This window comes from Microcoleus sp. BROC3, from assembly GCF_036702515.1.
Classification (GTDB): domain Bacteria; phylum Cyanobacteriota; class Cyanobacteriia; order Cyanobacteriales; family Microcoleaceae; genus Microcoleus.
This window is the reverse complement of sequence record NZ_JAUBTQ010000021.1, coordinates 1-115,343: the sequence shown is the minus strand read 5'-3', so window position 1 is coordinate 115,343 and position 115,343 is coordinate 1. Positions and strand designations below refer to the sequence as shown.

Genomic DNA, 115,343 nt, shown 5'->3' with positions numbered 1-115,343 from the left:
GGCATCCCAGATACCACCTCATGCACCGGCATCTGGGTCGAGCGAGCCAGAATCTCACTCAACAGACTTTCCTGAGTCGGCAACATATGCTGAATTATTACAAACGCCATGCCCGTATCGATCGGCAAATGGCTCAGTAACTCTATAAAGGCTTCCAATCCACCGGCCGAGGCTCCTATTCCGACGACTGGAAATAACTCGTTTTGATTGTTCTGTTGCTTTCCTTCAACATCAATCTCAGCTTGAGGTCGAGATTTTTCAGCATCCTTTTTAGGAGTCATTTTTTATACCAGAGATCTTGCTGGCTGCGTATTATCGTATATTTATTATTGCCATTTATATTACCATCAAATGAAAGATAAGTCATCTACTTGCCGAGATATCTAGGCGAATGCTGCGCCTGCGCTCGAGCAATTTTAAAATTTTTATTGTGGAGTTCGCCCTTTCTGCAGGGGGGATAAGAATCAGACTTGAAATCCCTCAAAAATTCTACTAACTGTACTGTTTAAATTTGATAGAGAGAGTGAATTTTCGGGAGCATCTCACTTTTGCAGCCAAGCTAGAACTCTCAGTTTTGAGGCCCGAGGCTGCGGGGCAGGAGGCAGGAGGAAAGAGGAAGAAGGAAGGAGCCAGGAGAAGTGTTTTTACAAATATGAGATGCTCCCGAATTTTTGATATTCTGCGATCGTAGCAATTGTATTAATATTTGCGATCGAGTGGAGTTCCTTTAAATTCCCTAACTTTTCAAGGAACTTCAAACCGGAATTTTGTCCCCAGCAAGCTGGGCTGTTTCATTCTTTGTAGGGGCAATCCCCCCGTCGTTTTCCCGAGCCGTGAAATGCCTGTAGGGGCCATCCCCCCGCAGTTTCCCTCGTTGGTGGGGAGGGGTAGGCACTCTTGGCACATTAGTGTTAACAATCGCCTAAAACCCCTCAGAAATCTCGCTTGTAGCTGAGTCTCGATCTCCCTCGCCTCTCCCTGAATAAGACCCACTTTGAATGCTCTTATCCCCCCTGATTAAGGTGAGGGCAGGGCTGATTCATTCTCCTGAAACGCGCTCTTAGACTTAAGTCCCTGGCTGATAGTTGAAGTCGTCTGAAGACGACTGAAAAAGTCAAAGTAATGTGGTAAGCTGTCGCGCATTTAAATTGTATATTCAGGGCGGGCGGGACGCCCACCCCACAAGACTTTTATTTTTTTTGACATACAATTTAAATGCCGAACAGCTTAATTGATAGTCCTGATAGCGAGGACTTGAGTTTTGAGACAGAGACTTAAGTCTAAGAGCGGTTTTCCTAATAGTGAAACAGCCCCGCCCTTAGGTCGGGGGACTAGGGAGGAGCTCCGGGGTAAGAAAACAGTACAATTAAGCAGACAAATTAAAAAAAAACCAAACACCCTACAAAATCGCAATTAATTTCGTTTTTAGGAAGGTTGTTGCGATTCCCTGCGGGATAGCTTCGCTTCACGCAAATTCGCTAGCGCCCCGTCGATGTAAACTATCTCTGGATGATTTTCCAACTGCTTCATTACTGCTTGCTTGGGCATTTTTACCTTTTTCGCCATTTCCAGGGTATCGTCGATCAGCCGTTGCCGATATTTCTCCAACTCAGCAATTACTTCCTGAACTTCCTCTGGTGTTGAAGTTTGAGCCTCTAAATTTGCAGACATAATCTAATAAGTGAATTTTTTTTAATTTTCCCAAAATCCGGCCATAATTGCTAAAATTGTAAAGAAAAGTAACAAAAATATATTTTAATTTGGCTCATGGAAATTAGCGAAATCCAAACAGCGCTGCAAAGTTCGGATTCTCAAGACAGGCTGCGGGGGGTAACGGCTCTGAGAAAGTGCGATTCTGCGGTGGCGCTACCGATGTTGCTGAGCAAAGTGGACGATCCGGAGTTTATGGTGCGATCGTTCGTGGCGATGGGATTGCGGCAGAGTCAAACTGCGGACTCTTTTGCGGCGCTGTTAAAAATGATGCAGTTCGATCGCGATCCGAACGTGCGAGCAGAAGCCGCGAACTCTTTGTCAGTGTTCGGAACCGAGGCGATTGCTCATTTAGTGGAAGCTTTTCGTCGCGATGACAATTGGCTCGTGCGCCGCAGTATCATGGCTCCGCTGTACGAAATGCAGTGTCCTGAGGCAGTATTTGAAATTTGTACGATCGGTCTAGTCGGCGAAGATTTGCCCGTTCAGGAAGTGGCAATTGACGGATTGGGTCTCCTGGCCAATACGGAGAAGCAAGAAGAGGCTTTGCAGCAATTATTACCTCTGGTCAGCGCCGATTACTGGGGAATTCGGCTGCGGGTGGCGCGCGCGCTCTTGAAATTTGACAACCCTCAAGCTCGCGCTGCTGTAAGCTATTTGGCAAAAGATCGAGATCATCGAGTTGCAGGTGCGACTTTGGAAGCTTCGCTTTAAAACGAGGGGAAGGGGCCAGGGCTGTTTCATTCTCTTTTAGGGGCGGCCCCAATCCCTGAAGCGGTTAATAAATCGTGGAGGGGTCGGGATTCTGAGCACGAGAAGAGCCAAAACCTTGGTTTTTCTGAGAATGCAACACCCCTGGGGAAGAGACTGGTTTTTAACTCCAGAAGCTTGTAGCCCTTACACCCGCCCTAGATTAGCGCGATCGCGCCAGCCCCATCCCCTATCTCCTAATTATTACGGATTGTTACTTTGTTTCTAATAAACGAGACTGGGGCGATCGGCATCCTTTACGATCTCAAGAGTTTTGCCATCTGAGTTAATTCGCCATGTACCAGCCTTTTCGGGAATACCTAGAGCAAGAGCTGTTTCAAAGGTTTGATTTGCAAAGTCGCCCCATTCCCTCCGGGTTGGAAGTCAATGTCAGCGAGCGCGGCAAAACCCCAGCTACTATCCGCAGTTGGTGTTACGAATGCCCGCAATTGCGAAAAATCCGCTACACTTACATCGATGCTGGAGAATCTGCTCAAGTTTTTAATTGCGTGATTTATCCGAGTCACAATTACGATTTGCCGCTGTTGGGAATTGACCTCTTGTCTTTCGGCAAGAAGAAAATTTTGGTAGTTCTCGACTTTCAGCCGCTATTTAGAGATGAAGCTTATATAGCAAAATACGTTCAACCTCTACAATTGCTCCGCGACAAGTACGACGATTTGGCCCAAAATTTAGAAATGAAATTTTATGACGCCAATCAGTATTTTTCTAAATACTTGCTGTTCGCCAAAACTGATGCGGAAACTGTAGAAAATCGGGTATATCCAGCTTTTAAAGACTATTTGGATTTGTACTGGAAAATGCTCTCGTCAGCACAACCGCTGACTGACCCAGAGGATATCCAGCGCATCGTAAAAGCTCAAAAAGATTACGACCAGTACAGTGCAGATAGAGACCCGGCTTCGGGCTTGTTCAGCAGTTATTTCGGTCACGAATGGGCTGAGAAATTTCTTTACGAATTTTTGTTTGAAGATGCTGTGCCTTTAGCTGTTACCGCGAACTCGCGATGAATGCTAAATTTACAGGGATTTTTCAAAACAGCAAGTTCGCAGTAAGGACTTGAGTCAATAAAGTTAAGGCGAGGAAAGACTAAAGTCCTGACTGCAAACCTAGGAACAAAGGACTAAAGTCCTGACTGCGCACCTCGGAAGAAGGACTTGAGTCCTGACTAAAAACTTAGGGATTGAAAAAGTCTCATCTAAAATCTAAAATCGACATGACTCTTTATCAGCCTTTTTTAGATGCGGCGATCGCTCTGATGAAAAATCGGTTAGACTTACAGGATTACCCGATTCCAGAAGGGTTTGAACTTAAGCAAGCTACAGTCGGCAAAGGGAAAAACCAAGATGAAATCGTAACGACAAGTTACGCTTTTTCATCCCCAAAACTGCGGCAAATTCGGGCGGCTCACGTCCAAGGCGGCAGCAGCTTGCAAGTTCTGAATTTTGTGATTTTTCCGCATCTTAACTTTGATTTGCCGTTTTTTGGCGCGGATTTGGTAACGCTGCCTGGCGGTCATTTAATTGCTTTGGATATGCAGCCTCTGTTTGGCGGTGACGCTGACTACCAGGCTAAGTATACAGGGCCGATCGAACCAATTTTTCAAGCTCATCAACCGCACCTTCCTTGGGGTGGGGACTTTCCCGAGGAAGCAAAGCAGTTTTTCTCGCCGGCGTTTCTGTGGACTCGCCCTAAGGAAACGGAAGTTGTGGAAACTCGCGTTTTTGCAGCTTTTAAAGACTATCTGGCCGCTTATTTGGATTTGGTCGATCGCGCCGAACCGGTGACAGATAGCGCAAAGTTAGATAGTATCTTACAAGCTCAAATGCGCTATCTGCGGTATCGTGCCGAAAAAGACCCAGCCCGGGGAATGTTTAAGCGGTTCTACGGCGAGGAATGGACGGAAGAATACATTCACGGCTTTTTGTTCGATTTGGAACGGAAGCTGCCACAATTGGTAAGTAACAAGAATTAATTTTAACAGAAGCTTCAGCCACTATACTAATAAGTGTAGGTTGGCATGAGGAAAATGCCAATGGTCAAAAAAAATCGCAATGTAGTTAGTTCCAATTCAGAAAGCAAAGTCAAAGTCGGACTTTCGCTGACTCCTTCTAGTGCCGATCGATTGAACACGATCGCTCGAAAGCTCGGAATATCAAGATCGGAACTCCTAGAACGCTTGGCACAAGGCGCTCTGGATATTTCTAAGGACAAGACGGAAGTTAGTGTCACTTGGAAAAAAGGTGAAGCAACGGAGGTAGAGGCATCCCCATTTGAAGGGGAAACAGCCGAAGAAAGCGAAATTGTTGACGCTATAACGGCAGAAACTCTATCGGAAAAGGTGAGCATACAGCGCAATTCGCTGCAAGCAAGTTACGAAGCTTTACAGCAGCAGTTGAGCGAACGGGAAAGCGCGATCGCATCTTTGGAACAGCAATTAGCTAGCGAAAAGCAAAATCTCGAAAGCCAATTAGCCGAAACTGTAGCCAAGTCGAGTTACGAAGCTTTACAGCAGCAGTTGAGCGAACGGGAAAGTTCGATCGCCTCTTTGGAACAGCAATTAGCTGCCGAAAAGCAAAATCTCGAAAGCCAGCAGGAAACTGTAGCCAAGTCGAGTTACGAAGCTTTACAGCAGCAGTTGAGCGAACGGGAAAGTTCGCTCGCCTCTTTGCACCAGCAATTAGCCGAAACAGAACGCCGGGAACACGAGTTTCAGCAGCAGCTAGCAGAAAAGTCGAGTGCTCTGGAATCATTGCAGCAGCAGTTAGCTACCGAAAAGCAAAATCTCGAACATCAATTGCCAACCGAGTTGCAGGAAACCGTATCGAACTCAAGTTACGAATCTTTGCAGCACCAGTTAGCAGAAAGAGAAAGTTCAATCGCCTCTTTGCAGCACCAGTTAGCAGAAAAGTCAAGTGCGATCGGCGAGTTCCAAGTTCAACTGACCAAGTTGCAATCTCTGGAAAATCAATTGAGCCAGAGTGTGGCGAAACAGCGAAGTTACGAGACTTTGCAGCAACAGTCTCAAGAACAGCTAAGAACCATCAAAGCTTTACGAGAACAGCTAGGTCAAATGCAGGCTGTGGCTGGGATTGGAGAAGCTTATCTCAACAAGTGGCGTCGTCCCTGATTCTCCAATCGGCTACGGCAAAAACTCGGGTTGCTTCGGGCGCTCCGGCCGCACCTTACCGCTGAAATGTCCTGTCAACTCGGACGAGTGCTCTTGTAGCGATAGATTTAAAACTGTCGCCACAAGAGCTTTTTATTGCAAAATATGATAACAATATTAAGAAATATTACAATAAATAAGTTATGACAGGCGATCGCACCCCTCAAAGCAAATCCAGTCCCGCAGACACTAAGGGCAGCGTCACGGTAATTGGAGGCGGCATCGGCGGGCTGACAGCAGCAGCCCTGCTAGCCCGCAGAGGATACAAAGTGCTAGTCTTAGACCAGGCGATCGTCCCCGGAGGATGCGCTTCCACCTTCAAACGCAAAGGCTTTACCTTCGATGTCGGTGCCACGCAGGTTGCAGGATTGGAACCCGGAGGCATTCACCACCGAATTTTTTCCGAATTAGACATAGAACTTCCCGCCGCGACACCCTGCGACCCCGCTTGTGCGGTGTTTTTGCCGGGAGAAACCGCCCCGATTAGCGTGTGGCGAGATCCGCAAAAGTGGCAACAAGAAAGGCAGCGACAGTTTCCCGGAAGCGAACGTTTTTGGCAATTATTGTCTGCATTGTTCAAAGCTAGCTGGAACTTTCAAGGCCGCGATCCAGTTTTACCGCCCAGAAACTTCTGGGATTTCTGGCAATTAATTCAAGCTGTTCGCCCCGATACTTTAATTACTTTGCCTTTCACTTTTATGACAGTGGGAGATGCTTTGCGCCTTTGTGGGTTGGGCGACAATTTGCGCTTGAAAACTTTTCTGGATTTGCAGTTAAAATTATATTCTCAAGTCGATACTGAAGAAACGGCGCTACTTTACGCGGCGACGGCTTTAGGAGTTTCGCAAGAGCCACAGGGATTGTATCATCTAGAAGGAAGTATGCAGGTGTTGAGCGATCGACTCGTAGGGGCGATCGAACTCTACGGCGGCAAAGTCTTATTGCGACACACAGTTGAAAGCATTATCACAGCAAACGGCAAAGCCAACGGTACAGTAATTCGCAATCAAAAAACCGGCGAAGTTTGGACAGAAACCGCCGATCGCATTGTTGCCAACGTGACCGCGCAAAATTTAGTAAACTTGTTGTCAAGCGAGCCGATTATCGGAAATTTAACAGATAATTTAACAGAGAATTTATCCGTTAAATCAGATACTTCAGAGACAAAAAACCTACTCCCAAATCAAATGGCAGGCTACAAATATCGAGTCGATAAATTGCCGCCCGCATCCGGCGCATTTGTCATATATTTGGGAGTACATGAAAGCGCAATTCCGGCAAATTGTCCGCCGCACCTTCAGTTTCTCTACGATTACGACGGCGAGATTGGGGAGAATAATTCATTATTTGTTTCTGTCAGCCATCCGGGAGATGGCCGAGCACCGAAGGGAATGGCGACAATTATCGCTTCGTCATTTACTGATACTCGAATGTGGTGGAATTCGGTTGATTATGAAGGATTGAAGCAAAAATACAGCGCAGGGGCGATCGCCCGTTTGAGCCAATATTTCAATTTGACGCCAGAGTCGATCGTACATCAAGAATCAGCTACACCGCTCACCTTTGCACGCTATACAGCCCGAGATCGAGGCGCTGTGGGCGGCATCGGCCAGCGAATACCAACCTTCGGCCCCTTCGGATTTGCCAACCGCACACCAATTAAAAATTTGTGGTTAGTAGGCGACTCCACCCATCCGGGAGAAGGAACTGCCGGTGTTTCCTATTCTGCTTTAACAGTAGTGCGGCAAATGGAGGCAGAGTTTGGATAATTGGCTAAATCAGCGAATAAAATATTTTTTAACGTCTTGTGAGATGTAGACGTAAACCCGCCCCGGCTGAGATACAGCAGATTCCATCTCAATGTCATACACTCTTATTTTGTCACCCCTCGTAAGAGGGTGCGATGTTCTGTTGCCTTCCCGACAAAGAACTTTTCAAATAGATATAACGGGGCGCTGACAAAGCCTTGGCTTTTTAAAATTAGGGCTTTGACTGCTTGTCCCGGGGTGATGATTTCCTGAGGGTGAGTACCCAGTAGTTTGTCGGTGTGTTCGACTAATCCCATTTCATCGCAGGTGCCTGCAATTAGACAGCAGCGGTCAATATGCTGTACTCTAATAGACATCTGGCAAAAAGCCAGTCTTAAACAGGCAAGATGCCTGTTCCACAATAATTATTGGAGATATCTAATATTAGACGCTTCAATATTTCTCATCTTTATAAAAAGACTGGATTTTGCGATCGTACCTGCGGAATGTGGGTTATATCCGTTACAAAATCCGTTGCCGAACTTCCTCGATCACAAAGTTGCCAGAGGAATAGAACACTGAGTCCGGTTAAAATTGGACTCTTCGGACTCAGAAGGCACAGCCAGAACCTCTAATTTGCCGTTCATCAAACTTAAAAGAGTCTGATTCATCAATAGCCTCATTCCAGAAGACACCTTAGAATTATCGCTGCTCTTAGTAGCATCACACTCCAAATCGTGCTTAAGCAAATCCCAAGACTCACTCCAAGCACTGACTGAACGCTGATCGTCAACCCAAATGTGAACGTATCCAGATTCCGGCGAAGAATGCGCCGAAACAGAAATACTCCCCTCCTCCATCTGAGCAACAGCCGTATCTACCAAATTGACTAAAACTTGTCTAAACCTCGGCAAATCTGCCAATACATAAATTCCGGGATCGGGCGGTAATATCTCCAAGCGAATGCTGCGATTTGCAGCTTGCAAGTAAGTTAAATCATCTACTTCATCAAAAATCGTAGCTAACTGAATCGGCTCAATATCCATCGTTTCAGTGCCGTGTTCAGTTTTAGCAACAAAGATAATCTCATCTATCAATTTCACCAGCTTGAGTGCGGCGAGGTGAGCTTGCTCGACAAACTCTCGTTCCTCAGCAGGATCGTCGCACAGATCCGACAGAATTAATTGCAGCGTACCAATCATACTGCTCAGGGGCGATCGCAACTCGTGAGAAGTTCGAGCCAAAAAACCAGCCTTAAATTGACTCATCTCCGATGCCATCTGATAAGCCAATTGAGTTTGTTTAAGTTGCTCGGAAAGGGCATCAAACTCCTTTAAGTAATTTTCTTGAGGATTTGGTGGCTGGTAGGGCGCAGGTTCTGGCTGTTGCGAGCTTTTTTGCCGCGGGTGCCAAATCAAACTGCTTCCCCAACCCAGTCCCAGTCCCATACCTAAATATATCAAGTCGCTCCAGCCGATCGGCGCCATATTGCTTTGCCTTGGAGTTTAGCTTTTAGCATTCTAACTCGATCGCGCCTTGTCGCAATATTTCCCAATCGCTGCCAGTCCATTTAGCCACAGTCGAAGGCAAACTCGAAGCTGTTGTCGCTGTTGCTAATTCAGAAGGAACTAATGTCAAGACTTCCGGAAACTCAGCCTCAATTTCTGCCACCGACTTCAGAGGCGGCTGGCCGGATAAATTGGCACTGGTAGTAGCCAAAGGGCCTGTCTGCTGTAGAATTTTGAGGGCCAGGGGAAAGTTAGGAACTCGTACCCCGATTGTAGTGCGATCGATCGAATTCATCGCCGCCGGGACTTTTGCCGAAGCCGGCAGCACCAAAGTTAACGCCCCCGGCCAATAGGATGCGGCTACTTGCTGCCACAAGTTTAACTCTGCTGGAGACCCCAGGACGTATGGCCACAAAGCCTCCGCCGAGGCTGCCATCAAAATCAGCGGTTTGTCTTGGCTGCGCCGTTTAGCTGCAAAAATCAAGTCAGCTCGATCGGGCCTGGCAGCCAAAGCGGGTACAGTATCTGTAGGAAAACTGACAATATAATCTCCTGAAATTGCCCCTTGAACTAGGGCATTTATCGAAACTTGGGTCATCGGATTTTTGATTTGAGATTTGAGAATTGTGGCATATTATTAGACGAGCAATTGCATTAAATCGCTTTCCAATCAGGAAATTATCTGCGTTTATCTGTATTTATCTGCCTTGCATCTGCGGTTGACCTATGAATTCAAGATGTATGCAATAAGTCTATTTTTGAAACCTAAAGACGATAGGCTAAAGCAAAGCGATCGACTCCTGCTAAATCAGAAAATATTTGAACTTTGCCATAACTCCCGTGACTTTCGAGCATATCAGCCACCGCCTCAGCCTGTCCCGCCATCATCTCAACCAACCAAACTCCCCCCGATACTAAATAATCGGGAGCCGTTTCGACCAAATGCCGGATGCACTCTAACCCGTCAAAACCGCCGTCTAAGGCCAGATGAGGTTCGTGCTTCAAAACTTCCGGTTGCAGAGTCAGCACCGTGCTGCTGGGGATGTAAGGGGGGTTAGACACCATGCCGCTGACTTGACCTTTGAGAAATGCTAACGGTTCCCACCACAAACCTTGATAAAAATTAATTCCCGATGCAAAACCCAAATTCTCAGCATTCAGTCGAGCAACTGCCAAAGCTTCCGAACTGCAATCTACCGCATAAACCGTAGCATTTGGCAAGGCACAAGCTAAGCCGATCGCGATCGCCCCGCTGCCCGTCCCCAAATCCACCCAATGCGATTTTGGATTGACACCATAGCTTTTAACAGCTTCTACAGCCAAATCGATCAGCAATTCTGTTTCAGGACGCGGAATTAGCACCGCCGGCGTTACTTTGAGCGAAAAATGCCGCCAATGTGCGACTCCCGTTAAATACTGCACCGGCACCCGTTGCTGCAAGCGCCGCTGCCACAATTGAGCAAGTTCAGATAAAGACAACTTTAATTCAATTTTTGGCCAATCTTTAAACGACTCCAAACGCAGAGCCAACCTATCCAAACCTGCCAGCTCTTGCAGCAGCCAGTCGATTTCTGCTAGGGGAATTTCATAATCGATCGCCTCGGTTTTAGCTTGATTCATCCACTGCCAAAGCTCTAAACCAGAAACAAACATAAGACTTTTTAGTAATGGTAATTGTTAATTGCTAATTGGTAATTGCTAATTGGTAAATAGTAGGTTGAGTCGAGAAACCCAACCTACTATTTAATGACTGATAACTGATGACTGATGACTGGTGACTAACTATTAGCGAGCCGGTCGAGGTTGGCTCGGAGCTGGAGCCGGAGAGGCAGGAGCCGGTCGAGTTTGATTCGGAGCAAGCTGTGGATTTTGGCCAGCACCGGCAGGTTGGAGCGATCGCACAAATTCCAGCGACTCCCGCGAGGGAATCAAAATCATTTGGGTCAACAACGGGTCGTTCTCAGTACGCAAAGCTTCCAAAACCCTCTCCAAGTTCACCACCTCAATCTTAATTGAAGCAGTTACATTCGGCTGCTGCTGCTTGAAAAGTTCCACCATTGCCTGCAATTCTTCCTTGTTAAAAAACAGGGGAATTTCCTCTTTCTGACCCTGCTGAATCGTCAAATAGCCATTTTCCGGGCCCCCAGTGGCAAAAAACAGAGGTACACCGTTTAACTCGTTAACTTGTTGCCCAGCTTGCTGGAGTACAGTTTTAGCCGACTGCACTTGCTGCGGAGTCGGAACAAAAGCAAACTGCACCTCATCCGGCTTGCCTTTATTTGCTTGAGCGATCTGATAAACTGCTCCCAGGGACAAGGGTCTCACGCGCGCCAACGCCCCCAACTGAGGATCTGTCGTTTTTAGTTTTTCGGCGTAAGCTTGAGCATCTTTCTGGCTGATAAAAATTACCGCTACCGAAGTATTGCCGCTTTGACCTTGACCTTGTTTGGGGACAGAACCCGTCAGGAACGCACCCTGAGCATCCGTAATCGTAAATACCGGCACAGATTGCAACTTTTCCAAAATTTGCGCCTCGGGGATTGCTAGCGCCGACATATTGTCTGTTGCTAAGGAACCGAGCAGAGCGCTGCCCGCAATTCCCAATATTGCGCCCAAACGAACTAATGATTTCATGTTTTTTCCAGAAGGAGCGATCCTGAAACACATTAACGCAAAGACTGCCGCCTTCACACGATCGGCAAAAAATCCCTCAATTAGTTTTGATCTTGACAAAATCTCAACATCAAAGGCTGGTTGTGCTTCAGTCTATTATTTAACATTGTGCGATCGGGATGACAGGATTTGAACCTGCGACATCCTGCTCCCAAAGCAGGCGCGCTACCAAGCTGCGCTACATCCCGGTGATAGTTAGCTATCTTTTCACCATTAACTCACAAAACCCCTCGCTTGTCAAGCTTTTTTTAATTTTAGCTATCAATGCAGCTACGCCGAAGTTGTCTTCAGGTTGTGCGGTTTGACAATAATTGCAGTTTCTATCAGGGTCCTGCTGCGGAATACATCCAAACCTAACGAACCGCAACGCACAGGCCGAGGGGGTGTTGGCAGCGTCAATATTGCATTTCCTACTTTATAAAACCTAATCAAGCTTAACTTTAGTTACCTAAAGTCAGTTAAAGTTTATTCCCTACGCTGTTGGGTAGTCGGGCATCCCCAAATAAGTAGGTTATTCTCCTTAAGCCAAAGGTTATAGGGTTAAGTTTAGGACCTAAACCTCAAGTAGTCTACCTAGAAGAACCGATCTTTCTAGATTAAGAAGAGGTAGGTTCAGTCAAATATTTGCCCCTTTAGTTAAGCTCAACAAATCAACGCTGACCCCCACCTGTAAGCTAATCTGGATACCAAAACATACCTTTAATCCCCTCCGGATCGGACATAAAGCCCAAATTTCGGTAAAAATCCACCACCTGAGGGTCAGCAAATAAGGTAATGTTGCTGATATCTTCACTGCGGAGTTTTTTAATGATGTATTTCATCAGCGCCTTGCCCATGCCTTTACCCTGGTAGTCAGGATGAACTACCACATCCCAAAGCGTGGCATTAAAAGCATGGTCTGAAGTCGCTCTGGCGAAACCGACCAGCCGTCGCTGGCTGCCCCGCATCTCCCACATAGAGACGACTAAGAAGCTGTGCACAATAGCTTTTTTGACTTTACGCAGGGGACGGCGGGACCAACCCACTGCATTACAAAGTTCTTCGAGTTCGTAGAGGTCAATGTCCCGATCGCAACTGAAAAAGATGCGAGCGTTGCCGCTGGCGGGTTTGCGAAACGTTGGGGAAAGCGGATCGCCTAACCCAACAGCCACATCTTCCTCAAATTCCGCTGTTTGGGGTACAGAGGCAGACTCAGAACTACTAAATAAGTTTTTCCAAAAACCCATGCAGGCGCGGTTAAGGTAGTAAAAGTTGGACGACGTGAAAGAGAACCCGACAGATAAAACCACTCCGATCGGCGTGGGATGAATAGCGGGTAGCCTCTTGAGGAACAGTTTACGGTACACTCATCTTACGCCGAAAACAGGGATTTGTCGTCCAACATTCAATCTGCGCTTTTTTAATTCTCGTCAAGTTTGGTAGGAGTGTTCTGCTACCCAGTGCCCGGACAACCCGCTTTTAAGGTAAAATTTGTTGCCGAACCAGGACGGAGGCATTTTGGGAATTGCTTCTTTTAAGTGCCGCCGATCGCGCCGGAACTTACACCCTTGGTGCGAAATACCGCTGGAATGGCGCAACGGTGACATTCTCGCGATCGGTACCCAGACAGATTTGACTTTTGCTTTTAGTGAGGAGACGGGCACAATTTAAGTCGAATCGTCAAATCAAAAATCCCATTGCCATAAGGCATGGGAGAGTCAATACCTAGTATATCTCCCGCACCTTCTCCTCAATTATGGCTTCGGGTTTAAAACCATCTACACTAGAACTTCTCAAGCGCTTTAATCGAGCGTTTCCGCAGTTTTACGAGCAATTTGTCAGCAGCGAAATCCAACTGCAAAACCTCAAATTAGCTTACCAACTTTACAAAACTCGGCAAGCAGTCATCGAAATCAGAGCCGAAGGTAACAAAAGTGCCCTGCATTTTGCTTACCGGAACCAGTCTTTTCTACTGAGCGATATTTTTGGAGTGCTGGCGGCTTACGGACTGACAATTCACAGTCTGAGCCTGTACGGTCAAATTTACCCGCCCATGCTGGTATTTATCAAATTGGTAGTATCTCGCGGTGGCAAGGTACTGGCAGATAAAACAGCAGAAAACGTCTGTAGGGCGGTTCGAGAGGCCTTGGCGGGGCATTTTGAGGTTGAAGAGATGTTGGCTGTGGAATTTAATTTAGACGCGGGTTTGGAGGATGTGGCAACTGAATTCTACGTCGATCCGGTTTTCCACTTGCCAGCTTTGCTGATTGAAGCAGATAATCAGCCTGGACTTTTTTACAAAGTTATGTATGCCATCTGGCAAGAGGATTTGTTGGTGGTAAATGCTAATTTGCTGGTTTGGCGGGGGCGAACTCGCCTGATTCTCTACTTGTTGGGGCCCAATGAAAGTTTAATTCCCGAGTATCTGGGGCAAAAAATCGCTGAGGGGGTGCGACAAAGATTGCTGGGCGAGCGATTTTAGGGATAGCACTTACGCTCAGAAACTGGGTTTTTGGTCAAAACCTCAGTCCTGACAAAGGTGAACCAAGCCGATCGCCCGCTAGCGGAACCCTCGAAGAGGATCGAACTGCTGATACCTGTGTGTTGATTTCGGGATAGGATAAAATTATGGCAACCATCGACATCCTAGGGGTTCGGCACGCTTGCGATTTGACGGCTCCGACTGCAACTTCCCCGGTTCTGGTATTCGTCCACGGCTGGCTGTTAAGCCGCCGCTACTGGCAACCTTTGACCGATCGCTTGGCACCCAACTATCAGTGCCTGACTTACGATTTGCGCGGGTTTGGCGATTCTCAATCAGACGGCGGCGATCGCCGCCGTTCCGAACCGCTAAATTCCTGCTACACTCCCGCAGCTTACGCTCGCGATTTGGAAATTTTACTCGAAAAACTCGATATATCTTGTGCTTGGCTGGTGGGACACTCTCTGGGCGGTACGATCGCTCTTTGGGGAGCCAGCCAACTGTCCGATCGCGTTAAAGGTGTCATCTGCATCAATGCAGGCGGTGGCATCTATCTTAAGGAAGAATTCGAGCGGTTTCGAGCCGTCGGCAAGCAGCTAGTGAAAATGCGTCCCCGCTGGCTGTCTCACTTGCCGTTAGCAGATTTTGTGTTTGCCCGCGATGCTGTGGCCCGCTCGATCGGCCCCTCCTGGGGACGGCAGCGTTTAAGAGATTTCGTGGCGGCTCATCCAGAGGCAGCTTTGGGGGCTTTATTAGACTCCACCACAGAAGCGGAGATTCACCTCTTGCCGCAAATTGTGTCCCGACTCAAGCAGCCTGTTTATTTTATTGCCGGCACTAAAGACAAAATTATGGAACCAAAATACGTGCTGCATTTGGCTAGCTTTCACTGGATGTTCCAAGGTTGCGGCGAGAATGTCCTTGAGATTCCCGATTGCGGCCATTTGGCAATGGTAGAACAGCCGGATGCAGTGGCTAGTTACCTGCAAAATATTCTTCACGAACACACTTAAAGGGAATTGGGCAAAGCGAAGCCGAGGCATGGGGTATTTGGCCCAACTCCGGTTCGGGGAAGCGAAGCTCCCCAATAGAAATTTATAGCAGAAGATCTATGTGAAGAAACAATTGACCCCATCGGGAAAGTGCAATCAAGAACCTCCTAACCGTCAGGACGCTTGCTATACAAGTTAAAAGTTAAAACCTTCTTCCCTGTTCCTTCTTCGGTGTTCCTTCTTCCTTCACCTAAATCTGTTATGTTAAATAAATAACTCTGCCCGATCGCCCTAGAGGACAGAGGTTTTCATTTAATAGTGGCTTTCAACTCTCAATTCTAATTCTGCTTAAATATCTGTGCGCGTTAACCTCACCGATCGGCAACAACACATCCTTTGGGCAACGGTTCGCCACTACATAGCAACAGCGGAACCCGTTGGCTCAAAAGCTTTGGCTGACGAATTCAACCTCAGCGTCAGCCCAGCTACAATTCGCAATGCGATGGGGACTCTTGAAAAAGCTGGATTGCTCTATCAGCCCCACACTTCGGCCGGACGAGTCCCCTCTGACTCCGGCTACCGGATTTATGTAGACCAGTTGATTCAGCCGTCTGATACGCTGGCCCGCAAGGTGGAACAGGTACTAGACCAGCTCAATTGGTCGGATGGTCGCATGGACGCGGCACTGCGTGGCGCTGCTCAAATCCTGGCAACTATCAGCGGTTACATAGCCATGATCACCATACCGCAAACCAATATGGCTTGCTTGCGCCACTTGCAACTGGTGCAGCTAGAGCCGGGAAAGGTGATGCTGATCGTGGTGACGGATGCCTACGAAACTCAGTCGGTTTTGGTGCAGTTGCCTTTGGACGCAGAAGGTAACAGGCCTGATGTCGAAATCGTCGATCGCGAATTGCAGATTTTGTCGAATTTTTTGAACACCAAGTTGCGGGGACGATCGCTCTCGGAACTCTCGGCTGTAGACTGGAGCGAGTTAGACCGGGACTTTGAACTCTACGCTGAGTGGATGGGAACCATGCTGGCTGCTTTGAGCAGCCGCCAAAGAAATCCAACCTACACGCGGATTCTGATCGGCGGTTTGGCAGAAGCGCTGCGCTTGCCTGAGTTTTCGCAGTTGCAGCAAGTTCAAACCCTGGTGCAACTGCTCGAACAAGAGCAGGAACTGCTTTGGCCTTTGATTTTTGAATCGCCTGAGTTGGACACCCCCGGGAAGCGCGTAACGGTGCGTATTGGTTCGGAAAATTCTTTAGAACCAATTCGCGGCTGTACTCTGATTTCTTCGACTTACCGCCGGGGATCGGTGCCGGTGGGTAGTGTTGGGGTTTTGGGACCGACGCGGATGGTTTACGAAAATGCGATCGCGGTGGTGGAAGCTGCGGCGGATTATTTGTCAGAAGCTATTGGCGGAAATCGAGTTAGTTTTCCTGATGGCGATCGAGGGCGATCGGATAATCCCTTGTTAGATGCACCCTAATTTGATAGCCCCAAGCTTAACTGGCTTGGGGTTTTATTATCTGTCCCGGCCGCACTGGCAACATGAAGAAACCGGGTTTCTTGGCAAAAAACCTAGGTTTTCACGATCTTCCTGAGGCAAGAAACTAAGGTGATGACATCTTGTGCGTCCACGATCACTTGTGTTTGAGAATCATACCGATGCTGTTGGAAACGAACTGGGAACTTAGGCACAAATACTAAAGAAAGAGGCTCTTTATATCCCGAGCGATGGCGCTTCACAAGAGATTTTAGTCAAAAACCCGGTTTCAGCCTCCAAAAGCGGCTCGGAAACTGGCAGGAGTTGCGGGCGATCGACTTTGCGGCAGTGGGGGTTTGAGATAGCGCTGGCGAGCGATCGCGCCTTCACAGAAAGTGGTCGCACAGCGCCAGTCGAGTGACGGGTTTAGAAGCCTAACCGAGGAGTTTTCCTGCAAACTGGGTGGGGTTCGCCGGCTCTAGGGAGCGCGGCTGCACAAAAGGAATTGAGGACGCGGGAGCGACGATCGCGGGGTTCCCGAAACCAGCAGAATGTCAAAATATTAAGACATTTTAGAGAGTTCGTCAAAAATATCTAAAAAAGATTAGTGTTGATATGAAAGCGATATTTCTTTTGGGAATAGCCCGGGTTAGACAATTGCAGATAACTTGCAGTAAATTTGGCTTGATTGCTACTTCATAAAAAAGTTAACCGCTGAGTTAAGATCGAAACGAAATTTAGGGAATTTTCTTTTAGCATTAAATGAAATCGACTGATAAAACTAAGAATACCTTTGCGATAACAACGCCTCTGTATTATGTAAACGATTTACCTCACGTGGGCAGTGCTTACACGACTATGGCAGCCGATGCCCTAGCTCGATTTGAGCGGCTGCGGGGCAAATCAGTTTTGCTGGTGACGGGGACGGACGAACACGGGCAGAAAATTCAGCGGACAGCCGAGACTTTGGGGCGATCGCCCCAAGCTCACTGCGATTCAGTGGTTCCGGCGTTTGAGGCGCTTTGGAAGCAACTCGACATCCAGTACGATCGCTTCATCCGCACAACTTCGCGGCGCCACGAGTACATTGTCAAAGAATTTTTCCAGCGGGTCTGGAACTCCGGCGACATCTACTTGAACCAGCAACAAGGCTGGTACTGCGTCTCCTGTGAAGAATTCAAGGATGAACGGGAATTGTTGCCGGGAAATCGGTGTTCCATCCACACCAGCAAAGAAGTTGAGTGGCGCGACGAAGAAAACTACTTTTTCCGCCTGTCGCGGTATCAAGACCAACTGCTGACCTTGTACGCAGAACGTCCTGACTTCATCGCGCCGGAAAGTCGGCGCAACGAACTGCTCAGCTTTGTCAACTCTGGACTGCAAGACTTTTCGATTTCGAGAGTGAATCTGGCATGGGGTCTGCCAGTGCCGGTTGACCCGAGTCACAGCATTTACGTCTGGTTTGACGCTTTGCTGGGATACGTCACAGCTTTGCTAGATCCGGACAGCGACCCGACGTTGGAGAATGCTTTATCTAAATGGTGGCCCATTGACCTGCACTTGATCGGCAAAGATATTCTTCGCTTCCACGCAGTTTACTGGCCGGCAATGCTGATGTCAGCGGGTCTGCCCCTGCCGGGCCGCGTTTTCGCTCACGGGTTTTTGACCAAAGACGGCAAAAAAATGGGAAAAACGGAAGGCAATACTTTAAACCCAGTCGAATTGGTCAATAAATACGGCGCTGACGCAGTGCGTTACTATTTCCTCAAAGAAATTGAGTTCGGAGAGGACGGCGATTTTAACGAAACTCGGTTTATCAATATATTGAATGCTGAGCTAGCAAATGATTTGGGAAATTTGCTTAATCGTACCCTAAATATGGCTCGCAAATATTGCGGTGGCTGCGTGCCAAATGTGTTGGGAGAAAACATCGACGGCGACAACCTTCTCAAGGTTATGAGCCTGAATTTGGGCGATCGGGTAGCGGGTTTTTACGAAGAGTTGGCATTTAGCAAGGCTTGCGAAGCGGTGCTTGCATTAGTTCGAGGCGGGAACAAGTTTATTGACGTGCAAGCACCGTGGAGTTTGTACAAGCAGGGACAGATAGAAAGTGTCGAACAAGTGCTATATTCTGTTCTGGAATCTGTTAGACTAGCATCTTACCTTTTATCGCCGATTATTCCCAATATCAGCAACGCTATCTATCAACAGCTAGGTTTTTCAATTGACTTTAACGATCGGGTTACAGTTAACAGTTTAGCGATTTTTGCAGATCATGCTGCCTGGGGCGCTTTGCCTGCCAACCAAACTCTGGGGGAACCCCAACCTGTTTTTAAGCGGATCGAACTGCTGGAAACAGTACATTCATAGTTGGCAGCCAGCGCTCGGGGTGCTATGACAGACTACGAATTAGCACTTATTTCCTTACCAATCTTTCATAAAAATTGAGGCATAACAATCATGTTGAATAGAATAGAAAGCAACGACCTTTTTACGCCGGAACAGGTTCTCGAAAACCGGGGTCGAGTGGCAATTTTTATTGACGGTTCTAACCTTTTTTACGCGGCTTTGCAGTTAGGAATTGAGATTGATTATACTAAGCTGCTGTGCCGTTTAACTGCGGGTTCGCGGCTGCTGCGCTCTTTTTTCTACACGGGTGTCGATCGCACTAACGAAAAACAGCAGGGGTTTTTGCTGTGGATGCGCCGCAACGGCTACCGGGTGATTTCTAAGGATTTGGTACAGTTGCCGGACGGTTCTAAGAAGGCGAATTTAGATGTAGAAATCGCTGTGGATATGATGGCTTTAGTGGGGTCTTACGATACGGCGGTTCTGGTCAGCGGTGACGGTGATTTGGCTTATGCTGTTGACGCTGTGAGCTATCGCGGCGTGCGGGTTGAGGTGGTGAGTTTGCGATCGATGACAAGCGACAGTTTGATTAATGTAGCCGATCGCTATATCGATTTGGAAATGATTAAGGACGACATCCAAAAAACATCGCGCCCTAATTATGCTTACCGCCCTTTGTCGGGTCTGAGCTTGATGGAGGAACACGACGACAGATAGCGATTTGGTAATGGGTAATGGGTAACAGGTAATGGGTGATTGTTAATGGGTGGAATCATTGAAAATTAGAAGTTAAAAATTTAAACAAAGCATGACACATTTTTAATTTTTGATTGAGTGTTTTTCAATACCGAATTATCAATTGCCAATTCCCTATTCCCCATTCCCAATTACCAATTGCCAATGATTAACCTCAAATCCCAAATTCCCCATCTTAAATACCCAAAATTGGTGCTGCTATTTTTACCAGCACTGATTTTGGTAATTGGTGCTTGTGCGGCTCCGCAAGAGGCTCAAAAGAATAAATTAGCTGAGGATATCAAAACTGCTCAACAGTCAAACAGCACTTTAACTTTGAATAAAGTAACTCTAGAACAAGCAAATGAAAAGGGCGAGACGTTCTGGAAAGTAAACTCTCAAAATGCCGTTTACAGCAAAGACCAAAAAATAGTTAACGTTCAGAAACCTGTGGGCAAATTGTTTCAAGACGGCAAAGAAATTTACGACATTCAGGGAGAAACGGGGCAGGTATTTCAGGAAGGAAATCAAGTTTTTCTCAAAGGTAACATAGTCGCTAAAGACCTGAAAAATGGAGTCGTATTGCGCGGAAATGAGTTGGAGTGGCGACCGAAGGAAGATGTTTTAGTTGTCCGCAACAATTTGACGGGAGAGAACAAACAGGTGACGGCTTCAGCGAAGGAAGCGCGAGTTTTCAGTAGGGCTAAGAGGATGGAGTTATTCGGTTCTGTGGTGGCAAATGTTAAAGATCCGGTTTTGCAATTGCGAACCGAGCACTTAGTGTGGTTTGTGGAGCAACAAAAGGTGAACAGCGACAAACCGACTCAAATTGACAGATACAAAGATAAAAAATTAACAGATAGCGGTTTTGCCGACCAAGTAGATGTAGACTTAAAAACCAAGATTGCGACGCTGACGAAAAACGCTCAGTTGATGCCATCAGACCCGCCGCTGCAAATAGAAAGCAGTTTGATGAGTTGGAATTTTCCGGCGCAATATGTGATATCGCCCGGGCCTGTGAAGGTTTTGCACCGCGTGGAAAAGGTGACGATGACTGGGGATACGGGGCGCGGAGATTTAGAGAAAAAAATCTTTTATTTGACGGGAAATGTGGTAGGAATTGGAGAAAAACGTCAAGCTCAATTAAATACAGATCGAGTAAGGTGGTATTTAACTAACCAGACTTTCGACGCGGAAGGAAATGTGGTTTACAAGCAACTAAATCCGGTGTTTAATTTGACTGGGCCGAGGGCGGCGGGAGAGTTAAAAAATCAAACTGTGACGGTCAAAGGTGACGGTGGCGGCGGCCAAGTGGTTACGGAATTTGTGCCCGACGAGTACAAGGAAAATTTGGGACAGTAGATGGGATTGCAACCGCAGATGTCGGCAGATGAACGCAGATGAACGCAGATATAATTAAGATTGGATTGAGTAAGGAGCGGTTGGGATGACAACAACTTTAGAAACAACTTTAGAAAGGGCAGATCAACCTATCTTAATTGACGGATTAAGTTGGAGAGAGTTTAAGGCTGTTGAACAGTTGCTCTCGCGTCCGGGAATCAGGCTATCGTTTTTAGATGGGGTGTTGGAGATTAGACGTATGCCTGCAAGAAAACACGAAACTGCCAAACAGCGGATTTCAACGCTGGTGGATATGTATTTGGAATATGCAGGGATTGATTTTACGCCAACTGGCTCGGTGACGCTCGAAAGTGAAACTGGAAGGGTGAAGCGAGAAGCGGATTTGTCTTACGAATTGGGTTCTAACCGAGAACGTCCCGATTTGGCGGTGGAAGTGGTGGTGACTAGCGGCGGTATTAACAAGTTGGAAGCTTACAAACGCCTCGAAATTCCTGAAGTTTGGTTTTGGGAAAATGGTAGGCTGCGTTTGTATTCGTTGGGGGATGATGGATACACTGAGGTCGATCGCTCTTTTGTTTTGCTAGATTTAGATATTGTATTATTGGGGCGGTGTATCAATATTGAAAATCACCTTCAGGCAATGCGCGAATTTAGACAAGCGATTCAAAGTTCTTAGAAGCCTGTTTTGAGAAAAATCAAAATTAGAAGCTGTTCACCGCCACACTCGCCTCAAATTCAGCACAAATCCGGGCAGTACGTCTTCGCCCGATAACTCTACAGGATCGAGCAATATTTCCACTTCTGCCTGCTGTCTGTAAATCTCTACCCGCCGATTTTGCGGGTCAATCAACCAACCTAATCTAGCACCATTTTCCCTATATTCTCGCATCTTCTCTTGGAGGGTTGAGAGAGAATCCGAGGCCGATCGCAATTCTACTACAAAGTCGGGACAAAGTGGAACAAAGCCTTTGCGTTCTTGTGCCGTTAGTGCTTCCCAACGAGTTCGATTTATCCAAGAAGCGTCCGGTGAACGGCGAGCACCGTTAGGAAGAATGAATCCGGTTGAAGAATCAAATCCTTTTCCTAAATCCTCATTTGCTTCGCACCAGATGCCAAGTTGCGTGCTGATGCTGAGATTGCGATTGCCTGATTCTCCTCCGGTGGGTGGATTCACGATTAATTCTCCTGCTGCGGTTCTCTCTAATCTCAAGTCGGGATTTGCCAATGCTAGGGCCTCGAATTGCTCGCTACTGACAAGAAGCGCGATCGCGTTTGGCAATTCTATAGAGATGGTTTCTGGTTCAGTAAATATTTGTACCATATTCAATTCCAGTTTTTTTTAGATTGAACTCGGCAACAAGAAAAGAGTTAAAGGACTCTCGCACGGGGTGGGGCGGGTTTACGAGATTGTGTGTTTTAGGAAATTACGATCGGTGAACCCGCCCCTACAAATTTTTGACAGTGGTGCAATATGTTTGACGCTTTCTACAACTGTCCGAAACCTTTTTTTGGCTTATCTTTTTTCTTTTTCTTCTTCTGCTGGGCACCCATATAGCCGCGGGAACCTGGTTGAACGCCGCCCATTCCCGGCATTCCCGGCATTCCCGGCAATCCTCCCATTCCTGTAAAGTTGCCTTGACTCATTTGCTGCATCATTGTACGCATTTTCTGGAAATCGCTGACCAGCTTAGTTACGTCGTTTTCTGCGTAGCCTGCGCCTTTGCCGATGCGGCGGCGGCGGGATGGAGAACTTGCTAAAAGTTCGGGATTGCGGCGTTCTTCAACTGTCATCGAATTAATCATGGCTTCGGTGCGTTTTAGCTGCACTTCTCCCTGCCGCATTTGTTCGTCTGAAAGTTTGTTCATCCCCGGAATCATTTTCATGATGCCGCCGAGGGAACCCATATTTTTTAACAGTCTGGTTTGCTTGAGAAAGTCGGTAAAGTCAAACTTTGCCGTGAGCATTTTCTCTTGCATTTTTTCGGCGTCGGCGATGTCGAATTCTTCTTGCGCTTTTTCTACTAGCGTCAAGACATCGCCCATGCCGAGTATTCTCGATGCCATGCGATCGGGATAAAATGGTTGCAAGGCTTCCACTTTTTCGCCGACGCCGACAAATTTAATCGGCGCGCCGGATATTTGCCGCACGGATAAGGCTGCACCGCCGCGGCTGTCGCCGTCTAATTTGGTTAAGATTGCGCCGGTAATGCCGATTTGTTCGTGAAAGGTGCGGGTTAAATTTGCTGCTTCTTGGCCGGTCATGGCATCAACAACTAACAGCGTTTCGTGGGGTTGTACTGTTTGTTTGATGCGGTCCAATTCTGCCATCATGTCTTGGTCGATTTGCAGGCGACCTGCGGTATCGACGATGATGGTATCGATGCCGATTTGTTTGCCGTGCTCGATGCCTTGGCGGGCAATTTCTACGGGGTCAATGTCTTTGCCTAATTCAAATACTGGTACGTCTATTTGTTTGCCTAGGGTCAGCAATTGGTCGATCGCGGCGGGTCGATAAATGTCGGTTGCAACTAGCAGTGCGGTACGATTTTGTTTGCGGAGGTGCAGCGCTAGTTTGGCGGTAGCTGTGGTTTTCCCGGTTCCTTGCAAACCGGCCATCAGGATCACTGTGGGCCCGGAGTCGGCGGTGGCGAGGGGTACGTTGGTTTCCCCCATGACGCGCACGAGTTCGTCGTGGACGATTTTGATGAATTGTTGGTCGGGACGGACGCCTGAAACGACTTCTGCGCCTTGTGCTTTTGCCGCTACCTCTCCGATGAAGTTTTTGACGACTTGGAGGTTGACATCGGCTTCCAGGAGGGCGCGGCGGACTTCTTTGAGCGCGTCTTGGATGTTGGACTCGGAGATTTTATTTTGTCCGCGCAGTTTTTTCCAGGTGGATTCGAGTCGATCGGCAAGGGCTTCAAACATAGGGCATTGTTGGCTAGTCAGTCTTTTTAATTTTAAGGCTAAATGCGGATGTTTGGATTAATGTTTTGCTAATTTTTGAATAATCCTTTCAGGGCGGGCTAGGAGCAACGGCCCACAAGACAATTCATATATTGTGGAACAGGCATCTTGCCTGTTCTTAAAACTGCTGCCACAAAATTCATATATTGTGGAACAGGCATCTTGCCTGTTCCTAAAACTGCTGTCCTAAAATTTATCTCTTGTGGAACAGGCATCTTGCCTGCTCTTAAAACTGCTATAAGATGATGTGGGTTTTTATGTATTCTGCGATCGCTGGTTGGACTGTGAAAAGGGTGCGATCCCCCTTTTCGACTTTTTCAATTAATGACCTCCGTCTCAAGGATTCGACGGCTTTGAGGAATTCTGAAGGGGATAATTCCAGAAGGGCTGGTTTTTTGGAGATTTCGACTGCTTTGTTTTGATTCGCCAACCAGGACATGACTTGTTTTTCGGAGTCTGACAAGCGCTGAAAATGTTGGTGCAATAAATATTCTAAGTCTCCTAAAACTAGGCTATCATAGGATAAAAATTCAGAAATATTGCCGCTAAATAAGTCTTGAATTGCAGCGGCTACTGTATTCAACCACAAGGGATTCCCTCGGTAAAGCTCGATCAATTCTGACCATTTTTCGGATTCTGCTAAGCCTTTTTCTGTGAATATTTCTCGCGCTGGTTCGCCTAAACCATTGAGTTGCAATGTTTGACAATTTTTCTGATGGCTTTCTAATGCTGCAATTTCTCTGGGTTTTTCCCAACTGAGCAAAATTAGGCAACTGTTGTGGCATGATTCTATGATTTGTTTGAAGAATGCGCCATAGTTTTCATAGCCTGGTTTGTAGTTTCCTGCTAGTTGTTGGCTGCTGAAGATGGTTTGCACATCATCGAGTACGATCAGACAGCGGTGCGAACGTAAATGGTGGATTACCCCCCCCAACCCCCCCTTGCTAAGGGGGGGAGAAAGAGGTTGAATCTCTTCGCCACGCCTGGGATAAGGAGGTTGAATCTCTTCGCCACGCCTGGGATAAGGAGGTTGAATCTCTTCGCCCCCCCTTGGCGACGGAGGTTGAATCTCTTCGCCCCCCCTTGATAAGGGGGGGTTGGGGGGGTTAATTCCTTGCTGCTGCGATAGGAATTTAATTAAGTCGGTTTGGAGTGTTTGTAGGGGTGGCGCGTCGCGGAGGCTTCGCCAGATGATGCAGTCGAATTCGTGTTGAATTTGTGGGATTAGTTGGAGTGTAAGGGCGGTTTTGCCAATACCGGATAAGCCGAGGATGGTGATGAGGCGGGTGCGGTCTAAAATCCAGTTTTCTAGGGTGGAAAGTTCGGATGTGCGATCGTAAAATGTCGAGATTTCTGGTGCGTCGTCTAAGTCGATGCGGGGCTGTTTTGCTGTTGGTTGGGGGTTTTGGGGAGTTTTGGGCGATCGCACTTTTTCACGACAAACGTTAAAGTTATTATTGACTGTGACATTCTCGCCCAATTTAATATTATCGCCAACTATAGCTAATTGATAATTATAAATTTTTTCCTGCTCTAATACAGTCCTAAAATTTGCTTTAGTAATATTTTTTCCTAATTCTTTAGAAAGTATTTTCCAAAGTTGCGATCCGACATTTCTGACATGACTTGGACTTGAGTAAACTTCTTGAGCAATTTGCGTGTAAGTTGTGTCTTGTAAAGTTCCCCGCAGAATAGCTTCTTGCACGTAATCTAAATGCTTTCCCGTCTTAGCAAAAATTAGCTCATCTGCCAGCGTCAAAACTTCGGCAATATCCATAGATTAGGGAGAAGCTGGAGTTTACGCCATTGATTATACCTGACATTTCGTACAATCGTGACATTTTTGATTTTGTCATCTATCTAAAGTCAGGACTTTTCCTACACAGCTCATCCTTTATATTAATTGATTAAGGTATTAGCAGGATATTTATATGAAGCGAGTGCGGTGGCTCAGCGGTTTGTTGTCTGCTGGGGTGTTGTCTTTTACTTTAGCGACTGTTGGCGCACAAGTGGCACAGGCCCAGCGCCCAATCCATATACTCGACCTGCAATGTCTTGTTACAGGGGGTTACCTTGATAATCGGGGCAACTTACAATATGTTAACAGGCGGCCTACAGACATTTCCATAGGCCGACAACTATACACCAGTATTATGAGTGTACGCGAGGCCAGTTGGACTTGTAAACTTCCCGGTGGTCGTGCTTCTCTCCGATTAGAGTATGGAGTTGACGATCGAGATGAGATTTCACCCCCCAAAATAGAGGTTTATGTAGATGGAAATCAAGTAGCTTCTCAGGTGGGCAAGCCTGGGAGAATCAATACAATGCTGGTAGATGTTAGTAATGGTAAAAGTCTAGCTCTTGAGATTTCTTGTTCCACAGAAAAAAGATGTAATTACAGGTCTTATCACTTCTTCAAATTTCATCTGGAGCCGGGGGCAAGCTCTCCTGGGAGTCGATAAATTATGAGTATCAGCCGCCGTCAATTTAATCGGATCGTCATCTGGGGTGGCGCTTCTTTTGCTGCTTCCGCAACATCCGGCATCTTTTTCCCCAAACCTGCCGAAGCTTATTCCCTAGAATTTCCGATTAGTGCCTTATCAGCCGATCGCGTTTTTAACGGTATTCAAAAATATTGTGGAGCACAGCCCATCCCCGGCGTTCTCTCACCAATCGTACAAGGCAATACTAATGTTAGCAGTAAAATAGAACCAGCGGCCGCTAACGCCATTCGCACCGCAGACAAAGAATTTGTTAACCGCAATTTTACCAGCAAAAGAACCGAATTAGCGGTAACTGGCAGCGGTTCTAATTTTGCATCAGATACCAGTCGGCTGTGGGGCCGGCAAAGACAGGATAAAGTTGGCCCGAATGTAGGCTTTGGCTTCGTGCAAAAGTGGGAAGATCAATACAGCGATGCCAAAATTTCTGGGCCGACAATGTGCGCTATTCATAACGCTCAACAAGTCTTAGCCGATCAAAGACTTACACCTCCAGAAATCGCGGCTTCTGTATTGCCAACGCGATCGCGATTGGATGATTGGGGTTCTTGGGGAGGGGATGCCGATGCGTCTGCTGGGAGGAATCCCGGTGCTGTTTTTGCTCAATACGATACAGCCGGGGGTACGGTGACATCTCGCTATGATTTAGTTGAACCTGGGCCGAAAGGTTTTGGGCGTGTTGAGTTTACTATTGAAGCGGAAGATCAGCCTCGGCGGGTGATTTTGGTGACGGTGAGGTTTTAGGGGAAGAGTAATATTAATTCTCGCGTTTGTTATCGGTTCCGACGGGGGTTTAAACCCCCGTATCATAGCGAAAGTCCTTTGAAAAGGACTGAAATGCCGATCGACGGATCGTAATACAGATATTCGGTAGGGACACAGCAGTGCTGTGTTCTCTTTCTGTATTTATTTCGATTGTAGGGACACAGCAGTGCTGTGTCCTCTTTCTGCGTTTCTGCGGATACGGACACGGCAGTGCCGTGTCCCTACAAATATTCTGTATCAAATCAATTTGACCTTTGCAATTGACCAATCAAATCTAATGCTTTTTGAGCATCATCGTTCATTCCTTGAGCTCTAAATAAATTAGCAGCTTGTTGCAAATCTGCGATCGCCCCTTTTGTATCTCTCATTCTCGCTAAAGTAATGCCTCGGTTAGCATAAGCTTTGGCATAATTGGAATTGAGCTGAATTGCTTGAGTGTAATCAGCTAAGGCAGAGCGATCGTTACCAATCCGAAAGAGCGCCAATCCTCTGTTAAAATAAGTGTTAGCGCGACCCGGATTAATTTGCAGCGCTTGATTGAAATCGTCGATCGCTCCTTTTTGATCGCCCAAGTCCGAAAGTGCTAATCCTCGGTTGTTGTAAGCCGCTGCAAAGTTTCTATCCAAGCGGATGACTTGAGTATAATCTGCGATCGCCCCCGGTTTATCTCCCATTGCCGACAAAACCAGCCCCCGATTGTAGTAAGCGTCAACATAACCGGCATTTAGGGCGATCGCTTTGCTATAATCAGCGATACTCTTGGGCATTTGTCTCAAATCGAAATAAGCGAGGGCTCGATAGAAATAAGCTTCCGCGTAATCAGATTGAGTTTGAATTGCTTGGTTAAAATCGGCAACTGCACCTGGCAAATCTCCCTTGTCAAACCGAGTTAAACCGCGAACGTAATAAGTTTTAGCATCTTGCGGGTTGTTCAGTTTCAGAGGTGCCTTAGTGGTTGGAGAGGTATCGATCAAAACAGCAGAACGATTTAACCCAGCTTCCGATAATTTAGCCAGAAAGATATTAATGGGAACCGCTACATTAAACCCGGTCTTGGTGGTGACTTGTGTTATAACTTTTTTTCCTTCGCCATCTGTTACAAAGTCTATATCACCAGCCGCGTGAACTCCAACTACGCGCCCTTCTCCATCAAATACAGGCCCTCCGCTCATTCCCCCTTTTGTTATAGCATCGTAACGTAAACTATAACCGCTTGGATAATCAGGTCGGAAACGACTGATAACATTACCTTTTACAAAAACATAATCGCGTTGAGTTCCGAACTGATTACCCCGCTGATTACCTGGATAGCCCGAAACAAAAATTTCTGTACCGATTACCGCTTGTTCGGAATCGCCTAAAGTTACAACTGGATAAGATTCTGCACTGTTAAATGTTACGACTGCTAAATCGGGAGCATTCTGGCCTTTCTGTAATAGTAAACTACGGGTTACTTGATAGTCTTTTTTCGTATTAGTGCGAATCGTGTAGGTATCCTTATCAGCCACAACGTGATTAGCTGTCAAAACCGTGTAAGTTGTGCCTTGTTTGGCAATGATAAATCCCGTCCCGCTACCACTTGTTTTTCCATTAATTTGAACGGTAACAGATTCAGCTAATTGGGCAATTTCTTGAGGAGTTTTTGCGAAAACAGGTGCTTGTGCAAAAACAACTATTCCTGCTACCGTTACCGTTCCTGCTAGGATGCTGGTGAGGGAATCAAAGCGCGAATAATCCCTATTCATAGGTGATTGCTGAAGAGTAAGATTTTTTATACTCCGAATAGTATAGATTAAAAGAAAATTTCTGAAAACCAGAAACCCTGGATGTTTGCCGATAATTTCGCTTTTTATGACATTTCGTACATTTCGTATGTTTCCACCATGGCCGGCATTACTCTGCCATATTTTATTTGTATATCTTCTAGGCTAACCAGCTCGAACTGCATCCCGAAACACTTTCAAAGCTTCTTTTTATTCGGACATTTGCAGGCATCTCCCCAGCAATTCTAGATCCAAATCCGGCAACAGCATACTCCGAGAAACGCGATCGTAACCCTCTGAGTTCAGTTGGTAAATAGCAAACACTCCGTCTTCCCAAAACCAAACTTCCGCTACGTTAAATCGGCGGTAGTATTCCAGTTTGTTAATAGTTCCGCTAGTGAAAATAACTTCGATCGCCAAATCGGGTGTTTCTCGCTGCCGCCGGTCTTCGCCAAAGTAGTAAGATAAATCTGGTTCCTTGCTGCTGCCTTTTGTTTCCCCTTGGAGTGTAGCGCTGCCCGTCGGTGTAAAACTAATATCTTTTTCTAAAAAAAACTGACATAACATTCCTGCTATCAGATATTTAATGGTTTTATGTTCCGCCGAAAGTGTGATAATTTCTACATATCCGTCGAGGTAAGACAAGCGAACACTGCGAGTATACTCTAGCAAGGAATCCAGACCTTTGAACTGCTCCCAAGTCATTGATAGCGGCAAAATCAACCGCTGTTCTGGAAGTGCAGTTAATTTGGGGTGAGTGGCAATAGTCATAGATACTTTCTCCGAGTTTGAATTTATACTTTTAGATTAACCGAAAAAATATCTAAAGGGAGAACAGTTTTAATATCAATTCTGCAAAGTACGGTTGCGTATAGATAGATTGCCCGCTATCTGTAGGGACACGGCAGTTCCGTGTCCTACACAAAACTGCCGTGTCTCCTACCCGGAACTAGATAGATCGCCAGTCTAATTCGCTACAAATAACTAAGCCAAAAACTGGAATTGAGAACCGTTAACTGCCAATGCAAACGGACTAGCTTGTTCAAATGAACCAGTAATTTCAAAGCTGTTGGTGTTTAAAACTATCCCCAAAATCCGTCCGTCTCTTTGGTTGATAATCACCATATCATCAATAATTCCGTCGTTGTCGTAAGCGATCAGATTGTTGTCAGTGAAGAGGAGGTCTAGTTCTGTTAAACCGTCAGTCAAACCGATGCGATCGCCTTCCTCAAACCTAAAATCTGTAATGACATCGGCTCCATTGACTCCGAATTGTTCATCGTTGCTTCTGAGCACAAATATATCAGCACCGGAGCCTCCCGTGAGCACGTCAACTCCCCGATCGCCCGCTAAGAAGTCGTTGCCGTCATTGCCGTCTAAATCGTCGTCTCCTTGCCCTCCCCGGAGGATATCGTTCCCCAACCCTCCGAAGATCAGGTCATTTCCGGCGTCCCCCCTAACTACGTCGTTGCCATCATTTCCATCCAGGCGATCGTCATCTTTCCCGCCGTAAATTATGTCATTTCCGCCGCCAGCGCCGATAACATCATTGCCGTTATTTCCTAAAAGCCGTTCGTTGGAATCCGACGAACCTGCTATAGTATCATTGCCGTCGAGTCCCCAAACTCCCCAGGGAAAAGACGCCAAATTTCCATCCTCTACATCAATTTCATCTGGTGTAGCGAATCCCAAAAAACGTGGCCCGCCCCCAGCAAATACAGGAAATCCCGTCAGATCGCCGAGAAGATTGTTAATCGTTAAAACCATAAGTATGTCCTGCCAAAAATCCTGTTAGCTGTATTATAATATGTTAGTTGTTGTCTGGAAAAATAGCAAGTATCTTTTGATTTATATCGCAAGTGTATTGGCTAATTAGAGACAAATAACCTGCTTGTCAATTGCCAATTACCAATTATTAATTACCAATTCCCAATTCCCAATTACCAGGGCTGTGCCTCATTCAATCCAAAGCTGCTCTAGATCTCGCTTCTGAGTCAAATAGCATTAGTTGCTGACACTATCCGCTACTGTCTACCGCTTATAATGGGTGTTACCCACCAGGTGGTAAACACGTTAATATCACCTATAACGTCGAGACTGAGAGGTTGTTTGTGAAAAAAAGTCAAAGTCCCGCGAGCCTCTGGTCAGAGAAAAAACCAAGTTTCCGATACCCACACACCAACTTTACAAACAGGATCTAAGTTCTTTACAAAGCCATAATCGCCGATCGCTGACATTATTTGGCAAAATCCACTGCTTTCAGGTGTTTTACTCATGTCTACCCCTAAATCGTCTGCCCATCAACACAACAACTCCGTAAAATCATTGCCAGCGACAGATATCGTCCCAACAGAGCAAGACCTTAACAATCTGCCGAGCGAACCAAGTATAGAACAGCTACTGGAAGCTTTGGCGGGCCAAGTACCCACTCAATCTGCTGAAATTGAACGCTTGAAAACGTGCAAACAAGATTTAAAGCGACTGTTTCAATTTCTCGGCGACCGCCGCGTTTTAATCGCAGTAATGGAACCTGGAACTTTTGCCCTGCGTTACGCTAACGCGGCATTTTGTCGCTTGGCCGGTTGGGAGGGAACGTCCTTGGCAATTGAATCTACCAACGGTTGGTTTGCAGAAAGCGAGCTCGCTCTGCTGGAACTGTTCGACGATGGAGACGGCAAAACAGTAGAACAATTGTACCGCCGCCACCTTTTGCACTGGGTATTGAAGCATTTTTATCAAATTGACCTCGACGGTTTGCGGGTGCTAGACGAACCTGTCACGGCGAGTGTAAAAAACCCCAAACACCGAGAACCCAAATTTATTGAATTTTGGCTCGGTTCGGAACAGTTGAAAATTAGTCGGATTGACTCAAAAATAGATGAATTTGCGGATATTCCTTTCAAATCAATGTCAGTTGCTGAACGGGAAGCTTGGCTGATGCAGCCGAATCAACTAGCCAATTTAGCCGATCGATTGCAGTTGGATAATTACCGGATAGAAGGCTTGCTGCTGCTAGAAGGTTTTGATGTCACCGTACAGGAGCAAATTCGGCGGCTGACTCAGTTATTGATCGATCGAGATTCGATGCTGCGGCCAGACAAATTTGAGAAAATCGATCGGTGTTTGCGATCGCTCTTCAATGCTGACGGCACTTTGCTGCTGCGTCCCGACGGCGACCAGGTACAGGTATTAGTTGCAAAAGACGGCGAACATTTGCAGCCGATTCTTTATTCAATCAACTCCCTAGAAGCTTCTCACTTTTTGAAGGCTACAGCAGCAAATCAAGTTTGGAACGTGCCAGACTTGCGCAGGGACTGCGAAACCGAGTGCGAGCGAACTTTGCGGAGAATGGGAACTCGATCGATGCTGCTGGTGCCCCTGGTAGTCAAATCTGTCACCCGCGAGGGGTGCGGGGTGCGGATTTTGGGTGTCGTGGGGCTGTTGTGCGATCGGTCGAACCACTTCAACGGCATTGACGCTCAACACGCCCAAGAACTGATTCCCGCCTTCATTGCAGCCCTCCGGCAAGCCATCCAGGAGCGGTTTACCCACATTCACAACATCCACCCCGCAGTCGAGTGGCGGTTCGCCCAAGAAGCAGAAAGGCGAAGTTGGGGACTACCCCCAGAAACAATCGTATTTGCTGATGTTCATCCGCTGTACGGAATTTCGGACATTCGCGGTTCTAGCGACGAAAGAAACCGAGCTATTCAAACTGATTTGCTCGAACAATTCCGCTTAGGTTTAGTCGTAGCTGATGCCGTTTGCGAAACACAAACTACCCACCTCGGCGAGCAACTGCGGCTCGACTTGCTCGACTACATCCAGCATTTAAAACAAAAAGTAACAGTCGATATGGAGGTGCGAGCCGCCGAGTATTTAAACGAGCATTTAGAAGTATATTTTGACTATTTTGTGCAGTGCGGGCCCAAGGTTCAGGCAGCCGTTGAAGCTTACCAAGCAGCTTGTGAAAATGAACACAACTGCGTTTACAGCGATCGTACCCGCTACGACCAAATGCTGAACCTAATCAGCACCAAACTCCAAGAAACCTGGGCCCGCTGGCAAGAACAAATGCAGCAAATTCTTCCCCACTACTGCGACATCGAATGCACAGACGGCATGGATCACATGATGTATGTAGGAAAATCGATCGATCCCAAATTTAGCCAGTTTCACCTGCACAGTTTGCGGTACGAACAACTGCGAGCAATTTGCGACTGCGCCCGCACAGTTTTTCGCCTGCAAGCCGAGTCTCAAATTAACATGGAACTCGCACATTTAGTCTTAGTGCAGAATACCACGATCGACATTTTTCACAACGAAAATACCGAAAAAATGTTTGATGTCAAAGGCACTCGCGACATCCGCTACGAACTCGTCAAAAAGCGGATCGAAAAAGCCGTTGACAAAGACGCACAAGAGCGGATCACCCAGTCGGGAATGTTGACTGTTGTTTATTCTACCGAGGAGGAGTGGGAAGAGTATCAGCAATACTTGCGCTACTTGTCTCGCGAAGGTTGGGTAGAGTCAAAAGTTCAGACGGGCACGGTAGAATCACAACAAGGAGTCAGCGGTTTAAAATTCGCCCGCGTGCGTATTTTACCGGAACCCGAATCAATTATTCATGTCAGTGAAGTTACGGTAGTAAACGATTGAAAATCAGCCTTGAAAATTTCTTGTAGTTTGGAGTTGCACGTTGACTCACAACGCGCAACTCCAAACTACAAGCACCGATATTTGGTATATTTTACTTTTGAGGCCGGAGCAAAAAATACACGATGGTTCTCACACAAACCCAACGTAATTTAATGTTATATTAATTAGAATTCGCTCCTGTTTAATTTTAAATTAACTTATGCTAACTTTCTCTGAATACCGCATCGACTCTACTCTGCACGAAGGCGTCGAAACAATAATCTATCGCGGACAAAGAGCGACAGACGCGCCCCCAGCAATTCTGAAAGTCCTCAAAGCCGAATATCCCACACTCGAAGCCATTACCAGGCTCAAGCACGAATATCAAATCCGCCAAAATTTAGACCGCGAACAAATTGTCAAAGCCATCAGTCTCGAAACCTTTGACCACCGATTAGGACTGGTTTTAGAAGATTTTGGCGGCGAATCTCTCGGAAATTTTTTGGAAAGAGAAACACTGAGTGCGATTCCCTCCGGGATAGCTTCGCTTCACGAAATTTTAAACATCGCCGTCCAAATCGTCAAAGGCTTAGAATACCTGCATCAAAATCAGATTATTCACAAAGACATCAAACCCAGCAACATCATAATTAACTCGCAAACAAAACAAGTAAAAATCACCGACTTCGGCATTGCTACAAAACTAAACAAAGAAAACCCGCAATTTAACAATCCCAACTCCGTCGAAGGCACATTAGCCTATATGTCTCCCGAACAAACCGGGAGGATGAACCGCACCCTCGACTACCGCACAGACTTTTATTCCCTCGGAATTACCTTGTATGAAATGCTGACAAAAAAATTGCCTTTTCCCAGCAATGACCCCTTAGAAACCGTTTACGGCCACATCGCAGTTCAACCAATGTATCCCCATCAAATCAATTCTGAAATACCGGAAGCCATTTCAGAGATAGTGATGAAAATGATGGCAAAAAATGCCGAAGGTAGATATCAAAGTGCTGCCGGATTGTTAGTAGATTTAGAAATTTGTTTGCATCAGTTAGAAACGACTGGCAAAGTTTCCGATTTTACCCCCGGACGCTTAGATATTCTCAGTCAGTTATTAATTCCCCAGAAATTGTACGGTCGGGAAAATCAAGTCAACCAACTATTAGCAGCATTTGAACGAGTAGGCGGGGGTTTAACTAACAATTCCTTAGAAAGCTCAACCACTTTTCAACAAAATTTGCCCCCATCCGGCACAAATGAACTGATGCTAGTATCTGGTTATTCTGGTATCGGTAAATCAGCAGTAGTTAATGAAGTTAGCAAACCAATTACTCGCTCGAAAGGTTACTTCATTAGCGGCAAATTTGACCAATTAAAACGAAATATTCCTTACGCATCATTGATTCAAGCATTTAACTCGCTACTGCGCCAGTTGCTAACAGAAAGCGCTGCTTCTATAGAAACATGGCGCACTAAAATTTTAACAGCTTTGGAAACAAACGGTAAAGTAATTGCCGATGTAATTCCTGAACTTGAATTAATCGTTGGCAAACAGCCAGAAGTGCCAGAACTCGGTCCTGTAGAATCGCAAAATCGCTTCAATCGAGTATTCAAAGAATTTATTCGCGTTTTTGCGCAAAAAGAACACCCGCTAGTGATTTTTTTAGACGATTTGCAGTGGGCTGATTCAGCAACATTAAAGTTAATGCAAATACTGATAACTGACCCTGACCAGCAATATTTGTTGCTAATCGGTGCTTATCGAGATAATGAAGTTAGTCCCACTCATCCTTTAATTCAAACTGTAGAAGAGATTGAAAAGACGGGCACGGTTGTCAACAATATCGTGCTGCAACCGCTGGCTTTAAAAAATGTGATTGAATTAGTCGCTGAAACACTTAATAGTCGCATGGATAAAGTAAATAATCTAGCAGAGTTAATATGCAATAAAACTGGCGGAAATCCTTTTTTCTTGACGCAACTACTCCAAGCACTTTATCAAGAAAATCTTTTAAAATATGACTTTAGTCCCATGATATCTCCGGTTACCAATGAGGAAGGTAAAGGGGGTTGGAATTGGAGTATCGATGAAATTCAAGCCATTGGAATTACCGATAAAAGTGTGGTGGAACTGGTAGCCAGCCGCATTGAAAAACTCCCAGCAGCCACGCAAAAAATGTTGAAATTAGCAGCTTGTGTGGGGGATAAATTTGCTCTAGATGTGCTGTCAATTGTCAGCGAAGAGTCAGCTAATACTACAGCCATTGAACTTTATTCAGCTTTGCAAGCAGGGTTAATTCTGCCCTTGAGCGATGCTTATCGGATTCCTTTAGTTTTCAATCGAGCCGAATCAATTAATCTCAAGTTAGATACTTCGCGGGTAACATACAAATTTTTGCACGATCGAGTTCAGCAAGCCGCATATTCGCTAATTCCCGAAGACAAAAAGCAATCGACTCATTTAAAAATCGGTCAGTTACTGTTACTAAATACTCCACCAGACAAGCTAGAAGAAAACATCTTTGATATCGTCAATCAATTGAATATCGGAATTGAGACGATTAGCCAGTCAGCAGAAAAGATGCAGTTAGCAAAATTAAATTTAACTGCTGGACGCAAGGCAAAAGCGGCTGCTGCTTATGAAGCTGCTGTTAGGTATTTGCGGGTGGCTATGGAATTATTGCCAGCGGATTGTTGGCAAAGTCAGTATGAGTTAACGTTAGCAATTTACGAGTCAACAGCCGAATCTGAATATTTAAACATCAACTATGAATATTCAAAAAAGATGGTCGATATCGTACTGAAAAAATCTAAACTTTTACTGGAAAAAGTGAATGTTTATGAACTTCAAATCCAGTCTTACAATGCTCAAAATAGACCCTTGGAAGCACTAAACACGGGACTGGAAGTGCTGAAACTATTAGGTATTTCTTTTCCTCTCAACCCTACCTTGCTAAATATTGTGGCTGGACTGATCGACACAAAACTAAGTTTGGGATTCAAACGAATTGAGGATTTAGCTAACTTGCCAGAAATGACCGCTCCCGACAAACAAGCAGCCATGCGGATTTTATCACGGATTCTCAGCAGTGCTATTCAGGCCAAACCCCTACTGGTACCGCTGCTTACATTTAGGATGGTCAAGCTGTGCATTAAATATGGCAATTCGCCTTATGCAAGTATTGCCTACGTTTATTATGGCGTAATTCTGTGCAGGCTGGGAGACATTAGCTTGGCATACCAATTCGGCCAACTGGCAATTAGGCTGTTAGGCAAATTTCCATCCCGTTCAATCAAAAGTAGAGTTTATGCAGTCTTTGGTTCTTTTCTTCAACAATGGAAAACAGATCTCAAGTCAGGATTAGGCGATATCAAGGAAGGTTTTCAAACCGGGATGGAAACTGGAGAGTTGGAATATGCGGCTTATTCTATTAATATATATTGTACTTATAAACTGTCGATGGGGGAGCGTCTCGATCTGGTTGAAAAAGAGACTGGTAAGTATGTGAAATTAATGCAGCAATCTCAACTAGAAATGGCTGTACAGTATATAAGTGTAGAGAGACAGACAGCCCTCAATTTGTGTGTCACAACTGCCGAACCATGCAATTTAGTTGGCGAGAGTTTTAATGAATTCAAAACGCTCCACCTTTTAATAGAAGCTAAAAGCTTTATGGTAGTTTGTTTGGTTTATAATGCCAAAAGTATGCTTAATTTTATCTTCCGAAACTACGCGCCAGCATTGGAAAATTCAAGGTTATTTGAGAAATATGAAGAAGCCGCCGACGGACTTTATGTAGTTTCAGTGAATAATTTTTACTACTCTCTTAGTCTCCTCGCTTTGTATTCCCAAGCTGGCAAAGGGGAGCAAAAGCAATATCTAAAAAAAGTGGAACATCTCCACAAAAAGATGAAAAAGTGGGCAGTTCATGCTCCGATGAATTATCAACACAAATACGACTTGGTAGCAGCCGAGAAAGCGCGAGTTTTGGGGCAAAATACCGAAGCAGTGGAATTGTACGATCGCGCAATTGATGGAGCTGCCAAAAACGGTTACATTCAAGAGGAAGCATTAGCCTATGAATTAGCAGGAGAATTTTATCAAGCTTTGGATAAAGAGGTAGTTTCTCAAGCATATCTGACTAAAGCCTATTATGGATATATCCATTGGGGAGCCACAGCTAAAGTTAAACACTTGGAATTAACACATCCTTTCTTAGTAGCACAGACGCGTACAATTCAAACTCCAACCCTCGATGTCACCCGCACTACTACTGGAAATAGTACCAGCAGTAGTTTAGGCGATTTCTTAGACTTAGCTACTTTTATTAAGTCGGCGCAAGCCATTAATAGTGAAATTGTTCTAGAAAAATTGTTGACCAAATTAATCAAAATTCTTTTAGAAAATGCGGCGGCTCAAAAAGTAGTGCTGCTGCTGCTGAAAAACGATATCCTCTGCATAGAAGCTACTGGCACTCATGCGGAGGATACAGTGACTATTTTACCGTCTATTCCAGTAGAAAATCGTCAAGATGTACCCCTTTCTGTGATTAATTACGTACACCGCAGTCAAAAGCATCTGGTTTTAGACAATGCGACTGTTGCCGAACCTTTTAAGGTGGATAGCTATATTCGGAAAAATCAACCCAAATCAATCCTCTGTTTGCCGATCATCTATCAATCTCAGCGGCGGGGAATAATTTATCTAGAAAATGCTTTGACGGTAGGAGCCTTTACGGCAGAGAGAGTAGAAGTATTCAAAGTGTTAATTTCTCAAGTTGCTATTGCCGTAGAAAATGCTGGTTTGTACGCGCGGGAGCAAGAGAAATCTCACCAGTTAGAAAAGTCTTTCAATGAACTGCAACAGGCGCAACTCCAACTGATTCAAAGCGAAAAAATGTCGGCTCTGGGCAACTTGATTGCAGGGGTTGCTCACGAAATTAACAATCCTCTCGGTTTTATTGCGGGTAATGTTGATGCTGCTGCTGAGGCTAGCTTAGATTTGATTGATTACTTGCAACTTTACCAAGAAAAATTTCCTAATCCTGGAGATGAATTAGAGGATAAAGCATCGGAGATTGAGTTAGAATATTTGATGGAAGATTTGCCTAAAATGCTTTTATCTATGAAATCTGGTACAGAGCGCATCCGCAATATTAGCACGTCTTTGCGCACTTTTTCCCGCGCTGACAGTGCAAATAAAGTGTCAGCAAATATTCATGAGGGCATCGACAGCACTTTGATGATTTTACAGTATCGCCTGAAAGCTCAAGATACTCGCCCCGCGATTAAAATTATCAAAGAATACGGAAATATTCCGCCAGTAAAATGTTATTTTGGGCAACTGAATCAGGTATTTATGAATTTGCTGGCAAATGCGATCGACTGTTTTGAGGAATCCAATCAGGACCGCACTTACGCTGAAATTGAAGCTTTACCGAATACGATCGCCATTATTACTCATTTCTCCGAGGATAACAACAGCGCGGTGATTAAAATCAAAGATAACGGTCAAGGGATGTCATCGGAGGTGAAGTCGAAAATATTTGACCATTTATTTACTACCAAAGGAGTAGGAAAAGGTACGGGTTTGGGGCTGTCTATCAGCAGGCAAATTGTGGAAGAAACCCACGGCGGTAAACTGACTTGCGAATCGATGCTGGGAGAAGGTTCGGAATTTGCGATCGCACTTCCTTTGAATTAAAATTATGGAACTATGGCGTGTTTTAAAATCCGGATCTCCCCCCTAACCCCCCTTAATAAGGGGGTGACAAGACTATGCTCAAAGTCCCCCTTTTTAAGGGGGATTTAGGGGGATCGAGACTCGGATAAAAACGGCACAACACATATATGAAAATTTGTCAATGCCTAATTATTTCTGAAAAAGTCCGCTGTTGGCAGTCTACATTCGGCAGTATGCAGTTACATTGTTAGCTAAATGTAATAACTGTATTTGATAGGAGTTTTTCGAGTGAACGCTGCCGAACAAGCCAGAAATATAGAAGTTGCCAGCAAAATTGCTGCTGTTGTTAATTTATTCAAGTCCGAATTCCCGGATGCAAAAGTTGATTTGAAACCTTGGATGAATGACGAGGATACTAGAGAACTTGTCGATCCAGATTCGATCGACATTGGCTTCCATTTTCCCGGTAGAAGCCGCTTGTTGCAAAGCCGCAGCATCTTGATTCAAATCCGATTTTACCAAGATCCGGTGGAAGGATATCGGCGGGCGATCGGGGTTGAGGCAGCCGGTTACGATCATACTGGTCAGCAGTGGCGCTTTTCCACCGTGGAAAATTGGAGTTTTTTCGGTGCAACCGAACCCGCTGCGGAGTCTGCCGAAAAGCTCAAACACTTTTGCCGCGAGATATTCGGTTTGTTTAATAGTTAAGTTCCAGGGACTGTAGCAGGGATTTGACGCCACATCCTAAGTAAATTGATATCAACGATCTGGCACCATTTCTAATAATCCCTTTAGAGGCGGCGTCGGAGCAACGGCCCACAATAAAATTTAATTTTTGTGGAGCAGGCATCATGCCTGTTTTTGACAATGGTGCTTGAGTGTGAGTTATTTCAAACTATCGCAATTGTCTATCGACCTACAGCCAACTGCATAAACAGATTTGTAAGTTGTCGATCGCTTGCCAAATAAAGTATAGCGGTTGTCGCGGACTTGTTCGTAAACGCGATCGCCCATCCACTTCATCCCCGGCATTGCCCGGTAAGCAGCCACAAACACCTCGCCAGCAGGCAATATCCGTCCGATTTCCTCCGCCGCATCGCTGCCTTGCCAGCGGCGTTCTGGATTCTCCGCATCTATCAAAATCATCCCCATTTCGCAGTCAGCAGAAGTTATCCCAAAGCGCTTTAATTGCTCTAAATCTTGCATCGAAATATACTCAAAATTTTTGCCTTTATCTAAGTTTTCTAGTAACTGCACCAAGGTAACGCAGAGATTGCAATTACCGTCGTAAATTACGTTGTAATTCATGTGATAACTTCCTAATTTATTCACTAACTATTCCACGATTTGCACCTGATGAGCTAACTGTCAGGTGCAAAATGCACCTGACTAACTAACTCTTTTCCTTACAGGAATCTCGATCGCAAATTCCGTGCCTTGACCCGGTGCGGAATGGCATTTAAGCTGCCCGCCGTGCTTTTCTACCACAATTTGATAGCTGATAGACAGCCCCAAACCAGTACCTTTACCCGGTTCTTTCGTAGTAAAAAACGGATCGAACAACCTTTCGTGAACATCTATCGGAATCCCCGGCCCGTTGTCAGCAATCCGAATCACAATATGAGAAGGATGCCGCCTCGAAACATCAGAAATAGCACGATCTCCCTGCATCAAAGCATCCTGTTCGTACTTTACATCCGTACAAATCCGCAGCGTAGGCGAAGGACAATAAGGAATAGGTGCCAGTTCCCCCTCAGCCCACTTTCCGGTTTCCATTGCCTCTTCCAAAGCATCAATTGCATTGCCGATAATATTCATAAAAACCTGATTCAACTGTCCCGCATAACACTGTACGCGCGGCAAATTACCGAACTCTTTGAGCAGCACAATTTTAGGATGCCCTGCGGTTTCTTTCAACCTGTGTTGCAAAATCAACAAAGTGCTTTCAATCCCTTCGTGAATGTCAACCTGTTTTTGTTCCGCTTCATCCAAGCGCGAGAAATTCTTCAGTGACAGCACAATTTGGCGAATTCGCTCGGCTCCCATTTTCATCGAATTTAACAGTTTCGGCAAATCTTGGAGCAGAAAATTAAAATCAGCATCATTTATCTCTTGTTGAATTGCCGGTGTTGGATGCGGGTATTCCTGCTGGTAAAGTTGCAGCATTTTTAGCAAGTCTTTAAAGTAATCGTCAGCGTGCATGACATTGCCGTAAATAAAGCTAACGGGATTGTTGATTTCGTGAGCAACGCCAGCGACTAATTGCCCCAAACTTACCATTTTTTCATTTTGAACCATCATGCTTTGAGTTTTATGCACGTCCCGCAGGGCTTTTGCCAATTCTTGATTTTTACTCCTCAATTGACTTTCGGAAAGCTGCACCGCTTCTTCGGCGTGTTTGCGCTTGGTAATATCTTTGCGAATTGCTACATATTGATGAGGTTCTCCGCTGGTATTTAAGCAAGGTACAATCGTAGTATCCAACCAGAATAATGTACCGTCTTTAGCTTGATTTTTCATTTCTCCCCGCCAAACCTTTCCCTGGCGGATGGTTGACCAAAGCTGCTTGAAAAAATCGGCTGGGTGATAGCCAGAATTAACAAGTCTGTGGGTTTTGCCGATCAGTTCTTCTCGGGAATATTTAAATAGTTCGCAAAATTGATCGTTGACATAGGTAATGGCTCCGAATTCGTCGGTATTCGAGACAATCGCCGATTGATCCAAAGCAAATTTTTCAAATTCCAACTCTTGGAGAGTTTGGCGCAATTCTGCTTCGGCTTGTTTGCGATCGCTAATATCGGTAATCATCCGCAACACCCCTGAAAATTCGCCCTCAGCGTCGAACATCGGCGTCGCCGAGACGATCGCCCACAAGTGAGATCCGTCTTTGCGAGTAAACTTAAAATCGTGGCGTTCGCGAATGCCTTGCCGCCTGCGGTGCACGTAACTTTCAGCTATTTTTATACAGTCGCAGTCGATAAACTCAAATAGCGATCGCCCCAGCATTTCCTCTACAGTATACCCCAGCATTTCGGCCATCCGAGAGTTAGCAAAAGTCGTGATACTTTCGCTGTCAAACATCCAAACGCCCTCCGAAGCCGTCTCGACAATGCAGCGGTAATAATTCTCCCTCTCCCTCAGTGTTTCCTCTGCTTGCTTGCGATCGGTAATATCAGTTTGCACCGCAATAAAACCTTCCAGTTCCCCATTTTCTTGATAAATTGGGGCGATCGAAAGCGCCACCCAATAACCCCTTCCATCCTTTTTGTAATTGTAAATTTCCTGATTAAACGGCACCCCCGCAGCCAAAGCCGATCGCAGTTGAGCAATAGTTAGCGGGTCTGTTTGAGGGCCTTGCAGTACATCACCCGGTTTTTTTCCCTGCATTTCTGCCAGCACGTAACCGCTAATCCGAGTAAATCCTTCATTCACCCATTCAATGCAGCCTTGAGCATCAGTAATAATCACACCATTTTGCGTTTTTTGAGCCACAATAGCCAACCGCGACAATTCTGTTTCATTTTTTTTGCTTTCAGTAATATCTTCAGCAATACCCAGAATGTACTTAGGCGCGCCCGAATCGTCAAACAAAGGAACTTTTTTCGTGTGCAAAATCCGCTTTCCGCGGCGCGGAAGTTGGATAGTTTCTTCTGGCAAATCTATACCTTTTCTCGTTGCAAACACTTCTAAATCTTGTGTTTGCAAGTAATTTGCCTGCTCTGATTCCAACAAATCAGCGGCATTGTTTAAGATAACTTCATCGCTGGAATAGCCAAACAATTCTTCGCTAGCAGTATTCCAATAAATAAATTTTTGCTCTACAGCATCTTTAATAAAGACACTAATCGGCAGATTTTGCAGTACCGCATTCAGAAAATCTTGAGTGTTTCGCAGGTTTTCTTCAGCTCGCTTTCGTTCAGTAATATCCAAAATCACTCCGTCGAGATAAACAACCCGAGACAGAGAATTTGCCACCGGCGAAACCGGCGAAACAACAGCCGACAAAAAGCCCTCAATTTCCCCTTGTCCCTCTTGTTTTCCTCTAGCCTCGTCCGCCTCGCAGCAAACAACTTTGCCTTTTTCGTAAACCCAGCTAATTTCGCCGTCAGCCCGGACAATCCGGTATTCAAGGATGTACGGAGTTCTGGTTTCTACACTTTTTTTGACAGTAGCCTCCACATTTTTGCGGTCTTGAGGATGGATAATGCTGGCAAAAGAACGGACGCGATCGTTGATAAAATCAGAAGATGGATAGCCTGATATTTCTTGAACGGCATCGCTCAAAAACGCCATTGTCCGTGTTAATCCCCCGTCGCCCGTAAAGTCGCAGGTACAGCGGTAGACAGCACCGGGAATATTAGCTACTAAATTTTTATATCGTTCTTCGCTATTTAACAAACATGGGCCGTCTCCGTTATTGCGATCGCCGTTCTTAAATTTAGAAGAATTCGAGGAAATTTGCATGATTTTTTTCACTTGTGAGTGCGGGGGCAAGTGTTAGAGTAGATGACCGTATAAAAAGTGAATTTAATTTGCGTAATTATGCGTTATTAATTAATATAGTACAAAATTAGTTCTCCGAACATTCAGAAAATTTGATGGCGGCTAATAGGTAGAGCTAATCAAAGCTAGAGATGTAGAGGGAAGAGGGAAGTTCGGCAACGGATTCTGTAACAGCTTTAACGGAGTTAACGAATTTAACCCAGGGATGTTGAGGTTGGAGGTTCGAGGGAACATTTTCCGACTCTCCCCCTCTCCGACTCTCCGACTCTCCGACTCTCCCCCTCTCCTACTCGCCGTCTCGTTACAATAAGATAAGTTGCCTTGCTACCGACCAGCCCCTCAAACAAAACATCATGACTCAACAACAACCCCGGATTTGCATTCTCGGCGGAGGCTTCGGCGGACTCTACACAGCCCTGCGCTTGAGTCAGTTACCCTTCTCCAAAACCGAAAAACCCGAAATTGTTCTAGTTGACCGCCGCGATCGATTTTTGTTCGTTCCCCTGCTGTACGAACTGCTGACCGGCGAGCTCCAAACCTGGGAAATTGCCCCGCCGTTTGCGGAACTCTTGCAAAACACAGGTGTGCGCTTTTGTCAAGGTACTGTCTCCGGCATCGATGTGGAGCAAAAACGAGTGCAGTTGCACGAAGGGCCAGAAATTCCGTGCGATCGCCTGGTTTTAGCTTTAGGCGGCGAAACCCCTCTAGATATGGTTAAGGGTGCCGTTGAATACGCTTACTCGTTTCGCACCCTCGACGACGCCTACCGCTTAGAAGAAAGACTGCGATTTTTAGAAGCCAGCAATACCGATAAAATTCGGGTGGCGATCGTCGGGGCCGGTTATTCGGGAGTAGAATTAGCTTGTAAATTAGCCGATCGACTCGGAGACAAAGGTCGCGTGCGGTTAGTCGAACAAGCCGACATGATTCTGCGGACATCACCGGAGTTTAACCGCGAAGCAGCCAGCAAAGCTTTAGAAAAACGGCAAGTGTGGATCGACTTAGAAACAGAAGTAGAGGCGATCGGATCGGATACAATCTCCTTACTTTACAAAGGACAAGTAGATGTTCTCCCTGTAGACATAGTATTGTGGACAGTAGGAACTCAAGTTAGTCAAGCAGTGCGATCGCTACCCCTCAAACAAAACCGCCGCGGTCAATTAACAGTCAATCCGACAATGCAAATTATCGACCATCCAGATATATTTGCCTTGGGAGACTTAGCTGAATGTCACGATGCAACTGGTCAAAAAGTCCCCGGAACAGCCCAAACAGCCTTCCAGCAAGCTGACTACACCGCCTGGAACATTTGGGCATCCCTCACCGGCCGCCCATTACTTCCTTTCCGCTATCAGCCGCTAGGAGAAATGATGACATTAGGAATAGACAACGCCACCCTAGCCGGTTTAGGAATTAAACTCGACGGACAACTAGCACACATTGCTCGCCGCTTAGCCTATCTTTATCGGATGCCAACATTTGACCATCAACTAAAAGTTGGTTTCAATTGGATTAGCAAGCCGATTCAAGAGTTGCTTAAAAGCTAATCAATGCTTCTTCAAATAGAGCGGCAACAGGCAAGATGCCTGTTCCACAAAAATTCAATATTCTTGTGGAATGGGCATCTTGCCCGTTCCCAAAAAATTCAATATTCTTGTGGAATGGGCATCTTGCCCGTTCCCAAAAAATTCAATATTCTTGTGGAATGGGCATCTTGCCCGTTCCTATAGAGAATCTTAGCCAAAATACAAAATGCAAACTCCTACAATTCAACAGCCAAAAACCGAACTTCCGCCCCTAATTCAGCGCGAGATTCTCTTCGGCAACCCCGAAAAAACTAGCCCCAAACTTTCACCCGACGGCAAGTATATCGCCTACATTGCACCCGACGAAAACAACGTCTTGCAAGTGCAATTGCGTACCGTCGGTCAAGCCGACGATCGCCAACTGACAGCCGATAAAAAACGCGGCATCCGCATCTTTTTCTGGACTTACAGCGGCGAAGAACTCATTTATCAGCAAGATATTGATGGTGATGAAAAATGGCATTTATTCTCAGTCAATATCCAGTCAAATCTGGTTCGCGACTTGACACCATTTCAAGGTGTTCGATCTCATCCGATCGCCCTTGACCGCAACTTCCCTAATGAAATATTAGTGGAAATGAACATCAGCGATCGACGCAAACACGATGTTTACCGCATCAACCTGCAAAACGGTGCCGTTGAACTCGACACCGACAACCCCGGTAACATCATGGGTTGGACTTGGATTGCTGACGCCCAATTTCAAGTGCGGGCGGCCACAGCCACAACTGCCGACGGCAGTACAGAATTGCTATTTCGAGAAACTGCCGATAAGTCTTGGGAAAGCTTGCGACGCTGGGGCCCCGACGATGAAGGCGGTGCCGTCATGTTCTCAGAAAACGGCAAAATTCTTTACATCATCGGCAATCACGATGCTAACGCCAAACGTTCGATCGCACTCGACTTAGAAACCAAACAAGAAACCGATCTCGCCTCGGACCCAGAATACGATGTCGGCGATATTTTGATACACCCCACCAAGCGAGAGATTCAAGCAGTTTCCTTCTACAAAGACAAGCAAGAGTGGCAAATTTTAGATCCAAGCATAACAGAGGATTTTGAGGCGATCGGCAAATTTCGTCCCGGCGAATTCGACCTCACCAGCCGCAACCTCGCCGACACTACTTGGCTAATCGCTTACAGGACAGACGACGACCCAGTCTACTACTATACCTACGATCGCGCCTCCAAAACCTTCACCTTCCTATTCAGCAACCAACCAAAACTCGAAGGGCTGCCGCTGTCATCAATGGAACCCATTTCTTACACCGCAAGAGATGGTTTAACGATTCACGGCTACCTGACAAAACCTGTCGGCGTCGCCACACCCGTAGCTACAGTCTTGCTAGTACACGGCGGCCCCTGGTCGCGCGATACCTGGGGTTACAACTCACAAGCCCAATGGCTGGTAAACCGAGGTTACGCCGTTTTGCAAATTAATTTTCGCGGTTCCACCGGCTACGGCAAAGCCTTTCTCAATGCCGGCAATCGCGAATGGGCCGCTAAGATGCACGACGACTTGCTAGATGGGGTGAATTGGCTTGTAGAAACAGGAATTTCCCAACAGAATAAAATTGCGATTATGGGCGGTTCCTACGGCGGTTATGCCGCCTTAGTGGGATTGACTTTTAGTCCCGATGTTTTTGCCTGCGCCGTCGATATTGTCGGGCCAAGCAATTTGATTACGCTGCTGCAAACGATTCCCCCTTACTGGGAACCGAGAAAAGCAAGTCTGTATCACCGCGTGGGCAATTTGGAAACAGAACCAGAGTTTCTGAAATCGATCTCGCCCTTATCTTTTGTCGATCGCATCCAGAAACCCTTACTCATCGCCCAAGGTGCCAACGACCCGCGAGTTCAATTAGCAGAAAGCGAGCAAATTGTCAATGCCATGAAGCAAGCCGGCAAACCTGTAGAATACGTGCTGTATACAGACGAAGGACACGGATTTGCACGGCCGGAAAATCGCCTGCACTTTTATGCGATCGCCGAAGAATTCCTCGCCAAATATTTAGGCGGTCGATTTGAACTTGCGGGCAACATTGCCAATCATTCTGGCGTGGTGAATCCGCAAACAACTCACAACTGAAAAAGTTTGTAGTGCTGAGATGTTGCACCATTCTCAATAAGCTTTTTAGGAACAGGCAAGATGCCTGTGAAGCGAGAAAATTCACTCTTTGTGGAACAGGCATCTTGCCTGTTCTTGAGAATGGTGCAAGATGTGAGTAGTGAGGACTGAAGTCCTCAAACCTAAAATCCTAGGCAATCAGGACTAAAGTCCTTACTACAAACAAATAACAAATAACCAATAACAAATGACAAAAGTAATTTTTTTAGATGCCGGCGGTACACTGTTTGACGTTCGCGGCAGCGTCGGCGAAGTGTACCAAAAATTAGCCAATAGTTTTGGAGTAACAGTTAACTGTCAAGAGTTAAATGCAGCATTTTCCCAAAGCTTTGCTTCAGCAAGTCCGATGGCATTTCCAGGGATAGAATTAGCAAAAATTCCCCAGCTAGAATTTGAATGGTGGCAAACAGTTTCCGCTAAAGCCTTCCAGATAGCAGGCGTTTATCACCAATTTTCCGACTTTCCTAATTTCTTTGCCCAACTCTACGCTCATTTTGCCAGCGCCGAACCTTGGTTCGTCTATCCCGACGTATTCCCAGCATTAAATAAGTGGCAAAAACAAGGAATTGAATTAGCAGTAGTCTCGAATTTTGATTCCAGAATTTATGCAGTATTAAAAGCACTAAATTTAGCAGAATATTTCACATCAGTGACAATTTCTACTGAAGTTGGTGCAGCAAAACCCCAGTCTCAAATTTTTACCGCCGCTTTGCAAAAGCACAACTGTATGGCCGAGAATGTGTTGCATATCGGCGACAGCTTCAAAGCAGATTATTGCGGTGCTAAAACTGCTGGATTAAAAGCAATTTGGTTGAACCGAGAACAGGAAAAAGTAGAATCCGGCAAATTGCCTTTAACTGAAACGCAAATAGAACAGTGCAGCAGCCTTGATTATTTGGCATTTTAACTTTACAATTTTAACTAACGTACACAATTTAATAAATCAATTATCTGTAAGGTTCGCAGCGCGAACCTTATGGTTATCTGTAGGGTTCGCGATGCGCGCCTTACCGTTATTAACTAACGTACAATATTTAATACATCAATAGCTTTACCGCTATAGGGAGACAGTAGTACCAAATCATGAAAAAAACAGCGCTGACAACTATATTAACAGACACAATCACCGTGTTTTGGGGAGAATGGTTAGATTTGCGAGTCCGAATCTTGCCAGTTGCCGCCGCTGGTTTAGTATCCCCAATAATTTACATTTTAGCTTTTGGTTTCGGGTTGGGAAGTTCCTTGCCTAAACCTGCAATTGGCGGCAATTATCTAGAATTTATGCTGCCGGGAATGGTAGCACTCTCATCAATGACAGTAAGTTTTACCGGCACAGTATTTTCGATTTGCGGCGAACGCCTTTATACTAAAACTTTTGAGGAATTGCTGTTGCTGCCAGTACACCCGCTCGCTTTGCACGCGGGCAAAATGCTAGCAGGAATATTGCGGGGAATGCTGACTTCTGTTTCGGTGATTTTAGTAGCAGTTTTGTTTACTCAAAAGCTCGTCTTTCTGCATCCACTGTTTTTGTTAGTAATAATTCTCAACTCCGCTGTATTTGCGGGCATGGGAGTGATAGTAGGTTTAACCGTAAAATCTATCGAATCAGTCGGATTGTACAACAATTTTCTGATAACTCCGATGTCATTTTTAGGAGCGACATTTTTCGACCCAGCGACGCTGCCGGTAGCCCTAAAAGGCATAGTTTATCTGTTGCCGCTGACTTATGCCAGTATTGGATTGAGAGCCGCTGCTTACGATCTGGCCAAGTTTCCTTGGTACAGCATCCCCATTTTGTTAGTGGCTGCGATCGCCTTTTCTTTAATCGGTGCCCGCCAGTTTACCACCCAGCAAGACTGAAGAAAGCCATTAGTCATTGGTCATCAGTCATTAGTGATTAGTCCAAAAATTACATACAGCAGATTCCACATTTATGAAGTAAACCCGCCTATCGTGAGCTTCTCCTCCCAGGACACGGCAGTGCCGTGTCGCTACAATTAATTGTGGTAGGGACACGGCAGTGCCGTGTCCCTACACTTCACAAACCTGGAATACGCTGTAATACGGGTTCTGACTCCATAAATGTGGTTATTAGTCATTAACTATCGGCTTAAAAAATATTATAAAGTAACTTATAAATCAAGCGAAAAATAGCTGTTCCAGCGATCGCCCCCAAAGCACCCAACCATCCCACAAATAACACGCCCGTGAGCGGAGAATTAGGATAAATCGCAACTGCCGCCGTCTGCAAAGCCGGGAAAAACCACAGCAAAGCCAGAGTACCTGCACCAATAATCAACATCTCAGTTTGTTCGATCGCCCTGCGGTACTGGCCGTAAATCAAACCCGCCACAATCATCCCCAACAATCCCACACTCAAGCCTGGAGACGGCAGCAAACTCGTCAGGGCGATCGCCAGCAACCCACCCTCAAAACCCGTAAACGCCGCCCCTCCCAAAACCTCCCAAATAGAAAAAGCCCTTCTCGGCGAAGGTTGCAGGCCAGACGGAGGAGTTGCAGGAACAGGCACAGGAGGCTGCTGAGTCGGTGGTAGCTGCTGAGTCGGTAGGGGAGTCGGAGTCCTGACTGTCGGCGGTGTCACGACCCTCGTAGGCTGTTGAGAATTGTATTTCAGAGCCGCTTCCACCTCCGCTGCCGATTGAAAGCGCTGGCTGGGAGCGGATAATAACATTCGATCGAGAACTTGAGCCAAACGCGAACTTACCTGCACCCGCGACTGCCAATTCCACTCATTTCTGTAACTATCAAAAAGCTCCGTGGGCTGCAAACCGCTCAGCAAAGTAATGCAAGTCACAGCCAAAGCATACAAATCCGTTGCCGGATAAACTTCTTGCCCGCTCATCTGTTCTGGCGGAGCGTAACCCAAAGAATAAATCCCAGTCGAAGCTTTTGCACTCCCAACACTTTGCGTTACTTGTTTAACCGCCCCAAAATCTAATAAATAAAGCCGACCGTTTTTACCCCGCATAATATTAGCAGGTTTAATATCCCGGTGAATCGAACCGCGAGAGTGCACAAAATCGAGAACCTTCAAAATTTCCCCCAGCACCTCCACCGTTTCCGCCTCCGAAAACCTGCCTTTAACAGCTAGTTCATCCTCCAAATTTGTACCGTCAATAAATTCTTGAACCAGATAGAAAAACTGATCGTTTTTTCCCGGCTGCAAACTCGTAACAGTCAGCTCAAAAAAAGCCAGCAAACTCGGAATTTGGGAATGTTCGTTTCCCAGTTCTTCCAGCACCGCCGCTTCCCGTTCAAATAGAGTTTGAGCGATTTGTAGCTGTGGCGGAGTCAGACTTACCGACGGCTGCAAAAGTTTAGCCACGCACTGCCGCATCGCCGGAGTATAGCGGTCTCTCGCCAAAAACGCCGCCCCAAAACCGCCTTGACCCAACAACCTCACGGGCAAATAGCGGCCGCTCAAAATCAGGGGCATCCCGCAAGTCGTGCAAAACTTTTGCTGCACGGTTTTCAGCAGCGAACTGTCATCGAGGTCGGGAAAATAGTTTTGAGGGCGCGGGCAGCCCGGTCGGGTGCAGTAAACTTCCATTTTTGTTTGCTAAGAAGAGGGAAGAAGGAAAAGGGAAGAACGAAGAAAAAGTGATGGTTAAACCAGATTTCGATTTCTCAACTAACCGCGAACTGCTAACTGCCAGCGACCTAAGAGATTAACTTCCCGCCGAGTTGGGAGTTGCTATTTCTATGAATCCCAAATCGAGCGCAGGGGGTTCTTTCTTCTCCAGGATGGTCGAATAAGTAGCAAACTGCGGCAAAATTTCATTGCTGAAGGCCTCTGCTGCTTTAGAACGGTAGCGGTTGGGGTTGTAAATCAGCGACAAAATGCGAGTTACCAAAACTTCGTCCATTTGAGATTTGTGCAAGACGCCCATGAGCAACTCTTTTTCGATCGCCGAAACCGAGACAAAAGCAGCTCCCAGCCCCGACTGAACGGCATTTTTAATGGCTTCGATCGAATTTAGTTCCATCTCTATTTTCAAGCGGCGCGTGTCAATGCCGCAGCGAGTCAGTACCTGATCGATTACTTTGCGGATCGTAGACTGCGAATCGAGGGATATAAACTGCAATTTGTAAAGGTCTTCTTTTTGGATAGTTTCTTGTTGTACCATCGGGTGGGACGGAGGGAGAATCAGAGCCAGTTCGTCCTCAGCGTAAGGAACAATTTCTAAAGCTTCTACAAGTTCGGTAGGAATCTCTCCGCCAACAATTGCCAAATCGATTTGCCCGTTAGCCACACTCCACGCCGTGCGGCGGGTCGAGTGAACGTGAAGCTGTACTGCTACATCCGGGTACTTTTGGCGGAACATCCCGATCATCCGGGGCAGCAAATAGGTTCCCGTTGTTTGAGAAGCGCCGACGATCAAAGTACCGCCTTGCAGATTTTGCAAGTCTTCCAGAGCTCGACAAGTTTCCTGGCAAAGCGATAAAATTTTCTCGCCGTAACTCAGCAGCAGGTGTCCGGCTTCGGTCAGTTGCGCCCGCCGCCCCCCCCGGTCAAACAGCGGCACGTCCAACTGTCTCTCTAAGTTTTGCACCTGCAAGCTAACTGCTGGCTGGGATACATAGAGGCTGTCCGCGGCGCGTTTGAAGCTTCCTTCAGAGGCGATCGCCTTGAGAATGCGTAACTGGTCTAAAGTGAAAGGAAGGTCAGACATATATCTAAATTGTCAGTTGTCAGTTGTCAGTTGTCAGTTGTCAGTTGACGGTTGACGGTTGACTGTAGGCAGCGAACAGCAAACAGCGAACAGTCAACAGCGAACAGTCAACAGCGAACAGCGAACAGTCAACAGTCAACAGCGAACAGTGAACAGTTAACTGACTGATAACCGCTGAATGCTCCCATAGATACTTTGTGACACAAATTGGCCGAGAATCAATAACTTTTCTTAATATTTGCAATGACGATCGACTTGGCGCTTGACTCCCACTTAGTTATTCTGGGCCTGTTACTGGTTTTTGCGATCGCCCACAGCGGTTTAGCAGCCCTCCGGCCCAAAGGTGAAAAGCTGATCGGGCCGAGACTTTACCGGGTTTTGTTTGCCCTTGTCAGTTTGCCGCTAGCCGTCATTCTGATTGTCTACTTTTTCAACCACCGCTACGACGGCCTGCAGCTTTGGCAAGTACAGGGATTACCCGGAGTTAAACCTGCAGTTTGGATACTTTCGGCAATTTCCTTTCTGTTTTTGTACCCAGCAACTTTCAACCTCCTAGAAATTGCCGCCGTCCAAAAGCCCCAAGTTCACCTCTACGAAACTGGCATCATTCGCATCACCCGTCACCCGCAAATGGTGGGACAGGTGATTTGGTGCGTGGCCCACACCCTGTGGATTGGCACTAGCTTTACCCTCGTCACTTCCATCGGTTTGGTACTTCACCACCTCTTCGGAGTGTGGCACGGCGACAGGCGACTTCAGGCTCGTTTTGGAGAATCCTTTGAAACCATCAAATCTCGAACCTCAATCATGCCTTTTTTGGCAATCCTACAAAAGCGTCAAACCCTTGATTTGCTTGAGTTTCTGCGCCCTTCCTACCTAGGTGTAGTCATTTTTACGGGCCTGCTGTGGGAAATTCATCCTTTTTTGATGCGTGTCACTAGGAACATATACTGGTAGCATGATCCCTAGGATAGAAAAAAAATTATTAAATTTTGAGGGATCATGGTGTTGTCGGTTAGCGAACGCACTTTTGCACAAGAGGTGTTTCAAGCCTCTACCCCCGTTTTAGTTCACTTTTCGGCTCCTTGGTGCGGTTTGTGCCGCGCGATCGACCCCACGCTTAAGACTTTTGAGGCACAGTGGGCAGGAAAAGTCAAGCTCGTAGGAGTGAATGCCGATCAATGTTTCAAGTTGGCCCACACTTATCGGCTGACAAGTCTGCCCACGCTGATTTTGTTTGAGGGCGATAAAGTTCGATTTAGATTGGAAGACTACCAAGGGCGGGAGGAACTGCGGCGGACTCTGGATTCCTGGATGCTCGCGGCTCACGTAGCTTCCCCATCTCAACGGCTGCAACTTCAGGAAGTAGCCAACAGGTAACGGCTGCAAGCCATTCGGCTTTTAGGTAGAAAGCAGAAGCAATTCCTGATTTGTCGATCGGCCACCCGACAGCCAAATCTCGGAGTCCTGAACGCAGAAACAGTGTTTTTTACGAAAAAAATATAGTGTGCAGCGCGAGGGTATCGCTTAAAAAACCCGGTTTCTTGATTTCTGTCCGTCCAAGACTGTCTCGATTTGTCAATCTATATTTTGGCAGAAATTTAAGGGGAACTAGATCGATCGGCTCGATCGGGAAAATATGCAGTAGGTCTCAAGCGTTGTCGATGGACAATGCTTGAGAATTACAACAAGTATTTATGCCCGTTCATGCAGGCGTGTGTCACAATTGTTTACAGTTTTGGCAATATCTAGTAGAAACTTTAAACTACCTATCAGTCATGGAACTGCTTTATCAATATGCTTGGCTGATTCCTGTCCTGCCGCTGGCAGGCGCAATGCTAGTAGGTCTAGGCTTAATCACCTTTAACCAGGCAACCAACAAACTCCGACAAGCGAATGCGATATTAATCGTGTCCGCACTCGGAGGGTCAATGGTACTATCCTTCGCATTGCTGTGGAGTCAACTACAGGGCCACGCACCCTACACCCGCAGTATTCAGTGGGCTTCTGCTGGCGACTTCTCGCTGAATATGGGCTATATTATCGACCCCCTGACGGCGGTAATGCTGGCGATCGTAACCACGGTCGCCTTTTTGGTGATGATTTACACCGACGGCTACATGGCTCACGATGACGGGTACGTGCGTTTTTACGCCTACCTGAGCATCTTCAGCGCGTCGATGTTGGGTCTCGTAGTCAGCCCGAACATCGTTCAGATTTACATTTTTTGGGAACTCGTAGGTATGTGTTCGTACCTGCTAGTCGGATTTTGGTACGATCGCAAACCCGCTGCTGACGCTTGCCAAAAAGCTTTTGTCACCAACCGCGTCGGCGACTTCGGCCTGCTGCTGGGCATCCTCGGCATTTACTGGGCCACCGGCAGCTTTGAATTTGACGTGATGGGCGATCGCCTGCACTCCTTAGTCGAATCCGGTACTCTCAGCGCGACTCTGGCGACAATCTTCGGCGTCCTGATATTTTTGGGCCCAGCCGCCAAATCCGCTCAATTCCCCCTCCACGTCTGGCTGCCAGACGCAATGGAAGGCCCGACACCGATTTCTGCTCTGATCCACGCCGCGACAATGGTAGCCGCCGGCGTATTCCTGATCGCTCGGATGTACCCGGTGTTTGAAGGGTTGCCGGCAGTCATGAATTTGATCGCCTGTACCGGCTGTTTTACGGCATTTATGGGCGCTTCGATCGCGATTACCCAAAATGACATCAAAAAAGGCCTCGCCTACTCCACCATCTCCCAACTCGGCTACATGGTGATGGCAATGGGCGTCGGCGCTTACAGTGCCGGACTTTTCCACTTGATGACTCACGCTTATTTCAAAGCGATGCTGTTCCTGTGTTCAGGTTCAGTGATTCACGGGATGGAAGCAGTTGTAGGCCACAACCCCGCACTCGCTCAAGATATGCGAGTCATGGGCGGCTTGCGGAAATATATGCCGATTACCGCTTCTTGCTTTTTAATCGGAAATTTGGCAATCTGCGGAATTCCGCCGTTTGCCGGTTTTTGGTCAAAAGACGAAATCCTCGCCCAAGCTTTTGCAGCAAATCCCGCTTTGTGGGCTGTTAGCTGGCTGACGGCCGGGATGACCGCGTTTTATATGTTCCGGATGTATTTCAGCACCTTTGAGGGCGAATTCCGGGGCAATGACAGCGCCATCAAGCGGCAACTCCTGCAACCCGGTGTTGTTTTTGGCCCGGGAGCGATGAATGTTAAGGAATTGGCATCAACTGGCGACAGTCACGACGAACACGACCATTTGCCTCACGAATCTCCTCTGACAATGGCTCTGCCGTTAGTGTTGCTGGCAGTACCTTCTGTGTTTATCGGTTTTGTAGGTACGCCGTTTGCCAATTATTTCGAGCAGTTTGTTCGCGCTCCTGGCGAGTCTCTCGAAGAAGTTTTGGAACACGCTGCTGAGTTCAATTTGACGGAATTTCTAATCATGGGCGGGAGCTCTGTAGGTATTGCTTTGCTGGGCATTACTTTGGCTTCTCTGATGTATTTGAGCCGTAAAATTGACGCAAGTGCGATCGCCCAAAAAATCAAACCGCTTTACGAGTTCTCCCTGAATAAGTGGTATCTCGACGATATCAACGAATTTCTTTTCGTCAAAGGCAGCCGCCGTTTGGCCCGGCAAGTCATGGAAGTTGATTTGCGCGTCGTAGATGGTGTAGTCAACCTGACCGGTTTGGTCACGCTGATTACCGGCGAAGGTTTGAAATACTTTGAGAACGGTCGCGCTCAGTTTTATGCCCTGATTGTGTTTGTCGCAGTTCTGGGTTTTGCGATCGTTTCTGGAGTCAGTTAAATCGGTAGGGACACGGCATGGTTCCAAGGGTGTCAACTTAATGTCAAACCGACCGTATCTCTTGTTTGTCTCGAAGTCTAGATCCCCCCTAACCCCCCTTGATAAGGGGGGAACAAGAGTATTCTCTCAAAGTTCCCCTTCTTAAGGGGAATTTAGGGGGATTTAGGGGATCTGAACTTGGCGATCAACCCTTAATAAGGGGTGAATAAGAGTATTCTCTCAAAGTCCCCCTTCTTAAGGGGGATTTAGGGGGATCTGAACTCGGCTATCGACAAGAGATACAAAGGTTTTGAGGATTAAGTTGACACGATGAAAAGCAATGCCATTTCCCACCAGAAGATATTTTAAGAAATGGTTGTAGCTCAATAACTCACAATTGACAATTAGCCAATAGAAATAAATCTTTGATTGAACTTAACTGTTGCGATCGCATAATTTGTCCAAATAATACCAAAAAAATTTGTTCCGTATAAAGAAAGTATAAAATTTAGGCTAAAAGTGCCAAAATGTGTTTAAACCTAATAACTGATGGATCATTTTAAAACGCAATGGATACAGCTAACTTTCCCTGGTTAACAACAACAATTCTGTTTCCCATTGCTGCGTCCTTGCTGATTCCTTTAATTCCCGATAAGGATGGCAAGACGGTGCGGTGGTATGCCCTAATTGTGGGTTTGATCGATTTTGCCCTACTTGTTTACGCTTTTTACACTCATTACGACTTCAGCAATCCAGATTTGCAACTGGTAGAAAGCTATACTTGGGTACAGCAACTCGATTTGAAGTGGTCGGTGGGTGCTGACGGTTTATCGATGCCCCTGATTTTGCTGACAGGTTTTATTACTACGCTGGCTACTTTAGCAGCTTGGCCGGTCACATTTAAACCGAAGCTTTTTTACTTTTTGATGTTGGTAATGTACGGCGGCCAAATCGCAGTTTTTGCCGTGCAGGATATGTTGCTCTTTTTCCTGGTTTGGGAACTGGAATTAGTCCCGATTTATCTGATTTTGTCAATCTGGGGCGGCAAGAAGCGCCTCTACGCAGCAACTAAGTTTATCCTATACACCGCAGGCGGTTCGCTGTTTATTTTGCTGGGCGGGCTGACGATGGCGTTTTACGGCGATACTGTGACTTTCGATATGCGGGCGATCGCAGCTAAAGATTACAGCACCAATATACAATTGCTACTGTACACAGGTTTCTTAATAGCTTACGGCGTCAAGCTGCCAATTTTTCCACTGCACACTTGGCTTCCTGACGCTCACGGCGAAGCAACCGCACCCGCCCATATGTTGCTAGCAGGAATTCTCCTAAAAATGGGCGGCTACGCTTTGCTGCGGATGAATGCGGGAATGCTCCCCGATGCTCACGCTGTCTTCGCACCCATCTTGGTAATTTTGGGTGTGGTAAACATTGTTTACGCCGCCTTAACTTCTTTTGCTCAGCGCAATTTGAAGCGGAAAATTGCTTATTCTTCAATTTCGCACATGGGGTTTGTGCTGATTGGGATAGCTTCGTTTACCGATTTGGGTGTTAGCGGTGCAATGCTGCAAATGGTTTCGCACGGTTTAATCGGGGCGAGTTTGTTCTTCATGGTAGGATGCACTTACGATCGCACTCACACGCTCATGCTGGATGAAATGGGCGGTGTCGGGAAGAAAATGCGTAAGGTTTTCGCGATGTGGACTGCTTGTTCTATGGCTTCCTTGGCTTTGCCGGGAATGAGCGGTTTTGTAGCAGAATTGATGGTGTTTGTGGGTTTTGCAACGAGCGATGCTTACAATCCCGTGTTTAAGGTTTGCGTGGTATTTCTAGCGGCTGTCGGGGTGATTTTGACTCCGATTTACCTGCTGTCGATGCTGCGGGAAATCTTCTACGGGCCTGAAAATATGGAATTGGCGGAACACGAAGAATTGGTGGATGCGGAACCGCGAGAAGTGTTTATTATTGCGGCTTTGTTAGTGCCGATTATCGGTATCGGTTTGTATCCGAAGATGCTGACTCAGGTTTATGATGCGACTACTGTACAGTTGACTGCAAAGTTGCGCGATTCTGTGCCTTCGTTGGTTGCTAAGGCTGCTGCAGATAAAACTGTGTCTCTGCGTGCTCCGGCGATCGAGCCGAGCAAGTTGTAATTTAAACTGGATTTAGGAATAAAACCCCCAAACCATTCTAAAATCTGGTTTGGGGGTTTTCTTATATATCGATATTAACAAAAGAAGATTAACATGGGAAGTAAGAAGAGCTTGACATACATCCGCGATTTGCGGTATTCTTTATGTTATATAGGGTATTTTACCACAACAGCAATACAACTATAAGTTATATGCTTTCATTTCCTGGTAGGCACATATCCGTAATATTATCTGTTTGTACACCAGGATGATTACCCTCAAGGTTGTCTGTAAGGCAATACCCTAAATTCCTGTGTAAGTAAAATTAGTTTTTTGTAAATTTTTTTAAATTTTATGGCTATTAAAAAATCTGTTTTTGGGAGTAAAGCTGAACGTAACTATTATGCTAAATTAGCAAGAACTTGGGGAGACAAATATAATATTTGGCACAATCTCCCATATTTAAATGTTTTTGATACAAAAAGTATTGTTGATTTAGATGATTATATGTCTCAGGTGTCTCTGGGAGTTTTGGGATACCAAGAGAGTATAAAGTCATCATCTGTTAAATTTTTGATAATTTCTGAAAAAGATAAGAACATTCTAAAAAAAACATCAATAGACTATACAGTTTGCAATCAACAAGACGAACCAATTCTATGTATTGAATTTGATGGTATGGGAGAAGGATTTAATACAGGTTTACATTATCACGTTCAGAGAAAATACGGGGTTCCTGAGTACAGAAAGCCGTGGATGGAACTCAAGTTGAAAGTTGCTCATGGAAGCTACGTGCCCTATATTGTTGTTGGTTCTAAGCAGTTTAACGATTTGCATGAAGAGGCAAAGTTAACGACTGTAGATGCGCTAATAGGAAAAGTTATAGCACATCAAGAATTTGATAAAATGAAGGACAATCTAGAACGGAACCCAGCCCAAGAACTTGGAATCTCGGAAGAAGAATATAACAGCTTATCGGACTCAGAACACCATGAGCTTGTACAAGACTGGATATTGGGTAGAGAAATTGAAGCTGAGCTTAAACATAATCCCGTACAGGAGAAAATAGCATATCTTCAATATGAGTTGTCAGCGTGCAATTATCATTCAGAATGGGAATATTCACCTGCTATTGAGAAAAATATTAGTCATCAAGAAAGGATTAAACGAGTTCAAGAAGCTGTCTGGACAATCGTTACAACTCATGTGAAATCTTCTGCTCCAACACTTGAAGAGGAGCGGGCAACTGTCTGGCTCCCAAATTTTAAAATTCCTCATGTTGGGATGCCTGAAATCATTGCTGAGGAGATTGCTACATTAGTTGCTCTTCTAAGGATGAAGGCTCAGAAAAATAGTTTACAAGGAAATTTATCTTGGTAAGCTATCAAGTATCGGAAGTTTGCCAGCCACATAACAACCCGGTTGGATCTGACTTATGCTACGGAACCTGCTCGTGCTGTGATTCGCCATTATCTGCGGTCGATCGCTCTTTAATTCACTAATTACGATCAAGACTTATCCTAACTGGGAGCATACACTCCATCATCTACAATTGAGTGAGGCGGAGTATTCTCCATTGAGCTTTATACTGAGGCATTTTTATGTTGAACGTGACAGTTGATGAAATTCAGCGCGATCCTTCAAAGTATCTGCGTCAAGTGGAGGCAGGTGAAACTTTTGTTATCCTGCAAGCAGATAAGCCGATCGCCGAACTAAGACCTATTTCTAGCAGCAAGCAATTGCGACCATTCGGTTTGTGTGCAGGCGAGTTTACCGTTCCAGATGATTTCGACGCTCCTTTGCCGGAAGATATCCTCAGTTCATTTGAAGGTAAATGAAGATTCTGCTAGATACGCACATCTTTTTATGGTTCATCAGTGGTGACGCCCAGTTATCAACAGATGTTCGAGATGCAATTCGCGATCCAGATAATGAGGTATATTTGAGTGCAGTTTCAGTCTGGGAAGCAATTGTCAAGTACCAGTTGGGTAAGTTACCTCTGCCGGAACATCCCGAAACATATTTACCCAAACAGCGCGATCTTCATCAAATTGTCAGTCTTTCTCTTGATGAAAGTAGCGTAACTCAACTGGCTAAACTGCCACCATTACATCGCGATCCATTTGACAGAATGCTGATATGTCAAGCTTTACAGAATGGTATGACTATTGCGACAGTAGATGGAGCAATTCGTGCCTACTCAGTCAGCGTTATGTAGCAGTGCAAGTGAGCTATCATATCCATAACAAGAGCAAGAATTATAAAAAAGAGGGAATGTATGCAAACAATCCTTTTGAGTCGTGAAGAAGTCGCGCGTCGTGCGAAACATTTGTATGAGAGCACCATCCGCCAAAAAATTGAATTAGAAGAGAATATTGGCAAGATGGTCATCATTGATATTGAAACAGACGACTATAAAGTTGATGAAAATGGCTTACACGCTGCTGATTACCTGAGTGCAAAAAATCCAAATGCTCGACTCTTTGGTATCCGTATTGGATATAATGTTGCTGCATCTCTAGGTGGTGTCATGGAGCGCGTGTCTAAGTGATTTCAGGTATTGTGGTTGATGGACACGCGATTATTACTGTGCTATTTCGTATTCCGAATTGATCGGACATCCGGATCGAGTTTGTGATAGATACAGGATTTACGGATCAGATTTGTTTACCACCAGAAGCAGTTGCTCTGCTAGGTCTTCCGTTTAGATATGATTTGCCCGTGAATTTAGCTGATAATAGCGAAGTTATACTGCCAGTTCATAAAGCTATTATTCTTTGGAACGGAGAGGAACGAGAGATTCGTGTATTTGCTACAGGACGGCGACCTCTAGTTGGGACTGCTCTTTTGGATGAACATGAGCTTGTGGTTTAGTTTACTGAGGGGGGTTAGTGACGATTAATTAGTTGTAGTTTCAAGGTTCGATCGCAATACCGAATACTTCAAAATTACCATTTGGTCGATCGCCCTTCAATTCGGTACGATCGCTCCGTTAGTTTCTAGCCTTATTGTCCTATGGATAGTGTGATATTGGTTTGGGCGATCGAAGTGTTAGACCGCAACTACAGTATAATTAATAGTTATACGCTCTGAGTTATCTGTTGAAGCATAATTGTAAGGTTACTGGTGGGTAATGAAGATTTATGAGCTATTCAGAAGCATTTTCACCCAACTACATTACGGCACGAGAGCGATTTCGAGCAGCATCTTCATCTGTCGGTTATCAGCACACTGCCTATCCAATCGATCGGGTTAGTCCAACTGGTGAAGAATTAACTATTGATGTGGCGATCGGTGGTTCTTCCAACCCACGACGATGTGTAGTCATTTCTAGTGGCTTGCATGGAGTAGAAGGCTTTCTGGGCTCTGCAATTCAACTTACCTTGTTAGAAAATCACCAACTTCTCACATCCTTGTCACCTGATATTAAAGTTGTACTTATTCATTCTCTGAATCCTTATGGTTTTGCCTGGCGGCGACGTTGGAATGAAAACAACATAGATTTAAATCGTAACTTTTTGTTGCCTGAAGAAGTTTTTGAGGGCAGCCCCAAAGATTATCCTAAATTCAATTCTTTTCTCAATCCAACTTCACCTCCATCACGATTTGAACCTTATATTATTCATGCTCTCTGGTTGATATTGAGATATGGAATGACGAATTTGAAAAACACTTTTCCTGTAGGGCAATACGATTTTCCAAAGGGGCTTTTTTTTGGCGGTCATGCTGCATCCAAAACTCAAGAGATTCTAGCTAGCAATTTGCCCCAATGGATTGGTAATGCTTCAGAGGTAGTGCATATTGATTTCCACACAGGTTTAGGACGCTGGGGAACTTATAAGCTTTTGCTTGACGCATCTGCAACATCAGAATCTTGTTCAAGACTAGCTCAACGATTTGGAGCAGAAACAATAGAACCGAACTGTACAGAAGGTGTGTCATATCCACTTCGCGGTGGATTAAAAACTTGGTGCCAAGCTCTTATACCAGATTGTCGCTATGATTTACTAACAGCAGAATTCGGTACTTACTCGACGATTCAAGTTATCAAGGCATTGCGGGCTGAGAATCGTGCTTACTGGTGCGGTAAGTCACACCAGAAATATGAATGGACAAAACACCAGTTGGTAGAAATGTTTGCACCCATATCTCGAAAGTGGCGAGAACAATGCTTAACTCAAGGGCTTGATGTTTGTAAACGAGCCTTGATTGACTGAAGGAGTTGCGACGGTAAGCGATCGCAAAACCCAATACTTCTAAATTACCAGTAGCGCGATCGCTCTTCAATTCAATGCGTTAGCGAAGCCCTCGAAGAGGATCGCTCTCGGGGTTTCTAGCGTTAAGTTTATTGGTGGGTGTTCTGCATCAAGTTGGATGGAGACATTTTTACACTTGGCAAATTATATTTGGTCGCCGAAAGCTGTGCAACCATTTCTGCACGAGACGAAACCTCAAGCTTGCGGAACATTCGCTTCAAAGCTTGCTTCACTGAATTCTCAGTAATCCAAAGTTCCCTCCCGATTCCTGCGTTGGTTCGCCCCAAAGCAACCAATTCGGCAATTTGCAATTCACGAGGCGTTAGGCGTGAGGTCTTGAAAGGTTGGTGTTGCGATTCCCTACCGGATAGCTTCGCCGCGCGTACTGTTGCAGCCCAAACAGACAAATGCAAACAGATCGCACTCAAATCCGCTAGATTTTCTGTATCGAAGGCGGGCATTGACCGATCGCGCGTACAACCCACTACACCTATTAATTGACCGCGACTGACAATCGGCCCCGCCATCACGTGCCAATGATCGGGTCGGGGACAAATTATTGTCCAAACCTTGGGAGATGATGTCACTAATGCTTCATGGACAGGAGCATGGCGCTCCACTAAATAACGTGCAACAGGATTATGTTCGATCGATAGCGCAACTTTCAATGTTTTCTGAAAATTGCTATCTGCTAAAGGAAGTCGATCGAAGAAAAAGATTCCAGATCGTTTAGCTGCAAAATACTCACCGATTTTGGGCACGATTTGCGATCGCAAATCTTGTTCGTCCTTTACCTGGTCGAGCGCTTCAAATAAAAGCTGCAAGGGACTTTTCATGGTCATGGTGTCAACCGATTTTAGATTTTAGATTTTAGATTTTAGAATTGACCCCACGGATGAATCCGGGGGCTTGTAACCAAATTGCTTGATTGTCAAAAAGAGTACCCGATCGAGGTCTAGAAGCATTGCAATACTCGAATTATATTACCCTTGTAATCTCAAAAGCAACTTGACATGACAACAAGTTTGGAAACCGATCGCGATCGCACTCCCACACCTTGGATACAGCTCGGCTTTTATGTGACTTCAATCATCTTTAATGTCTGCTTGATTGCTCAGTTATTAACGGTTGGAGTTGCCTACTTCAATAATCCTGCATGGTGGAATATTCATGTTTGGTTCGTGCGAGGGTACAGTGGGCTGTCATTAGTATTACTGGGATGGTCGTTAATGGCCCCCTTCTCACGCAGAATACGACATCTCGCCACAAGTTTGCCAGTGCTGCTTGGACTACAATTTGCCAGCATTCATCTCAAAAGTCCTCTTCACCTCGAAATACTCCATCCTCTAATTGGATTTACATTACTCTATGTTTCTTCAAGCCTTGTACATTCTCTAGGGCGCACTTTATCGCCCACCAACAATCATAACTATTAAATTTGAGAGGTAGAAATGACGCAAGATACAATTTTTAGTCCCTTTTTTGCAACAGTGTTTCTAACATTCTTAGTCTGGGCGTATATGTACATCCGCCGTATCAGTTTTATCACCAGTAGAAAGCTCGCCCAGAATGAACTTGCTGTACCGGGCGCACTGGCGCAAATTTCGCCACCAAGCGTATCCAATCCATCGGATAACCTAAAAAACCTGTTCGAGATTCCGGTACTTTTCTATGCGCTTGTCCTATACCTGTTCATCACAAAGCAGGTGGATACAGTGTATGTGAACGCCGCGTGGGTATTCGTTGTGTTTCGTACATTGCATAGTGCTGTTCATTGCACATTCAATCTCATCATACTTCGGTTCTACCTCTACCTATTTGCCACGCTCGCGGTGTGGTTCATCGCGATCCGCGCAGCACTTATCCACTTTGGTACAATCAATTAACCTCGTTCAAATGAGGTAGAAGTTATCAACAGTCGCCGAACAATGAGGGTGCAGCGGAAAGCCCGCCCTGTTTCTGCCTGTGTGTTCGGGGTCTTGCGGGGCGGTCTGCCACTGAACCAAGTCGTTAGGTCGCGATCGCAATACCCAATACTTTAAAATTACCAGTAGAGCGATAGCCCTTCAATTCGGTGCGATCGCTCTCTTAATTTCTATCCTTATTGTTATGCAAAGAGTGCGATTTTTGGAAAGGGCGATTTGGAAAGGGCGATCGCGCTATCTTTGATTCTTACGCCTTGTGATCGAGCAGTTGGCGGTAATTGACACTCCGATCGATTATTGTACCGCCTCAGATTGTTTGAGGGCTGCACTGAAACCGAAGTCGTTAAGATTCAGCAGCGATCGGGAATGCTGAAATTGTTTGTTGCCGAATGGGGATCTGAATCACAAACTCAGTACCTGAGCCAGGTGTAGAAAAACACTTGATTTTACCGCGATGTTTTTCAGTAATGATTTGATAAGTAATTGACATCCCCAAACCCGTACCTTTACCGATGGGTTTGGTGGTGAAAAAGGGGTCAAAAATGCGCTGCTTCACTGGGTCTGGCATACCGATTCCGTTATCAGCGATCGCCACCTCCACCCATTGATTGTCGATCGCAGAAGTCCGAATCGTAATCTGGTTCGGGGTGTCTTTAAGCTCCTGATAGGAGCGTTTGGTATTCATATCATCCAGGGCATCCAAGGCATTCACCAAAATATTCATGAATACCTGATTGAGTTGTCCGGGGAAACATTCCACCTTGGGCAATGTGCCATAGTCTTCGATCACTACGACGGCTGGACGGTCTGCTTTATCTTTGAGTCGGTGTTGCAAAATCAGCAAAGTGCTCTCAATTCCCTCATGGATATCAACATCTTTGAAGTCTGCTTCATCCATGCGAGAAAAATTTCGCAACGAGACGACAATACCGCGAATTCGCTCAGTCCCTACCTTCATAGATGACACGATCTTTTGGATATCTTCAGTGAGGAATTCCAAGTCGATTTCCTCTGCCATTGCTTGCACGTCTGGATCGTTGCTGGGATGGCGATGTTGATAGAGTTCGATCATCCGCAGCAGATTTTGGGTGTATTCGTCCAGGAGGGTGAGATTACCGTGGATGAAGCCAACCGGGCCACCGATTTGATAGACAATTCCCGCAACCAACTGTCCCAAGCTAGACATTTTTTCGCTTTGGATAACTTGCATCTGGGCTTTTTTCAGTTCGTTTAGAGTCCTCTCCAGTTCTTTAGCTTGCGCGGTTGAGGAAATTGCTAGTTCTTCGATCGCAGCAACCTGGGGCAGAGTTGTCCAGCAAGCAATCGCTACTCCCACAAATGCCAGCGTCATCAACACAATAATCATCAGATAGGGATTGTTGGTTCCGACTTCTACCCGCAGCCAGGATCTGATCAGCCAACTGATTGTCGCTGCACTGCAAATCAGCGCAATCAAAACTCCGATCTGAAGCACTACAAAATCTTCGTTTTCAGGATGGTTCAGCGGCTTGGCATGGAGTCGATCCCACCACGGTAAGTGCAAAGGGGCCCAAGGAATCCGCCGAATTGCAGCGTCGATCGCGATCGCTGCTAACGGCAACAGCAACCCGAGGCCAAAATCCATCCATCCCCAGCTAACACCACCCACCACCAGGGAAATGAACTCCACCACCAGCAATGCTAAGGATAGTCGCCCCCAACGCACGACTGGATCGTGGCGCTGCATCCACAGCCCCAAGTGGAACCCCATGATAGAAATGAAAAAACTCACCCCTGACACCACGACAATTCGAGTGGTGTTGCCCCAGACTAAAAATCCTAAACTGCAGATAAAGGTTAGCAGCAGCGCGGGTTCTAGGGAACCCCGACGGGACGCTGCGCCAAACACTGGAGACAACAGCCCATCCTGCGCGAGTTGGAAAAGGATGCGGGGCGTATTGCAAACGCTAGTCGCAGATCCCAACAAACAGCTAGCGGCAACCAGCAATGTGACTGTGACAGGGGCAGCGTCTCCCCAGAAAGGCTTGGCAGCCGCCAGGAAATTGCCGTACAAATTGCCTTCTAAACCGGGATCTGTTGCCAACTGCAACAACACTAAACTGCCACCGACAAACACCAGAGGCATGAACCAGGCAACCCAAGACAGCGCCTTGATGGTGTTTTTTGGGTGGAGACTGTCTGCGACAAAGGATGAAGCTGTGTCGCAGCCACAGAAGCTATAAGCGGCAAACAAGTACCATTTCAGCCAGTCCCGGACACTGATGGCATCAATGCTGCTGGGCAAGAGTCCGGGGCTTTGGGGCTCCAAGGCAAGCCAGCCTAAACCCTGAACGCAGAAGAGGAGTAAAAAGCCGATCGAAGGAAAGACAAAAAACAGGTGCAGAATGGCGACGGCGCGGGTGCCACTGAATGCTACAAAGTAAGCGATCGCAGTAAAACCGATCTCAAACACTTTTTCTGGAACATTCAGCCCCATCGGTTCTAAATGGAATTGGATCAAATCTGTGATGACGATCGCATTAATGGCCGGAAAGGAAACCCACCCCAAGTAGTAGGCAATACCCAAGTAGCGCGAAAGGGCAGGGTAACGATGCAGCAGTCGCGTGATGTAATTTGGTGTTCCCCCAGATACATCTGGATATTTCTCACCCAAACTCTGAACTTGAAGGTTAAACAGAATTCCGACGATCGCACCAGGAATCCAGACCAACAGGGATGCGGAGCCAATTTCTGCTTGCATCGACGGCGCTAAGGTAAACCACATCAGATATCCAACCACACTAAACCCCCAAGCTTCCGCAGAGGACATGGTGCGCCGGAGGCGATTCAGAAATGGCACGCGATCTGTTTCCATAACAAGCAGATAGGAGTAATCTTATTGTGATCCAAGTGTAATTGCCACAATCAAGAAAAAGAACAAATACCTAGTGTTTCCTTCTAGGGATGAAAAGTTTCAGCTCGATCTAATGTAGCGGTGGAAGATTGAGGCGCAATCAGTTGAGGTTATTAGCGATCGCACTCTTGAGCAAAACAACTCGTTGGAACTGATATCGTGCACGAGTTGCAATAAGCCTTTCACTCGAAGGGCGCTCCTGTCCACCCCACAATAAAATTCACTTACTTTTTGTAGAACAGGTCGAAATGCCTGTTAAGCGAGAATGGTGCAATATCTCAGTTGAAACGGACTCTATTGAATCTTTTCACTTTGTTTAATGTGCCGTTAGCTAGCGAGCGCTATCGCAATACCGAATACTTTAAAAATACCAGTAGAGCGATCGCTCATTAAAGAGCGTGCGATCGCTCTTTTACTCTTTACCCTTAATTCTTCTAGTTTCTATACTTGCTAGAATAAAATCGAATACTAACCGGACTGCAACTCATACTAAAAACCATCGAAGGCATTTGCATCACTTGCCAAATAATCCTATGATGGTTCATCATGATCTTGATGATTGTTTCATTCTTAGAACTCAGTTAATATGCGATCGCTTGTCTTGAGTCTAGGTCTCATGTGTTTAGCCACCCCCGCTGTTGCCACAACCTGCGAGGAAAGCTTTCAAAAAAAGGGGGACTTTTTGAATGGTGCCGCCTTTTCTGCACGTGTTCAGGTTGAGGGGTTATCGATAGAGAGAGCATTTTCCCAATTGCGACCAATTTTGGCGCGCGAGGGCATCAAGACTCTCAGCACGGATGTGAACTTAGGTGTAATGAAAGCCGAAAATCCCCCAACAGCATTTCAGCGTGCTTTGCCAATTGACGTATTTGCCTCAATGGAGGGCAATCTATTAAATGTTGAAATGATCTTTACCCTTCCGAGTGGGGTGGGTGCAAGTAAAGACACGGTGAAGGGATACTTGTGCGGCGCACTAAATCAATTGTTGCCCCAAACTACAAAGTAATATGCAATCATTCATTTGATGAATTGTAGTTTCCCACACTCGATCGCCATACCGAATATTTCAAAATTCTCTGCGCGCGATCGCACTTGGGGTTTCTAGCCTGATTGTTATGCGGAGAGTGCGATCGCTCTTTGGTTTGGGCGATCGCCTAGTTGTACTATACTGGCTTTTGTGAAGAGATTACTGATTCTTCCAATTGCGATGAATTTAGATAGAGCGGCCGATCGCAGTTTACTCCCAATTTAACGGCGTATTAAACGGAATGTGGCAGGTGTCTGAAACTCACGGAAATATCCATGCCAAAAGTGCGATCGGGATTTATCTTTAAATATCTTGATGCCCGCTTCCCAACATTTAGCAGATAATTCTAGGGTTTTTGGTTTGATCCGGGATGCAGCAGATGTCATCGGCTTAACCCGATGTTTAAGAAATCGAGGGATTGATATCAGTGGATTGGCGACTGTGACGAGGAATATCGGCGTTAAAGAATAATGAGCGAGTCAGTAAGTTATAATTCCCAAGTCCGAATATATTCGGAACGCACAAATGAGGGGTAATACCCACCGATTAACGATTAACGATTACCGATTATCAATTACCAATTACCAGCCGAGTATCAATTAACAAATCAACCCGACATGATATCATAACCTTAACCGGATCATTTCTTCCCAGATATGTTCTACTGTTCTAATCCCAGGTGCTCTAATCCTTTCAATCCCGACAACTCTAAATTTTGTCAAAGTTGCGGAGCTCAAGGCCTCAACCCTCTATTCAGAAACCGCTACCGCGTGATTCGACTGTTGGGCGAAGGGGGATTTGGCAGAACTTATGAAGCGGTAGATACCGATCGAATGGACGATCCGTGCGTAATCAAGCAGTTTGTACCCCAATTTCAAGGAACCTCGGCGCTTAAAAAAGCCACAGAATTGTTTAAGGCAGAAGCAAAACGACTTTACGAACTCGGCGAACATCCCCAAATTCCTCGATTAATTGCTTATTTTGAACAAGACAAGCGACTTTATTTAGTACAAGAGTTGATTGAGGGGCAAACTTTACTAGCAGAATTAACTCAGCAGGGTGTTTTTAGCGAAGAAAAAATTTGGCAGTTACTGGCAGATATTTTGCCGATTCTGAAATTTGTGCACGATCGCCATGTCATTCACCGAGACATCAAACTTGAGAATATCATGCGCCGACGCACCTCTGTTAGCTCATCCCTGCCAAAGGCGGGAAATTTTCGCAATTCAGCTTTCCGAAGGGGAGGGCGCGGAGAGTTAGTTTTGATAGATTTCGGCATTTCCAAACAAGTGACGGGCTCGCTGATGAGCAAAGTAGGCACAACTGTAGGAACTCCCGGATATTCGCCGGTAGAACAAATGCGCGGTCAAGTTTTCCCCGGAAGCGATTTGTACAGTTTGGGAATAAGTTGCCTGAGACTGCTAACTCAATGTTTGCCAAAAGTTGACGGTTCCGATGACCTTTATGACCCGATAAACGGCGGCTGGATTTGGAGAGAACGGTTGCCCGCAGGCACAAAACTCAGCAGCGAGTTGACAAAAATTTTAGATAAGTTAATTCAAGATTATCTCAAAAATAGATATCAATCTGCTGATGAAGTAATCAAAGCTTTAAATATCTATTCTTTACCCCCCCAACCCCCTTTTGTCAAGGGAGGACAACTTGCTTTAAATTCTGCTGCGACAAAGGGAGGGCCACTTGCTTTAAATTCTGCTGTGACAAAGGGAGGCCCACTTGCTATCAATACTCCCCTCAATCAAAGCCGGCAAATCAATAGCAATATCTCTGTCAATCCTAGGGAAAAATCCAACACCAATCCGCCTCATAACAAGGCATCGCAGAGAATTGCGGCTGTCAAAAGCACTTTTGAATTTCAGGTAGTGACAGTAGACAAGCGCGGGCAGCCAACTAACCTTAACAGCGGCCAAGCGCGTTTTTTTGAAGAACCTCTCGGTAACAGTACAGTCCTGGAAATGGTATCTGTTCCTGGCGGTACTTTCCTCATGGGTTCCCCAAAAAATCGGGGTGACAGCGACGAAAAACCCCAGCACCCAGTCACTTTAGCATCTTTCTATATTGGCAAATTTCCAGTCACTCAGGCCCAGTGGAAAGCAGTTGCGGCACTGCCGCAAATTAAAATATTTCTCAATCCCGATGCTGCCCGTTTTAAAGGTGCAAATCGACCTGTAGAAAATGTATCTTGGTACGAGGTTGTGGAGTTTTGCGCTAGACTTTCTCGCCAAACTGGTAATAATTATTGCTTGCCTAGCGAAGCCCAATGGGAATATGCTTGCCGGGGGGAAACTATGACACCGTTTCACTTTGGGGAAACGATTACCAGCGAGTTAGCAAATTACAACGGAAGTTCTAATTACGCTGAAGCGCCGAAGGGAATTTATCGCTTTCAAACGACAGATGTTGGCAGTTTTCAACCTAATGCTTTCGGATTGTACGATTTCCACGGAAATGTTTGGGAATGGTGCGCGGATTCTTGGCACAATAATTATAACGGTGCGCCTGCTGATGGCAGCGTTTGGGAGTCTGACGGGGACTCTTCGCTGAGGTTGTTGCGGGGCGGTTCTTGGAACGATCATCCTCCGAATTGTCGCAGCGCGTGTCGCCTCAGATATCAGCCGGATTGCAAGGCTAGTATTGTGGGTTTTCGAGTGGTGGTTTCTGTTGTTTAACAATGGCGATTCTCTACGGGATAGCTCCGCTTCACGCTCTTTTTAACTTAACTAAAACTCAACCAGCTAAAAACTGTTTCAACAGTCAATTCTAACTCAATCCCATTAAGTATTGGCAAATCAGTTCCACCTTCGTACAACTCCACTCTTTGCCCGGGAAATACCGCTAAAATACTTTCTTCTTCTGGAATTACTAACCAGCCCAATTCAGTGCCTTGTTGCGAACAAGCAAGTAATTTAGCAAGCACTTTTGTTTGGCTTTGTTCGGGAGAAAGAATTTCAATCGCCCAGTCTGGATAAATTTCAAAGCGGTTAGCAATTCTACCAGATGGTAGAAAGGGAATTCTTTCCCACCGGAATACTGCTACATCTGGGACGAGTGATACACCGCCGAAAGTGCAACGCAACTCTGGAAAAGCATAAGCAATCTTTGGTGTTTCGACTATTTGGTTGATGACATTGCAAAGCTTACCCTGCAATCTGCTATGTTCACCTTGAGGCATGGGTTTTTGAATTATTTCTTTGTTGATATATTCAGAAGCTGGCTCCGTTTCTGGAAGTTTTAGGAACTCCTCTAAGTTGGGCGATATTTTAATGACTGTAGTCATAGGTCAAGTCGATTTTAAATTTTAGATTTTCAATGGGATAGATATCAGAACCCCGACTGTTTAAAAGTCGGGGTTCGTATCTATTATGAAGGACAAATTCTTGCCTTAACTAGCCTTCTTTTGAGGAGCCATTATGCGTTCCACACTCATAGCAGCAACGCTCAACGTCACCACAGCCATGCCCAGAATTGCCACAGGCTGCAACTTCTCATTGATAATTATAAAAGCAAAAAGTGCGGTCATCGCCGGCCCCAAAGTGCCAATTACTGACGCTAAGGCGGCCCCCGCAAAGCGGATGGCAAAATTATTCAAAAGATAGCTAAACAGCGTCAGCACCCCTAAAACAACACCTCCCAAAATCAAACCGGGCCAAACATTTTGGTCGATTTTAGGAGAAAAATTTTCCGACAGCGGCACCCACAAACTCAGGGAGGAAAATACAAAAATCGCGGCGAAATTAACTAGACTAAAAGGAATTGGGTGCAGCTTGCCCGCGGCCATTTGCGTCAGCAATACGTAACCTGCAAAGGTAATCCCAGAAGCCAGTGCCGCAGCGACTCCCACTCCAACATTGCCGCCGCCCGGAGCTGGGGCCGCAAAACTCGGCCACCCAGCTAAAATCAGACCTGCGGTAATCCCGACTATCGCCAAAAAGCCGACTGTGCTCGGGCGAGAGCCAAACAAGATCCAAGAACCCAGTACGGTGACGATCGGGTAAATAAAGAAAATCGTAATCGCAATCCCGGCTGGAATATTGCCGATCGCCAAATAAATCAAAACCTGAGACAAAAACAGAAAAAATGCGCTTCCTAAAACCTTCCCCCACAAAGCTCGATCGCCCGACTGGAACAACCGCCTAATATCTTTCCAGACAGAAGGATACAAAAATGTCGCCAATATCGGCATCAAAGCCATCACCACGATCAGCCGCATCAACAAAATCAACAAAGAATTTCCAAAACCTGGAGTCACCACCCCCGGAAATTCAAAGAACCCAAAAACCATCCGAGGATTTTTGCCTTTAATCAGAATTCTCAAACAAACATTAAACAGCGACAATACTACCGCCGAAGACAAAGCCAGCACCAAACCTGCCTGCACTTGAGAAGATGCTTTAGCGGTTGCCGTCGGTGGCACGGCTTCCCGCGGCGCATCCGCAGGTGTTGGCTGTACAAATTGGGGGCGGACAGAATTAACAGAATTAGTTGATTCCTCGGGATAGGAATCTTGAGCATCGAAAGGATTCTCAAGATATGCTTCTTCTTCTTCGAGTTCTTCCCTGATGCGGTTGACGAGATTTTGTAACAGCTCTTCCCCTTGTAGTTCCAGGGTTTTCATGTTGTTGAGCCGCACGGAAAGCTCGCTTTCGTAACTGGTTAAATCTTGTTCCAGCATCTGGAAACTGCGATCGATCCTTTCATCCAGCGCCGCCAGCAACTGCGAGGCGCGTTCGTCGTAGTTGCTCGGCGGCAGGGGTATCGGGAACTCGCCGCTGGGAATCGGGCTGCTGAGAGAATTTCCCGAGTTAGCGCTGAGTTCGTTGAACCGCTGCACCAACAAATCCTGCAAATTGTGAGCCAAAACTTGAGCCAACTGCTTCAGCCACAATTGCTGCTGCTGAATGTATCGCCCAGACAGAGATTCCATTTGCTGAGACTGCAATTTGCGATATTGCTCCCGGAGGTCTTCAATATCTTCAATCAGGTGATTTTTTTCAGTTTGCAGCCGAGTAATGTCTTGATTTAACTGGCCTTTGACATTTTCATGCAAAGCGTCCAGTTCTTGCATTACTGAGTGGAGGACTTCTTCTGCTGATTGTGCATCCTCTGGCTCGCCCTTTGACGAGTATACGTTCCGCTGCGCCATTAGCCTATAACCTCTAATTTAAACTGCACGTTCAGTGTTCTTAAGTATTTTGACAAATCAGGCCGCAAGTTTTAGTGAGTTGATCTAAAAGATTGCGGACACTGTTGAATCAATAGTAGTCGCTAAGCTAGAAATGTGAGAAAATTGCGTGAAGCAAAGCTATCCCGCAGGGAATCCCCCCAAGAACACTTTGTGCAATTAGAAATCATACTACAGCTTGACCTCTCCACGGATTGCTCCCGGTAATTCTCCCATCTAACTCACCCGATTGCACCCGAATCACAAGCGTGACAGCGCGTTCCGCGACTAAATTTGATTGGGGGGTGGCACTCCTAGCCCCTCAATGGATAACTTGATGCTGCGGCCAGAAATCCGGTTTCTTTTGCCCGCCTTTCTCCCGCACTCCCACACCCAGGTTTATGATTTTAACAGTTCCGATCTTTTGCTCGCGAAAGTTTTAAGAGGCGATCGCACCCTGAAAAAGCCACCCCGCGCCATCCAAAAATTAGCACATCCCATCCCCCAAGAGCAACAGATATGGCATCCGAAATTTATGACAATTCCTTTACAAGCGATCGACAAAAACTGAATATTTCCTCAGAAGCCGAAGTCTTTGTGTTTCCCGCCTCATTTGCCCAGCAGCGCTTGTGGTTTCTCGACCAATTCACACCGGAAAACCCTTTCTATAATGTAGTAACCGCACTGCGCTTAACAGGTTCCCTCAACTTAACAGCCTTAGAGCAAACCTTCAACGAAATAGTGCAGCGCCACGAAACTTTGCGAACCACTTTTGCAGCGGTATCAGGACAACCAATGCAGATAATCTCTCCCGCTTTCAAGACTAATTTAAAAGTATTAGACTTGCAAGATTTGCCGCCCGAACAACGGCAAACAGAAGCAAAGAAACTCTCCGCCGCAGAATCTCTTCGCCCTTTCAATTTATCCACCGGGCCGCTGATGCGAGTCACCATCCTGCGGCTGACAGAAACCGAGCATATTCTCTTGCTAAATATGCACCACATAGCCTCCGATGATTGGTCGATCGGGGTGCTAATTCGAGAAATAGAAGCTATCTATACAGCTTTGATAAATCAACAGCCATCTCCCCTGCCAGAATTATCACTTCAATATGCCGACTTTGCCGAGTGGCAGCGCGAATGGCTGCAAGGTGAAGTATTAGAAACTCAGCTAGCTTATTGGCGGCAGCAATTGCACGGGATTTCAGTGTTAAATTTGCCCACAGATCGCCCTGCACCAGCTAGGCAAAATTATCGGGGAAAAACTCAATATTTAGAACTGCCAAAAAACTTGAAGGACGCACTTGTAGCGCTCTCGCAGCGAGAAGGAGCGACTTTATTTATGACTGTGCTCGCTGCATTTCAAACTTTGCTTTACCGTTACTCGCAACAAGAAGATATTGTTGTCGGTTCGCCGATCGCCAATCGCAACCGCAGCGAAATAGAAGCATTAATCGGTTTTTTTGTCAATACTTTAGTGCTGCGAACAGACTGCTCGGGAAACCCGACATTTCGAGATTTTTTGGGCCGGGTGCGGGAAGTAACTCTGGGAGCTTACGCTCACCAAGATTTGCCTTTTGAGAAGCTAGTCGAGGAATTGCACCCAGAGCGATCGTTGAATCGCCACCCGCTGTTTCAGGTGGTATTTGGTCTGCAAAATGGGCCGGTGGAGGAGCTAGAATTGCCAGAATTAAAGTTGAGTTCTTTCCATTTAGAGACTCAAACAACCCGCTTTGATTTAGAGCTGCATTTGTGGGAAGCTTCGGATAAGTTTAGGAGCAGATACGGGGAACTGTGGAAAGATGCGGAAGGCCTCAGAGGCGTAGCTGTGTACAATACGGATTTATTTGATGAAGTTACTATCGCCCGAATGCTGAGGCATTTTAAAACGCTGCTGGAAAGCATTGTGGTTAATCCCGAACAAAGAATCGCTAACTTACCTTTATTGAGCGAGGATGAAGTGAATCAATTATTCAGAGAATGGAACGATACTCGGACAGATTATCCTCAAAATAAGTGCATTCATCAGTTATTTGAAGAGCGAGTTGAGCAGCATTTGGAGGATGTCGCCCTAACTTTCGACAGCCAGCACCTGACTTACAGAGAACTCAACAGTCGCAGCAACCAACTGGCGCGCTACCTACAAAAAATGGGGGTGGGGGCGGAGGTTTTAGTGGGGCTTTGTGCAGAACGATCGATCGACCTAATTGTCGGGATGTTGGCTGTACTGAAAGCGGGAGGGGCTTACCTACCGTTAGATCCGAGCTATCCGCGCGATCGGCTAAACTTGATGCTGGAAGATGCTCAAGTTAAAGTCTTGCTAATTCAAGATAAATTGATTGAGAATTTCCGAGACTTCTCAAACTCGGTGATTCACTTCGATCGCGACTGGGAACACATAGCCAAAGAAAGCGCCGAAAATCCCGCCAACACCGTCACAGCAGACAACCTAGCTTACGTTATTTACACATCTGGCTCAACAGGAAAACCCAAGGGAGTTGCTGTCACCCACAAAGCAGTAAATCGGCTGGTACTCAACACAAACTATATAAAAATAGAACCTACCGATAAAATTGCCCAAGCATCAAATGCTTCATTTGATGCAGCCACATTCGAGATTTGGGGAGCCTTGCTTAACGGCGCTCAACTCGTGGGAATTAGCACAAATATTACCCTTTCGCCTCACGATTTAGCCTTAGAACTGCGCCAAAAAGGCATCACAGTTTTGTTTTTAACAACTGCCTTATTTCAACAAATTGCTAGAGTTTTACCGCAAGCTTTTGATTCGCTGCGCTGCTTGCTGTTTGGCGGAGAAGCGGTCGATATGAGATGGGTTAAAAAAGTTCTAAAACAGGCGCAAAGCACTAAATTAATTCACGTTTACGGGCCTACAGAAAATACCACATTTTCTGCTTATTATTGCGTGCAAGACGTACCAGAAACCGCAACATCTATCCCCATCGGCCGCCCGATCGCCAACACGCAAATTTATCTCCTAGATGCGGATTTGCAGCCGGTGGCGATCGGTGTTATAGGTCAATTGTACGTCGGCGGTGACGGATTGGCGAAAGGCTACCTCAACCAGCCAGATTTAACTGCTGCTGCATTCATTCCCAATCCTTTTAGCAATAAATCTGGTTCGTGTCTTTATAAAACAGGTGATTTAGGTCGCTACTTAGCTGACGGCAACATCGAGTTTTTAGGTCGCGTTGATGACCAAGTAAAAATTCGCGGCTACCGCATCGAATTGGGAGAAATTGAAGTGGCTTTGTGCCAGCATCCCCAAGTGCGCGAAGCAGTAGTAATTGTGAGGGAAGACATCCCCGATGATAAACATTTGGTAGCTTATGTTATTCCTGACGGCATTAATAAAAAATCCGAAAGTCACAATCTAAAATCAAGTGAATTGCGCCAATTTTTGAAAGAAAAGTTGCCAGGATATATGGTTCCTGCAACTTATGCAGTGTTGGAGAATATGCCACTGACGCCTAATGGCAAAGTAGACCGCCGCGCCTTGCCCGATATAGATACAGACAGCGAGGATATAACAGAAAATTATGTAGCGCCTAGGACTGAGCTCGAAAATGCGATCGGAAAAATTTGGGCTAAAGTTTTGGGAAAACAGCAGGTTAGTATCTACGATAATTTCTTTGAACTAGGGGGGCATTCCCTGCTAGCAACTCAGTTAATTTCTCGCATCCGAGACGCTTTGCAAGTTGAGTTATCGGTCAGCAATTTGTTTGAGGCTCCGACTGTGGCGAGTCTGGCAAAATACATTGAAACAATGCGCTGGGCCGCGAAAGGTTTGGATACTTCCAGAACCGAGGAAAATGAGCGCGAAGATGTGGAATTTTAAGGCCTTACATAATTGTGGGATGATTTTGATTGTTTTGTGGAATGACGCCCTAGTCGCAGCAATCTCAATCTTTTTCGCTGAGGGGATGACAACCCTCCTCAAACCCTGATGGAGTAAAGATTGAGCCTCGCTTATGCTAACAAAAGATAGGCAGCCTTAACTAAACGGTATTGCAATATACTGGTCTTTAGTTACTTTCCATGTTGAATAAATCTTCATCAGGATTACTGACGGCTAAAAACTTCAGAAGCAGCAACTCTGTTTAACAGCCTGTCTTTTGAAATTGTTCATACTTGTGTAGCATAATGGTTTTTTATCGATATTTTGGCAAGCGACAATGAGTAAATTGAACAGCGTTTTGAACCCTTCACTGGTTGCTGAACCTCCCAGTAATCGTTTTTATCGCACCGTTTGGCGGTGGCACTTCTATGCAGGCTTGTTTGTTATTCCTTTCATGCTGATTTTGTCAATCACAGGCATCATTTACCTGTTTAAACCGCAATTAGATGCTGCGATGTATCACCAGAATATGTTTGTGCAGCCTGCGGATGTGGTGATGCCTTATACTCAACAGGTGGCAGTTGTTCAAGGAACTTATCCTGATGCCAAAGTAACAAAATTTACGCCGAGCGTTGCGTCTAATCGCAGTGCTGAAGTGACGATCGCGACTAAAGATGAAAGAACACTAGCCGTTTTCGTGAATCCTTATACAGCTAAGATTTTAGGCGATCGCGATGAAAATAATAATCTCCAAGCGATCGCACGCAAGATTCACGGCGAACTGATGATCGGAAAATTGGGAGATTATTTAGTAGAGCTTGCTTCCTGTTGGGGACTGATTTTGCTAATTACCGGATTATATTTATGGTTGCCTCGCCACAAAGGAAATTTTTTAGGAACATTAATTCCGCGTGTGTGGAGCCAGAACAAGCGGGTATTTTGGCGGGACTTACACGCCGTTTCGGGATTTTATGGCGTATTGCTAATTGGCTTTCTCATCATTAGTGGACTACCCTGGACAGGTTTTTGGGGAGATACCTTCGCTCGTTTGTCGAGTCACTATCCTGCACAAATGTGGGATAACGTACCTCAATCGACAACACTCACAGGCTCGCTCAATCAACAGGGCAATCTAATTGTGCCTTGGGCAGTAGAGCAATTACCAATTCCCAAATCTAGTAAGCCTGGAAAGGAGCATCATTCAGGACACAACGAAATTATCAGCGAAACTCCTGCTGGTACGTCCGTAAATCTAGATTCTGTTGTAACTTTAGCCCAAGCAAAAGGCGCACCCCCTGGATTTAGTGTTAGTTTTCCAGAATCCCAAACGGGTGTGTATACGGTTTCGGCATTTCCCAATAATCCGGCGCAAGAAGTCACTCTGCACATCGATAGATACAGTGGCAAAGTGTTAGCAGATGTGCGGTGGAAGGATTACGGGTTAATACCCAAAGCCGTAGAAATGGGAATTTCCATTCACATGGGCAAATATTTTGGATTGAGCAATCAACTGCTGATGTTGTTTGCAGCGTTAATTGTGATTGTGCTTTCAGTCAGCGGTACGGTGATGTGGTGGCAGCGTCGTCCGAAAGGGACGGGTTGGCTCGGTGCGCCTGCAATGCCCACCCATGTTCAGGAATGGAAAGTGCCACTCGCAATCGTTGCTGTTTTAGGGATTGCCTTCCCGCTTGTAGGACTTTCACTCGTCACCGTTGTGCTGTTGGATTATTTCGTGTTGGCTCGTATTCCTGGCGTCAAGCGCATTTTCAGTTAAAGGTGGGAGGGTGACAAAGAGGTCTAGGAACTAGACCGCATCAGTGCGTAGGTTGGGCCCCGAGGGAACGAACCCTCCGTTTCACTCCGCCCAACATTTTCGCTACAATTTTCCTTAACTGAACCGTATTGAATATAGATCAATACGGTTCAGTTAACACTGTTAATTCCCCGGAGATCCCCCTCGCATCCCCCTTAAGAAGGGGGACGCAAGAGCAACTTCTTGTCCCCCCCTTAAGAAGGGGGGCTAGGGGGGATCGGTCTTATCTGAACCGTATTGAATTATAGATAACATTCTAATTTAAACTGTTCCCAGCGATAGATGATATTTAATTTTTTTAACTTTACTATCAAAGAACAGCCTAAAAATTCAACATGAATGATTAAAAAACTCATAAGATAAGTGGAATGATACTAATAAAATCATGAGCTACTCTATCCAAAAAGCTTCATCAATCCAAGTTCCCTCTAATTCTGGGATGCTGATGCTGGGAATTGCTCGCATAAATGTGATAAAAACTGCTAGACAAATTCTACGCTCATGTGGTGGTCATCACTGTTTTTTCTTTGCAATGGTCTAATTATGGCTCGAATTCGTTGTTATCAAGAAATGTTTGGGTAAGTAATTGAACTCAGTTCATACCTTTTATTACATTTATAGCAGAAACTCATGGAAAATACATTGTTCGATCGCACATTCCGGGACAGCGAAGGCAAAATTGTTATAGCTCAGATGCCAAATCTACCACTGAGTGTCGGGATTGTAGCTAGTTTATTAAAGCTCATTGTTACAACAGGGCAAATTAATTTAGCGTTGGAGCTAGTAGCTTTTGGTGCTTTGTTTACTTGGGCTTGGGAAGAATTATTTCAAGGCGTTAATTACTTTCGTAGAGCATTAGGTCTGATTGTGCTTGTCGCTCTGATTGCCTCGAAACTTTTATAAGGAAGTGAGCATAAATAAATCGGAACAACCATGATTTTACCTCAAAAATCTATGCCAAATTTTCTTTTGTTATTGGCATGATGAGTGAACTTTCAGATGTAGAGATGACCTCGCGCTCGCTGAGGCGATTAGCTTGATTCCATAGCATTCTCTCCTTTCTCTTTAATAGCGAACGCAAGTGTCGCGATGAGTATTAATATCATTGCCGGTTTAATTCAGTAATTACCGCAGATTTCCCCTTTATAAACTACCCCCCAGAAGCCGAGTTTCTTGCTGAAACCCGGCTTCTGTGTACTTCACTTACCTCAAAATTGCTGTATAATGATCTCTCAACACGGACTCATCCACAAAATCTGAAACGATGTCCAACCAAGCGTCTGACCGTCTTAAACAAAATGCTGAAAAAATTATGCGGATGTGGGAGAAGCGGGCGCGTGATGAAATCGGTGCATCAACGCATCAAGATTCTCTTGTCTTGCAAGATTCCCTACCTCTGTACTTAAACCAACTGGTGGATGAACTCTCAAACAGAATTGTCAGGACATCTGCCCGAATCACAGCCGACGAGGTAGAAAGTACGCGGATTGGCAAGCTGCACGGGCATGAACGGGCGGGGTATGCTGACTACTCCATGACTCACGTAATTTTCGAGTATCAGCTCCTCCGTCAAGTAATATTTCAAGTTTTAGAAGAAGAAGCACCTTTAGGAGTGCAGGATAGAGACATTATTATCGGCTCCATTGAGCAAGCCGTTAATGACGCGGCCACTCAATTCTCCGAAACGCTGCGAGATATTCAAGAACTATTTATGGTGACGCTAACTCACGACCTCAGAAATCCCATCAATGTCGTAAAAATGGGAACTCAACTAACTCTGCGGCGGCTGGAACGAGGAGATACCCACACGGATGTGGCAGCAAGGATGCTCAATGCGATCAATCGGCTGGATTCGATGATTCAAAATCTGCTTGATGCGAGTCGGCTGCGGGCAGGGCAGAGCTTAAAGATGGAATTTGAAGAATGCAATTTTGAGCTGCTCGTCCAAGAGGTGGTAGAAGATTTGAGCTTTGCGTATGGAGAGCGGTTTGTTATAGTCTCTGATTCTGAGATCAGGGCTTATTGCAGCCGTAAAGAAATACGGCGGGTGATTGAAAATTTAGCAATTAACGCTGTGAAATATGGTGCGCCTAGTAGGCCTATTACACTCACGCTCCAGCAAACTGAAACGCAGATCAGCCTTACTATCCATAATGAAGGCGATCCGATCGCCCTAGACGCTCAATCCATCCTATTTCAACAATTTCGTCGAACCATTGCTGCCGAGGAGCAAACCGGCTGGGGATTAGGATTATTTTTAGCAAAAAATATTACTGAGGCGCATCAAGGGACACTTGCGGTTGAAAGTGCAGAGGGCAAGGGGACAAGCTTTATTATCAATTTACCTAAAGTTCTTCTTTAGTTCGGGACATTAAGACTAAGAAGAAAAATAGGGTATAAAATAATGAATCCACAGTCCACATTTTGAGCTGACCTACAGAAGAAGCGCTTCAGCAAACGCGACGCTCTACACCCGCTATCTTTAAGCCGTCTGTCGTGCGAAACAACGCCTTTCGGGATTGACAAATCAGAGATATATCTACCTCATGAACTCCTCACATTTTCTTCACATTTTAAACGTAAGGTATATCGCCCTAAATCCGCATCATTAAATCATAAAAGAGTAATCTCATTTTTTTACCCGTACAATAGATGAGGTCATTTACAATAACGACTTTTATGCCTGCCTGGTAATTTAATAACACTATTGATGACTACGATAAACTCAACATAAGTAAGCAGCCTGACGCATTAAAACTGCAATTTTGTTATCTCAATATGGCTGTCAAAGTTATACTTTCAGGGATAAAAATAAGTTTTTAGTAACAGCAATTATGAGGTTTTTTCCAACATTAAACTTGCGGATAAATCTTTAAATTTATAATAACCTATTCACAATGATAGATATTTTATTCAACGATTAGGCTTAAGTTAGGTTTGCGAGGAAAGAAACCAAATCTGAGATTCAATCGAAACTGGACGAGGTGAACAAAAGCCTCTAATTTAATCGAAAAAATCTGAATTTGACTGCTGTAATCGTCTGAGATAGTTTAGAAACAAAAGACAACGACCTTAATAACAAAGGAAAAAATCATGTCTAACAAAACACATACTGTAGCCGCTGGAGATACATTTTCCAGTATTGCAGCGTTCCACTATGGTAATGGCAGTGATGCGAACGCGCAAAAAATTGCAGCTGCTAATCCTGGTGTTAGCCCTGGAAAATTACAAGTTGGTCAAACACTTCAAGTTCCTGCTTAACAGGTTTGAAAAGCTTGTCAACATAGCTGCTTCTAATAGCAGCTATTAAGCATCCAGGAGGTTAGCAAATAAAACTAACCTTCTGCCCGCACAAATTTCCCCGAAAAAAGTTCCTTGTTGACAAACATTTAGGTTTGATATTTTTCGGACTTGTTTCAATAACACCGACTAATTTAGGATAAAAATAATGGCTGAAATAATTGTGTTTAGCGATTCCAATTTTCGAGTAACTTCAAATAGCTTTACCCAAGACTTAGCTAATGTCGGAACTTTTTGGAACGACAAAATTACATCAGCTAAAGTAATCTCTGGTACATGGCAAGTTTTTGGGGATACTAATTTCACCGGGAGTAATGTGAAACTTCCACCGGGAGAGTATCCTAATCTTGCAATCAGCCCAGGTGTTATCAATAACGATAGCATTTCGTCACTCAAGATTGTAGGATAACGAGCCAGAAAGCATCACATCCGTTGACCCCCCGTTGCCAGTGGTGGCAATGGGGGATTTTAATTTGTGATTTAAGGAGAATACTCATGTCTTACCTTACGAAAGTCAGTCGCTCGTCAAGTTTAATAGCTTTTGCTGCTTGTGGTGCAATTCTAGCTGTAATTCCCAGGGAACCTGCTTTGGCAAGACCCACATCTCCTAGCAGTTATCAAAGTTCTTGTCAGAATATTAAGATTACCGGAGCGACTTTATCAGCAAGATGTCGTCTAGCTAATGGCTCAACTAAGTCAACATCAATTTTGATTCGGGGAATAGAGAATAAAAATGGAAACTTGACCTATTCTCGCAATCCAAGAGCCGCTAGCAGTTATCAACTTTCTTGTAAGAATATCGATCATACCGGAGCGACTTTATCAGCAAGATGTCGTCTAGCTAATGGCTCAACCAAGTCAACATCAATTTTGATTCGGGGAATAGACAATCAAAATGGAAACTTGACGTATTCTCGCTAGCAATTAAGGTCTGATTAATCCACGACAGACAGCAAACAAGGAGAATTCCATGACGAACTATGACTACATTATTATCGGTGCTGGTTCGGCAGGCTGCGTTGTCGCCAACCGTTTGACAGAAGACAGTAAAACAACAGTGTTATTACTCGAAGCTGGGAACCCGGATACCAAACCTGAGATTCAAATCCCGGCGGAATGCCTAAAACTATTAGGTTCTGAGGTGGACTGGGGATATTTTTCCGAACCCGAACCGTACTTAAATAATCGCAAAATCTATTGTCCCCGCGGCAAAGTCTTGGGTGGCAGCAGTGCGATTAATTTCATGCTTTATATTCGAGGCAATCCTCATGATTACGATCGCTGGCAAGAATTAGGTAATCCCGGTTGGAGTTACCAGGATGTTTTGCCCTATTTCAAGAAATCTGAGCACTCCTCACGAGGCGCATCCGAGTTTCACGGGACTGATGGAGAATTAAGCGTAACCGACTCGATCGCGCCTACTGCCATTTCTCAACGATATATAGATGCAGCAATGGCATTGGGCTACAACTACAACCCTGATTTCAACGGGGTGCAGCAGGCAGGAGTAGGACGCTACCAATGCACCATTAAAGATGGCAAACGCCACAGTACAGCGGCTGCCTTCCTGGTGCCCATTCTCCAGCGTCCCAATTTGACAGTAACAACTGGGGCGTTGGTCACTCGATTGTTATTTGAGGGCACTCGCACCGTTGGAGTGGAATATCTGCACGAGGGTACGCTGCACCAGATCGGGGTCGATCGGGAAGTGATTTTAAGTGCGGGCGCATTCGATTCGCCCAAACTGCTGATGCTTTCCGGCATTGGGGATGCAGCACGCCTGCAAGCCTTGGGCATTCCTGTTGTCGCAGATCTGCCTGGGGTCGGCCAAAATCTCCAAGACCACGTTCTCGTTCCCATTACCTACCAGGCAACTGAGGCTGTCCATCCTGCCAGCAGCAGCAGTGGGATTGGTGAAGCTGGATTGTTCTTGCATAGCGAGCATAACTTGGATGTTGCGCCAGATTTACAGTGTTTCGCAGGTCCCATTCTGTGGGCACCACCTGGCTCTAACCGCTCTGGTCCGGGATTCTTTGGGGTCGCCTCTTTGACCCATGCTCAAAACATTGGGAGTGTCAGCTTGCGATCGTCCGATCCCAAAGATACACCGATGATTCGGCTGAACTATCTGCAAAGTGAAACCGATGTACAAACGCTAGTCGCAGGGCTTAAACTACTCCGCCAAATCTTTGAGACTCATGCCTTTGATGAGTTTCAAGGGGAGGAACTGGCTCCTGGTAGCGATATGCAGAGCGATGAAGCGCTCTCCGCTTACATCCGAGACGCTTGCGATACGATGTACCATCCGGTGGGGACTTGCAAAATGGGCACTGATTCAATGGCGGTGGTAGACCCCGAACTGCGGGTACATGGGGTTGAGGGGTTGAGGGTCGTCGATGCCTCAATTATGCCAACGATCACTACAGGAAATACGAATGGGCCGACAATTGCGATCGGCGAAAAAGCAGCCGATTTAATTAAAGTCGCAGGTGGCGTTTCAAAGCAAAGACCTTTGGCGATCGCACACTGAAAAGAGCGATCGATCAGTTTTGAGGAGAATCGACGATCGTGATGCTCGATCGATTAAGTCCAGATGAAGTGACAGCACTAGAACTGGCACGGGTGTACCGAAATGCTTTGAAATATGCCCAACACAACAGGAAACATGAGCGCGCCAGCCCAATATGAGATGCCAACAGTGCTTCAACGAATGTCTGATGCCATCAACGCACACGACGTTGACGCGCTAGTGAGCTGCTTCGCTAATGATTTCAAGGGCGAACAACCGCTGCACCCTGAGAGTGCCTTCACCGGACTAGCCCAAGTCCGGGAGAACTGGACTGCCTTCTTTGCCCAAGTTCCTGATTTACGTGCAACTTTGGTCGCTTCGACGATCCACAGTAACCTCGCCTGGGCAGAATGGCACTGGCAAGGTACGCGCACGTCCGGATCGGCACTGAATATGCGTGGTGTAGTCGTTGCTGGCCTACACAACGGAATCATCGCGTGGGCAAGGCTATACATGGAGCCGGTTCATGACCAGTCGTCAACTGGCTAGGTAGAAGTAGATTCTAAGAAGAAAACCTAACGCTCAAAACTACAAGAGGAAACGATGAAAACACTACTGAAGCGATTTGCGTTACTGCTTGGTTTGATGACTGGTGTTTCAACTTATCTCGTCTTACCTGCCTCGGCTGACTCTACTGCTGACTTGGTACTCAGTTTGAAGTGCCAAGGTGGATACAACGTTAATGTTTGGAAAAGGTATAATTCGGGCGAACTTCTCTACCGTTCTACCAGTCCTCAAGGTAATTTGAGTTTGGGCAAGGGAACTAGAGACGATACAGAAGTGGCTCAAGTTTATAAGTTTAAGAATGGCAACTATAAATATCAAGTGCTTGGTGGTAAGGGAGATCGTCAAGGGAAGGGGACTTTAGAGGTTTACAAGAACGGTCGCTCCATTATGAGTAAAACTTGTACAACAAATGGATGAATTGATCTGCTTGTGAACAACTCAAAAACCTGTCTTTAGAAATAGAAAGATTAACTTGCTGCTTAACTCAGGGAACTTGAGTGGTCGGAACAGGATGAACGTTGAAGAATGAAAGCAGTACATAAAAAAGAAAATTATGACACCAACTCTCGCATCAGTAGGATATATGCACACTCTTCTCTGTCGCCAGATCGGCATTACCCACCCCATCTTCTCCGCAGGTATGGGACCTGTAGCCGGACCAGAACTCGCGGCGGCGGTGTCGAATGCTGGTGGCTGTGGGGTGCTGGGTGGAGTGTTCATGCCACCCCCGATCCTCCAACAAGCGATCCGCCGCATCCGCGCCCTGACGCAGAAACCTTTTGGGGTGAACCTCATTCTTCCCCTGCTAGAAGAAGGGCAGATTGATGTCTGCCTAGCAGAGCGGGTACCGCTGCTGGTGCTCTTTTGGGGTGATCCAAGCCCTTACATCGCCGAGGCTCACCGACGTAATACCAAGGTCTTTATCCAGGTGGGGTCGATCGAGGAAGCCACAGCCGCTGCCGCTATGGGTGTTGATGCGCTCATCGTTCAAGGGGTCGAAGCAGGGGGGCACGTGAGGAGCCGCACCTCGCTGTCAACCCTTGTGCCAGCGGTGGTCGATGCGGTTACATCCGTGCCTGTGCTTGCCGCTGGAGGTATTGCTACGGGTCGAGGAGTGGTAGCAGCCCTCAATCTTGGAGCACAAGCGGTGTCAATGGGGACGCGGTTTCTGTGTAGCACCGAAGCCGCTGCAACTCGTGCTTACCAGGAACGGGTCGTCAGCAGCACAGCCGAGGACACGGTGTATACCACGCTTTTCGATGGTGGTTGGTCTGATGCGCCCCACCGGGTGCTACGCAATGCTACGTTCACGGAGTGGGAGGCTGCGGGCTGTCCAACGAGTGGGCAGCGTCCAGGTGAGGGGACGATCGTCGGTACTGTCCCACTGGCTGGCACCACTATGGATGTGCCGAAATATGGGTCGATGATTCCAATCACTGGCTTCATCGGGGATATGGAGTCTGTGGCTCTCTATGCAGGGGAGTCATGCAATCTGATTCACGACATTAAGCCCGCAGCGCAGATTGTTCAGGACGTGGTACGAGAGGCTGAAGAGGTCATCGCACAGATGCAGCGGTAACGGAAAAATTAACTCGCCGCTTAACTCAGGGAACTTGAGTGTTCTGAATGCAATGAAAGTTGAAGAATGAACACATTAAGGAGTTGGAGCGACCTGCAACACCAATCAGCGAACACAATCGCTATCAGTGCGTGGGAGACATCGCAAAGGACAGTATGCAAAGGAAAACATTCAAAACGTCTGATGGTGCCGAATTGAGCTACATCAGTGCAGGTCGAGGCAAACCGATCGTGATGCTTCACGGTTGGTCGCAGTCGGCGGAACAATTCAAATATCAAATTCCCGCTTTTGCCGAACACTATCAGGTGATCGCTGTTGATTGGCGCGGACATGGTGAGTCTGAGAAAGTATCGTTCGGTTATCGAATTTCTCGCTTGTCTAAGGATGTTCAGGAATTAATCGCTGTTCTGCAACTCGAAAAACCACACCTGCTAGGGCACTCGATGGGATGTGCCATCATCTGGAGCTATCTCGACCTATTCGGCTCAGATGAAATTGAGCGGTTACTGTTGGTTGATCAATCGCCACTGGGAACATTGCGATCGCATTGGAACGTTCAAGAAATAGCAGAATCAGGGGCAATTTTTACTGCTGAACAACTCAATGCAGTAATACATACCCTGCAGAACGGCAACGCCGAGGAATCGACTCGAAACATTCTGACTTCAATGGTTACATCAGCGATGTCAAAGGAACAGTTCGAGTGGATCGTCGAGTGCAACTTTCGCTGTCCGCGCGCGATCGCTGCAACTTTGCTATACAACCATCTTCATACGGACTGGCGCGATCGAATAGTCAGGATTCGTCAGCCAACTCTGATTATTGGTGGCAGAAAAAGTATGGTTCCGTGGACATCGCAGGTCTGGATTAATCAAAGCATTCCTGACTCTGAGTTGGAAATCTTTGAGGAGGCTGAGGGCGGCGGACATTTCATGTTCATCGAGAATCCAGAAAAGTTCAACCGACGAGTTTTGCAGTTTCTATCGCGATCGCTTTACCCAGCAGCCCAACATTCCTTCCACCGGGGCGCGGACAACGGATGTCGCGGTCAATTAAAGCACTACAGGTTGCGCCCGGTGAATGCGTCGTGATGGCATCAGCCCGAAAGCCGATCGATCCCGTGATTCAGGGTGGTCGTTTATCTAAATATCAACGCTAGATTCAACGAGTCGGTGACTGCGAAAGTCAACGTAATTTACGACGGATTTTAGATGGAGAAGGACTGCCAATCACATTCGACGGCAATTTTTTGGTTAGAAACAGTTTGCTGATTTCAAAGTAAAGCGATGCTTTAATTTATTTAATTCGCTTCAACCTAGTCACATAATTTAAACTCGCTCCTCTTCATTATTAAGTTACCCAAAATTCGGCAAAAGTAGAAGAGGCTTGCAGCCTCTCTCTAAGATGTCAAATGGGTTCTATAGAGTTGGAGTATCTATGAGGTTGCTAGTTAGAAAATTCCAAATCATCAGCTAATTTAGTTAGGTCCTCCGATAGTTACGCAGCATTTCCTTATTGGTATAACATAAGTTGCAGAGAGATATATGCTTTAGGGCAAACCAACATGACATTTATACGAGCGTGGCGATTCATAACACTGATGCTGGCTTCATTTAGTCTGAGTTTGTCTATGACACATTTGCTAGAGTTGCCGCAAAGAATGCAGTTTGACCAGCAACTTTGGGTGAGAGTAACGGTCTTTGAAAATGTTTATAAATTGTTTGGATCAGTCGGCGCAGCTTTTGAAATTACAGCGATTTTGACAGCAATCGTGCTGGCATTTCTTGTTCGCAAACATGGTTCAACTTTTTACTGGACGTTGGGCGGGGCTATTCTCTTGGTGCTAGCGTTTGTGAGTTGGATCATGTTTGTCGCGCCAATGAATGCTGAATTCGCCCAATGGTTGACGAATCCCGTTCCAGCAGATTGGACGCGGTATCGTGACCAATGGGAGTATGCACACGCAGTCAACGCCTTGATTAAAATCATTGGGCTAAGTTTGCTCGTAATTTCTGTGCTTGTTGAAACGCCGAAAAAGAGAGCGATCCATTCTGATCGTGAGTGAGGCTCGTTTATTAGATGGATGAGCTGCTAAAGGCTGGGGCTGCCTATGCGCTGGTAAGGTTGCTTGCAGGACATTAAAAATAAAGTAGAAAATGAGGAATCTACATCTTTGAGTAAATGTTCTTTACTTCTTTCTATTCTCGGGTTATTCAAATTGGCAAAATCTTCTAAAAAACTGGTATTTAAAAGATTCATCGAAGGCAATGAATCAGTTTGCTTGTGTGGAAAAGTTACAGCTTTACTAAAACCTCTTGCCCTTGATAAAACCCATAAAATACAACAAAGTACATTGAATTTTAGTCGGATTTAACTGTAGCATATTTTGGGTTCCAGTTAAGATGCGTTTACCCTGCCGTTGAATCAACGATTAAACGAATTGGAAGCTTGGGTGAAACTATCGGGGCGAGCGTGGAATATCGAGAGTGTTTCCTCTATCTTTTCTCTTCGCTGTGCTTATCTTAATGGTCAACTTTCAGCTTGATGTATCTGCATTCATTGAGATGCACCCGGGCGTCCCGCCCGAAGGCGTGTATTTTCACAGCAGGCGGGACACCCGACAAGAACCATCCTCAAATTGTGCAACGCCGAATTTGAAGGCCGGCACAGCCAGAACCTACAGGATTTTAACTCACATTTTTAGTTACGAAATTTCAGTGCAGAATGCCCTGACAGCTTCGGCAAACTTCTGGTTATGTTCCATTAATGCCATGTGTCCTCCTTTCTGTATCGTAACTAGCTCTGCTTGAGGTAATTCTGCTTTCATTCGCAGGCTAGCTGGGGGGGTAGTGGCAATATCTGAATCGCCGCAGATCACCAACACTGGAATGTCAATTGATGGCAAAGTTTTTGTTTCCTCAAATTTGAGCATTCCCAGTGTGCCGCGAGCGAGAACGCCGGGAGAACCCAAGGCTGATAAGAAAGCTGAGAAATCTAATTGACCGCGCGTTTCAGTGCCTTTAAATCCCGATACTTCTACACTGATGTACAGTGAACCATTGAGATAGCTCAGCCAAGTCATTCCCCACATAATGGGTTCAAGAGCTATGGTGAGGTAGAGCAGAGGTTGAAGCAGCGGCTTCTGCAAAGCGCGCCATAAACCGCTAAAAATAGCGGTTTTGAGAGGATTAGTATAAGTCGTATCTACCAGAATTAAACCCGCTACTCGACTACCGAGAAGTTCTGGGAAAAGCCGACTGAATGTTAGAGAAATCATGCCGCCCATGCTGTGTCCGAGTAGGATAACAGGTTTATTTCCTGCTATGGCAATGACGGCTTCGAGATCGCGGGCAAATTTTTCTAGGGAGTAGTCGCTGTTTTTTGGTCTAGTGGATTTCCCCAAACCTGGAAGATCCCAAACAATCACTCGGAAGCGATCGCTTAGTTGCCGTTTCGCGTAATACCAAACCATACTATTCGGCCCCCAACCATGTGAGAGGATAATCGGCTGTCCGTCCTCTGGGCCGTAGAATTCTACTTGTAAAATAGTGCCATCAGGCCTCTCTACCCGCTGAACCGTACCCGTCCGCGTCGGCTTCGGTTCGTCAGCACCGGGGCGGCGGAACAGCGGCAAACTGATCGAGCGGCCACCAACAGACCAAAGAAGCATCAAGACTCCGCTGACTAAGTAGGAAATCCCTACAAGTGCGCCGATGTACCATTCGTAAATAATGTATATACCTGTGCCAAGTACCCCGATGGACAGCAGTCCCACCAGCCATAGGAACAGGAAATTGAAGGGCATGAACGGCATAAGCTGAAACCTTGGGTAGGATTTTGGTTGCGGATTCAAACAGAATCATACTCAGGTTAGGCCACAGTAAGCAAGCGATCGGTTAAGCTCTTAATTTGTGCGCTGGTAGAATTTATTTTATTGATTTGCCCAAGTAATGACAGGATGACTCAAAATGCCAGAGCCAACAATTATGAATCTTTTGAACTTGATTGAGTTCATAATTATAAAATCCAGCTATTCCGGTTTCAACAAGACCTGATCTTCTAAGCTGAGTTTATTTGGTGCAGATTTCTTCTTTCTACAACATATTTTTAGCCCTTTGACCGGGCGCGAGCTTTGAATCCCTCGTTGGTCTTACCAGGTTACTGTCGTGGCATTCAGACTTTTGCAAGAGATCTATTGACATTAATTTCAAGGTCAAGTTAACTCACGAAAGTTTTTAAGTTCTTCTAAATTTTGAGTTTGTTCCTCAAGACGAATCGCTAAGCGATCGCACACCAGTTCACACAATTCAAAGATAATCGGATCGGCAATTTCATAAAAAACACTGATTCCTTGTGGCTGACGAGTCACCATGCCTGCTTGGGTTAGCACCTTTAGATGCTTAGAAACGTTCGCCTGTCCCAGCCCCGTCGCTTCGATAATTTCCGTGACATTTTTAGATCCTGACTTCAGACAACACAAAACTTGCAGCCGACTCACTTCAGATAGAACTTTGAAAAACTCAGCAACGGGAGCAAGGGCTTGAGGAGACGGCTTTAGCATACAAACCTAAAAATTACATCTTACTATATATAGTTAATTCTAATATTACCACATAGTAATATGGTAAGACAATCTAATTTGCAAGATACCAATGGAAAACGTTAAAAAGATCAACTCGGAGCTAACCGTAGCCGGACAGGTGAAACCAGAGCAGTTGCAACAAGCTGCTACAGAGGGATACAAGTCTGTATTGAATTTGCGATCGCCTGATGAGGAAGGCTTCATGCACGATGAGCAGCAACACGCAGAAGCCGCAGGATTACAATATGTCAACATTCCAGTCAAGCCAGACGGGATGACTGACGAGTTGACGGATAAAATTTTAGCGCAAATCGATCAACTACCAAAACCTGCTCTCATTCATTGTGCAAGTTCCATGCGTGCAGGTGCAATGGCATTTATGAACGTGGCGACGCGGCAAGGGATGACACCAGAGCAAGTGTTTGAGAAGGCAAGCGAAGCTGGCTTTGACTGTGATTCTCAGCCAAATATGAAGCAATTCTTGGAGAGTTACGTCTCTAAGCACTCAAAAACAGTTTAAATTTTTCCCGAATTAAAGAAAGTCAGGTTTGTGGGTGAATAGCTTGTTGCCCAACCTGACAATCTTTTTGCTGATTACTGTTGTATAGAGGACTCACAATGGCATTAGTTTTAGAGCAAATAAATGTTGAGGGACTAGCACACCTGTCCTATCTAATTGGCGACGACAAAGCAGGCGTAGTAGCAGTGCTTGACCCCCGCCGCGATGTAGATATTTATATCCAAAGAGCCAGAGAAATAGGTGTAAGAATCACCCACATAATCGAGACTCACATTCATGCTGATTTTGTATCAGGCTCGCACGAACTAAAAGCCAGAACTTTTGCCCCCATATATGGCGGCAAAAGTGATGATTATAAATTTGATTTGCATCAACTAAATGAGGGGGACGAATTAAAGATTGGTAACGTTACCCTTCGCGCAATACATACCCCCGGACATACCCCAGAACACATCTCGTTGCTAATTTTTGATGCCAAGCAAGGTAAGGAACCATTCGCAATATTTACTGGTGACTTCTTGTTTAACTTAGATGTAGGAAGACCAGATTTACTAGGTGGTGGTACTGAGAAAAAACTGGCGGCGCAACTATATCATTCATTGTTTGATAAACTCGTACCGTTAGGCGATCGCCTAGAAATTTATCCCTCTCACGGTGCGGGTTCATCATGTGGTAAATCCATAGGCGATCGCCGACAAAGTACCATTGGTAATGAACGAATCTTTAGCCCTGTTTTTAAAGAGCGTACCGAAGTAGAATTTGTCGAATGGGTATTAGGTGGAATGCCAGAACCACCAACACACTACCCACGTTTAAAAAAAGTTAATGCTCAAGGAGCAAAAGTGTTAGGTGATGTGCCAATTTTACCGCCCTTATCGCCCCAAGAATTTCAACAGTTAATGCAAGATGAAAACACCGTAGTCATTGATACACGCTCAATTCTTGCTTTTTGTGGCGGACATATACCAGGCGCAATTAACATCGCTTTGCGTCCAGAATTTCCTAACTGGGTAGGTTGGATGATTGACCCAGAAAAGAAAATTTTAATGGTGCTAGAAAGTGAACGGGGTGTTAGTTTAGCTTCCCAGCAATTATTCCGAATTGGTTATGACAATATTGCTGGGTATCTTCACGACGGCATGACAAGTTGGCAGAATGCAGGCTTGCCTTTGAAACATCTGGGTGAATGGACTGTGCATGAGTTAAACCAACAGAAAGATCATCCTGATGTGACGGTGCTGGATGTCCGTGGAGATGACGAGTTTAAGGATGGTAACGTGCCTGGTGCTAAACACATATATGTGCCGCATCTGGAAGAACATCTAGATGAGTTAGACAAAAATCAAACTATTGCAACTTACTGTGGCAGTGGTTATCGCGCTTCAATTGCTGCAAGTTTGCTACAAAAACATGGCTTCGAGAAAGTAGTAAATGTTCCTGGTTCGTGGAATGCTTGGACTGCTGAAAAATTGCCGGTAGAGAAATCTTAACACAAGGGAATTGCTTCAATAGACTTACAGAATGTTATTTCGCCATTCAACCAAAAATCAAACATTTACACCTACAACTCTATTATGTCATTGAAAAAAATATAGCAACCCTAAATCATTGGCCTAATTATTGTAGGGGCAATCCCCCCATTGTTGCCCCGATATATAGGGGGTAGGCACGGAGGCACTACCCCTACAAATTTACATGAATGATTTAGGATTGCTATACTACCTATTTCTGTGTAGGCTGCTATATCAATAGGGATAGCCTATGCGATCGCCCAAGTGCCAATTTCCAACCGCGATCGCGTTTATAGGGCTGACCAAAATGCCCATACAATCTTTGTAATCAATACAGCTACTAATACCCTTTTGGCTCGGATTTCTTTAGACAATTATCGCCCAATATTTTAAGTGCGTTATATCGGGGTGAAGTAAATGTCTCGGCCGTAGAATTCTACTTGTAAAATAGCGCCATCAGGCCTCTCTATTCGCTGCACCGTACCCGTCCGCGTCGGCTTCGGTTCGTCAGCACCGGGGCGACGGAACAGCGGCAAACTGATCGAGCGGCCGCCAACAGACCAAAGAACCATCAACACTCCGCTGACTAAGTAGGAAATCCCTACAAGTTCGCCGATGTACCATTCGTAAATAATGTATATACCTGTGCCAAGTACCCCGACGGACAGCAGTCCTACCAGCCATAGGAACAGGAAATTGAAGGGCATGAACGGCATAAGCTGAAACCTTGGGTACGATTTTGGTTGCGGATTTCAACAGAATCATACTTAGGTTAGGCCACAGTAAGCAAGCGATCGGTTAAGCTCTTAATTTGTGCGCTGGTGGAATTTATTTTATTGATTTGCCCAAGTAATGACAGGATGACTCAAAATGCCCGATCCAAAAATATCGAGTTCATCGCCAAATGCAAGAGATTCTGTCACGGTGGAGTTAGTTGAGTTTTTATCTTATCTTCGCAGTCTAGATATTAATATTTTTGTTGAGGGCGAGATCCTGCGCTGCAATGCTCCAGAAGGAATTATTACACCAGAACTACGCGCCGAAATTTCTCAGAAAAAAGCGGAAATTATTTCCTTTTTAAAAGCAGCTAATCGGACTTCTAGTTTTACTTCTACACCGATTGTTCCTCTGGGACGAGACGGAAACCTACCGCTTTCCTTTGCACAGCAGCGCTTGTGGTTTCTCGACCAATTAGTCCCGAATAATCCTTTTTATAATGTTCCCGCAGCATTGCGTTTGACAGGTGCGCTCAATTTTTCGGCGCTGCAACAAACCTTCAATGAAATTGTGCGCCGCCACGAAGCTTTACGCACGACTTTAGCCGTAGTTTCGGGGCAACCTGTTCAGAGAATAGCTGCTGCTTTCCACCTCCCGATTAATGTAGTGGACTTGCGAAACCTGCCAAAGGAATCTCGACAAACTGAAGCAAACCGGCTCACGGCCGAGGAAGCTCAACGCTCTTTCAATTTGTCCAATGACTTGTTGCTGCGAGTTACATTATTGCAGTTAGATGATACCGAATATTTACTAATGCTGAATATGCACCACATTGTCTCCGATGGTTGGTCTATCGGAGTGCTAATTCAGGAATTAGGCGCACTTTACACGGCATTTGCTAGCGAAAAACCTTCGCCTTTACCGGCTTTGTCGATCCAGTACGCTGATTTTGCCAAATGGCAGCGCGAATGGCTGCAAGGGGAAGTTTTAGAAACGCAGCTTGCTTACTGGAGACAGCAGTTAAACGGCATTTCTATGCTAAATTTGCCTGCGGATCGACCCAGGCCAGCAATCCAAAGTTACCGAGGCAAAAGGCAATTTTTGCAACTGCCAAAACAACTGAGCGAGGCTTTAGAAACGTTGAGCCAGCGCGAAGGAGTGACGCTGTTTATGACAATGCTGGCAGCTTTTAAAACGTTGGTTTACCATTACGCGCAGCAAGAAGATATTGTTGTAGGTTCGCCGATCGCCAATCGCAACCGCAGTGAAATAGAAGCATTAATCGGTTTTTTTGTCAACAGTTTGGTACTGCGTACAGATTTGTCGGGAAATCCAACTTTTCGGGAACTTTTAAACCGAGTCAAAGAGGTAGCATTAGGAGCTTACGCTCACCAAGATTTGCCGTTTGAGAAGTTAGTAGAAGAACTGCACCCCGATCGCGCGTTGAACCAAAATCCCTTATTTCAGGTGGCGTTTGCGCTGCAAAACGCGCCGGGGAATCGGTTAGAATTGCCAGAATTAACACTCAGCCCGCAGCAGTTAGATGTGGGTACAGCGCGGTTTGATTTGGAGTTTCATTTGTGGGAGCGATCGCCCAACAGCTCCGGAAGCAACCAATCGCCCAGCAATAAGCTGTGGGTTGATAGCTCGGAGGGCATCAGCGGCATGGTTATTTACAGCGCCGATTTATTTGATGAAGCTACGATTTGCCGAATGTTAGGGCATTTTCAAACTCTGTTAGAAAGCATTGTTGCAAATCCCGAACAGCGAATCGCAAATTTGCAATATTTGAGCGCCCAAGAGCGCTATCATTTGTTAGTTGAATGCAACAATACTCAGGCAGACTATCCGCAAGATTTGTGCATTCATCAGCTATTTGAAATGCAGGCCGATCGGACACCGGATGCGGTGGCGCTGGTATTTGGAGAGGAGCAAGTCACCTATCGAGAGCTAAATCTCCGCAGCAACCAACTAGCACGTTACCTACAAAAAATTGGGGTTGGGGCGGACGTTTTAGTCGGGCTTTGCTGCGGGCGATCGCTCGATCTGATTCTAGGGATGTTGGGTATCCTGAAAGCGGGAGGAGCTTACTTAATTTTAGATCCGAGCTATCCTGCTGAGCGATCGAGCTTTATGCTAAAAGATGCTCAAGTGTCAGTATTGCTTACCCGCCAGGGAATTTATTCCCTGTCTAATAGCGAAAGTCGTCTAAAGACGACTGAAGGAGGACAAGTTTCCAGTCGGCTTCAGCCGACTTCAGCTATGAGCCAGGGAATTTATTCCCTGGTGGATGATGGCGAAGTGCAAAATTTAGAAACACAGTCAGATGATAAAATTCACCATCCAAGGGTTGTTTTTCTAGACACAGACTGGGAGATGATTTCCCAAGAAATCGCCGACAATCCCACCAGCGCAGCCACAGCCGAAAATCTGGTTTACGCGATTTACACCTCCGGGTCCACCGGAAAGCCGAAAGGAGTGGAAATTGAGCACGGGAGCTTGTTAAATCTCGTTTTTTGGCATCAAAGAGAGTTTGGGGTGTCAGCGGGCGATCGGGCAACGCAAATTGCTGCGATCGGCTTTGATGCTTGCGGGTGGGAAATTTGGCCTTATCTCGCCGCGGGATCTAGCATCTACTTTCCAGAAGATGACATCAGGCGAGATCCTGAAAAACTGCAAAACTGGTTAGTATCAAAAGCCATCACAATTAGCTTTTTGCCAACACCTTTAGCCGAGAAAGTTTTGCTATTAGATTGGCCTCAAACAACAGCGTTGCGAATCTTGCTCGCAGGCGGCGAAAAACTGCAACAACATCCTTTAAAATCCCATCCATTTAAGCTAGTAAATAATTACGGCCCAACCGAGAACACCGTCGTCACAACTTCCGGTTATATTCCTGCAACAGAGCAAACAGACATAGCCCCGACAATTGGCCGCCCCATTGCTAACACTCAAATCTACATATTAGACAAATATTTGCAGCCCGTACCAATGGGGGTTGTTGGCGAATTGTACATCGGCGGAAACGGACTCGCTCGCGGCTACCTCAACCGCCCAGATTTAACCGCACAACGCTTTATTGTCAATCCTTTTAAACCAAATTCAGGAGAGCGAATTTACAAAACTGGCGACTTAGTGCGCTACAGAGCCGATCGCAACCTTGAATTTTTAGGACGCATTGACGAACAAGTAAAAATTCGCGGTTTCCGCATCGAATTAGGAGAAATCGAGACAGTATTAACTCAACATCCGGCCGTGCAGCAAACTGTAGCAATAGCTTCGGAAGATGGACAGGGAGATAAACGTTTAGTAGCTTATATTGCCCTGAATGCAGAATATAGCGTTGCCCGCGAAAAAAACCAAATAATGCAATTGCAGGACGAACAGGTTTTGCAGTGGCAAATGCTCTACAATGAAACTTACAATCAACCTGCTGTTGACTCAGATCCCACATTTAATATTGTCGGCTGGAATAGCAGTTATACTAATCAGCCAATCCCAGCAGAACAGGTGCGTGACTGGGCGAACAATCAAGCCGCCCAAATTTTAGCTTTGCAGCCTAGCCGAGTGTTAGAAATTGGCTGCGGCACAGGTTTGTTGCTGTTCCAAATTGCCCCTCGCTGCACTCAATATTGCGGAACAGACTTTTCCCCTATTTCGCTCAACTATATTCAGCAGCACTTGGCAAATCAAGAGTTAGCTAATGTAACGCTGCTTCAGAAAATGGCGACAGACTTTGAAGGAGTAGAGACAGCAGCTTTTGACGCAGTAATTCTCAACTCAGTCGTGCAATATTTCCCGACTATCGACTATCTCGTGCAGGTGCTAGAAGGTGCGGTGAAAGCAACTGCCCCCGGCGGCTTTATATTCATCGGAGATGTCCGCAGCTTGCCGTTGCTGGAAGCTTTTCACGCTTCGGTACAACTGTATCAAGCCGAACCTTCTCTCGCGGGCGAACAGTTGCAGCAGCGAGTACAAATGCAAATTTTTCAAGAAACAGAGTTAGTTATTGAACCAGAGTTTTTTAGCGCATTAAAGCACCTCTTTCCGCAGATTGGCGGCGTAGAGATTCAATTAATTCGCGGTAGCGATCGCAATGAGTTAACTAATTTTCGGTACAATGCGATTCTGCATATTGCATCTGAAACAGTACGCCCGAAATCACCGCCAAAAGGGGAGCGGGGCGCAGAAAAGCGCCTGGATTGGTTGAATGAAAATCAGAATCTGACTGTTAGCAAGGTGCAACAAATATTATTGCAAAATCAACTCGATGTTTTAAGAATTGCTAATGTGCCTAATGCGCGGGTAACGGCAGCAGTTAAGGCGGCAGAGTTGCTGTCTGTTGTCGATAAATTTCCAACAGCAGGTCAGTTGCAGAAAGCCGTGGAAAAAGTCGAGGATTTAGGAGTCGATCCCGAAGCGTGGTATGCTTTGGAAGTTCCGTATAATGTTAATATTAGTTGGTCTAATTCCGACAGTCAAGGGCGCTACGATGTAGTGTTTGCACGGGGCGAAACCAGAGATTTTGTGCGAGAAACCCGAAGCGAGAACTTGCGTCCTTGGCGCTCTTATGCTAATAATCCCTTACAAGCTAAAGCAGCCCGTAAATTAGTGCCACAGTTGCAGGCTTATCTAGCAGAAAAACTGCCGGAATATATGATTCCGTCGGCTTTTGTGGTGCTGGAGTCGCTACCGGTGACGGCTAACGGAAAGGTCGATCGGCTCGCTTTGCCTGTACCGCAGCCGATTAAGTTAGAATGGGCTGGCGGTTATGTTGCGCCTCATACTTCTATTGAGGAAGTTTTAGTGAAAATTTGGGTTGAGGTTTTGGGGATAAAGCGAGTGGGTATCCGGGACAATTTCTTTGAATTAGGAGGCCATTCGCTGCTGGCGACTCAGCTTGTTTCTAGAGTGCGAGATGCTTTCGCGGTAGAGTTGCCTTTGCGTCGCGTTTTTGAAGCACCGACAATTGCAGAATTATCTAAGATTGTGGAGAATTTAAAAGATAAGAATGCTAATATTAAAGCTCCTGCTTTAGTCCCTGTTTCTCGCGAAAATCGTCGCGTGAAGCTGTCATCGCTGAACAGAGAAAATAAAGACAGATGATGAAAACTCTATTGTCCTTAGAAAAAAATACACCCAATGAGTTCATACGCTTTCTGGAACAATTAAGGCGGCGTCGGCAAGAGCTTCCTTTGCTTTGTCGCTGTTTCTGAATATGCTCACCGTCACCCCGATACTGATGTCTACGTAATTGATCTATGTCCGCTGAATGCAGAGTCATTGCAAAGCTACCGAGATGCAATTGAAAAATTCGTGAATTGTCTTTAGGAAATCGCCGTGCTGTCACCAGCAGCATTGAAGTACAAAGAAAGTAAAGATTTTTATTAAATAATTAAAAATGTTTGAGACTAAAATACGCAAATATATTAACTACTTGGGAGATGCAGAGTACATGGCTGACGTTGTTACATCGCCTGGGGCTGTTGATTCTATGATTAAGTTCCTCCAAAGTAACGATCGCGAAATTATCAACGATACTTGTTTTTTTATTAGAGATTTTGTCCTGAGTTGTTCTCAAAATCATACGTGCCGACAATCTTGGGAAAGCCAGCTAAAGTCAGCTATTATCCCAGAAATTGAAAATTTGCTTTTTGCGGATAACCATTTCATCCGCAAAGACGCAGTTTATACACTAGGAAAAATATGCAGCTACGACAGCATACCAGTAATGCTTAATGCCTTTTATCAACTCCGCGTTCGAGACCCAATTTTACTGCCGAGACTTATAGGAGAGTTATTTTGGCTGGGCATCAATAATTCCTGGGATATAATTGACAGTATGGCAGTCAGCGATCGGTATACAACTCGGTGGGCTGTCGTGGATGTGTTGGGGAAATTTGGTTGCAACTCGCCAAATGATGAAGACTTTTTGAGGGCACACAAATTATGCGATCGACTTCGACGCGATGCACATCGTCTCGTCAGAGAAGAAGCAGAATATAATTATCAATATTTAGAATTGCAGCGTCGAAAGCATCAAGAAAATATGTCTAAGGCGGAGTACAGACAACAGAGGAAGGAATTAAAAAAAATTAGCACATTTTTGCCTTTTGGTAACATTATCAGTCAGTTTGGTCATTATATGTACGAGTACAATTTACATACATATACCATTGAAGAGTTAGAAAGATTTATAAAAAAAATAAAAATAGTTTGAGATTATCTGAATTGGGGCAGAATTAATTATGAGTGAGTTAAGATCGCTAATGAGCTACAACATCGAAAACAACTGCCTCAAAACTGATGATAAAAAACTCAATTTCGAGCAAGAAACAGATGTTTTCGTCTTCCCGGCCTCATTTGCTCAGCAGCGGCTTTGGTTCCTCAATCAATTAGCACCGGGCAATCCTTTCTACAATGTCTCAACAGCGCTCCGCTTAACAGGTTCGCTCAACTTAAGATCCTTAGAGCAAACCTTCAACGAAATTGTGCAGCGGCACGAAACTTTACGCACCACTTTTACGCTTTTGGAAGGGGAACTCGTACAAATTATTGCTCCCATTCTAACCGTATCTCTCCCCACAATCGACTTACAAAATCTCTCGCCAACTCAGCAAGAAACCGCAGCGCTGCAACTCGCAACCGATGCAGCGCAAAGCCCTTTCGATTTAGCCGCTGGACCGTTATTTAAAGTAACGCTGTTACAACTCAGTGAAACAGAACATATATTGTTGCTGAATTTACATCATATTGTGGCTGATGGTTGGTCGATTGGAGTGCTAATTCGAGAGCTGGGAACGCTCTACACAGCATTTGTAAAAAACGGGATCTCGCACTTACCAGCACTGCCCGTGCAGTACGCCGACTTTGCAGAATGGCAGCACCAATGGTTGCAGGGCGAAGTATTAGAAACCCAGTTAGCTTATTGGCGGCAGCAGTTAAACGGAATTACCACACTCAATCTACCAACAGACAGGCAAAGACCAGCCGTTCCATCCTACCGCGGCGCTAAACAATTTATAACACTATCACCTGCTTTGAGCGAGGCGCTAAAGTCATTGAGCCAGCAAGAAAGCGCGACTTTATTTATCACTCTACTAGCCGCTTTTCAATCTTTGCTGTACCGCTATACAGGACAAGTAGATATTGCAGTAGGAACGCCGATCGCCAATCGCAACCTGAGCGAAGTAGAAGCATTAATCGGTTTTTTTGTCAACAGTTTAGTGCTGCGTGCAGATTTATCAGGAAATCCAACTTTTCGGGAACTATTGCATCGGGTAAAAAACGTCGCAATGGCAGCCTACGCCCACCAAGATTTGCCCTTCGAGAAGTTGGTTGAGGAATTGCACCCCGATCGCGAGTTGAGCCGCAACCCCCTATTCCAAGTTAGTTTCAGCCTGCAAAACACTCCTGTAGCAGCGCTAGAATTGCCGGGAATCGTTGGAGAGGCGATCGACTTTGACGCGGGAACCGCCAAGCTAGATTTAGAGTGCCACTTGTGGGAAAATGCAGGAAATATTCAAGGGCAATTCGTCTACAGCACAGATTTATTTGATAGCGCTACAATTGCGCGCATGGCGGGACATTTTCAAACCCTGCTCGAAGCCATTGTTGCCAATCCCAAACAGCGCCTCAGCGACTTGGCTTTGCTGACAGCGCCAGAATACCAGCAATTATTAATCGATTGGAATGACACTCAGAGAGATTATCCGCAAAACCAGTGTTTCCATCAGCTATTTGAAGAGCGAGTCGCGCGATCGCCCGATGCTGTCGCCGCCGTCTTTGAAAACCAGCAGTTAACCTACCGCCAACTCAACAGCCGAGCCAACCAACTTGCACGTTACTTGCAGCAATTGGGAGCAGCACCAGAAGTTTTGGTGGGCCTTTGTGTAGAACGTTCCTTAGATGCGATCGTCGGATTGCTAGGCATTATCAAAGCAGGCGCAGCCTACCTGCCTTTAGATCCAACTTATCCTCAAGAACGCCTTAACTTCATGTTAGAAGATGCTCAGGTGTCGATTTTGGTAACTCAGCAGCACTTAGCCCAAAACTTGACGCAGCCGGAAAATTACGGAGTTTTTGCAGTAGTGTGTTTGGACTCCGACAGAGAAATTATCGCCCGACAAAGCCCAGAAAACCCAACTACAAATATCCTACAAAAAAACCTAGCCTACGTCATTTACACATCTGGTTCAACCGGAAAACCCAAAGGCGTTTTAATCGAACATCGGGGACTTTACAACTTAGCCCTAGCTCAAATAGAAGCTTTTAACTTAAACTCAAATCACCGCATTTTGCAATTCGCCTCCCTGAGTTTTGATGCCTCAATCTTTGAGATTGTCATGACCTTGGGAACCGGAGCAACACTTTACTGTGCCAAGAAAGAATCTTTGTTGCCCGGACAAACATTAATCCAATTTTTGCAGGACAATGCTATTACCCACGCTACCCTTCCGCCCTCGCTGCTAGCTGTCCTTCCAAACGCCGAACTTCCCGCACTGCAAACAATCATCAGTGCTGGCGAATCCTGTTCTCCGGATCTTGTTAAACGCTGGGCTTGGGGGCGCAGATTTTTTAACGCTTACGGCCCTACAGAAGCGACAGTCTGGTCAAGTTTGGCCGAAATTGGCGATTCCCTGCGGGATAGCTTCGCTTCACGCAAAAAACCGCCCATCGGCCGCCCAATAGCTAACACTCAACTCTATATTTTAGATAAAAATTTACAGCCTGTACCCGTGGGAATTCCCGGTGAATTGTACATCGGCGGCAGCGGATTGGCGCGAGGCTACCTGAACCGCCCCGAATTAACGGCCCAGCGATTTATTGCTAATCCGTTTAGCCAGAAAGCAGGAGAACGAATTTATAAAACTGGTGACTTAGCTCGCTATTTTCCCGACGGCAATATTGAGTTTTTAGGTCGCACTGACGAACAGGTAAAAATTCGCGGTTATCGAATAGAATTGGGAGAAATTGAAGCGCTGCTGGTTCAGCATCCAGCAGTCAAAGAAACAGCGGCGGTTGCTGTGGATGATTTCTCTGGCAACAAACGCCTAGTTGCTTATGTCGTCCCCAATTCCGATCAGACCCTTAATCCCGGGGAAATACGCAATTTCCTCAAACAACAACTGCCCAATTACATGATTCCCAGTGCTTTTGTGGCGATGGATTTTCTGCCCCTAACTCCCAACGGCAAAATCGACCGCCTGCGCCTACCTGTACCGGGAACTTTAACTAGCAATTCAATAGATAAAAGCTGCATTGCACCTCGCACGCCAACCGAGTCAACCCTCGCCCAAATTTGGGCCACAACCCTCAACGCAGAGTGCGTTGGCATTCGCGACAACTTCTTCGATTTGGGTGGAGATTCCCTGCTGGCAATCCGCCTCATCAATGAGATTAACCAGCAATTTGAGCGCGAGTTGCCGCTGTCTGCTCTTTTTTTAAATCCGACAATTGAAGGTTTAGCAGATACGCTATCTTCAGAAACAAATTCTCTGGAATGGTCGCCTTTAGTTGCAATTAAGCCTCGCGGTAAAAATCCCCCGTTCTTCTGCGTCCATCCAATCTTTGGCGTGGTATTTCCTTATATCGAGTTAGCGTTTCAGCTAGGAGAAAATCAACCGTTTTACGGGCTGCAACCTAAAGGGATTGACGGCGAAAGTTCTCCGTTAACTAGCATTGAAGACATGGCGGCTGACTACATCGCAGCCTTGCGTACCGTTCAACCAAAAGGGCCTTATTTTTTAGGAGGTTGGTCTTTTGGAGGTTTGGTTGCATTTGAGATGGCTCAACAGTTGCTCGCAGCGGGGGATGAAGTGGCTTTACTTGCTGTGCTGGATACTTTAGCGCCGGTTTCTGCTAACAAACCTTCTTTTTGGGACGGTTGCAAGTTTATTCTGACTACTGTTTCGCGCTCTATCTGGCCTTTTGTAGTAGATTATTTTCGCTTGGTGGCTACTGCGGAAAATGTTCAAAGTGGCGGTATTGCTGCCAAATTTCCGAAATTAAATAAGATGCTTAATTTGGCAGCTAATTTTTTGCATCGCTGGAATTGGAAACAGGCCGTTATGGTTAGCCTCCTATCTCAGGAGTCAAAAGAAAGAAGCTGGCGCGAGCTGGCAATTCCCTCAATGTTTACTGTATTTCAGGCTAACAGTCAAGCAACTCTCAGCTATGTACCGAAAATTTATCCGCAGCGAATTACTCTGTTTAGATCGAGGGAAAAGCTAAGCAGGGGTCATCAAGATCCGACTCTTGGCTGGAGCGAGTTAACTACCCAAAAAGTAGAGGTGATTAGAGTTCCTGGGAATCACCTGACTATGCTGAGAAAGCCCTGCGTCGAGGTGCTGGCTCAACAGCTAAAGCATTGCTTGGAGAAGGAATTAAGTGATTGAGTGGCAGTTTTGCTTGCTTGCGCCCGGCAACCGGGTTTGATGTGCAAAAGCGCTATTAGTCATGAAGAAGTAGGCAATCTGATGTCCGGTAAAATCACCGTTATCACGTTTGTAGTTAGGATGTAAAAAAATTGCGATCGCCCGAAGAACACTTTTTGCAACTAGAAATCATTATGCAGCGCCACGCCACAGCACTCGAAGCTGAAGTCAGAGCTTTGCAAGCCGCTGACGAAACCGCCCAGTGGCCCGCTGACTGGAAGCGTTGCTATAATTGGCGTTTCGCTAAAATTTTCGCTTCTGTGAAGATTTTTCGCAACTGGGGTGCAGATGCTGCGGGTTGGAAACTTTTGCCTTCGAGAGTTTATCCCAACCGAGGCAATCAGAAAGATTAGTTAACAGTTGACTGTTGACTGTTCTGAAATGCCTCAATCTAAAATCTAAAATTGCCCAATGGATTGCGCGATGCTGAAGATGATAGCAGCCAAACCTGCTGCGATCGGAATTGTCACCAGCCAAGCCGAACCAATTGACAGCAAAGTTTGCAAGCGTACTGATTTCCAAGCTTTGATCAGCCCCACTCCGACGACTGCACCGACTAAAGCGTGGGATGTGGAAACTGGCAAACCGAAGCGGGATGCTAGCAAGACTGTGGTGGCTGTGGCTAATTCCGCGCAAAATCCGCCGCTTGGTTGCAGTTCGATGATCTTTTCGCCGACTGTGGCAATTACATTTTTGCCCCAGATGGTTAAACCGATGACTATTCCTGCGCCTCCGAGGACTAAAATCCACAGGGGAACGCTGAAATCTTCTGAGGGAAAGGAACCTGTGCGCCGGATGTAGGCGATCGCAGCTAGGGGAGCAACTGCATTTCCTACGTCGTTGGAACCGTGGGAAAATGCTACAAAACAGGCGCTCAAGACTTGAAATCTCGCCATTTGTTGCTCGATGAGAGAGTGACGGTGTGTCGGAGTGGAGGAGGTGTTTGTACTTATTCCTTCTGCCTTTTCCCCTCTGCCTTCTGGGTTTTCAACTGATTCTAATTTTTTCCAGCTATTGAGTGTCAAGGCGATCGCCCCAATACTTCCAATGCCAATGACAATATCGTGAATTGGCAGATTCCAGCCAAATCGATCGTGCGCGGCGGCAATCGCCCCTGTCTGCACCAAAGCAACATCCACAACAGACGGCAGTACAATTATCCCAAATACGCTCAGCATTGCTGCACTCAGCCAAGGTATCCACTCGCGCATTTGAGATAGAGGATCTGGCCGATCGAGAATCGAATACTTCACGACACTGTAAAATACTGCGGCTAAAGCACCGCTAGCAACAGGTGTCGCCACCCAAGTTAGGGAGATTGTGCCGATGGTTCGCCAATCAACTGCATTAATTCCCGCTGCAACACAGCTAAAACCCGCGATCGCGCCCACCACTGCATGGGATGAAGAAACCGGCAAACCTCGACTGGTAGCGATTTGCAGCCAGATCCCGCAAGCTATCAGCACTGACACCATCCCGATTAAAAATACTTGCGGTTTGGCCGCGAACACTTGTGCATTCACAACTCCTGTTGCCAGAGTTTCCGAAACTCCTTGGCCGAACAGCACTGCGCCGGAAAACTCCAGTATGCCTGCAACAATTATTGCCTGCCGCAGCGTTAGCGCCTTCGAGCCTACTGATGTCCCCATCGAGTTAGCGACATCGTTGGCTCCCAAGTTGGCGGCGACGTACAAGGCGAGTGCGGCCATTGCCCCTAGTTGCAGAAATACGACCCCAGAGGTATCTAACATAGAAATTTTTTGACATAAAACGGGCATTTCGATATATGATAAGGGATTGTGAGTTTTGGTAAATCCGATGAAAGGCGCAGAAATAATCCGTTCTATCGAGACGGCAGAAATAGATAGAGTCAAGCAAGAACTCAATAAACAAGTTCCCGAAATTTACGTTGGCGACACAGTGCGAGTCGGCGTGAAAATTAGAGAGGGTAACAAAGAACGGGTTCAGCCCTACGAAGGGACTGTGATTGCCATGCGTAACGGCGGGATTAATGAAACAATCACCGTCCGCCGCGTGTTTCAGGGCGTCGGCGTGGAACGGGTGTTTTTGATTCACTCGCCCCGCATCGCTACGATCCAAGTGATGCGCCGCGGGAAAGTCCGCAGAGCAAAACTTTACTACCTGCGCGATCGGGTGGGCAAAGCTACTCGCGTCAAACAGCGGTTCGATCGCTCCCTGTAGGAATGCACCCAGCTTTCCCTTGGTTCATGGTTCATGGGAACTTGAAAAAAATCAAAAAAAGTTTTCCATTTACGAGCGCACTGTGTTAAAATAGAAATCTAGAGGTTAAGCGAATTTCAGCAACCTCACCTGTGCGCTCTTAGTTCAGTTGGTAGAACGCAGGTCTCCAAAACCTGATGTCGGGGGTTCAAGTCCTCCAGGGCGCGCTGAATCACCAAACTTTAAATTCTGCCCGAAAGCGCCCGGATTATTGGCTGGCAACAGTCAAAACCGCAAACTTTCGGGTAGAATTAATTTTTGTGGGCGGTTCGCAAAAAATGCCATCAACAAATGCTCGGTGTGGCTTCTCGATAGTCGGTTTCGGCGATCGGCATTTACGCCGTTGATTGGTTGGGCTTGTAAAAAAGTCGTGGCTTTGGATTTGAGATTTTGGACTTGAGCGTAAGTGGTTAGTGTCAAAAAATCTGAGAGCCGCGGGCCACTCACACTATCTAAAATCTAAAATCTAAAATCGCAAGGGGGATGGAATCGTGGCGAAAAAAGACGAAGCTCAAGAAACTCAAGAAATAACGGCGCCTGGGTTTAACCCTGCGGGCTTTTTTAAGGAAACTAGAGAAGAACTCGACAAAGTGGTTTGGCCTAGCAGGCAGCAGTTAATCAGCGAGTCTTTGGCCGTGCTTTTGATGGTAATCCTCTCAGCAAGCCTGATTTATTTGGTGGATAACTTCTTTAACTGGGGCGCGGGAAAGGTGTTTGGGCCATGACTTTTGCATCAGAAGAATCTGAGTATTCCACAGAAGCGACGGGACAGGCAGCATCGCCAGATGTGCCGGAGATTGATGCTCGCTGGTATGCTGTTCAAGTTGCCTCTGGCTGCGAAAAGCGCGTGAAGGCAAACTTGCAGCAGCGGATTCAAACTTTGGATGTTGCCGATCGCATCGTTCAAGTCGAAATTCCGCAAACTCCGGCAATCAAAGTCGGCAAAGACGGTTCCAGGCGGCAGTCAGATGAAAAAATCTTTCCCGGCTACGTACTCATCCGTATGTTTATGGACGAGGATACGTGGCAGGTGATCAAGAATACCCCGAATGTAATTAATTTTGTCGGGGCAGAGCAGAAACGCCGCTACGGGCGCGGCAGGGGTCACGTCAAACCGCTACCTCTGAGTCATTCGGAAGTAGAACGGATCTTTAGAAACGCTCAGGAATCAGAACCAGTTGTCAAAGTATCGATGTCTGCTGGAGACCACGTTGTGGTACTTTCCGGGCCGTTTAAAGATTTTGAAGGTGATGTGATTGAAGTTAGCCCGGAACGAAACAAGCTCAAAGTTTTACTCTCGATTTTTGGGCGCGATACGCCTGTAGAATTGGAGTTCAATCAGGTTCAGAAACAGAACTAACTAATGGCAAAGAAAGTTGTTGCAGTAATTAAGTTGGCGATTACGGCGGGAAAAGCCAACCCAGCTCCTCCGATCGGCCCGGCTCTGGGTCAGCACGGCGTCAATATTATGATGTTTTGCAAGGAGTACAATGCTAGAACCGCAGACCAAGCGGGTCTAGTTGTTCCGGTAGAAATTTCGGTTTTTGAAGACCGCAGTTTTACGTTTATTCTCAAAACTCCGCCGGCGTCGGTTTTGATTCAAAAAGCCGCTGGTATTGCTAAGGGTTCGGGAGAACCTAACCGCAAGCAAGTAGGGACGATTACCCAGGCTCAGTTACGAGAAATCGCTGAAACCAAAATGCCTGACCTCAATGCTAATGATGTTGAGGCTGCTATGAAAATTGTAGCAGGAACGGCTAAAAATATGGGCGTGGCGATCGCGGATTAAAGTCAGTTGCCAGTTGGCAGTTGTCAGTAATTCATGATTTTGAAGCTAAAATCTTCAAGCTCAAATCGTAAGTCCTAAGTCGGTTCAGGGGGAGAAGCAAAGCTTCGCTAAGAATCGCAAATGTTTTAGATTTGAAATGGCCAAAACGGCTCAATTCTAAAATCTAAACTCTAAAATCAACTGACCCCAGGAGATAACAATGGCAAAGAAAGTATCGCGAAGACTGCAAGAACTTCAAAAGAAAGTTGAAGACAGACCTTATCTACCGCTGGAAGCTCTGCAACTTTTGAAAGAAACAGCAACCGCTAAGTTTGGCGAAGCTGCTGAAGCTCACATCCGTTTGGGAATTGACCCGAAATATACTGACCAGCAGTTGCGGACAACTGTATCGCTACCAAAAGGAACTGGTCAAGTAGTCAGAATTGCGGTGATTGCTAAGGGCGAAAAAGTTAAAGAAGCTCTGAATGCCGGCGCGGATATTGCTGGTTCTGAAGAGTTGATCGATGAAATTCAGAAGGGCATGATGGACTTCGATTGCCTGATTGCAACCCCAGACGTGATGCCGTTGGTGGCAAAATTGGGTCGGTTGTTGGGCCCGCGTGGTTTGATGCCTTCTCCGAAAGGTGGCACGGTGACGACTGACATTGCTCAGGCGATCGACGAGTTTAAAGGTGGTAAACTAGAATTCCGTGCCGATCGAACTGGCATCGTTCATGTTATGTTTGGCAAGGCAGCTTTCTCAGCGGAAGATTTGCTCGTCAACCTTCATGCTTTGCAAGAAACTGTTGACCGCAACCGTCCTTCTGGTGCTAAAGGTCGCTACTGGCGCAGTTTGTACGTATCCGCAACAATGGGCCCGTCGATCGAAGTCGATATCAGTGCCCTGCGCGATACCAAACTTGATGCTGCGTAGAAAGAATTAAGCAGAAGGCAGAAGGTAAAAGACAGCTTCGGCTGTCTGTGTAAATCTCTTACAAGACTTACGCCAGACCCTTGCTAATGTCTGCCTTCTGGTGATAGCCTAATCAAAAATCAATAAGCTGAAGACCGCAGGTGCCGATCGCTTAATTTCCTGCCGAGGCTGAAGAAATAAAAACTCAAGACTCAAAGATTAGAAAATTTCTATTTTTTAATTCTGACTTGTTAATTTTTAATTCTCTGCCCCGGCTCGAAGGTCGGGGTTTTTGACGGGCAATTTTCGATCCTAAAAGGAGGTGAAATAAGTATGGGCAAAAGTTTAGCAGTAAAAAATGAGATTATTGCAGACCTCAAGCAAACCTTGAGCGAATCTCAACTGGCGATCGTGATTGACTACACGGGCTTAACTGTTGCTGAAATCACAGATTTGCGTCGGCGTTTGCGTCCGAAAGGCAGCAGTTGCCAAGTGGCAAAAAACACGCTGATGCGAATTGCTGTTGAAGGCAACGAAACCTGGCAGCCGATACAGGAATTGCTGACGGGTACGTCGGCGTTTGTGTTCGTGCAAGAAGATATTGGCGGCGCGATTAAAGCTTACCAAGAATTCCAAAAAGTCTCTAAGAAGACAGAACTTCGCGGCGGCGTAATGGAAGGACGGGTGCTGAAAGAAGCTGATGTTAAAGCATTAGCCGATCTGCCGTCGAAAGAACAACTCATGGCTCAAATTGCTGGCGCTATCAACGGTGTCGCAACCAAGTTGGCTGTGGGTATCAATCAAGTTCCTACTTCGATCGCTCGCGGTCTTAAAGCTTATGCTGAAAAAGACGGCGATTCAGCAGAAGCACAACCAGAAGCACAACCAGAAGCAGAAGCAGAAGCAGTAGCAGAAAGCGCATCTGCATAAGTCATTAGTAATTAGTCATTAGTTCTCAGTCATTAGTATTTAGCAATAGATAGAAGACTGGAGACGAAAAACTAATGATGAATGAGCAAATCTCAAATCCCAAATCCCAAATCTACAATCGAACTAGGAGTTTAACGAATGTCTACTGCAACTGACGAAATCTTGGAAAAACTTAAGTCTCTGACTTTGCTCGAAGCTTCTGAATTGGTCAAGCAAATCGAAGAAGCTTTCGGCGTCAGCGCTGCTGCTCCTGTCGGCGGCATGATGATGATGGGCGGCCCTGCTGCTGCGACTGACACTGAAGTAGAAGTACAAACTGAGTTCAGCGTAATTCTTGAAGAAGTTCCTGCTGACAAGAAAATCGCAATTCTGAAGGAAGTCCGGGCGATTACCGGTCTGGGCCTGAAGGAAGCGAAAGACTTGGTAGAAGCCGCACCGAAGGCAGTTAAGGAAGCTATTGCTAAGGAAGCTGCTGAAGAATTGAAGAAACAGCTTGAAGCTGTGGGCGCAAAGATTGCTATCAAGTAGTCATAGAGTCTAGCCGACAGGTTGAAACCTGTCGCTATGAGACCTCAGTTTGCTGGTGCAGACTGAGGTTTTTTCGGTTAATTCGATCGACAAATGTGGCAGCGTGTAATTAACCTCTGATATCGTATTCGCGTTAAAAACCTCTTTATAGAACCCATTTGACATCTAAGAAGAGTCGAAAGTTTGCCTGTCAACAGTCAGGCTCTAACGCGGGCGTGCGTCTCGTCCGAGCAACTACCTTACCATCAACTCACTAATCCTGAGCCAGTGGCGGCTCTGGCAATGGTGATGGGTTTGTATTTGCTGGTTGATAGTTTGGGTCAACGATCGCTCCGTCAGGCTTTGGAGCGGAATGTGGGATGTATAGTCATTTCAAATAAATGTGAGACAAATGCAAGATGATGTAAAATCAAGAAAAATTGTTAACTCGGAGCAGAAAAATGGCAGACAGTCTAGATTTAAGAAAAAGAGTAGTGGATTATGTGGAAAATGGAGGGGGTATAACCAAAGCCGCCGCCCTGTTTAAAGTAGGAAGAGCAACAATATACAGATGGCTAGGGAGGGAAGACCTCCCTTGCCACTAAGGTAGAACACCGTGAGCGAAAGATAGACTGGGAAATGCTCAGAAAAGATGTAGAAGAAAATCCCGAAGCAAGATTAATAGAAAGAGCAAGGAAATTCGGGGTGAGAGCGAGTGCCATATGCTATGCCTTAAAGAAAATGAAAATTACGAGAAAAAAAAAGAATTTCGTTAGAGAGAAAGGAATAGAGAAGAAAGAATACAATACTACCAAACACTGAGAAATTTAATTAAACTTCATGGGACTAAAAGCCTGGTATTTATTGATGAGTCAGGGTTTGAAGAGTTTCATGCTTGTGTTTATGCGTGGTCAAAAAAAGGGAGAAAAGTATATGGGGATAGACAAGGAAAACGCGGAAAAAGAGAAAATTTAGTAGCAGGAAGAAGAAAAGGAAACAAGGACTTGATTGCACCTATGGTCTTTACAGTCCGCTTTAATGCAGAAAGTTTTGAAGGGTGGTTAGCTTTATATTTATTGCCATCTTTAACAATACCATCAATATTAATCATGGATAATGCACCGATTCATCGTAAGACAGCAATTAGGCTCCTGGTGGAGGAAGCAGGCCATCAGATACTTTTTTTACCAAAATACTCTCCTGACTTAAATGATATTGAGCATGATTTTAGTGCATTAAAGAGAGCTAAAATGTATGCGTCTCCTGGCACGTCTCTTGATGAAGTTATTCGTGCTTATTGTGCATGAAGAGTGTCTCATACTTATTTGAAATGACTATATCTAGCATCTTAATTGGGCTTTTTGTCTAGTGTCTAGGCTCTAACAAATACTAGACATTATGCTAGTATTTGTTAGAGCGAAACGGAAACGACACAAACCGCTCGCTACATACGCTCCACAACCAGCACACACAACCAAAGGACGAAGAACAATGACTCTGTTAGCCAACAAGTTCGCTCAAATCGCCTCAAAAATCGACGCCACGAATGCCCAAATCGCAGCGCTACAAGCCAAACTCAGCGAGCTCCAAGACTATCAGCAACAGTTGCCTGACCCCTAGCGAACCCTCCCATCGCTAGCGGTATCTAGTACATAAGCTAGACAAAAATACTAGCATTGACTGGGGAGAATACTAGACACAAAAACTCGCTTTATTACTAGACAAATACTAGATACAATGCTAGCATTTGTCTAGTACAACCAAAACCACTACCCGAAAAAACTCCGACCGCCCCAGAACCGATCGCCACACCGATGCTACCGCACCAACTACGGAGAGTGCTTACGGCTAAGCCGATCTCCACCTTGAAACTAATGCTCTCGTTAGTCTCGATCAAGCGCATAGTATCTGATGTGCCTACCAATAACGAAGATCCGGGCGAACTAGAAATAGCAGGCGAGTTGAGTTTGGCTCACGGCGGCTTGATAACTCCCAGGCGTGCTGGTGCGAGACAGTAACGGGTACAAAGTCATCAGCGGCCACCTGCAATATCATGCGGCAGTTCTGGCGCGGCGACTTAATCCACGGGCCGGGGAAACGATACCGGCGATCGTACTTGAAAGTGAAAATCAAGCGACAGCCTCAGCAATGCTCAAGATGCTGAAGTTCGCCGCCTAGATTTGCAGCCCCATCTAAAACGGATGGGGCTTCTAAAAATCTTTGAATATGACATAACGTGTCAAAAGTCGCCTAAACATTCCAAGCGAGCGTACCGCCACGATCTCTAAAAGGGGCGAGGCAACCAATAATAGAGGAATAAAAACCCATGAACAACAGCAACGACGACCTCGAATCTCTTATCCGCTCTGCTAGCCCGGATGGCCACAGAAGCGAATTGATTCCTGTCACCATTACCCCGCTCGATGGCCTGCATGATACCTCTGTTTTGGAGTCGAACAGGAACGGGAGATTGATCAGGCTGTGACTGAAGATTATGCCCAGACGATGCGAGATGGTGAGTGGAAAGCTGGCTCGGTACTGATTTTCTCTGAAAATTACAAAATCATTGATGGCTATTACCGATTAGCAGCAGTTGCCCAGTCAGGAGTGCCCGTGGAATTTTATCTTGTCAGGGGAGTACCCACTAATCTCTAATCCCAGTTGCCCCATCCACACAAAAATGGACGGGGCCCCTTTTTGTTCTAGTGTTATCGGAAATATCCGTTATCAATACCGTAAAATGAGTAAAATTGAACTTTCAACAGCCCGCCTTGAAGCTTCCCTAAATGCCAAAATTGAGCGGCATTTTGATACCTTAGACACCGACCCCGACGTGCTCAAACAACTTTTAGCTGATAAGCGATCGGAAAATACCCGCCGTGCCTACGAGAAGGATGTTAATGATTTTCTGAAAACCATGACGGGAAAGTCCGCTTGTCCTGATAGCGTTTTGGAATTCTTGCACCTCGAAGAACGGCAGGCCGTGTCGGTGGTGTTGAAGTACAAAGCCAAGCTGATCGACAAGGGACTCAAGGAAGCGACGGTCAATCGGCGGCTGGCTGCCATTAAGTCGCTGGTTGAAATGGGCCGCAAACTGGGAGTCTGCCACTACAGTCTGGGGGACATTAAAGGGGAGAAGGTCGCCAAGTACCGCGACACAACCGGAGTTGATGCGGGGACTTTTGAGCAGGTGTTGGGGCAGTGCGATCGGGCGACATTGGCGGGCAAGCGAGATTATGCTTTGCTGCGTCTGCTGTGGGGTAATGCGCTGAGACGGAATGAGGTTAGTCAGTTGTCTGTTCGTGACTTTGACCCAGTGACTCGGACTTTGCGGATTCTGGGGAAGGGGCGCGGCACTCAGTCGGAAACCGTGGACTTGGGGCTGGCAACTGTCCAGGCGATCGCTGATTGGTTGGAAGTTAAACCAGGTGTCGGGGACGGCCCGCTGTTCACCGCGCTTGACTTTGCTCATTCAGGACATCGCTTAACAGGGGACGGTATCCGCAAGATTGTTGTCCGCCACAGCGAAAATGCTGGTATCAAAAAACAGATGTCTCCTCACCGCATCCGACATAGTGCAATTACGGCGGCGCTTGATGCCACCGACGGTAATGTTCGCAAGGTTCAAAAACTCAGCAGGCATCGGAAGCTCGACACTTTAATGATCTATGATGACAACCGGGGTCGCGACCAGCAAGACGTTACCGAAATGCTTGATGGGATGTTTTGAGTCAAAAAAAATCCCCAGTTTTTTTTACCGATTGTCAGGTTCAAGGCTAGCCAATTTAAAAACATTCTTTGATTAATGGAAACCTTCTGGAGTGCGATCGTTAATTGAGGTATGTTCAGAAATCTTTGTAGTTTGCTTGGCAAGACTTTCAGTAGTAATTGGATAGGGAAATACCCGTGCGAGGCGTTCCCCCCTCATTTGTTTTTCCGATTGTATAAGCTCCAATAATATTGTGATCAACCTAAAATGGGTGCGCGTTAGTTGTTTTTGTAAGTGGGTTTGGTAGAAGGTGGGTAACATTATTTTTGGGGTAGGCTAGCTTGTAACAATTCGGCGGCCTATCTTTTTTAGCATAATACCAATTAGACATCTCCAATAATTCCAATCCCTTCCCCCGCTTGGTTTCGGGAGTTGAGCCCCGTTAAGGGCTCAACTCCCGA

96 protein-coding genes, 2 tRNA genes, 3 pseudogenes and 1 other annotated feature (1 of these 102 running past the window's edge) are annotated in these 115,343 nt (G+C 45.9%); of the genes and pseudogenes, 72 read left to right on the top strand and 29 right to left on the bottom strand.

The genetic code is table 11. From position 1 onward, the window contains the following. A protein-coding gene (locus QUB30_RS15585) for a chemotaxis protein CheB (protein ID WP_333334722.1) crosses the window boundary here: on the bottom strand, positions 1–281 show its beginning. 3,463 nt of this gene lie to the left of the window's left edge; the window shows 281 of its 3,744 coding nt (coding positions 1–281); its start codon is at positions 279–281; its stop codon lies beyond the left edge, outside the window. Positions 282–1,425: 1,144 nt separating this feature from the next. Then, positions 1,426–1,671 (bottom strand): acetyltransferase, encoded by a 246-nt coding sequence (locus QUB30_RS15580; RefSeq protein ID WP_333234887.1) that lies wholly within the window; start codon positions 1,669–1,671, stop codon positions 1,426–1,428. 96 nt (positions 1,672–1,767) lie between these two features. Here QUB30_RS15580 and QUB30_RS15575 point away from each other — a divergent pair, with 96 nt between their 5' ends. The 5 genes from QUB30_RS15575 to QUB30_RS15555 all read left to right on the top strand — a co-directional run bounded on the left by QUB30_RS15575 (position 1,768) and on the right by QUB30_RS15555 (position 7,419). Next, complete coding sequence (locus tag QUB30_RS15575; protein WP_333334720.1) at positions 1,768–2,424, top strand: HEAT repeat domain-containing protein; 657 nt, start codon at positions 1,768–1,770, stop codon at positions 2,422–2,424. Between the two features lie 332 nt (positions 2,425–2,756). Continuing rightward, positions 2,757–3,491 (top strand): 15,16-dihydrobiliverdin:ferredoxin oxidoreductase, encoded by a 735-nt coding sequence (locus tag QUB30_RS15570; protein ID WP_333334718.1) that lies wholly within the window; start codon positions 2,757–2,759, stop codon positions 3,489–3,491. Between the two features lie 206 nt (positions 3,492–3,697). After that, complete coding sequence (locus tag QUB30_RS15565) at positions 3,698–4,456, top strand: phycoerythrobilin:ferredoxin oxidoreductase (RefSeq protein ID WP_333334716.1); 759 nt, start codon at positions 3,698–3,700, stop codon at positions 4,454–4,456. Positions 4,457–4,516: 60 nt separating this feature from the next. Beyond that, entirely contained in the window at positions 4,517–5,611 is a 1,095-nt protein-coding gene (locus tag QUB30_RS15560) for a ribbon-helix-helix protein, CopG family (protein ID WP_333334714.1), read from the top strand. A 182-nt stretch (positions 5,612–5,793) separates the two neighbouring features. Beyond that, entirely contained in the window at positions 5,794–7,419 is a 1,626-nt protein-coding gene (locus QUB30_RS15555; RefSeq protein ID WP_333334711.1) for an FAD-dependent oxidoreductase, read from the top strand. 134 nt (positions 7,420–7,553) lie between these two features. Here QUB30_RS15555 and QUB30_RS15550 read toward each other — a convergent pair. From QUB30_RS15550 to QUB30_RS15520, 7 genes and pseudogenes are all read right to left on the bottom strand, one after another. Further along, positions 7,554–7,775, bottom strand: a pseudogene (locus QUB30_RS15550) (DUF4277 domain-containing protein); the annotation flags it as partial. Positions 7,776–7,949: 174 nt separating this feature from the next. Next, positions 7,950–8,885 carry a HAMP domain-containing sensor histidine kinase gene (locus tag QUB30_RS15545; RefSeq protein ID WP_333334709.1) on the bottom strand — a complete coding sequence of 312 codons (936 nt, stop codon included), beginning with the start codon at positions 8,883–8,885 and terminating at the stop codon, positions 7,950–7,952. Between the two features lie 25 nt (positions 8,886–8,910). Beyond that, positions 8,911–9,504 carry an L-threonylcarbamoyladenylate synthase gene (locus QUB30_RS15540; RefSeq protein WP_333334707.1) on the bottom strand — a complete coding sequence of 198 codons (594 nt, stop codon included), beginning with the start codon at positions 9,502–9,504 and terminating at the stop codon, positions 8,911–8,913. 167 nt (positions 9,505–9,671) lie between these two features. Continuing rightward, positions 9,672–10,559, bottom strand: a complete 888-nt coding sequence (gene prmC, locus QUB30_RS15535) for a peptide chain release factor N(5)-glutamine methyltransferase (RefSeq protein ID WP_333334705.1) — start codon at positions 10,557–10,559, stop codon at positions 9,672–9,674. Positions 10,560–10,691: 132 nt separating this feature from the next. Further along, positions 10,692–11,540 (bottom strand): Tic22 family protein, encoded by an 849-nt coding sequence (locus QUB30_RS15530; protein ID WP_333334703.1) that lies wholly within the window; start codon positions 11,538–11,540, stop codon positions 10,692–10,694. Positions 11,541–11,693: 153 nt separating this feature from the next. Beyond that, positions 11,694–11,767, bottom strand: a tRNA-Pro gene (locus QUB30_RS15525). Positions 11,768–12,253: 486 nt separating this feature from the next. Then, a complete protein-coding gene (locus QUB30_RS15520; protein ID WP_333234890.1) occupies positions 12,254–12,805 on the bottom strand; it encodes a GNAT family N-acetyltransferase in 552 nt (183 codons plus the stop codon). Positions 12,806–13,052: 247 nt separating this feature from the next. On the opposite strand from QUB30_RS15520, the gene QUB30_RS15515 reads away from it, so the two are divergent. From QUB30_RS15515 to QUB30_RS15480, 8 genes are all read left to right on the top strand, one after another. Then, positions 13,053–13,229 (top strand): hypothetical protein, encoded by a 177-nt coding sequence (locus tag QUB30_RS15515; protein ID WP_333334701.1) that lies wholly within the window; start codon positions 13,053–13,055, stop codon positions 13,227–13,229. 85 nt (positions 13,230–13,314) lie between these two features. Next, a complete protein-coding gene (locus QUB30_RS15510) occupies positions 13,315–14,040 on the top strand; it encodes a hypothetical protein (protein ID WP_006631881.1) in 726 nt (241 codons plus the stop codon). 146 nt (positions 14,041–14,186) lie between these two features. After that, a complete protein-coding gene (locus QUB30_RS15505; protein ID WP_333334699.1) occupies positions 14,187–15,053 on the top strand; it encodes an alpha/beta hydrolase in 867 nt (288 codons plus the stop codon). A gap of 331 nt (positions 15,054–15,384) precedes the next feature. Further along, positions 15,385–16,527 (top strand): heat-inducible transcriptional repressor HrcA, encoded by a 1,143-nt coding sequence (hrcA, locus tag QUB30_RS15500; protein ID WP_445300504.1) that lies wholly within the window; start codon positions 15,385–15,387, stop codon positions 16,525–16,527. A gap of 759 nt (positions 16,528–17,286) precedes the next feature. Beyond that, positions 17,287–18,894 (top strand): methionine--tRNA ligase, encoded by a 1,608-nt coding sequence (metG, locus tag QUB30_RS15495; RefSeq protein ID WP_333334694.1) that lies wholly within the window; start codon positions 17,287–17,289, stop codon positions 18,892–18,894. A 90-nt stretch (positions 18,895–18,984) separates the two neighbouring features. Then, entirely contained in the window at positions 18,985–19,590 is a 606-nt protein-coding gene (locus QUB30_RS15490) for a LabA-like NYN domain-containing protein (RefSeq protein WP_006631885.1), read from the top strand. Between the two features lie 183 nt (positions 19,591–19,773). Further along, positions 19,774–20,970: an LPS export ABC transporter periplasmic protein LptC gene (gene lptC / locus QUB30_RS15485; protein ID WP_333334692.1), complete on the top strand. Its 1,197-nt coding sequence runs from the start codon at positions 19,774–19,776 to the stop codon at positions 20,968–20,970. Between the two features lie 85 nt (positions 20,971–21,055). Beyond that, positions 21,056–21,646, top strand: coding sequence for a Uma2 family endonuclease (locus QUB30_RS15480; protein ID WP_333334690.1), 591 nt, complete (start codon positions 21,056–21,058; stop codon positions 21,644–21,646). A 36-nt stretch (positions 21,647–21,682) separates the two neighbouring features. Here QUB30_RS15480 and QUB30_RS15475 read toward each other — a convergent pair whose 3' ends face one another. The 3 genes from QUB30_RS15475 to QUB30_RS15465 form a co-directional block, all read right to left on the bottom strand. Next, a complete protein-coding gene (locus QUB30_RS15475; RefSeq protein WP_333334688.1) occupies positions 21,683–22,291 on the bottom strand; it encodes a Uma2 family endonuclease in 609 nt (202 codons plus the stop codon). A gap of 164 nt (positions 22,292–22,455) precedes the next feature. Then, complete coding sequence (gene ffh / locus QUB30_RS15470) at positions 22,456–23,898, bottom strand: signal recognition particle protein (protein ID WP_333334684.1); 1,443 nt, start codon at positions 23,896–23,898, stop codon at positions 22,456–22,458. Positions 23,899–24,172: 274 nt separating this feature from the next. Continuing rightward, on the bottom strand, positions 24,173–25,714 hold the full coding sequence (locus QUB30_RS15465; RefSeq protein WP_333334682.1) for an ATPase: 1,542 nt from the start codon (positions 25,712–25,714) through the stop codon (positions 24,173–24,175). Positions 25,715–26,090: 376 nt separating this feature from the next. On the opposite strand from QUB30_RS15465, the gene QUB30_RS15460 reads away from it, so the two are divergent. Both QUB30_RS15460 and QUB30_RS15455 read left to right on the top strand, forming a co-directional pair. Beyond that, entirely contained in the window at positions 26,091–26,399 is a 309-nt protein-coding gene (locus QUB30_RS15460) for a hypothetical protein (RefSeq protein ID WP_333334680.1), read from the top strand. 3 nt (positions 26,400–26,402) lie between these two features. Further along, positions 26,403–27,182, top strand: a complete 780-nt coding sequence (locus tag QUB30_RS15455; RefSeq protein ID WP_333334678.1) for a Tat pathway signal protein — start codon at positions 26,403–26,405, stop codon at positions 27,180–27,182. 263 nt (positions 27,183–27,445) lie between these two features. On the opposite strand, the gene QUB30_RS15450 is transcribed toward QUB30_RS15455, so the two are convergent. The 3 genes from QUB30_RS15450 to QUB30_RS15440 all read right to left on the bottom strand — a co-directional run bounded on the left by QUB30_RS15450 (position 27,446) and on the right by QUB30_RS15440 (position 30,733). After that, the gene (locus tag QUB30_RS15450) at positions 27,446–28,948 is read right to left on the bottom strand and encodes a tetratricopeptide repeat-containing serine protease family protein (RefSeq protein WP_333334676.1); all 1,503 of its coding nucleotides are present in this window, start codon (positions 28,946–28,948) and stop codon (positions 27,446–27,448) included. Positions 28,949–29,176: 228 nt separating this feature from the next. Continuing rightward, positions 29,177–29,737 (bottom strand): Uma2 family endonuclease, encoded by a 561-nt coding sequence (locus QUB30_RS15445; RefSeq protein WP_333334674.1) that lies wholly within the window; start codon positions 29,735–29,737, stop codon positions 29,177–29,179. 213 nt (positions 29,738–29,950) lie between these two features. Further along, a complete protein-coding gene (locus tag QUB30_RS15440) occupies positions 29,951–30,733 on the bottom strand; it encodes a calcium-binding protein (protein WP_333334672.1) in 783 nt (260 codons plus the stop codon). Between the two features lie 507 nt (positions 30,734–31,240). Between QUB30_RS15440 and QUB30_RS15435 the strand changes: the two genes are divergently transcribed. The 3 genes from QUB30_RS15435 to QUB30_RS15425 all read left to right on the top strand — a co-directional run bounded on the left by QUB30_RS15435 (position 31,241) and on the right by QUB30_RS15425 (position 40,004). Beyond that, entirely contained in the window at positions 31,241–33,625 is a 2,385-nt protein-coding gene (locus tag QUB30_RS15435) for a GAF domain-containing protein (protein WP_333334670.1), read from the top strand. Positions 33,626–33,824: 199 nt separating this feature from the next. Then, the gene (locus QUB30_RS15430) at positions 33,825–39,317 is read left to right on the top strand and encodes an AAA family ATPase (RefSeq protein ID WP_333334668.1); all 5,493 of its coding nucleotides are present in this window, start codon (positions 33,825–33,827) and stop codon (positions 39,315–39,317) included. Between the two features lie 267 nt (positions 39,318–39,584). Then, positions 39,585–40,004 carry a hypothetical protein gene (locus QUB30_RS15425; RefSeq protein ID WP_333334666.1) on the top strand — a complete coding sequence of 140 codons (420 nt, stop codon included), beginning with the start codon at positions 39,585–39,587 and terminating at the stop codon, positions 40,002–40,004. Between the two features lie 177 nt (positions 40,005–40,181). Here QUB30_RS15425 and QUB30_RS15420 read toward each other — a convergent pair whose 3' ends face one another. Together QUB30_RS15420 and QUB30_RS15415 are read right to left on the bottom strand one after the other, a co-directional pair. Continuing rightward, on the bottom strand, positions 40,182–40,604 hold the full coding sequence (locus QUB30_RS15420; RefSeq protein ID WP_333334664.1) for a DCC1-like thiol-disulfide oxidoreductase family protein: 423 nt from the start codon (positions 40,602–40,604) through the stop codon (positions 40,182–40,184). Between the two features lie 81 nt (positions 40,605–40,685). Beyond that, positions 40,686–43,760: a PAS domain S-box protein gene (locus QUB30_RS15415; protein WP_333334662.1), complete on the bottom strand. Its 3,075-nt coding sequence runs from the start codon at positions 43,758–43,760 to the stop codon at positions 40,686–40,688. A 392-nt stretch (positions 43,761–44,152) separates the two neighbouring features. Between QUB30_RS15415 and QUB30_RS15410 the strand changes: the two genes are divergently transcribed. The 4 genes from QUB30_RS15410 (at position 44,153) to QUB30_RS15395 (ending at position 49,373) form a co-directional block, all read left to right on the top strand. Then, complete coding sequence (locus QUB30_RS15410) at positions 44,153–45,346, top strand: NAD(P)/FAD-dependent oxidoreductase (protein WP_333334660.1); 1,194 nt, start codon at positions 44,153–44,155, stop codon at positions 45,344–45,346. Between the two features lie 205 nt (positions 45,347–45,551). After that, positions 45,552–47,474, top strand: coding sequence for a S9 family peptidase (locus QUB30_RS15405; RefSeq protein WP_333334658.1), 1,923 nt, complete (start codon positions 45,552–45,554; stop codon positions 47,472–47,474). A gap of 226 nt (positions 47,475–47,700) precedes the next feature. After that, complete coding sequence (locus QUB30_RS15400; protein ID WP_333334656.1) at positions 47,701–48,420, top strand: HAD-IA family hydrolase; 720 nt, start codon at positions 47,701–47,703, stop codon at positions 48,418–48,420. 176 nt (positions 48,421–48,596) lie between these two features. Next, positions 48,597–49,373, top strand: a complete 777-nt coding sequence (locus QUB30_RS15395; RefSeq protein ID WP_333334654.1) for an ABC transporter permease — start codon at positions 48,597–48,599, stop codon at positions 49,371–49,373. 250 nt (positions 49,374–49,623) lie between these two features. Here QUB30_RS15395 and QUB30_RS15390 read toward each other — a convergent pair whose 3' ends face one another. Next, the gene (locus tag QUB30_RS15390) at positions 49,624–51,084 is read right to left on the bottom strand and encodes a serine/threonine-protein kinase (protein ID WP_333334652.1); all 1,461 of its coding nucleotides are present in this window, start codon (positions 51,082–51,084) and stop codon (positions 49,624–49,626) included. A 118-nt stretch (positions 51,085–51,202) separates the two neighbouring features. Then, the gene (locus QUB30_RS15385) at positions 51,203–52,207 is read right to left on the bottom strand and encodes a LysR family transcriptional regulator (RefSeq protein WP_015174889.1); all 1,005 of its coding nucleotides are present in this window, start codon (positions 52,205–52,207) and stop codon (positions 51,203–51,205) included. 243 nt (positions 52,208–52,450) lie between these two features. On the opposite strand from QUB30_RS15385, the gene QUB30_RS15380 reads away from it, so the two are divergent. The 10 genes from QUB30_RS15380 to QUB30_RS15335 all read left to right on the top strand — a co-directional run bounded on the left by QUB30_RS15380 (position 52,451) and on the right by QUB30_RS15335 (position 62,362). Continuing rightward, positions 52,451–53,164, top strand: coding sequence for an NnrU family protein (locus QUB30_RS15380; protein ID WP_333334651.1), 714 nt, complete (start codon positions 52,451–52,453; stop codon positions 53,162–53,164). 45 nt (positions 53,165–53,209) lie between these two features. Continuing rightward, on the top strand, positions 53,210–53,587 hold the full coding sequence (locus QUB30_RS15375) for a thioredoxin family protein (protein ID WP_333334649.1): 378 nt from the start codon (positions 53,210–53,212) through the stop codon (positions 53,585–53,587). Positions 53,588–53,985: 398 nt separating this feature from the next. Continuing rightward, positions 53,986–56,031 (top strand): NAD(P)H-quinone oxidoreductase subunit 5, encoded by a 2,046-nt coding sequence (locus tag QUB30_RS15370; RefSeq protein ID WP_333334730.1) that lies wholly within the window; start codon positions 53,986–53,988, stop codon positions 56,029–56,031. 548 nt (positions 56,032–56,579) lie between these two features. After that, positions 56,580–58,166 (top strand): NAD(P)H-quinone oxidoreductase subunit 4, encoded by a 1,587-nt coding sequence (locus QUB30_RS15365; RefSeq protein WP_445300503.1) that lies wholly within the window; start codon positions 56,580–56,582, stop codon positions 58,164–58,166. 333 nt (positions 58,167–58,499) lie between these two features. Next, positions 58,500–59,525 carry a hypothetical protein gene (locus tag QUB30_RS15360; RefSeq protein ID WP_333334647.1) on the top strand — a complete coding sequence of 342 codons (1,026 nt, stop codon included), beginning with the start codon at positions 58,500–58,502 and terminating at the stop codon, positions 59,523–59,525. A 221-nt stretch (positions 59,526–59,746) separates the two neighbouring features. Further along, the gene (locus QUB30_RS15355; protein ID WP_333334645.1) at positions 59,747–59,983 is read left to right on the top strand and encodes a type II toxin-antitoxin system Phd/YefM family antitoxin; all 237 of its coding nucleotides are present in this window, start codon (positions 59,747–59,749) and stop codon (positions 59,981–59,983) included. Then, entirely contained in the window at positions 59,980–60,363 is a 384-nt protein-coding gene (locus QUB30_RS15350) for a type II toxin-antitoxin system VapC family toxin (RefSeq protein WP_333334643.1), read from the top strand. Before QUB30_RS15355 ends, QUB30_RS15350 begins: the two co-directional genes overlap by 4 nt. A gap of 60 nt (positions 60,364–60,423) precedes the next feature. Continuing rightward, positions 60,424–60,696, top strand: coding sequence for a hypothetical protein (locus tag QUB30_RS15345; protein ID WP_333334641.1), 273 nt, complete (start codon positions 60,424–60,426; stop codon positions 60,694–60,696). 68 nt (positions 60,697–60,764) lie between these two features. Further along, positions 60,765–61,019 (top strand): clan AA aspartic protease, encoded by a 255-nt coding sequence (locus QUB30_RS15340; RefSeq protein WP_333334728.1) that lies wholly within the window; start codon positions 60,765–60,767, stop codon positions 61,017–61,019. A gap of 269 nt (positions 61,020–61,288) precedes the next feature. After that, complete coding sequence (locus QUB30_RS15335) at positions 61,289–62,362, top strand: M14 family metallopeptidase (RefSeq protein WP_333334638.1); 1,074 nt, start codon at positions 61,289–61,291, stop codon at positions 62,360–62,362. A gap of 128 nt (positions 62,363–62,490) precedes the next feature. On the opposite strand, the gene QUB30_RS15330 is transcribed toward QUB30_RS15335, so the two are convergent. Then, entirely contained in the window at positions 62,491–63,237 is a 747-nt protein-coding gene (locus QUB30_RS15330) for a LuxR C-terminal-related transcriptional regulator (protein ID WP_333334637.1), read from the bottom strand. A gap of 177 nt (positions 63,238–63,414) precedes the next feature. Between QUB30_RS15330 and QUB30_RS15325 the strand changes: the two genes are divergently transcribed. After that, entirely contained in the window at positions 63,415–63,837 is a 423-nt protein-coding gene (locus tag QUB30_RS15325) for a DUF6220 domain-containing protein (RefSeq protein ID WP_333334635.1), read from the top strand. A 15-nt stretch (positions 63,838–63,852) separates the two neighbouring features. Then, positions 63,853–64,287 (top strand): MAPEG family protein, encoded by a 435-nt coding sequence (locus QUB30_RS15320; RefSeq protein ID WP_333334633.1) that lies wholly within the window; start codon positions 63,853–63,855, stop codon positions 64,285–64,287. Between the two features lie 382 nt (positions 64,288–64,669). Here the strand turns inward: QUB30_RS15320 and QUB30_RS15315 are convergent, their stop codons facing one another. Then, on the bottom strand, positions 64,670–67,180 hold the full coding sequence (locus QUB30_RS15315) for an ATP-binding protein (protein ID WP_333334631.1): 2,511 nt from the start codon (positions 67,178–67,180) through the stop codon (positions 64,670–64,672). Positions 67,181–67,820: 640 nt separating this feature from the next. On the opposite strand from QUB30_RS15315, the gene QUB30_RS15310 reads away from it, so the two are divergent. The 3 genes from QUB30_RS15310 (at position 67,821) to QUB30_RS15300 (ending at position 70,933) form a co-directional block, all read left to right on the top strand. Then, on the top strand, positions 67,821–68,225 hold the full coding sequence (locus QUB30_RS15310; protein ID WP_333334629.1) for a hypothetical protein: 405 nt from the start codon (positions 67,821–67,823) through the stop codon (positions 68,223–68,225). Positions 68,226–68,561: 336 nt separating this feature from the next. After that, entirely contained in the window at positions 68,562–68,717 is a 156-nt protein-coding gene (locus QUB30_RS15305; RefSeq protein WP_333334627.1) for a hypothetical protein, read from the top strand. A 185-nt stretch (positions 68,718–68,902) separates the two neighbouring features. Further along, complete coding sequence (locus QUB30_RS15300; protein WP_333334625.1) at positions 68,903–70,933, top strand: bifunctional serine/threonine-protein kinase/formylglycine-generating enzyme family protein; 2,031 nt, start codon at positions 68,903–68,905, stop codon at positions 70,931–70,933. Positions 70,934–70,980: 47 nt separating this feature from the next. On the opposite strand, the gene QUB30_RS15295 is transcribed toward QUB30_RS15300, so the two are convergent. Both QUB30_RS15295 and QUB30_RS15290 read right to left on the bottom strand, forming a co-directional pair. Beyond that, positions 70,981–71,541 carry a Uma2 family endonuclease gene (locus tag QUB30_RS15295; protein ID WP_333334623.1) on the bottom strand — a complete coding sequence of 187 codons (561 nt, stop codon included), beginning with the start codon at positions 71,539–71,541 and terminating at the stop codon, positions 70,981–70,983. A gap of 105 nt (positions 71,542–71,646) precedes the next feature. Then, a complete protein-coding gene (locus QUB30_RS15290) occupies positions 71,647–73,407 on the bottom strand; it encodes an EamA family transporter (RefSeq protein WP_333334621.1) in 1,761 nt (586 codons plus the stop codon). Between the two features lie 343 nt (positions 73,408–73,750). Between QUB30_RS15290 and QUB30_RS15285 the strand changes: the two genes are divergently transcribed. The 15 genes and pseudogenes from QUB30_RS15285 to QUB30_RS15215 form a co-directional block, all read left to right on the top strand. After that, a complete protein-coding gene (locus QUB30_RS15285; RefSeq protein WP_333334619.1) occupies positions 73,751–73,996 on the top strand; it encodes a hypothetical protein in 246 nt (81 codons plus the stop codon). Then, the gene (locus tag QUB30_RS15280) at positions 73,945–77,280 is read left to right on the top strand and encodes an amino acid adenylation domain-containing protein (RefSeq protein WP_333334617.1); all 3,336 of its coding nucleotides are present in this window, start codon (positions 73,945–73,947) and stop codon (positions 77,278–77,280) included. The genes QUB30_RS15285 and QUB30_RS15280 overlap by 52 nt, the downstream gene beginning before the upstream one ends. 337 nt (positions 77,281–77,617) lie before the next feature. Further along, positions 77,618–79,054: a PepSY domain-containing protein gene (locus QUB30_RS15275; RefSeq protein ID WP_333334615.1), complete on the top strand. Its 1,437-nt coding sequence runs from the start codon at positions 77,618–77,620 to the stop codon at positions 79,052–79,054. A 669-nt stretch (positions 79,055–79,723) separates the two neighbouring features. Further along, a complete protein-coding gene (locus tag QUB30_RS15270; protein ID WP_333334613.1) occupies positions 79,724–79,996 on the top strand; it encodes a hypothetical protein in 273 nt (90 codons plus the stop codon). 361 nt (positions 79,997–80,357) lie between these two features. After that, the gene (locus QUB30_RS15265) at positions 80,358–81,455 is read left to right on the top strand and encodes a HAMP domain-containing sensor histidine kinase (protein WP_333334611.1); all 1,098 of its coding nucleotides are present in this window, start codon (positions 80,358–80,360) and stop codon (positions 81,453–81,455) included. 731 nt (positions 81,456–82,186) lie between these two features. Next, a complete protein-coding gene (locus QUB30_RS15260) occupies positions 82,187–82,354 on the top strand; it encodes a LysM domain-containing protein (RefSeq protein ID WP_333334609.1) in 168 nt (55 codons plus the stop codon). Between the two features lie 187 nt (positions 82,355–82,541). Then, positions 82,542–82,802 (top strand): beta/gamma crystallin-related protein, encoded by a 261-nt coding sequence (locus QUB30_RS15255; protein WP_333334607.1) that lies wholly within the window; start codon positions 82,542–82,544, stop codon positions 82,800–82,802. Positions 82,803–82,888: 86 nt separating this feature from the next. After that, a complete protein-coding gene (locus tag QUB30_RS15250; RefSeq protein ID WP_333334605.1) occupies positions 82,889–83,314 on the top strand; it encodes a CVNH domain-containing protein in 426 nt (141 codons plus the stop codon). A gap of 49 nt (positions 83,315–83,363) precedes the next feature. Continuing rightward, entirely contained in the window at positions 83,364–84,923 is a 1,560-nt protein-coding gene (locus QUB30_RS15245; protein ID WP_333334603.1) for a GMC family oxidoreductase N-terminal domain-containing protein, read from the top strand. 114 nt (positions 84,924–85,037) lie between these two features. Beyond that, positions 85,038–85,451: a nuclear transport factor 2 family protein gene (locus QUB30_RS15240; protein WP_333334601.1), complete on the top strand. Its 414-nt coding sequence runs from the start codon at positions 85,038–85,040 to the stop codon at positions 85,449–85,451. A gap of 54 nt (positions 85,452–85,505) precedes the next feature. Continuing rightward, complete coding sequence (locus tag QUB30_RS15235) at positions 85,506–85,886, top strand: hypothetical protein (RefSeq protein ID WP_333334599.1); 381 nt, start codon at positions 85,506–85,508, stop codon at positions 85,884–85,886. Between the two features lie 136 nt (positions 85,887–86,022). After that, the gene (locus QUB30_RS15230) at positions 86,023–87,048 is read left to right on the top strand and encodes a nitronate monooxygenase (RefSeq protein WP_333334597.1); all 1,026 of its coding nucleotides are present in this window, start codon (positions 86,023–86,025) and stop codon (positions 87,046–87,048) included. A gap of 59 nt (positions 87,049–87,107) precedes the next feature. Beyond that, positions 87,108–88,139 carry an alpha/beta hydrolase gene (locus tag QUB30_RS15225; RefSeq protein ID WP_333334595.1) on the top strand — a complete coding sequence of 344 codons (1,032 nt, stop codon included), beginning with the start codon at positions 87,108–87,110 and terminating at the stop codon, positions 88,137–88,139. A gap of 539 nt (positions 88,140–88,678) precedes the next feature. Continuing rightward, complete coding sequence (locus QUB30_RS15220) at positions 88,679–89,113, top strand: hypothetical protein (protein ID WP_333334593.1); 435 nt, start codon at positions 88,679–88,681, stop codon at positions 89,111–89,113. A gap of 353 nt (positions 89,114–89,466) precedes the next feature. Further along, positions 89,467–89,593: pseudogene (locus QUB30_RS15215) on the top strand (ISKra4-like element ISMiva1 family transposase); the annotation flags it as partial. Between the two features lie 159 nt (positions 89,594–89,752). Here the strand turns inward: QUB30_RS15215 and QUB30_RS15210 are convergent. Then, positions 89,753–90,862: an alpha/beta hydrolase gene (locus QUB30_RS15210; protein WP_333334591.1), complete on the bottom strand. Its 1,110-nt coding sequence runs from the start codon at positions 90,860–90,862 to the stop codon at positions 89,753–89,755. Between the two features lie 399 nt (positions 90,863–91,261). Beyond that, positions 91,262–91,609: a metalloregulator ArsR/SmtB family transcription factor gene (locus QUB30_RS15205; RefSeq protein WP_333334589.1), complete on the bottom strand. Its 348-nt coding sequence runs from the start codon at positions 91,607–91,609 to the stop codon at positions 91,262–91,264. A gap of 91 nt (positions 91,610–91,700) precedes the next feature. Between QUB30_RS15205 and QUB30_RS15200 the strand changes: the two genes are divergently transcribed. Together QUB30_RS15200 and QUB30_RS15195 are read left to right on the top strand one after the other, a co-directional pair. After that, positions 91,701–92,150, top strand: coding sequence for a protein tyrosine phosphatase family protein (locus tag QUB30_RS15200; protein ID WP_333334587.1), 450 nt, complete (start codon positions 91,701–91,703; stop codon positions 92,148–92,150). Positions 92,151–92,248: 98 nt separating this feature from the next. Beyond that, a complete protein-coding gene (locus QUB30_RS15195; protein WP_333334585.1) occupies positions 92,249–93,640 on the top strand; it encodes a rhodanese-like domain-containing protein in 1,392 nt (463 codons plus the stop codon). Positions 93,641–94,059: 419 nt separating this feature from the next. On the opposite strand, the gene QUB30_RS15190 is transcribed toward QUB30_RS15195, so the two are convergent. After that, a complete protein-coding gene (locus QUB30_RS15190; protein ID WP_333334583.1) occupies positions 94,060–94,377 on the bottom strand; it encodes a hypothetical protein in 318 nt (105 codons plus the stop codon). A gap of 154 nt (positions 94,378–94,531) precedes the next feature. Between QUB30_RS15190 and QUB30_RS15185 the strand changes: the two genes are divergently transcribed. The 4 genes from QUB30_RS15185 to QUB30_RS15170 all read left to right on the top strand — a co-directional run bounded on the left by QUB30_RS15185 (position 94,532) and on the right by QUB30_RS15170 (position 105,167). Further along, complete coding sequence (locus QUB30_RS15185; protein WP_333334582.1) at positions 94,532–99,484, top strand: amino acid adenylation domain-containing protein; 4,953 nt, start codon at positions 94,532–94,534, stop codon at positions 99,482–99,484. A gap of 295 nt (positions 99,485–99,779) precedes the next feature. Further along, positions 99,780–100,598, top strand: a complete 819-nt coding sequence (locus QUB30_RS15180; RefSeq protein WP_333334580.1) for a HEAT repeat domain-containing protein — start codon at positions 99,780–99,782, stop codon at positions 100,596–100,598. Between the two features lie 49 nt (positions 100,599–100,647). Next, complete coding sequence (locus tag QUB30_RS15175) at positions 100,648–104,775, top strand: amino acid adenylation domain-containing protein (RefSeq protein WP_333334578.1); 4,128 nt, start codon at positions 100,648–100,650, stop codon at positions 104,773–104,775. Between the two features lie 155 nt (positions 104,776–104,930). Then, on the top strand, positions 104,931–105,167 hold the full coding sequence (locus tag QUB30_RS15170; RefSeq protein WP_333334576.1) for a hypothetical protein: 237 nt from the start codon (positions 104,931–104,933) through the stop codon (positions 105,165–105,167). A gap of 45 nt (positions 105,168–105,212) precedes the next feature. Here QUB30_RS15170 and QUB30_RS15165 read toward each other — a convergent pair whose 3' ends face one another. Then, positions 105,213–106,592 (bottom strand): inorganic phosphate transporter, encoded by a 1,380-nt coding sequence (locus tag QUB30_RS15165; protein WP_445300502.1) that lies wholly within the window; start codon positions 106,590–106,592, stop codon positions 105,213–105,215. Between the two features lie 40 nt (positions 106,593–106,632). On the opposite strand from QUB30_RS15165, the gene rplS reads away from it, so the two are divergent. Beyond that, entirely contained in the window at positions 106,633–107,016 is a 384-nt protein-coding gene (gene rplS, locus QUB30_RS15160; RefSeq protein WP_333037136.1) for a 50S ribosomal protein L19, read from the top strand. Between the two features lie 133 nt (positions 107,017–107,149). Then, positions 107,150–107,222: transfer RNA gene (locus QUB30_RS15155), tRNA-Trp, on the top strand. Between the two features lie 58 nt (positions 107,223–107,280). Here the strand turns inward: QUB30_RS15155 and QUB30_RS15150 are convergent. Continuing rightward, positions 107,281–107,475: a hypothetical protein gene (locus tag QUB30_RS15150; protein ID WP_333070757.1), complete on the bottom strand. Its 195-nt coding sequence runs from the start codon at positions 107,473–107,475 to the stop codon at positions 107,281–107,283. A 71-nt stretch (positions 107,476–107,546) separates the two neighbouring features. Here QUB30_RS15150 and secE point away from each other — a divergent pair, with 71 nt between their 5' ends. The 12 genes and pseudogenes from secE to QUB30_RS15090 all read left to right on the top strand — a co-directional run bounded on the left by secE (position 107,547) and on the right by QUB30_RS15090 (position 114,903). Beyond that, entirely contained in the window at positions 107,547–107,780 is a 234-nt protein-coding gene (secE, locus tag QUB30_RS15145; RefSeq protein WP_172186534.1) for a preprotein translocase subunit SecE, read from the top strand. Continuing rightward, positions 107,777–108,415: a transcription termination/antitermination protein NusG gene (nusG, locus tag QUB30_RS15140; protein WP_332953948.1), complete on the top strand. Its 639-nt coding sequence runs from the start codon at positions 107,777–107,779 to the stop codon at positions 108,413–108,415. Before secE ends, nusG begins: the two co-directional genes overlap by 4 nt. Before the next feature lie 3 nt (positions 108,416–108,418). Further along, a complete protein-coding gene (rplK, locus tag QUB30_RS15135) occupies positions 108,419–108,844 on the top strand; it encodes a 50S ribosomal protein L11 (protein WP_006635588.1) in 426 nt (141 codons plus the stop codon). Between the two features lie 199 nt (positions 108,845–109,043). Continuing rightward, the gene (gene rplA, locus QUB30_RS15130; RefSeq protein ID WP_333322332.1) at positions 109,044–109,757 is read left to right on the top strand and encodes a 50S ribosomal protein L1; all 714 of its coding nucleotides are present in this window, start codon (positions 109,044–109,046) and stop codon (positions 109,755–109,757) included. A 109-nt stretch (positions 109,758–109,866) separates the two neighbouring features. After that, positions 109,867–110,040: a sequence feature (ribosomal protein L10 leader region), on the top strand. Positions 110,041–110,069: 29 nt separating this feature from the next. Beyond that, positions 110,070–110,666: a 50S ribosomal protein L10 gene (rplJ, locus tag QUB30_RS15125; protein WP_333334572.1), complete on the top strand. Its 597-nt coding sequence runs from the start codon at positions 110,070–110,072 to the stop codon at positions 110,664–110,666. A 138-nt stretch (positions 110,667–110,804) separates the two neighbouring features. Then, entirely contained in the window at positions 110,805–111,194 is a 390-nt protein-coding gene (gene rplL, locus QUB30_RS15120) for a 50S ribosomal protein L7/L12 (protein WP_333334569.1), read from the top strand. Between the two features lie 183 nt (positions 111,195–111,377). Beyond that, complete coding sequence (locus QUB30_RS15115) at positions 111,378–111,596, top strand: hypothetical protein (RefSeq protein ID WP_333334732.1); 219 nt, start codon at positions 111,378–111,380, stop codon at positions 111,594–111,596. A 38-nt stretch (positions 111,597–111,634) separates the two neighbouring features. Beyond that, positions 111,635–112,480 (top strand): annotated as a pseudogene (locus tag QUB30_RS15110) (IS630 family transposase). A gap of 184 nt (positions 112,481–112,664) precedes the next feature. Further along, positions 112,665–112,793, top strand: coding sequence for a hypothetical protein (locus QUB30_RS15105; protein WP_333334568.1), 129 nt, complete (start codon positions 112,665–112,667; stop codon positions 112,791–112,793). A 384-nt stretch (positions 112,794–113,177) separates the two neighbouring features. After that, the gene (locus QUB30_RS15100; protein WP_333334566.1) at positions 113,178–113,351 is read left to right on the top strand and encodes a hypothetical protein; all 174 of its coding nucleotides are present in this window, start codon (positions 113,178–113,180) and stop codon (positions 113,349–113,351) included. A 303-nt stretch (positions 113,352–113,654) separates the two neighbouring features. Further along, complete coding sequence (locus QUB30_RS15095; protein WP_333334564.1) at positions 113,655–113,828, top strand: hypothetical protein; 174 nt, start codon at positions 113,655–113,657, stop codon at positions 113,826–113,828. Between the two features lie 85 nt (positions 113,829–113,913). Continuing rightward, entirely contained in the window at positions 113,914–114,903 is a 990-nt protein-coding gene (locus QUB30_RS15090; protein ID WP_333334562.1) for a tyrosine-type recombinase/integrase, read from the top strand. A gap of 72 nt (positions 114,904–114,975) precedes the next feature. Here the strand turns inward: QUB30_RS15090 and QUB30_RS15085 are convergent, their stop codons facing one another. Next, positions 114,976–115,101, bottom strand: coding sequence for a hypothetical protein (locus QUB30_RS15085; RefSeq protein ID WP_333334560.1), 126 nt, complete (start codon positions 115,099–115,101; stop codon positions 114,976–114,978). Positions 115,102–115,343: the final 242 nt, after the last annotated feature.

What these genes read in the sequence shown, in the direction of transcription:
- QUB30_RS15580 (WP_333234887.1), bottom strand. Translation starts at nt 1,671, where the DNA reads ATGTCTGCAAATTTAGAGGCTCAAACTTCAACACCAGAGGAAGTTCAG.
- QUB30_RS15575 (WP_333334720.1), top strand. Translation starts at nt 1,768, where the DNA reads ATGGAAATTAGCGAAATCCAAACAGCGCTGCAAAGTTCGGATTCTCAA.
- QUB30_RS15570 (WP_333334718.1), top strand. Translation starts at nt 2,757, where the DNA reads ATGTACCAGCCTTTTCGGGAATACCTAGAGCAAGAGCTGTTTCAAAGG.
- QUB30_RS15565 (WP_333334716.1), top strand. Translation starts at nt 3,698, where the DNA reads ATGACTCTTTATCAGCCTTTTTTAGATGCGGCGATCGCTCTGATGAAA.
- QUB30_RS15560 (WP_333334714.1), top strand. Translation starts at nt 4,517, where the DNA reads ATGGTCAAAAAAAATCGCAATGTAGTTAGTTCCAATTCAGAAAGCAAA.
- QUB30_RS15555 (WP_333334711.1), top strand. Translation starts at nt 5,794, where the DNA reads ATGACAGGCGATCGCACCCCTCAAAGCAAATCCAGTCCCGCAGACACT.
- QUB30_RS15545 (WP_333334709.1), bottom strand. Translation starts at nt 8,885, where the DNA reads ATGGCGCCGATCGGCTGGAGCGACTTGATATATTTAGGTATGGGACTG.
- QUB30_RS15540 (WP_333334707.1), bottom strand. Translation starts at nt 9,504, where the DNA reads ATGACCCAAGTTTCGATAAATGCCCTAGTTCAAGGGGCAATTTCAGGA.
- prmC (WP_333334705.1), bottom strand. Translation starts at nt 10,559, where the DNA reads ATGTTTGTTTCTGGTTTAGAGCTTTGGCAGTGGATGAATCAAGCTAAA.
- QUB30_RS15530 (WP_333334703.1), bottom strand. Translation starts at nt 11,540, where the DNA reads ATGAAATCATTAGTTCGTTTGGGCGCAATATTGGGAATTGCGGGCAGC.
- QUB30_RS15520 (WP_333234890.1), bottom strand. Translation starts at nt 12,805, where the DNA reads ATGGGTTTTTGGAAAAACTTATTTAGTAGTTCTGAGTCTGCCTCTGTA.
- QUB30_RS15510 (WP_006631881.1), top strand. Translation starts at nt 13,315, where the DNA reads ATGGCTTCGGGTTTAAAACCATCTACACTAGAACTTCTCAAGCGCTTT.
- QUB30_RS15505 (WP_333334699.1), top strand. Translation starts at nt 14,187, where the DNA reads ATGGCAACCATCGACATCCTAGGGGTTCGGCACGCTTGCGATTTGACG.
- metG (WP_333334694.1), top strand. Translation starts at nt 17,287, where the DNA reads ATGAAATCGACTGATAAAACTAAGAATACCTTTGCGATAACAACGCCT.
- QUB30_RS15490 (WP_006631885.1), top strand. Translation starts at nt 18,985, where the DNA reads ATGTTGAATAGAATAGAAAGCAACGACCTTTTTACGCCGGAACAGGTT.
- lptC (WP_333334692.1), top strand. Translation starts at nt 19,774, where the DNA reads ATGATTAACCTCAAATCCCAAATTCCCCATCTTAAATACCCAAAATTG.
- QUB30_RS15480 (WP_333334690.1), top strand. Translation starts at nt 21,056, where the DNA reads ATGACAACAACTTTAGAAACAACTTTAGAAAGGGCAGATCAACCTATC.
- QUB30_RS15475 (WP_333334688.1), bottom strand. Translation starts at nt 22,291, where the DNA reads ATGGTACAAATATTTACTGAACCAGAAACCATCTCTATAGAATTGCCA.
- ffh (WP_333334684.1), bottom strand. Translation starts at nt 23,898, where the DNA reads ATGTTTGAAGCCCTTGCCGATCGACTCGAATCCACCTGGAAAAAACTG.
- QUB30_RS15465 (WP_333334682.1), bottom strand. Translation starts at nt 25,714, where the DNA reads ATGGATATTGCCGAAGTTTTGACGCTGGCAGATGAGCTAATTTTTGCT.
- QUB30_RS15460 (WP_333334680.1), top strand. Translation starts at nt 26,091, where the DNA reads ATGAGTGTACGCGAGGCCAGTTGGACTTGTAAACTTCCCGGTGGTCGT.
- QUB30_RS15455 (WP_333334678.1), top strand. Translation starts at nt 26,403, where the DNA reads ATGAGTATCAGCCGCCGTCAATTTAATCGGATCGTCATCTGGGGTGGC.
- QUB30_RS15450 (WP_333334676.1), bottom strand. Translation starts at nt 28,948, where the DNA reads ATGAATAGGGATTATTCGCGCTTTGATTCCCTCACCAGCATCCTAGCA.
- QUB30_RS15445 (WP_333334674.1), bottom strand. Translation starts at nt 29,737, where the DNA reads ATGACTATTGCCACTCACCCCAAATTAACTGCACTTCCAGAACAGCGG.
- QUB30_RS15440 (WP_333334672.1), bottom strand. Translation starts at nt 30,733, where the DNA reads ATGGTTTTAACGATTAACAATCTTCTCGGCGATCTGACGGGATTTCCT.
- QUB30_RS15435 (WP_333334670.1), top strand. Translation starts at nt 31,241, where the DNA reads ATGTCTACCCCTAAATCGTCTGCCCATCAACACAACAACTCCGTAAAA.
- QUB30_RS15430 (WP_333334668.1), top strand. Translation starts at nt 33,825, where the DNA reads ATGCTAACTTTCTCTGAATACCGCATCGACTCTACTCTGCACGAAGGC.
- QUB30_RS15420 (WP_333334664.1), bottom strand. Translation starts at nt 40,604, where the DNA reads ATGAATTACAACGTAATTTACGACGGTAATTGCAATCTCTGCGTTACC.
- QUB30_RS15415 (WP_333334662.1), bottom strand. Translation starts at nt 43,760, where the DNA reads ATGCAAATTTCCTCGAATTCTTCTAAATTTAAGAACGGCGATCGCAAT.
- QUB30_RS15410 (WP_333334660.1), top strand. Translation starts at nt 44,153, where the DNA reads ATGACTCAACAACAACCCCGGATTTGCATTCTCGGCGGAGGCTTCGGC.
- QUB30_RS15405 (WP_333334658.1), top strand. Translation starts at nt 45,552, where the DNA reads ATGCAAACTCCTACAATTCAACAGCCAAAAACCGAACTTCCGCCCCTA.
- QUB30_RS15400 (WP_333334656.1), top strand. Translation starts at nt 47,701, where the DNA reads ATGACAAAAGTAATTTTTTTAGATGCCGGCGGTACACTGTTTGACGTT.
- QUB30_RS15395 (WP_333334654.1), top strand. Translation starts at nt 48,597, where the DNA reads ATGAAAAAAACAGCGCTGACAACTATATTAACAGACACAATCACCGTG.
- QUB30_RS15390 (WP_333334652.1), bottom strand. Translation starts at nt 51,084, where the DNA reads ATGGAAGTTTACTGCACCCGACCGGGCTGCCCGCGCCCTCAAAACTAT.
- QUB30_RS15385 (WP_015174889.1), bottom strand. Translation starts at nt 52,207, where the DNA reads ATGTCTGACCTTCCTTTCACTTTAGACCAGTTACGCATTCTCAAGGCG.
- QUB30_RS15380 (WP_333334651.1), top strand. Translation starts at nt 52,451, where the DNA reads ATGACGATCGACTTGGCGCTTGACTCCCACTTAGTTATTCTGGGCCTG.
- QUB30_RS15375 (WP_333334649.1), top strand. Translation starts at nt 53,210, where the DNA reads ATGGTGTTGTCGGTTAGCGAACGCACTTTTGCACAAGAGGTGTTTCAA.
- QUB30_RS15370 (WP_333334730.1), top strand. Translation starts at nt 53,986, where the DNA reads ATGGAACTGCTTTATCAATATGCTTGGCTGATTCCTGTCCTGCCGCTG.
- QUB30_RS15365 (WP_445300503.1), top strand. Translation starts at nt 56,580, where the DNA reads ATGGATACAGCTAACTTTCCCTGGTTAACAACAACAATTCTGTTTCCC.
- QUB30_RS15360 (WP_333334647.1), top strand. Translation starts at nt 58,500, where the DNA reads ATGGCTATTAAAAAATCTGTTTTTGGGAGTAAAGCTGAACGTAACTAT.
- QUB30_RS15355 (WP_333334645.1), top strand. Translation starts at nt 59,747, where the DNA reads ATGTTGAACGTGACAGTTGATGAAATTCAGCGCGATCCTTCAAAGTAT.
- QUB30_RS15350 (WP_333334643.1), top strand. Translation starts at nt 59,980, where the DNA reads ATGAAGATTCTGCTAGATACGCACATCTTTTTATGGTTCATCAGTGGT.
- QUB30_RS15345 (WP_333334641.1), top strand. Translation starts at nt 60,424, where the DNA reads ATGCAAACAATCCTTTTGAGTCGTGAAGAAGTCGCGCGTCGTGCGAAA.
- QUB30_RS15335 (WP_333334638.1), top strand. Translation starts at nt 61,289, where the DNA reads ATGAGCTATTCAGAAGCATTTTCACCCAACTACATTACGGCACGAGAG.
- QUB30_RS15330 (WP_333334637.1), bottom strand. Translation starts at nt 63,237, where the DNA reads ATGAAAAGTCCCTTGCAGCTTTTATTTGAAGCGCTCGACCAGGTAAAG.
- QUB30_RS15325 (WP_333334635.1), top strand. Translation starts at nt 63,415, where the DNA reads ATGACAACAAGTTTGGAAACCGATCGCGATCGCACTCCCACACCTTGG.
- QUB30_RS15320 (WP_333334633.1), top strand. Translation starts at nt 63,853, where the DNA reads ATGACGCAAGATACAATTTTTAGTCCCTTTTTTGCAACAGTGTTTCTA.
- QUB30_RS15315 (WP_333334631.1), bottom strand. Translation starts at nt 67,180, where the DNA reads ATGGAAACAGATCGCGTGCCATTTCTGAATCGCCTCCGGCGCACCATG.
- QUB30_RS15305 (WP_333334627.1), top strand. Translation starts at nt 68,562, where the DNA reads ATGCCCGCTTCCCAACATTTAGCAGATAATTCTAGGGTTTTTGGTTTG.
- QUB30_RS15300 (WP_333334625.1), top strand. Translation starts at nt 68,903, where the DNA reads ATGTTCTACTGTTCTAATCCCAGGTGCTCTAATCCTTTCAATCCCGAC.
- QUB30_RS15295 (WP_333334623.1), bottom strand. Translation starts at nt 71,541, where the DNA reads ATGACTACAGTCATTAAAATATCGCCCAACTTAGAGGAGTTCCTAAAA.
- QUB30_RS15290 (WP_333334621.1), bottom strand. Translation starts at nt 73,407, where the DNA reads ATGGCGCAGCGGAACGTATACTCGTCAAAGGGCGAGCCAGAGGATGCA.
- QUB30_RS15285 (WP_333334619.1), top strand. Translation starts at nt 73,751, where the DNA reads ATGGATAACTTGATGCTGCGGCCAGAAATCCGGTTTCTTTTGCCCGCC.
- QUB30_RS15280 (WP_333334617.1), top strand. Translation starts at nt 73,945, where the DNA reads ATGGCATCCGAAATTTATGACAATTCCTTTACAAGCGATCGACAAAAA.
- QUB30_RS15275 (WP_333334615.1), top strand. Translation starts at nt 77,618, where the DNA reads ATGAGTAAATTGAACAGCGTTTTGAACCCTTCACTGGTTGCTGAACCT.
- QUB30_RS15270 (WP_333334613.1), top strand. Translation starts at nt 79,724, where the DNA reads ATGGAAAATACATTGTTCGATCGCACATTCCGGGACAGCGAAGGCAAA.
- QUB30_RS15265 (WP_333334611.1), top strand. Translation starts at nt 80,358, where the DNA reads ATGTCCAACCAAGCGTCTGACCGTCTTAAACAAAATGCTGAAAAAATT.
- QUB30_RS15260 (WP_333334609.1), top strand. Translation starts at nt 82,187, where the DNA reads ATGTCTAACAAAACACATACTGTAGCCGCTGGAGATACATTTTCCAGT.
- QUB30_RS15255 (WP_333334607.1), top strand. Translation starts at nt 82,542, where the DNA reads ATGGCTGAAATAATTGTGTTTAGCGATTCCAATTTTCGAGTAACTTCA.
- QUB30_RS15250 (WP_333334605.1), top strand. Translation starts at nt 82,889, where the DNA reads ATGTCTTACCTTACGAAAGTCAGTCGCTCGTCAAGTTTAATAGCTTTT.
- QUB30_RS15245 (WP_333334603.1), top strand. Translation starts at nt 83,364, where the DNA reads ATGACGAACTATGACTACATTATTATCGGTGCTGGTTCGGCAGGCTGC.
- QUB30_RS15240 (WP_333334601.1), top strand. Translation starts at nt 85,038, where the DNA reads ATGCCCAACACAACAGGAAACATGAGCGCGCCAGCCCAATATGAGATG.
- QUB30_RS15235 (WP_333334599.1), top strand. Translation starts at nt 85,506, where the DNA reads ATGAAAACACTACTGAAGCGATTTGCGTTACTGCTTGGTTTGATGACT.
- QUB30_RS15230 (WP_333334597.1), top strand. Translation starts at nt 86,023, where the DNA reads ATGACACCAACTCTCGCATCAGTAGGATATATGCACACTCTTCTCTGT.
- QUB30_RS15220 (WP_333334593.1), top strand. Translation starts at nt 88,679, where the DNA reads ATGACACATTTGCTAGAGTTGCCGCAAAGAATGCAGTTTGACCAGCAA.
- QUB30_RS15210 (WP_333334591.1), bottom strand. Translation starts at nt 90,862, where the DNA reads ATGCCGTTCATGCCCTTCAATTTCCTGTTCCTATGGCTGGTGGGACTG.
- QUB30_RS15205 (WP_333334589.1), bottom strand. Translation starts at nt 91,609, where the DNA reads ATGCTAAAGCCGTCTCCTCAAGCCCTTGCTCCCGTTGCTGAGTTTTTC.
- QUB30_RS15200 (WP_333334587.1), top strand. Translation starts at nt 91,701, where the DNA reads ATGGAAAACGTTAAAAAGATCAACTCGGAGCTAACCGTAGCCGGACAG.
- QUB30_RS15195 (WP_333334585.1), top strand. Translation starts at nt 92,249, where the DNA reads ATGGCATTAGTTTTAGAGCAAATAAATGTTGAGGGACTAGCACACCTG.
- QUB30_RS15190 (WP_333334583.1), bottom strand. Translation starts at nt 94,377, where the DNA reads ATGCCGTTCATGCCCTTCAATTTCCTGTTCCTATGGCTGGTAGGACTG.
- QUB30_RS15185 (WP_333334582.1), top strand. Translation starts at nt 94,532, where the DNA reads ATGCCCGATCCAAAAATATCGAGTTCATCGCCAAATGCAAGAGATTCT.
- QUB30_RS15180 (WP_333334580.1), top strand. Translation starts at nt 99,780, where the DNA reads ATGTTTGAGACTAAAATACGCAAATATATTAACTACTTGGGAGATGCA.
- QUB30_RS15175 (WP_333334578.1), top strand. Translation starts at nt 100,648, where the DNA reads ATGAGCTACAACATCGAAAACAACTGCCTCAAAACTGATGATAAAAAA.
- QUB30_RS15165 (WP_445300502.1), bottom strand. Translation starts at nt 106,592, where the DNA reads ATGCCCGTTTTATGTCAAAAAATTTCTATGTTAGATACCTCTGGGGTC.
- rplS (WP_333037136.1), top strand. Translation starts at nt 106,633, where the DNA reads ATGAAAGGCGCAGAAATAATCCGTTCTATCGAGACGGCAGAAATAGAT.
- nusG (WP_332953948.1), top strand. Translation starts at nt 107,777, where the DNA reads ATGACTTTTGCATCAGAAGAATCTGAGTATTCCACAGAAGCGACGGGA.
- rplK (WP_006635588.1), top strand. Translation starts at nt 108,419, where the DNA reads ATGGCAAAGAAAGTTGTTGCAGTAATTAAGTTGGCGATTACGGCGGGA.
- rplA (WP_333322332.1), top strand. Translation starts at nt 109,044, where the DNA reads ATGGCAAAGAAAGTATCGCGAAGACTGCAAGAACTTCAAAAGAAAGTT.
- rplJ (WP_333334572.1), top strand. Translation starts at nt 110,070, where the DNA reads ATGGGCAAAAGTTTAGCAGTAAAAAATGAGATTATTGCAGACCTCAAG.
- rplL (WP_333334569.1), top strand. Translation starts at nt 110,805, where the DNA reads ATGTCTACTGCAACTGACGAAATCTTGGAAAAACTTAAGTCTCTGACT.
- QUB30_RS15105 (WP_333334568.1), top strand. Translation starts at nt 112,665, where the DNA reads ATGACTCTGTTAGCCAACAAGTTCGCTCAAATCGCCTCAAAAATCGAC.
- QUB30_RS15090 (WP_333334562.1), top strand. Translation starts at nt 113,914, where the DNA reads ATGAGTAAAATTGAACTTTCAACAGCCCGCCTTGAAGCTTCCCTAAAT.
- QUB30_RS15085 (WP_333334560.1), bottom strand. Translation starts at nt 115,101, where the DNA reads ATGAGGGGGGAACGCCTCGCACGGGTATTTCCCTATCCAATTACTACT.